At 67.9% G+C, this 111,406-nt stretch carries 107 protein-coding genes, 4 tRNA genes and 2 pseudogenes (2 of these 113 cut by a window edge); 61 read left to right on the top strand and 52 right to left on the bottom strand.

Features of this window, described 5'->3' with window-relative positions:
• Together SNOV_RS08085 and SNOV_RS08080 are read right to left on the bottom strand one after the other, a co-directional pair.
• Nucleotides 1-803 carry the 5' portion of a multicopper oxidase family protein gene (locus SNOV_RS08085; RefSeq protein ID WP_013166426.1) on the bottom strand. 631 nt of this gene lie to the left of the window's left edge, so 803 of the gene's 1,434 nt are visible here — the first part of the coding sequence; the start codon lies at nt 801-803; its stop codon lies beyond the left edge, outside the window.
• 165 nt (nt 804-968) lie between these two features.
• The gene (locus SNOV_RS08080; RefSeq protein ID WP_013166425.1) at nt 969-2,462 is read right to left on the bottom strand and encodes an acetyl-CoA hydrolase/transferase family protein; all 1,494 of its coding nucleotides are present in this window, start codon (nt 2,460-2,462) and stop codon (nt 969-971) included.
• Nucleotides 2,463-2,723: 261 nt separating this feature from the next.
• Here SNOV_RS08080 and SNOV_RS08075 point away from each other — a divergent pair, with 261 nt between their 5' ends.
• Nucleotides 2,724-3,692 carry an OmpA family protein gene (locus SNOV_RS08075; protein WP_210160646.1) on the top strand — a complete coding sequence of 323 codons (969 nt, stop codon included), beginning with the start codon at nt 2,724-2,726 and terminating at the stop codon, nt 3,690-3,692.
• 38 nt (nt 3,693-3,730) lie between these two features.
• Here the strand turns inward: SNOV_RS08075 and SNOV_RS08070 are convergent.
• Nucleotides 3,731-3,807 (bottom strand) — tRNA-Arg (locus SNOV_RS08070).
• Between the two features lie 27 nt (nt 3,808-3,834).
• Entirely contained in the window at nt 3,835-4,140 is a 306-nt protein-coding gene (locus SNOV_RS08065) for an ETC complex I subunit (RefSeq protein ID WP_013166423.1), read from the bottom strand.
• Nucleotides 4,141-4,417: 277 nt separating this feature from the next.
• Here SNOV_RS08065 and SNOV_RS08060 point away from each other — a divergent pair.
• Together SNOV_RS08060 and SNOV_RS08055 are read left to right on the top strand one after the other, a co-directional pair.
• Nucleotides 4,418-4,494, top strand: a tRNA-Pro gene (locus SNOV_RS08060).
• Nucleotides 4,495-4,648: 154 nt separating this feature from the next.
• Nucleotides 4,649-4,861, top strand: coding sequence for an OmpA family protein (locus SNOV_RS08055; protein WP_041782099.1), 213 nt, complete (start codon nt 4,649-4,651; stop codon nt 4,859-4,861).
• A 14-nt stretch (nt 4,862-4,875) separates the two neighbouring features.
• Here SNOV_RS08055 and SNOV_RS08050 read toward each other — a convergent pair whose 3' ends face one another.
• The 4 genes from SNOV_RS08050 to SNOV_RS08035 form a co-directional block, all read right to left on the bottom strand.
• Nucleotides 4,876-5,775 (bottom strand): ATP-grasp domain-containing protein, encoded by a 900-nt coding sequence (locus SNOV_RS08050; RefSeq protein ID WP_013166422.1) that lies wholly within the window; start codon nt 5,773-5,775, stop codon nt 4,876-4,878.
• A 20-nt stretch (nt 5,776-5,795) separates the two neighbouring features.
• Nucleotides 5,796-6,284 (bottom strand): DUF192 domain-containing protein, encoded by a 489-nt coding sequence (locus SNOV_RS08045; RefSeq protein ID WP_013166421.1) that lies wholly within the window; start codon nt 6,282-6,284, stop codon nt 5,796-5,798.
• A 29-nt stretch (nt 6,285-6,313) separates the two neighbouring features.
• A complete protein-coding gene (locus tag SNOV_RS08040; RefSeq protein ID WP_013166420.1) occupies nt 6,314-6,913 on the bottom strand; it encodes a cold-shock protein in 600 nt (199 codons plus the stop codon).
• Between the two features lie 132 nt (nt 6,914-7,045).
• Entirely contained in the window at nt 7,046-7,813 is a 768-nt protein-coding gene (locus SNOV_RS08035; protein ID WP_013166419.1) for an SIR2 family NAD-dependent protein deacylase, read from the bottom strand.
• 56 nt (nt 7,814-7,869) lie between these two features.
• Between SNOV_RS08035 and SNOV_RS08030 the strand changes: the two genes are divergently transcribed.
• Both SNOV_RS08030 and SNOV_RS08025 read left to right on the top strand, forming a co-directional pair.
• Nucleotides 7,870-8,292, top strand: coding sequence for a VOC family protein (locus SNOV_RS08030; RefSeq protein WP_013166418.1), 423 nt, complete (start codon nt 7,870-7,872; stop codon nt 8,290-8,292).
• Between the two features lie 110 nt (nt 8,293-8,402).
• Nucleotides 8,403-8,477, top strand: a tRNA-Glu gene (locus SNOV_RS08025).
• Between the two features lie 233 nt (nt 8,478-8,710).
• Here the strand turns inward: SNOV_RS08025 and SNOV_RS08020 are convergent.
• Nucleotides 8,711-10,138: an MmgE/PrpD family protein gene (locus SNOV_RS08020; protein WP_013166417.1), complete on the bottom strand. Its 1,428-nt coding sequence runs from the start codon at nt 10,136-10,138 to the stop codon at nt 8,711-8,713.
• A 29-nt stretch (nt 10,139-10,167) separates the two neighbouring features.
• Complete coding sequence (locus SNOV_RS08015) at nt 10,168-11,253, bottom strand: tartrate dehydrogenase (RefSeq protein ID WP_013166416.1); 1,086 nt, start codon at nt 11,251-11,253, stop codon at nt 10,168-10,170.
• Between the two features lie 292 nt (nt 11,254-11,545).
• Between SNOV_RS08015 and SNOV_RS08010 the strand changes: the two genes are divergently transcribed.
• A complete protein-coding gene (locus SNOV_RS08010; protein ID WP_013166415.1) occupies nt 11,546-12,286 on the top strand; it encodes an FCD domain-containing protein in 741 nt (246 codons plus the stop codon).
• A gap of 4 nt (nt 12,287-12,290) precedes the next feature.
• The gene (locus SNOV_RS08005) at nt 12,291-13,316 is read left to right on the top strand and encodes a PdxA family dehydrogenase (protein WP_013166414.1); all 1,026 of its coding nucleotides are present in this window, start codon (nt 12,291-12,293) and stop codon (nt 13,314-13,316) included.
• 93 nt (nt 13,317-13,409) lie between these two features.
• On the opposite strand, the gene SNOV_RS08000 is transcribed toward SNOV_RS08005, so the two are convergent.
• From SNOV_RS08000 to SNOV_RS07980, 5 genes are read right to left on the bottom strand one after another with little or no spacing between them, the layout of a single operon-like run.
• Nucleotides 13,410-14,111: an FCD domain-containing protein gene (locus SNOV_RS08000; protein WP_013166413.1), complete on the bottom strand. Its 702-nt coding sequence runs from the start codon at nt 14,109-14,111 to the stop codon at nt 13,410-13,412.
• Nucleotides 14,112-14,153: 42 nt separating this feature from the next.
• Nucleotides 14,154-15,260 carry a tartrate dehydrogenase gene (locus tag SNOV_RS07995; RefSeq protein ID WP_013166412.1) on the bottom strand — a complete coding sequence of 369 codons (1,107 nt, stop codon included), beginning with the start codon at nt 15,258-15,260 and terminating at the stop codon, nt 14,154-14,156.
• Nucleotides 15,247-16,350: an isocitrate/isopropylmalate dehydrogenase family protein gene (locus SNOV_RS07990; protein ID WP_013166411.1), complete on the bottom strand. Its 1,104-nt coding sequence runs from the start codon at nt 16,348-16,350 to the stop codon at nt 15,247-15,249. Before SNOV_RS07990 ends, SNOV_RS07995 begins: the two co-directional genes overlap by 14 nt.
• Nucleotides 16,351-16,361: 11 nt before the next feature.
• Nucleotides 16,362-17,156, bottom strand: coding sequence for an SDR family oxidoreductase (locus SNOV_RS07985; RefSeq protein WP_013166410.1), 795 nt, complete (start codon nt 17,154-17,156; stop codon nt 16,362-16,364).
• On the bottom strand, nt 17,140-18,246 hold the full coding sequence (locus SNOV_RS07980; RefSeq protein WP_013166409.1) for an AbrB family transcriptional regulator: 1,107 nt from the start codon (nt 18,244-18,246) through the stop codon (nt 17,140-17,142). The genes SNOV_RS07985 and SNOV_RS07980 overlap by 17 nt, the downstream gene beginning before the upstream one ends.
• A gap of 504 nt (nt 18,247-18,750) precedes the next feature.
• On the opposite strand from SNOV_RS07980, the gene SNOV_RS07975 reads away from it, so the two are divergent.
• The 3 genes from SNOV_RS07975 (at nt 18,751) to SNOV_RS07965 (ending at nt 21,820) form a co-directional block, all read left to right on the top strand.
• Complete coding sequence (locus SNOV_RS07975) at nt 18,751-19,671, top strand: tripartite tricarboxylate transporter substrate binding protein (RefSeq protein ID WP_244412905.1); 921 nt, start codon at nt 18,751-18,753, stop codon at nt 19,669-19,671.
• Between the two features lie 61 nt (nt 19,672-19,732).
• Nucleotides 19,733-20,236 carry a tripartite tricarboxylate transporter TctB family protein gene (locus SNOV_RS07970; protein WP_041782091.1) on the top strand — a complete coding sequence of 168 codons (504 nt, stop codon included), beginning with the start codon at nt 19,733-19,735 and terminating at the stop codon, nt 20,234-20,236.
• 9 nt (nt 20,237-20,245) lie between these two features.
• On the top strand, nt 20,246-21,820 hold the full coding sequence (locus tag SNOV_RS07965) for a tripartite tricarboxylate transporter permease (RefSeq protein WP_013166406.1): 1,575 nt from the start codon (nt 20,246-20,248) through the stop codon (nt 21,818-21,820).
• 119 nt (nt 21,821-21,939) lie between these two features.
• On the opposite strand, the gene SNOV_RS07960 is transcribed toward SNOV_RS07965, so the two are convergent.
• Together SNOV_RS07960 and SNOV_RS07955 are read right to left on the bottom strand one after the other, a co-directional pair.
• Complete coding sequence (locus SNOV_RS07960; RefSeq protein ID WP_013166405.1) at nt 21,940-23,550, bottom strand: rhodanese-like domain-containing protein; 1,611 nt, start codon at nt 23,548-23,550, stop codon at nt 21,940-21,942.
• Nucleotides 23,547-24,476: an alpha/beta fold hydrolase gene (locus tag SNOV_RS07955; RefSeq protein WP_013166404.1), complete on the bottom strand. Its 930-nt coding sequence runs from the start codon at nt 24,474-24,476 to the stop codon at nt 23,547-23,549. Before SNOV_RS07955 ends, SNOV_RS07960 begins: the two co-directional genes overlap by 4 nt.
• Nucleotides 24,477-24,784: 308 nt before the next feature.
• Here SNOV_RS07955 and SNOV_RS07950 point away from each other — a divergent pair, with 308 nt between their 5' ends.
• The 7 genes from SNOV_RS07950 (at nt 24,785) to arsH (ending at nt 30,665) form a co-directional block, all read left to right on the top strand.
• Nucleotides 24,785-25,453 (top strand): FCD domain-containing protein, encoded by a 669-nt coding sequence (locus tag SNOV_RS07950; RefSeq protein WP_013166403.1) that lies wholly within the window; start codon nt 24,785-24,787, stop codon nt 25,451-25,453.
• A 20-nt stretch (nt 25,454-25,473) separates the two neighbouring features.
• Entirely contained in the window at nt 25,474-26,910 is a 1,437-nt protein-coding gene (locus tag SNOV_RS07945) for an MmgE/PrpD family protein (RefSeq protein ID WP_013166402.1), read from the top strand.
• A 98-nt stretch (nt 26,911-27,008) separates the two neighbouring features.
• The gene (locus SNOV_RS07940; protein ID WP_013166401.1) at nt 27,009-27,377 is read left to right on the top strand and encodes an ArsR/SmtB family transcription factor; all 369 of its coding nucleotides are present in this window, start codon (nt 27,009-27,011) and stop codon (nt 27,375-27,377) included.
• Complete coding sequence (locus SNOV_RS07935; RefSeq protein WP_013166400.1) at nt 27,370-27,912, top strand: arsenate reductase ArsC; 543 nt, start codon at nt 27,370-27,372, stop codon at nt 27,910-27,912. Before SNOV_RS07940 ends, SNOV_RS07935 begins: the two co-directional genes overlap by 8 nt.
• A 5-nt stretch (nt 27,913-27,917) precedes the next feature.
• Nucleotides 27,918-28,745: an arsenate reductase (glutaredoxin) gene (arsC, locus tag SNOV_RS22895; protein WP_013166399.1), complete on the top strand. Its 828-nt coding sequence runs from the start codon at nt 27,918-27,920 to the stop codon at nt 28,743-28,745.
• Between the two features lie 6 nt (nt 28,746-28,751).
• Entirely contained in the window at nt 28,752-29,813 is a 1,062-nt protein-coding gene (arsB, locus tag SNOV_RS07925; RefSeq protein ID WP_013166398.1) for an ACR3 family arsenite efflux transporter, read from the top strand.
• Nucleotides 29,814-29,900: 87 nt separating this feature from the next.
• Nucleotides 29,901-30,665 carry an arsenical resistance protein ArsH gene (gene arsH / locus SNOV_RS07920; RefSeq protein ID WP_013166397.1) on the top strand — a complete coding sequence of 255 codons (765 nt, stop codon included), beginning with the start codon at nt 29,901-29,903 and terminating at the stop codon, nt 30,663-30,665.
• Nucleotides 30,666-30,735: 70 nt separating this feature from the next.
• Here arsH and SNOV_RS24215 read toward each other — a convergent pair.
• From SNOV_RS24215 to SNOV_RS07910, 3 genes and pseudogenes are all read right to left on the bottom strand, one after another.
• Nucleotides 30,736-30,816: pseudogene (locus SNOV_RS24215) on the bottom strand (SDR family NAD(P)-dependent oxidoreductase); the annotation flags it as partial.
• Nucleotides 30,780-31,067, bottom strand: a complete 288-nt coding sequence (locus tag SNOV_RS07915; protein WP_244412968.1) for an SDR family NAD(P)-dependent oxidoreductase — start codon at nt 31,065-31,067, stop codon at nt 30,780-30,782. The pseudogene SNOV_RS24215 and the gene SNOV_RS07915, both read right to left, overlap by 37 nt.
• Nucleotides 31,019-31,600, bottom strand: a complete 582-nt coding sequence (locus SNOV_RS07910; protein WP_244412902.1) for an ABC transporter ATP-binding protein — start codon at nt 31,598-31,600, stop codon at nt 31,019-31,021. The genes SNOV_RS07915 and SNOV_RS07910 overlap by 49 nt, the downstream gene beginning before the upstream one ends.
• Nucleotides 31,601-31,640: 40 nt before the next feature.
• Between SNOV_RS07910 and SNOV_RS22885 the strand changes: the two are divergent.
• A pseudogene (locus tag SNOV_RS22885) lies at nt 31,641-31,890 on the top strand (proline racemase family protein); the annotation flags it as partial.
• Nucleotides 31,891-31,899: 9 nt separating this feature from the next.
• The gene (locus SNOV_RS07905; protein ID WP_013166396.1) at nt 31,900-32,697 is read left to right on the top strand and encodes an alpha/beta fold hydrolase; all 798 of its coding nucleotides are present in this window, start codon (nt 31,900-31,902) and stop codon (nt 32,695-32,697) included.
• Between the two features lie 22 nt (nt 32,698-32,719).
• On the opposite strand, the gene SNOV_RS07900 is transcribed toward SNOV_RS07905, so the two are convergent.
• Nucleotides 32,720-33,385, bottom strand: a complete 666-nt coding sequence (locus tag SNOV_RS07900; protein ID WP_013166395.1) for a GntR family transcriptional regulator — start codon at nt 33,383-33,385, stop codon at nt 32,720-32,722.
• Between the two features lie 186 nt (nt 33,386-33,571).
• Here SNOV_RS07900 and SNOV_RS07895 point away from each other — a divergent pair, with 186 nt between their 5' ends.
• The 5 genes from SNOV_RS07895 (at nt 33,572) to SNOV_RS07875 (ending at nt 39,527) form a co-directional block, all read left to right on the top strand.
• Complete coding sequence (locus SNOV_RS07895) at nt 33,572-34,939, top strand: malonyl-CoA decarboxylase (RefSeq protein ID WP_013166394.1); 1,368 nt, start codon at nt 33,572-33,574, stop codon at nt 34,937-34,939.
• 8 nt (nt 34,940-34,947) lie between these two features.
• Entirely contained in the window at nt 34,948-36,471 is a 1,524-nt protein-coding gene (locus SNOV_RS07890) for a malonate--CoA ligase (protein ID WP_013166393.1), read from the top strand.
• Between the two features lie 109 nt (nt 36,472-36,580).
• Nucleotides 36,581-37,585: a TRAP transporter substrate-binding protein gene (locus SNOV_RS07885; protein WP_013166392.1), complete on the top strand. Its 1,005-nt coding sequence runs from the start codon at nt 36,581-36,583 to the stop codon at nt 37,583-37,585.
• 116 nt (nt 37,586-37,701) lie between these two features.
• On the top strand, nt 37,702-38,208 hold the full coding sequence (locus SNOV_RS07880; protein WP_013166391.1) for a TRAP transporter small permease subunit: 507 nt from the start codon (nt 37,702-37,704) through the stop codon (nt 38,206-38,208).
• A complete protein-coding gene (locus SNOV_RS07875; RefSeq protein WP_013166390.1) occupies nt 38,208-39,527 on the top strand; it encodes a TRAP transporter large permease in 1,320 nt (439 codons plus the stop codon). Before SNOV_RS07880 ends, SNOV_RS07875 begins: the two co-directional genes overlap by 1 nt.
• Before the next feature lie 47 nt (nt 39,528-39,574).
• Here the strand turns inward: SNOV_RS07875 and SNOV_RS07870 are convergent, their stop codons facing one another.
• From SNOV_RS07870 to SNOV_RS07855, 4 genes are read right to left on the bottom strand one after another with little or no spacing between them, the layout of a single operon-like run.
• On the bottom strand, nt 39,575-40,570 hold the full coding sequence (locus SNOV_RS07870) for a 5-oxoprolinase subunit C family protein (protein WP_013166389.1): 996 nt from the start codon (nt 40,568-40,570) through the stop codon (nt 39,575-39,577).
• Nucleotides 40,563-41,432, bottom strand: coding sequence for a 5-oxoprolinase subunit B family protein (locus SNOV_RS07865; RefSeq protein WP_013166388.1), 870 nt, complete (start codon nt 41,430-41,432; stop codon nt 40,563-40,565). The genes SNOV_RS07870 and SNOV_RS07865 overlap by 8 nt, the downstream gene beginning before the upstream one ends.
• 13 nt (nt 41,433-41,445) lie before the next feature.
• Entirely contained in the window at nt 41,446-42,846 is a 1,401-nt protein-coding gene (locus SNOV_RS07860; protein ID WP_013166387.1) for an acetyl-CoA carboxylase biotin carboxylase subunit, read from the bottom strand.
• Nucleotides 42,847-42,848: 2 nt separating this feature from the next.
• Nucleotides 42,849-43,085, bottom strand: a complete 237-nt coding sequence (locus SNOV_RS07855; protein ID WP_013166386.1) for an acetyl-CoA carboxylase — start codon at nt 43,083-43,085, stop codon at nt 42,849-42,851.
• Nucleotides 43,086-43,237: 152 nt separating this feature from the next.
• On the opposite strand from SNOV_RS07855, the gene SNOV_RS07850 reads away from it, so the two are divergent.
• The 13 genes from SNOV_RS07850 to SNOV_RS07790 all read left to right on the top strand — a co-directional run bounded on the left by SNOV_RS07850 (nt 43,238) and on the right by SNOV_RS07790 (nt 60,409).
• Nucleotides 43,238-44,194, top strand: a complete 957-nt coding sequence (locus SNOV_RS07850) for a LysR family transcriptional regulator (RefSeq protein ID WP_013166385.1) — start codon at nt 43,238-43,240, stop codon at nt 44,192-44,194.
• Nucleotides 44,195-44,283: 89 nt separating this feature from the next.
• Entirely contained in the window at nt 44,284-45,009 is a 726-nt protein-coding gene (locus SNOV_RS07845; RefSeq protein WP_013166384.1) for a LamB/YcsF family protein, read from the top strand.
• A 137-nt stretch (nt 45,010-45,146) separates the two neighbouring features.
• Complete coding sequence (locus SNOV_RS07840) at nt 45,147-46,106, top strand: AraC family transcriptional regulator (RefSeq protein ID WP_013166383.1); 960 nt, start codon at nt 45,147-45,149, stop codon at nt 46,104-46,106.
• Between the two features lie 38 nt (nt 46,107-46,144).
• Nucleotides 46,145-47,524 (top strand): aspartate aminotransferase family protein, encoded by a 1,380-nt coding sequence (locus tag SNOV_RS07835; RefSeq protein ID WP_013166382.1) that lies wholly within the window; start codon nt 46,145-46,147, stop codon nt 47,522-47,524.
• 283 nt (nt 47,525-47,807) lie between these two features.
• The gene (locus SNOV_RS07830; RefSeq protein WP_013166381.1) at nt 47,808-49,832 is read left to right on the top strand and encodes a hydantoinase/oxoprolinase family protein; all 2,025 of its coding nucleotides are present in this window, start codon (nt 47,808-47,810) and stop codon (nt 49,830-49,832) included.
• Nucleotides 49,833-49,837: 5 nt separating this feature from the next.
• The gene (locus SNOV_RS07825; RefSeq protein WP_013166380.1) at nt 49,838-51,787 is read left to right on the top strand and encodes a hydantoinase B/oxoprolinase family protein; all 1,950 of its coding nucleotides are present in this window, start codon (nt 49,838-49,840) and stop codon (nt 51,785-51,787) included.
• Between the two features lie 110 nt (nt 51,788-51,897).
• On the top strand, nt 51,898-53,007 hold the full coding sequence (gene torT / locus SNOV_RS07820; protein WP_013166379.1) for a TMAO reductase system periplasmic protein TorT: 1,110 nt from the start codon (nt 51,898-51,900) through the stop codon (nt 53,005-53,007).
• A gap of 126 nt (nt 53,008-53,133) precedes the next feature.
• Nucleotides 53,134-54,681, top strand: a complete 1,548-nt coding sequence (locus SNOV_RS07815; RefSeq protein WP_013166378.1) for a sugar ABC transporter ATP-binding protein — start codon at nt 53,134-53,136, stop codon at nt 54,679-54,681.
• Nucleotides 54,678-55,703, top strand: coding sequence for an ABC transporter permease (locus SNOV_RS07810; protein ID WP_013166377.1), 1,026 nt, complete (start codon nt 54,678-54,680; stop codon nt 55,701-55,703). Before SNOV_RS07815 ends, SNOV_RS07810 begins: the two co-directional genes overlap by 4 nt.
• Nucleotides 55,696-56,712, top strand: coding sequence for an ABC transporter permease (locus SNOV_RS07805; RefSeq protein WP_013166376.1), 1,017 nt, complete (start codon nt 55,696-55,698; stop codon nt 56,710-56,712). Before SNOV_RS07810 ends, SNOV_RS07805 begins: the two co-directional genes overlap by 8 nt.
• The gene (locus SNOV_RS07800) at nt 56,709-57,554 is read left to right on the top strand and encodes an FAD binding domain-containing protein (protein WP_013166375.1); all 846 of its coding nucleotides are present in this window, start codon (nt 56,709-56,711) and stop codon (nt 57,552-57,554) included. Before SNOV_RS07805 ends, SNOV_RS07800 begins: the two co-directional genes overlap by 4 nt.
• Nucleotides 57,555-57,572: 18 nt before the next feature.
• Complete coding sequence (locus SNOV_RS07795; protein WP_013166374.1) at nt 57,573-58,028, top strand: (2Fe-2S)-binding protein; 456 nt, start codon at nt 57,573-57,575, stop codon at nt 58,026-58,028.
• Nucleotides 58,029-58,039: 11 nt separating this feature from the next.
• Nucleotides 58,040-60,409, top strand: coding sequence for a xanthine dehydrogenase family protein molybdopterin-binding subunit (locus SNOV_RS07790; protein ID WP_013166373.1), 2,370 nt, complete (start codon nt 58,040-58,042; stop codon nt 60,407-60,409).
• Nucleotides 60,410-60,429: 20 nt separating this feature from the next.
• Here the strand turns inward: SNOV_RS07790 and SNOV_RS07785 are convergent, their stop codons facing one another.
• On the bottom strand, nt 60,430-61,398 hold the full coding sequence (locus SNOV_RS07785) for a TDT family transporter (protein WP_335328981.1): 969 nt from the start codon (nt 61,396-61,398) through the stop codon (nt 60,430-60,432).
• A gap of 86 nt (nt 61,399-61,484) precedes the next feature.
• The gene (gene ybaK / locus SNOV_RS07780) at nt 61,485-61,958 is read right to left on the bottom strand and encodes a Cys-tRNA(Pro) deacylase (RefSeq protein ID WP_013166371.1); all 474 of its coding nucleotides are present in this window, start codon (nt 61,956-61,958) and stop codon (nt 61,485-61,487) included.
• Nucleotides 61,959-62,137: 179 nt separating this feature from the next.
• Between ybaK and SNOV_RS07775 the strand changes: the two genes are divergently transcribed.
• The 3 genes from SNOV_RS07775 to SNOV_RS07765 all read left to right on the top strand — a co-directional run bounded on the left by SNOV_RS07775 (nt 62,138) and on the right by SNOV_RS07765 (nt 64,076).
• Nucleotides 62,138-63,157: a L,D-transpeptidase family protein gene (locus SNOV_RS07775; RefSeq protein WP_013166370.1), complete on the top strand. Its 1,020-nt coding sequence runs from the start codon at nt 62,138-62,140 to the stop codon at nt 63,155-63,157.
• Between the two features lie 81 nt (nt 63,158-63,238).
• Complete coding sequence (locus SNOV_RS07770) at nt 63,239-63,616, top strand: hypothetical protein (protein ID WP_013166369.1); 378 nt, start codon at nt 63,239-63,241, stop codon at nt 63,614-63,616.
• A 133-nt stretch (nt 63,617-63,749) separates the two neighbouring features.
• Nucleotides 63,750-64,076: a hypothetical protein gene (locus SNOV_RS07765; RefSeq protein ID WP_013166368.1), complete on the top strand. Its 327-nt coding sequence runs from the start codon at nt 63,750-63,752 to the stop codon at nt 64,074-64,076.
• A gap of 1 nt (nt 64,077) precedes the next feature.
• On the opposite strand, the gene eutC is transcribed toward SNOV_RS07765, so the two are convergent.
• On the bottom strand, nt 64,078-64,893 hold the full coding sequence (gene eutC / locus SNOV_RS07760) for an ethanolamine ammonia-lyase subunit EutC (protein WP_013166367.1): 816 nt from the start codon (nt 64,891-64,893) through the stop codon (nt 64,078-64,080).
• Complete coding sequence (locus SNOV_RS07755) at nt 64,890-66,278, bottom strand: ethanolamine ammonia-lyase subunit EutB (RefSeq protein ID WP_013166366.1); 1,389 nt, start codon at nt 66,276-66,278, stop codon at nt 64,890-64,892. The genes eutC and SNOV_RS07755 overlap by 4 nt, the downstream gene beginning before the upstream one ends.
• A gap of 179 nt (nt 66,279-66,457) precedes the next feature.
• Here SNOV_RS07755 and SNOV_RS07750 point away from each other — a divergent pair, with 179 nt between their 5' ends.
• The 3 genes from SNOV_RS07750 to SNOV_RS07740 all read left to right on the top strand — a co-directional run bounded on the left by SNOV_RS07750 (nt 66,458) and on the right by SNOV_RS07740 (nt 69,187).
• A complete protein-coding gene (locus SNOV_RS07750; protein WP_013166365.1) occupies nt 66,458-67,213 on the top strand; it encodes an alpha/beta fold hydrolase in 756 nt (251 codons plus the stop codon).
• A 121-nt stretch (nt 67,214-67,334) separates the two neighbouring features.
• Complete coding sequence (gene speB / locus SNOV_RS07745; RefSeq protein ID WP_013166364.1) at nt 67,335-68,390, top strand: agmatinase; 1,056 nt, start codon at nt 67,335-67,337, stop codon at nt 68,388-68,390.
• The gene (locus SNOV_RS07740) at nt 68,390-69,187 is read left to right on the top strand and encodes a carbon-nitrogen hydrolase family protein (protein ID WP_013166363.1); all 798 of its coding nucleotides are present in this window, start codon (nt 68,390-68,392) and stop codon (nt 69,185-69,187) included. Before speB ends, SNOV_RS07740 begins: the two co-directional genes overlap by 1 nt.
• A gap of 262 nt (nt 69,188-69,449) precedes the next feature.
• On the opposite strand, the gene oxlT is transcribed toward SNOV_RS07740, so the two are convergent.
• The gene (oxlT, locus tag SNOV_RS07735; protein WP_013166362.1) at nt 69,450-70,778 is read right to left on the bottom strand and encodes an oxalate/formate MFS antiporter; all 1,329 of its coding nucleotides are present in this window, start codon (nt 70,776-70,778) and stop codon (nt 69,450-69,452) included.
• A gap of 627 nt (nt 70,779-71,405) precedes the next feature.
• On the opposite strand from oxlT, the gene SNOV_RS23770 reads away from it, so the two are divergent.
• Nucleotides 71,406-71,549, top strand: a complete 144-nt coding sequence (locus SNOV_RS23770) for a hypothetical protein (protein WP_013166361.1) — start codon at nt 71,406-71,408, stop codon at nt 71,547-71,549.
• A 176-nt stretch (nt 71,550-71,725) separates the two neighbouring features.
• Complete coding sequence (locus SNOV_RS07730) at nt 71,726-73,090, top strand: MFS transporter (protein ID WP_013166360.1); 1,365 nt, start codon at nt 71,726-71,728, stop codon at nt 73,088-73,090.
• A gap of 10 nt (nt 73,091-73,100) precedes the next feature.
• Here the strand turns inward: SNOV_RS07730 and SNOV_RS07725 are convergent, their stop codons facing one another.
• From SNOV_RS07725 to kdpF, 6 genes are read right to left on the bottom strand one after another with little or no spacing between them, the layout of a single operon-like run.
• Nucleotides 73,101-73,784, bottom strand: a complete 684-nt coding sequence (locus SNOV_RS07725) for a response regulator (RefSeq protein ID WP_013166359.1) — start codon at nt 73,782-73,784, stop codon at nt 73,101-73,103.
• Nucleotides 73,781-76,492 (bottom strand): sensor histidine kinase, encoded by a 2,712-nt coding sequence (locus SNOV_RS07720; protein ID WP_013166358.1) that lies wholly within the window; start codon nt 76,490-76,492, stop codon nt 73,781-73,783. Before SNOV_RS07720 ends, SNOV_RS07725 begins: the two co-directional genes overlap by 4 nt.
• 12 nt (nt 76,493-76,504) lie before the next feature.
• Complete coding sequence (kdpC, locus tag SNOV_RS07715) at nt 76,505-77,128, bottom strand: potassium-transporting ATPase subunit KdpC (RefSeq protein WP_013166357.1); 624 nt, start codon at nt 77,126-77,128, stop codon at nt 76,505-76,507.
• A 10-nt stretch (nt 77,129-77,138) separates the two neighbouring features.
• Nucleotides 77,139-79,223 carry a potassium-transporting ATPase subunit KdpB gene (gene kdpB, locus SNOV_RS07710; RefSeq protein ID WP_013166356.1) on the bottom strand — a complete coding sequence of 695 codons (2,085 nt, stop codon included), beginning with the start codon at nt 79,221-79,223 and terminating at the stop codon, nt 77,139-77,141.
• Nucleotides 79,224-79,248: 25 nt separating this feature from the next.
• The gene (kdpA, locus tag SNOV_RS07705) at nt 79,249-80,958 is read right to left on the bottom strand and encodes a potassium-transporting ATPase subunit KdpA (protein ID WP_013166355.1); all 1,710 of its coding nucleotides are present in this window, start codon (nt 80,956-80,958) and stop codon (nt 79,249-79,251) included.
• 44 nt (nt 80,959-81,002) lie between these two features.
• A complete protein-coding gene (gene kdpF / locus SNOV_RS22880) occupies nt 81,003-81,119 on the bottom strand; it encodes a K(+)-transporting ATPase subunit F (protein WP_081440949.1) in 117 nt (38 codons plus the stop codon).
• A gap of 285 nt (nt 81,120-81,404) precedes the next feature.
• On the opposite strand from kdpF, the gene SNOV_RS07700 reads away from it, so the two are divergent.
• The 3 genes from SNOV_RS07700 (at nt 81,405) to SNOV_RS07690 (ending at nt 85,015) form a co-directional block, all read left to right on the top strand.
• Nucleotides 81,405-82,343, top strand: a complete 939-nt coding sequence (locus tag SNOV_RS07700) for a GGDEF domain-containing protein (RefSeq protein WP_049785714.1) — start codon at nt 81,405-81,407, stop codon at nt 82,341-82,343.
• Between the two features lie 177 nt (nt 82,344-82,520).
• Nucleotides 82,521-83,786 (top strand): protease, encoded by a 1,266-nt coding sequence (locus SNOV_RS07695; protein WP_210160645.1) that lies wholly within the window; start codon nt 82,521-82,523, stop codon nt 83,784-83,786.
• A gap of 29 nt (nt 83,787-83,815) precedes the next feature.
• Nucleotides 83,816-85,015, top strand: coding sequence for an MFS transporter (locus tag SNOV_RS07690; protein WP_013166353.1), 1,200 nt, complete (start codon nt 83,816-83,818; stop codon nt 85,013-85,015).
• Nucleotides 85,016-85,029: 14 nt separating this feature from the next.
• On the opposite strand, the gene SNOV_RS07685 is transcribed toward SNOV_RS07690, so the two are convergent.
• From SNOV_RS07685 to ppk2, 4 genes are read right to left on the bottom strand one after another with little or no spacing between them, the layout of a single operon-like run.
• Nucleotides 85,030-86,265: an HlyD family secretion protein gene (locus SNOV_RS07685; RefSeq protein ID WP_013166352.1), complete on the bottom strand. Its 1,236-nt coding sequence runs from the start codon at nt 86,263-86,265 to the stop codon at nt 85,030-85,032.
• Nucleotide 86,266: 1 nt separating this feature from the next.
• Nucleotides 86,267-86,683, bottom strand: coding sequence for a hypothetical protein (locus SNOV_RS07680; RefSeq protein ID WP_013166351.1), 417 nt, complete (start codon nt 86,681-86,683; stop codon nt 86,267-86,269).
• Nucleotides 86,684-86,728: 45 nt separating this feature from the next.
• The gene (locus SNOV_RS07675) at nt 86,729-87,229 is read right to left on the bottom strand and encodes a hypothetical protein (RefSeq protein ID WP_013166350.1); all 501 of its coding nucleotides are present in this window, start codon (nt 87,227-87,229) and stop codon (nt 86,729-86,731) included.
• Between the two features lie 54 nt (nt 87,230-87,283).
• Nucleotides 87,284-88,114 carry a polyphosphate kinase 2 gene (gene ppk2, locus SNOV_RS07670; protein WP_013166349.1) on the bottom strand — a complete coding sequence of 277 codons (831 nt, stop codon included), beginning with the start codon at nt 88,112-88,114 and terminating at the stop codon, nt 87,284-87,286.
• A 355-nt stretch (nt 88,115-88,469) separates the two neighbouring features.
• On the opposite strand from ppk2, the gene SNOV_RS07665 reads away from it, so the two are divergent.
• Complete coding sequence (locus tag SNOV_RS07665; protein WP_013166348.1) at nt 88,470-88,697, top strand: hypothetical protein; 228 nt, start codon at nt 88,470-88,472, stop codon at nt 88,695-88,697.
• A gap of 113 nt (nt 88,698-88,810) precedes the next feature.
• Here the strand turns inward: SNOV_RS07665 and SNOV_RS07660 are convergent.
• Nucleotides 88,811-88,902 (bottom strand) — tRNA-Ser (locus SNOV_RS07660).
• Between the two features lie 118 nt (nt 88,903-89,020).
• Nucleotides 89,021-89,734, bottom strand: coding sequence for a glutathione S-transferase N-terminal domain-containing protein (locus SNOV_RS07655; protein WP_013166347.1), 714 nt, complete (start codon nt 89,732-89,734; stop codon nt 89,021-89,023).
• A 340-nt stretch (nt 89,735-90,074) separates the two neighbouring features.
• On the opposite strand from SNOV_RS07655, the gene SNOV_RS07650 reads away from it, so the two are divergent.
• Nucleotides 90,075-90,764, top strand: a complete 690-nt coding sequence (locus SNOV_RS07650) for a hypothetical protein (RefSeq protein WP_013166346.1) — start codon at nt 90,075-90,077, stop codon at nt 90,762-90,764.
• Between the two features lie 33 nt (nt 90,765-90,797).
• On the opposite strand, the gene SNOV_RS07645 is transcribed toward SNOV_RS07650, so the two are convergent.
• Nucleotides 90,798-91,289, bottom strand: a complete 492-nt coding sequence (locus SNOV_RS07645) for a GNAT family N-acetyltransferase (protein ID WP_013166345.1) — start codon at nt 91,287-91,289, stop codon at nt 90,798-90,800.
• A complete protein-coding gene (gene gatB / locus SNOV_RS07640; RefSeq protein WP_013166344.1) occupies nt 91,289-92,767 on the bottom strand; it encodes an Asp-tRNA(Asn)/Glu-tRNA(Gln) amidotransferase subunit GatB in 1,479 nt (492 codons plus the stop codon). Before gatB ends, SNOV_RS07645 begins: the two co-directional genes overlap by 1 nt.
• A 155-nt stretch (nt 92,768-92,922) precedes the next feature.
• On the opposite strand from gatB, the gene SNOV_RS07635 reads away from it, so the two are divergent.
• Together SNOV_RS07635 and SNOV_RS07630 are read left to right on the top strand one after the other, a co-directional pair.
• Nucleotides 92,923-93,879: a threonine dehydratase gene (locus SNOV_RS07635; RefSeq protein WP_013166343.1), complete on the top strand. Its 957-nt coding sequence runs from the start codon at nt 92,923-92,925 to the stop codon at nt 93,877-93,879.
• A gap of 62 nt (nt 93,880-93,941) precedes the next feature.
• A complete protein-coding gene (locus tag SNOV_RS07630) occupies nt 93,942-94,235 on the top strand; it encodes a DUF6455 family protein (protein WP_013166342.1) in 294 nt (97 codons plus the stop codon).
• Between the two features lie 15 nt (nt 94,236-94,250).
• Here the strand turns inward: SNOV_RS07630 and SNOV_RS07625 are convergent, their stop codons facing one another.
• From SNOV_RS07625 to SNOV_RS07605, 5 genes are all read right to left on the bottom strand, one after another.
• A complete protein-coding gene (locus SNOV_RS07625) occupies nt 94,251-94,544 on the bottom strand; it encodes a chorismate mutase (RefSeq protein WP_013166341.1) in 294 nt (97 codons plus the stop codon).
• A 4-nt stretch (nt 94,545-94,548) separates the two neighbouring features.
• On the bottom strand, nt 94,549-96,030 hold the full coding sequence (gene gatA / locus SNOV_RS07620) for an Asp-tRNA(Asn)/Glu-tRNA(Gln) amidotransferase subunit GatA (protein ID WP_013166340.1): 1,482 nt from the start codon (nt 96,028-96,030) through the stop codon (nt 94,549-94,551).
• Between the two features lie 5 nt (nt 96,031-96,035).
• The gene (gene gatC / locus SNOV_RS07615; protein WP_013166339.1) at nt 96,036-96,323 is read right to left on the bottom strand and encodes an Asp-tRNA(Asn)/Glu-tRNA(Gln) amidotransferase subunit GatC; all 288 of its coding nucleotides are present in this window, start codon (nt 96,321-96,323) and stop codon (nt 96,036-96,038) included.
• Between the two features lie 267 nt (nt 96,324-96,590).
• A complete protein-coding gene (locus SNOV_RS07610) occupies nt 96,591-96,869 on the bottom strand; it encodes a hypothetical protein (RefSeq protein WP_013166338.1) in 279 nt (92 codons plus the stop codon).
• Nucleotides 96,870-96,894: 25 nt separating this feature from the next.
• Nucleotides 96,895-97,239: a hypothetical protein gene (locus tag SNOV_RS07605; RefSeq protein ID WP_013166337.1), complete on the bottom strand. Its 345-nt coding sequence runs from the start codon at nt 97,237-97,239 to the stop codon at nt 96,895-96,897.
• 111 nt (nt 97,240-97,350) lie between these two features.
• On the opposite strand from SNOV_RS07605, the gene SNOV_RS07600 reads away from it, so the two are divergent.
• Nucleotides 97,351-98,271, top strand: coding sequence for an Rrf2 family transcriptional regulator (locus SNOV_RS07600; protein WP_013166336.1), 921 nt, complete (start codon nt 97,351-97,353; stop codon nt 98,269-98,271).
• Nucleotides 98,272-98,419: 148 nt separating this feature from the next.
• Here SNOV_RS07600 and SNOV_RS07595 read toward each other — a convergent pair whose 3' ends face one another.
• On the bottom strand, nt 98,420-99,124 hold the full coding sequence (locus SNOV_RS07595) for a metal-dependent hydrolase (protein ID WP_013166335.1): 705 nt from the start codon (nt 99,122-99,124) through the stop codon (nt 98,420-98,422).
• 123 nt (nt 99,125-99,247) lie between these two features.
• Here SNOV_RS07595 and ruvX point away from each other — a divergent pair, with 123 nt between their 5' ends.
• The 6 genes from ruvX to dprA all read left to right on the top strand — a co-directional run bounded on the left by ruvX (nt 99,248) and on the right by dprA (nt 104,767).
• Complete coding sequence (ruvX, locus tag SNOV_RS07590) at nt 99,248-99,730, top strand: Holliday junction resolvase RuvX (RefSeq protein WP_013166334.1); 483 nt, start codon at nt 99,248-99,250, stop codon at nt 99,728-99,730.
• Nucleotides 99,731-99,739: 9 nt separating this feature from the next.
• Nucleotides 99,740-100,678 carry an AEC family transporter gene (locus tag SNOV_RS07585; protein WP_013166333.1) on the top strand — a complete coding sequence of 313 codons (939 nt, stop codon included), beginning with the start codon at nt 99,740-99,742 and terminating at the stop codon, nt 100,676-100,678.
• Between the two features lie 69 nt (nt 100,679-100,747).
• On the top strand, nt 100,748-101,701 hold the full coding sequence (locus tag SNOV_RS07580; protein ID WP_013166332.1) for an aspartate carbamoyltransferase catalytic subunit: 954 nt from the start codon (nt 100,748-100,750) through the stop codon (nt 101,699-101,701).
• On the top strand, nt 101,694-102,992 hold the full coding sequence (locus tag SNOV_RS07575) for a dihydroorotase (RefSeq protein WP_013166331.1): 1,299 nt from the start codon (nt 101,694-101,696) through the stop codon (nt 102,990-102,992). The genes SNOV_RS07580 and SNOV_RS07575 overlap by 8 nt, the downstream gene beginning before the upstream one ends.
• A 56-nt stretch (nt 102,993-103,048) precedes the next feature.
• On the top strand, nt 103,049-103,654 hold the full coding sequence (gene plsY, locus SNOV_RS07570) for a glycerol-3-phosphate 1-O-acyltransferase PlsY (RefSeq protein ID WP_013166330.1): 606 nt from the start codon (nt 103,049-103,051) through the stop codon (nt 103,652-103,654).
• Nucleotides 103,655-103,657: 3 nt separating this feature from the next.
• The gene (dprA, locus tag SNOV_RS07565; RefSeq protein ID WP_013166329.1) at nt 103,658-104,767 is read left to right on the top strand and encodes a DNA-processing protein DprA; all 1,110 of its coding nucleotides are present in this window, start codon (nt 103,658-103,660) and stop codon (nt 104,765-104,767) included.
• Here dprA and SNOV_RS07560 read toward each other — a convergent pair.
• Nucleotides 104,760-104,951 (bottom strand): hypothetical protein, encoded by a 192-nt coding sequence (locus SNOV_RS07560; RefSeq protein WP_013166328.1) that lies wholly within the window; start codon nt 104,949-104,951, stop codon nt 104,760-104,762. The two genes, dprA and SNOV_RS07560, sit on opposite strands and share 8 nt — an antisense overlap.
• Nucleotides 104,952-105,257: 306 nt before the next feature.
• Between SNOV_RS07560 and topA the strand changes: the two genes are divergently transcribed.
• Nucleotides 105,258-107,897, top strand: a complete 2,640-nt coding sequence (topA, locus tag SNOV_RS07555) for a type I DNA topoisomerase (protein WP_013166327.1) — start codon at nt 105,258-105,260, stop codon at nt 107,895-107,897.
• 148 nt (nt 107,898-108,045) lie between these two features.
• Here the strand turns inward: topA and SNOV_RS07550 are convergent, their stop codons facing one another.
• Nucleotides 108,046-109,524 (bottom strand): MDR family MFS transporter, encoded by a 1,479-nt coding sequence (locus SNOV_RS07550; protein WP_013166326.1) that lies wholly within the window; start codon nt 109,522-109,524, stop codon nt 108,046-108,048.
• Nucleotides 109,525-109,793: 269 nt separating this feature from the next.
• Between SNOV_RS07550 and rnr the strand changes: the two genes are divergently transcribed.
• Nucleotides 109,794-111,406 carry the 5' portion of a ribonuclease R gene (gene rnr, locus SNOV_RS07545; RefSeq protein ID WP_041782083.1) on the top strand. It continues 631 nt past the right edge of the window, so 1,613 of the gene's 2,244 nt are visible here — the first part of the coding sequence; the start codon lies at nt 109,794-109,796; the stop codon falls past the right edge of the window.

Below are 111,406 nucleotides of genomic sequence, written 5' to 3'. Positions count from 1 at the left end.
CCGTCAACGGTCAGAAGGCTCCCGCCACCGGGGCCGACATCGATGGTGAAATTGGTCGAGGCGGAGGCGTTGATGATGCGCAGCCGCACCTCGCTCCCCTTTTCCACCTCGACGACATCGGGATCGTCGAGCGTGCGCCGGTTGGCGAGGAAATGGTCATACTCGACGTCGTTCAGGTCGGGACCGGACATGGCCATCCCGGCCATGGGCGTGTTCGGCATCGCCATTCCCGGCATCGCGCTCATGCCGCCCGAGGATGGCGCCGGGTTGCGGAGCCCGGCCAGGATTTCCTCGGGCGACCGCCAGGAGAAGTCCTCCAGCAGGATGACCACCTCCTGTATGCCGGAACGGATCGCCGACGCCTCGCGGATGATCAGCGGTACGGCTAGCAGGTTCTGCTCCTGCAGTCCGAAATGCGAGTGCATCCAGCGCGTGCCGGTCGGCAGGGCGGGAAAGCGGTAATCCACGCTCGCGCCCGGCGCAATCGGCGGGGCCGAGAGATAGGGAACGCCATCCTGCCGCCACGGCTCGACCAACCCGTGCCAGTGCAGCCCGGACAGCTCGTTGAGACCGTTCTCCACCCGCACGTCGAATTCGTCGCCCTCGTCGAGGGTCAGGCCCTCCGTGCCGTCCGGCTGCACGACGCGGAAGCGGGTCGCCGCCCGGCCGGCGATCTCGATCTGGTAGCTCTCCAGCCGCAGCACGCGCGGCGCGGCGGCGCGCACCGATGTAGCAGGCCAAGTCACAGAGGCGAGGCCCGCCCCGGCACCGGCGAGGAAAAGCGAACGACGCGAAAGGTTCATGCCGGCGACTCCCGTGACGGGCGCGTGTGGCGCGCCGCGGCGAAGCTCGAGCTGCGCATCCGCAGCCACCGGCGGCGCCGCCGCACAGGCACGATGATACTAGCCGGCCGGCCAACCGCTCGTCATGCGGGAAATCGCTCGAACCGGACGGATCCTCCGACCCCCTCAGCCGCGCCGCATGGTGCCGCGCTCGCGCAGCGCCGCGTGCCAGCCGAGCGCCTCCTCGATCAGATGCGGCGTATGCCCGCCGCGCGCGAGCGCTCGTTCGTGATAGTCGGCGAGCGCGTCGCGATAATCGGGATGGGCGCAATTCGCGATGATCAGCTTCGCCCGTTCGCGCGGCGCCAGCCCACGCAGGTCCGCCAGCCCCTGCTCCGTCACCACGATGTCGACGTCGTGCTCGGTGTGGTCGACATGGCTCACCATCGGCACGACGCTGGAGATGGCGCCGTTCTTGGCGACCGACTTGGTAACGAAGACGGAGAGGAATGCGTTGCGGGCGAAGTCGCCGGAGCCGCCGATGCCGTTCATCATCTGCGTGCCGCCGACATGGGTGGAGTTGATGTTGCCGTAGATGTCGAACTCCAGCGCCGTGTTCACGGCGATGACGCCGAGGCGGCGGATGACCTCCGGGTGGTTGCTGATCTCCTGCGGGCGCAGCACCAGCTTCGGCTTGTAGCGGGCAAGCTCCGGCAGCACCGCCTGGTACTTTGCCTGCGACAGGGTGATCGAGGAGCCGGAGGCGAAGTCGAGCTTGCCGGCGTCGAACAGGTCGAAGGTCGAGTCCTGCAGCACCTCGGAATACATGGTGAGGTTGCGGAACGGGCTGTCGATCAGCCCGTGCATCACCGCATTGGCGATAGTGCCGATGCCCGCCTGCAGCGGCTGCAGCGTCTCGGTCAGCCGGCCGAGCTTCACCTCGTGCTTGAGCAGCTCGGTCAGATGGCCGGCGATCGCCCGCGTCTCCGCGTCCGGCGGCAGCACGGTGGAGGAGGAATCGAGCTTCGAGGTGACGACGATGGCGGCGATCTTCCCCGGGTCCACCGGGATGAAGGGCAGGCCGACGCGGTTCTCCGGCGCCACCACGGGGATGGGATGGCGCACCGGCCGGCGGGTCGGAATGTAGATGTCGTGAAGGCCCTCGAGCAGGGTCGGCTGCGAAAGGTTGATCTCGACGATCACCTTCTCGGCCAGGATGGCGAAGCTCGCAGAATTGCCCACCGACGTCGTCGGGATGATCCCGCCCTGCTCGGTGATCGCCACGGCCTCGATCACCGCGACGTCGACCGGACCCATCTGGCGGGTGCGCAGCATCTCCACCGTCTCGGAGAGGTGCTGGTCGACGAACATCACCTCGCCGGCATTGATCGCCTTGCGCAGCGCCGGATCGGACTGGAACGGGATGCGGCGGGCGAGGACATGCGCCTCGGCCAGCTGCTTGTCGAGGTCGTTGCCGAGCGAGGCGCCGGTGATGAGGGTGATCTTCAGCGGCTCGGTCTTCGCCCGCTGCGCCAGCGCCAGCGGCACCGCCTTGGCCTCCCCGGCGCGGGTGAAGCCGCTCATCCCCACCGTCATGCCGTCGCGGATATGGGCAGCGGCCTCCTCCGCGCTGACGACCTTGTCCAGAAGCGACGGCTGGCGGATGCGCTCGCGATGCATGGCGGAACCTGACGTGTCGGTACGGGTGATGGTCGATAGCGCGGCACCTTGCCTGCGGCGATTCGACTTTGGTGCCCCTCCAATATCGCTATGCACCTGACGCAGAGCTACGGCATCAGGGAAACCTCCCACTTCAAGGCACGGTTTCGGCCAAGTGGCCACTCCGGAAAGCTTGACGAAAGGTAATTCAGTTCCGCAACCTCCATCATCGAGCCGTCCATGGGGGGCTGTGGCATGCAGCGGATTTGCCTTGTTGCCTTGGTGTTCGTGCTTGCAATCGGCGGAGGCCTTGCGCCAAGCCTGGGGCAGTCGGCCGACGTTCGAGGCTCGTCCGACTACCCGTCGATCGGCCGTTATGACGGCTCGCGCATCACCTCCTACGAGACCAAACGCTATGAGGAGCTGAGACTGCCCTCCAAGGCGGTGGGGCGCGGAGAGAAGGACAAGCCGTCGGCATGGCAGACCGAGGTTGCGGGCGAGCTGACCTCCATCCGCTACGAGGGGCCGGAGGGCCGCTCGATCCTCGAGGTCATGCGCAACTACGAGGGGGCGCTGAAGGCGAACGGCTTCGAAATCCGCTTCTTCTGTCAACAGAAGGACTGCGCTCCCGCCGGCAATATCTCGGCCTTCTGGACGGCGGCGAAGGGCGCGGTCGGCATGCCCACCACATGGGACACGTCAGTCTATCTGCTGGCAGAGCGCGACAGCACCGAAGGCAAGCTGACGGTCGGTATGCTCGGCGTCGAGAGCAAGGCCACCGGCACGCGTCCTCTCGTCCCTCACGTCGCGGTCACCATCGTCAAGGGCAAGGCGATGGACACCGGCCAGATCAAGGTCATCGAGGCGAGCGAGATGGAACGCGCGCTGGCGAAGGATGGCCGCATCGCGATCTACGGCATCTACTTCGACTTCGACAAAGCCGACATCAAGCCGGAATCCGAAGCGCAGATCGCGCAGTTGGCCAGCCTCCTGAAGAGCAACCCGCAGCTTGGCGTGCTGATCGTCGGCCATACCGACGGGCATGGCGCCTTCGATTACAATCTTTCGCTGTCGCAGCGCCGCGCCCAGGCGGTGGCGAACCGCCTCACCTCGCAGCACGGCATCGCGGCGAACCGAACGACGCCGGCCGGTGCCGGCATGATCGCTCCGGTCGCCAGCAACCGCACAGAGGAAGGGCGGGCGAAGAACCGGCGCGTCGAGATCGTCGAGTTGGTTGGCCGCCCGCAATGACGGCGAAGTACGGTACGGACGAATCCACAGGCGGAGCTTGGCGACCGCGGCTGGGCTCGAACCAGCGACCTGCCGCTTAGAAGGCGGCTGCTCTATCCAGCTGAGCTACGCGGCCGGTCTCGTCATGCCGCCCGGCGCGGAATCAGTGAGTCCACTGGCCGATGCGGCGGAAGCTGAAATTATCCGCATAGGCCATTCTGCGCCGCGTCGCCTCCTGCGGCTCCTGCACCTGATAGGCGATGCCGTGGCGCTCGGCATAGGCGATCGCCTCTTCTTTGCTGTCGAAGCGGAGGCGAAGCTGGCTCTTCATGTCGCCGGAGCTGGTGTAGCCCATCAGCGGCTCAACCTGGCGCGGCTGCTCAGGCTCGTAGTCGAGCACCCAGAGCTTGGTCTTAGCCGTGCCGGACTGCATGGCGTTGCGCGTCGGCTTGTAGATGCGTGCCACCATTTCAACTCGCTCCCTTCCCCTCGCGCCGCTCGGGATCGCAGGCTATTCCCCGGTCACGATCTGCTTATGACGAGGGGGAGTTTCTGGCAAGCGGCGGCGGCCAGCCAGAACGCCCGGAACGGTCGGCGTGGCGGAGCCGAATGGGGTCTCACGACGGTCGTGCCGGAAGTTTCAACGCCGCCCCTTGCCATGCTCAGTTGCTCTGTGCCATTCCAAGATGCCGATTATCCGAGCTCGGATTTCGGCAAACCGTTTGTTCTCAACGGTTTCGATGGATCGGGGTATAGCGCAGCCCGGTAGCGCGGAAGTTTTGGGTACTTCAGGTCGCAGGTTCGAATCCTGCTGCCCCGACCATTCGGACGATCGACCTCACCGGAGTTGGAATCCGTTCGCGCCGGAGCGACGTCTGATCGCTTCCAGCACCCGGACTTCGCCGCCACGAATCCAGTAACCGCAACGCTTCGATCGGCTAGAAGATGCGTTCATCGCAACTTGTGGGGGCAATGCGATGCGTCGGCTCGGCTTTCTGGCATTCATCCTGGGCGCGCTGTTGGCCGCGCCCGCCTTCTCTCAGAACTCCTTCGAGGCGGTCCTTGCCAAACAGGGCATCGACGCCAAGCGCCTCGCTTCGCGCGGCCTCGGCCCGCTGGCGCCGGTGGCGAGCAACCGCACCGAGAACGGGCAGGCGAAGAACCGCCGCGTCGAGCTGGTGGAGCAGTAGGCGCGAACGGACCCCTAGCCCGTTGCCAATGGCCGCGCGAAGCGCAGGAGCGTCCGCAACAACGCGCCGAGATCGCCGACATTCTCCGGCATCATCAGCGAGCCGCCGAGGCGCGGGTTGATCTCGAACACGCAGAGCGAGCCGTCCGCCCGCGCAATATAGTCGACGCAGCACGGGCCGCTGTAACTCAGGGGCCGCAGGAAGCGCTCGATGCCGTCCAGCCAGGCCGCCGCCGGGCTCACGCGCTCCTGGACCAACGCCGTGTTCCAGCGTCGTATGCGCGCGCCGTCGGCCAGCGTCTGGCGATAGGTGACCTGCGACAGGATTCGCCCGGAACGGCACACCGCATGGGTGACGTACTGCGCGGGAGACGGCTCATAGCCCTGCAGCAGAACCGGGTGCCCCTTCCACGGCTCTATGCCGCTCAATTCGGCGAGGCCCTCGATGCTCTCGGCGATCTCGACGCCGCAGCCGCCATTCAGATCATGGCGCTTCACCACGCAGGGCAGCGCCGCCTCAGAGGTCGAGGCGAAACGCGGAGGGCAGAGCCGGCCCAGCCCGTGGCTCTCGGCATAGTACGCGAACAGCGCCTTGTCGGCCAGCGTCCGGACCGCGTGATGGCTCGGCATCAGCCCCTCATGCCTGTCGCGCGCGCAGGCGAGGATATGCGGCTCCATCAGCGGCAAGATGAGCGTTCGCCAGCCGCTACGGGACGGCGGCAGCGGCGCCTCGTGCGGCAGCACCATGACCTCGCCGACCTGTCCGATCACGTTCCAGACCGGAGCATCGGGTGCCAGCGCGGTGTTCCAATCGGCGCTATGCCGGCCATAGACGATGAGCCGCACCGGGCGCGGAGATGACGTCAGGTAATTTAATACAGTTCGCGTGGCGCGCGGGAGGACGTCGGGGAGCATGGGACTGTGTTCTGGCCGTGCTACCCGCCCGCGAACAGCCGGTGCCTCACGCGGTCGCCGACCGCGATGCCGCGGGCGCGCACCGTACCGGCCGGCAGCTCCAGCACCGCGCGCACCGGGCCGCCCGATGAAATGGTTTCGGTCGACAGCGGAGTGGTGTCGGTGGCGATGCTCGCCACCCGGCCATCGGCGCGGATGAACAGCATGTCGAGCGGGATGTAGGTGTTCTTCATCCACATATAGACAGGCTGGTCGACCTCGAAGTCGAACAGCATGCCGGCATCCGGCGCCAGCTGGGCGCGGTACATCAGCCCTTTGGCGCGCTCGGCCGGCGTCACCGCCAGTTCGATGTTGACCGCGACCGGCCCAGCCTTGGTGTCGATGGTCAGCTTCTCGAAATTGGCCGCCTGCGCCGAAAGTGCGGTGAACAGGAAGGCCAGCGCGAAGGCCGCGGCCAACATCCGGGCCACGCCGGCGCGCGAGCGGGCCTGGAGGTGAGCGATACGCATGGATGACGCGGCGCCGTGTGGCGCCTTCCCTAGTGAGAGGACGGTGTCGAGGCGCCGTCCGGGCGCACCTCGGCGGCCATCAGCCCCTTGGGACCGGGGCCGAAGCGCACCAGCACCATCTGGCCGGGCCGCAGCTCCGTCAAGCCGTGCCGGCGCAGCGTCTCCATATGGACGAAGATGTCCTCCGTCCCCTCCCCGCGCGACAGGAAGCCGAAGCCGCGAAGCCGGTTGAACCACTTGACCCAAGCACGCTCGAAGCCGCCGACCGGCTGCACGCTCACATGGGTGCGCGCCTGCGGCAGCTGCGAGTGGTGCAGTGCCGTCGAGGCGTCCATGGACAGCACCCGTAGCGCCTGGAAGCCGCGCTCGCGCGCCACCGCCTCGCAGACGATGCGCGCGCCTTCCTGCGCGGTGTTGAAACCGCCGCGGCGCAGGCAGGTCACATGCAGCAGCACGTCGCTGCCGCCGCCATCCGGCACCACGAAGCCATAGCCCTTGGAGACATCGAACCATTTGATGGTGCCGGCGATCTGGACGACGCCCTCCGCTCCCTCGGGAACGTCGACGTCCTGATCCAGCGAACTGCGCGAGGCCAATCCGGGCCGTGGCAGAGAACCGTCCGACACCATCGGCTGCGTACCTCCGCGAACGCTTCGCCCCGCTCAGCCAGCGGAGCCGCTTGATTCTGATTTCAAAGCATAGCACCCGTCGCCGCCACGAAAACACCCAAATTGATTCGGGTGCGGATTTGGGCAGGAAGTTCAGGCTTGCCCTACAGCTTCGAACACGTCGCCGATATCGGCATGGATGACGAGATCGGCGATGTCGTCGAGCTCGGTCGGCTCGCGGTTGATGATGATCAGCCGGGCGCCGCCGCGCTTGGCCTGCACCGGGAATCCGGCCGCCGGCCACACCACCAGCGAGGAGCCAATGGCGAGGAAGACATCGCAGGCGGCGGTAAGCGTACCGGCCCGCGTCATGGCCTGCGCCGGCATGGGCTGACCGAAGGAGATGGTGGCGGTCTTGATCGGCCCCTCGCAGTCCGGGCAATCGGGCGCCGTACCGCCCGAAGCTTCGAAGCGCTGCCGCACCCAGCCGAGCTCGTAGCGCGTGCCGCAGTCGAGACAGGTCGCATAGGTGCTGTTGCCGTGCAGCTCAACGAGATGCTCCTCCGGTACCCCGGAAGCCTGGTGCAGCCCGTCAATGTTCTGCGTCACGATGCCGGCGAGCCGCCCTTCCCCGAGCAGCCGCGCCAGCGCCTTGTGCCCGCGCCCCGGCTGCGCGCCGCCGAAGGCCGCCTCCATCTCGAAGCGCCGCCGCCACGCCTCGTCGCGCATCTGTCGGTTTGAGCGGAAGCTCTCGAAGTCGATCGGCCTGTTGCGCGTCCACAGGCCGCCTGGCGAGCGGAAATCGGGGATGCCGCATTCGGTGGAGATGCCGGCGCCGGTGAAGGCCACGCCCCGGCGCATACCGGCGAGGATGTCGGCAAGATCCGCGCATGCCGCCTTGATGTCATCGCCCGTCGTCATAATGTGCGCCCACTCGTCCCACCGGCGGCACGCCGCCTGAGCCTTCAAGGGTAGCCATGAAATATCTTCACACCATGGTCCGCGTCACCGACATCGACGCCTCGCTGGATTTCTACTGCAACAAGCTGGGGCTGGTGGAGCTCCGTCGCCGGGAAGATTCGAAGGGCCGCTATACGCTGGTTTTCCTGGCGGCGCCCGGCCAGGAACGCGTCGCCGAGCTCGAGCTAACTTTCAACTGGGACCCGGAAGCCTATGGCGAAGGCCGCAATTTCGGCCATCTCGCCTATGAGGTCGACGACATCTACGCCACCTGTCAGAAGCTGATGGATGGCGGCGTCACCATCAACCGCCCGCCGCGCGACGGGCGCATGGCCTTCGTGCGCTCGCCGGACAACATCTCCATCGAGCTTCTGCAGAAGGGCGGCGCGCTGGAGCCGCAGGAGCCCTGGGCCTCGATGCCGAACACCGGCAAGTGGTGAGATGACGCCTTGGAAGGTGCGGCCAGGATGGCTGCACCTTGGCCTGTGGACGACACCTCTCGCGACCGCTTGTGCGCCGGGGCTGTCACCCCTATAAGGGCCGCGCCTGCGCGCCCTTCGTCTATCGGTTAGGACGCCACCCTTTCACGGTGGAGAGAGGGGTTCGACTCCCCTAGGGCGCGCCACTTCCGTACAAGACTGCGAACACCCGGACGGGTGGCCGGGTCGGCGAGTGCGGCTCTTTCCGGTATCGTTATTGAACCGCGCATGCGGGCGGCGTGCCGGTCGTCTCGGACGGCATCTATCAGCAGCACGAATTGATCCTGCCGGCGCCTCGCTCTCTCCGATGACGGTCGAGCGAGGCGCGCAGGTTTGTCCGGTTCAGGCTGTTCGGCTGTTCTGTGTGTGACCCTTATGGTCACGCACAAAGGCTGGTGAGTTCGCGTATGTCGCCGACCGCCTCCAGCCGCCGCACCGTCGCGACGATGGCTTCCGTCTTGGCTTTGTCCCACCTGGCGAATTCGGCGCAGCCGCGGAACTTGTCGGCGCATTCGTCATAGCTCATCGGATTGGCCGGGCTGCCCTTGCCGAAATCCGCCCGGCCCGAGATGGTGCGGCCATCCTTGAGGTGGATGTCGATGATCGTGGTCATCTTGTCGTAGCCGGCGGCTTCCGCCTCCGGGTGGACGTGGAAATTCACTCGCTCGATCATCGCCTTCACGTCGGGGCGCTCCACCACCTCGTCGGTGAATTCGGGCAGGCTGCCCCGCCCGTCGAGCAGCAGGATCGCCATGCAGAATTCCATGGAGAACTTGGCCTGGAGCTCGTTCTTCGGGCGGTGATGGATCAGCGCGTTCGGCATGTTCTGGTTGGTGCCGACATCCACCCGCTCTACGTCGCCAGCCTTGATGTCATGCTCGCGAATGAGCCTCAGCATCTCGGTCATGCCCGGATGGGTCAGCGACCCCGAGGGATGCGGCTTGATCGACACGCCCGGGAAGACGAACGTCCAGGGGTGGCCGAGCTTGCCGGAGATCGCTCCCGCATCGAAGCCACCGCCGGCCGCCTGGAAGAAGCCGCGCGGGGCTTCCAGGATCTTGTCCGTCGTCGTCCAGCCGAGCTCGGCGAAATCAGCGGCGACGACACCGCTCTCGGACGAACGCCCGGCGTGAAAGGGCTTCATCATGGTGCCGAAATTCTCGCGAAGGCCGGCCGACTGGCTGCCGGCGCAGCCGAAGGCGCGCACCACCTGCTCGACGCTCAACCCCTTGAGCTTCGACGCCGCCGCGGCCGCGGCATAGGTGCCGCAGGTCGCCGTCGCGTGAAAACCGTGCTGGTAGTGGCGCGGGTTGATCGCCTCGGCGATCTTGCACTCGACCTCGACGCCGAGGTGATAGGCCAGCATCATGTCCGCGCCCGAACGCCCACCGGCTTCGGCCACGGCGAGAGCCGCGGGCAAGGCAGGGGCGGTGGGGTGCGTGAGCAGCCCGTAGACGCGGTCCTTGGCGACGGCCAGCTGGGTGTCGTCGTAATCATCGGCGTGAATACCGACGCCGTTGGCGAAGGCGGCGAAGCGCGGCGGCACCTTGAGCGGGGTGCCGATCACGGTCGCCGGCCCCTCCTTGATGCCAAGCCCAGTGAGATAGTCGCGGATGTGCTCGCCGCTCTTGGCGACCGAACCCGACAGCGCCAGACCGATGCCGTCGAGAATGGATTTCTTGCCGAGCTCGACCACCTCGGCGGGCAGATCAGACAGCTTCGTGTCGACGACGAATTCCGCCACCTGCCGCGTGAGCCCCTCGACGATCGGCTGGGCGTGGGCAGGGTTGGTCTGATGCAACGTCATGGTGCGTTTCCTTCTTTGTCGTTGTCGTATCAGGCGGCCGGCTGGCGGATGGCCGTGGCGTCCAGCGCCCCGATGATGGCGTCGGTCAATTCGCGCGTGCCGGCCTTGCCGCCGAGGTCGCGCGTGAGGCTGTCGCGGCGTGCGAGCACCTGTTCGATTGCGTCTTCGACCGCCCGCGCCGCGGCTTCCTCGCCGAGATGACGCAGCATCATTGCCCCGGACCAGATCTGGCCGATCGGGTTGGCGATGCCCTTGCCGGCGATGTCCGGCGCCGAGCCGTGAACCGGCTCGAACATGGACGGATATTCCTTCTCCGGATTGATGTTGCCGCCGGGCGCGATGCCGATGGAGCCGACGACCGCCGGGCCGAGATCCGAGAGGATGTCGCCGAAGAGGTTCGAGGCGACCACCACGTCGAACCAGTCCGGGTTGCGGACGAAATGGGCGGTCAGGATGTCGATGTGGAACTGGTCGGTCGTGAAGCCGGGATATTCCTTCGAGATCGCCGCGAAGCGCTCGTCCCAGTAGGGCATGGTATGGCTGATGCCGTTCGACTTGGTCGCCGAGGTGACGTGCTTCTTGCGCCCCTTGGCCAGCTCGAAGGCATAGCGCATTACCCGGTCGCAGCCCCGGCGGGTGAAGATCGACTGCTGCATGACCAGCTCGTCGGCGCCGCCCTCATACAGGCGCCCGCCGATCGAAGAATATTCGCCCTCGTTGTTCTCGCGCACGACATAGAAGTCGATGTCGCCCGGCCCGCGCCCCTTGAGCGGGCTTTCCACGCCGGCCAGCAGCTTCACAGGGCGCAGATTCACATATTGATGGAAGCCGCGGCGGATGGGGATCAACAGGCCCCAGAGAGAGACATGGTCCGGGACGCCGGGAAAGCCGACGGCGCCCAGGAAGATGGCGTCCTTGGTGCGGATCTGCTCCAGGCCGTCCGCCGGCATCATGGCGCCGGTCTTGGCGAAGCGTTCGCAGCTCCAGTCGTAATGCGTCCAGTCGAAGGAGAAGCCCCCCTTGCGAGCCGCCGCCTCCAATACGCGCTGCGCTTCCGGCACCACTTCATTGCCGATCCCGTCGCCGGGAATAACCGCTATGGAATAGGCTGTCATGGGAACTCCTGGGTGTCGGACGATAATGAGGGCCTGATAGCAAACGACGGCGCGAGAGTGCGCATGAGGTCGTCAACTGTCAACAATTTTGGCGCAAGTTTCACAGATGGATGATCGGCAGCGGGATTTGGAGGGCTTTGTCTCGCGCGCCAGATAGCCAAATCAAATAAAGCCTTAGCGCTATTTTCCGAACTTCGGAAGCGGTTGATGGTGTCGTTGGCTCAAACTGCCCTGAGAGCGGTACGCGACGATAACTGTTGACAATCGACACGAGCGCTGGCGAGATGCCGTCATGGATCGCGTCTCGTCACCCAGCCCTCGCCGAACACCGCGCACGATCTCGCATGTGCCGCTGATCCAGCGGGAGATCGAACGCCTGATCGGCACCGGCGAACTGACCGGGGGTGTGCGCATCAACGAGAGCGCACTCGCGCTGAAGCTCGGGATCAGTCGTGGTCCAGTTCGTGAAGCGTGCCGGGCGCTGGAGCAGATCGGGCTCCTGCGCAGCGAACTGAACCGAGGGTTCTTCGTTCGCGAGATAAACACCAAGGAAGCGCTCGACCTCTACGACATCCGCGCCGGCCTGTTCGGCACCGCCGGGCGTCTGGCGGCCTCGATCATCACGACCTCCCATCTCCGGCTGATGGACGAGTTGATCGGCCGGATGGACGCCGCCATAGAGGCGGCGGATATCGCCACCTTCTATACGCTGAACAACGAGTTCCACCGCCAGGTGGTGATGGCCTCGGACAACGCCAAGCTCATCGAGCTGTATCCGCTGCTCGAGGCCGAGCTGCACCTGTTCCGCCGGCGGGGCTTGGTCCTGCCCGGCTCGATGCGAACCTCCAACGACGAGCACAAGGCCATCCTCGAGGCGCTGCGCCAGAGCGACGGCACGACGGCCGCGCGTCTGCTCGAGCGGCACATTCTCGCCGGCAAGGCCCGCTTCCTGCGGACGCTCGAAGACGACGCGGCCATGCACGCGCGCCTCAGTCCGCTTGATCCCAAAACACCGAAATTCCCAGACAGGTAGCCCCATGACCCGCGTCGAACTTCCCGTTCTCGCCCTCGTCCCCGGCGACTGCACCGGTATCGGACCGGAGCAGACCGCGCGCATCCTTCATGAAGGGCGCGGGCGCGACGTGGCGCGGATCGTCGTCGTCGGTGACTCCCGTGTGCTGGAGCTCGGCGCCAAGCAGGCAGGCGTTTCGCTGAACTTTCGCCGATATCCCTCCCCCTCCGCCGTGGACTGGGACGCGCCGGAGATCCCGCTGGTCGATCTGGGCAATATCGATCCCTCGACCCTTCCGCAGGGCGTTATCAATCCCGAGTCCGGGCGGCTAACGGGCGAGACGCTGGCACGGGCGATCGACTTCGCCAAGGCGGGCGAGATCGACGGCGTGTGCTTCGCGCCACTCAACAAGCAGGCGATGTTCAAAGGCGGTTGGCGCTTCCCTGACGAACACAAGATGTTCGCCCATCTGCTGGAGCACACCGGCCCGTTCAGCGAAATGAACGTCCTTGAAGGCCAGTGGATGACGCGCGTCACTTCGCATGTGTCGCTGCGCACCGCCCTCGATCAGGTGTCGTTCGATTCCATCTGCCGTGCCTTGCGCCTTGCGGACGAGACCATGCGCAAGGCCGGCATCGAGCGGCCGCGCATCGCCGTCGCCGCCCTCAACCCCCACGCCGGCGAAGGCGGCCTGTTCGGCACCGAGGAGATCGACATCATCCGGCCGGCGGTCGAGGCGATGGCGCGGGAGGGCATCGCCTGCGACGGCCCGTGGCCGGCCGACACCGTCTACCTGAAGGCCTTCAACGGCACCTATGACAGCGTTCTGGCCATGTATCACGACCAGGGCCAGATCGCGACCAAGCTCAAGGGCTTCAACAAGGGCGTGACGATCACGGCCGGGCTGGAGATCGTGTTCACCACGCCGGCGCATGGGACGGCATTCGATATTGTGGGCAAGGGCATTGCCGATATCGGCGCCTTCGAGGCGGCCCTCCGCCTCGCCGCGCGCGTGGCTTCCCGGCAGATCGAGGCACGCGCGGCGGCATAAGCCATCGCGCAGCCGGGCTGCCTCTACGCGGCGCGCATGCTCCGCAAAAGGCCGGAAGAAATTTGCCGGCTATCGATCGAGAAGATCACTGCGTCAGTCGATACGCGACGCGCTGTCGACGGTGGCGATGACGCGGCGCTTGGCCAGCGCGACGTGGCGCCAATGCGTCATCTGCGCCCGGTCGCCGTCGCCTGAGGCAAGCGCCTCGAGCATGGCGCGGTGCTCGCGGTTCGACACGGCAAGCCCCCCGCCCTGGACCAGCGCGCGGGCGCGGAAGAGGTGTAGCTTGTTGACGAAACGGTGGTATTCCGCCGTCAGCGTCCGATTGCCCGCCGAGGTGACGATGAAATTGTGAAAGGCGAGGTTGAGCGGGTAATAGTCATCGAAGCTGCCGCGCTCGGCGACGATGTCCATCTCGTCGACGAGCCTGGTCAATTCGGCGAGCAGTTCGTCATTCATGCGCTCCGCCAGCAGGCGGCCCGCCTGGCCGAACAGCGCCGCACGCACGTCGTAGATCTCGATCGCGTCCTGCACCGACAGCCGGCGCACGAAGACGCCGCGGTTTCGCACCACCTCCACCAGCCCCTTGGCTTCCAGGCTCCGCGTCGCCTCGCGGATGGGGCCGCGGCTCGTGCCGAAACGGTTCGAGAGCTGGATCTCGTTGATCCGCTCGCCCGGTTCCAGTTCGCCGGTGAGGATGAGGCGCTCGATTTCCTTTTCGAGCGCACTCGTGAGCGAAACGCTCTTCACCACGGACAGGTCGTTGAGATGGCTCAGTTCGTTTTTCACATCCATTCGTCAATTGTAGACAATTCAAGCTCAAAGGGCTCGCATTTTCTACGCGTTGCTACGCTGCAGAGAGAGTTCTGCGTCATTTTGTCGTTTGATGATGCCGATGACCGCAGCCGTGACATCATCCGTGCGGGCCGTCCCGCCGAGATCGGGGGTCAGAACCCCTCCCTCTTCCGTCACCTGCTCGATGGCCGCCATCAGCCGCGCGGCGGCGGCCGACTCGCCGAGATGATCGAGCATCAGCACAGCCGTCCAGAACGCGCCGATGGGATTGGCTATCCCCTTGCCGATCAGATCGAAGCCCGATCCGTGGATCGGCTCGAACATCGAGGGCACGCCGCGGTCGGGGGCGAGATTGCCGGTGGCGCCGATCCCAAGGCTGCCGCTCAGTGCGGAAGCGAGGTCCGACAACACATCGGCATGCAGGTTGGTGGCAAGCACGGTATCGATGGTGCCGGGGCGCAATACCATGCGCATCGTCATGGCATCGACCAGCATCCAGTCGACGTCGAGCTCGGGAAAGTCCTTCACGACCGAGCGGCACACCTCGTCCCACAGCACCATGCCATGGCGCTGCGCGTTGGATTTGGTGACGACGGTCAGCTTGCGCCGCGGCCGCGACATGGCGAGTTCGCACGCAAAGCGCGCGATCCTCGCCACGCCCGCGCGCGTGAACACCGAGACGTCGAGGCCTACCTCGATCGGCAGCCCGCGATGGGCGCGACCGCCGGCGCCGGCATATTCGCCCTCGCTGTTCTCCCGCACGATCACCCAATCGATCTCGCGGCCGAGCTCGGGCCTGAGGGGACCGGCAATGTTCGGCAGCAGCCGCGAGGGCCGGACATTGGCGTACTGGTCCAGCCCCTGGCAGATGGCGAGGCGCAACTCCCAGAGCGTGATGTGGTCGGGAATCTGCGGGTCGCCGACGGCGCCAAAGTAGATGGCGTCGAAGCTTCGAAGCGTATCGACGCCGTCCTCCGGCATCATTCTGCCGACGCGACGATACCGATCCGAGCCCCAGTCGAAGCTTTCGAACTCGAAGGCGAAGCCTCCGCCGGCATCCGCGAGTGCATCGAGCACGCGGCGTCCGGCTTGGATGACATCCGAGCCGATGCCGTCTCCGGGTATCAGGGCGATCTTATGCTGCCGCATGACCGAACGTCTCCATGGCTGAAATCATTCCGCCGACCATGTCGGCCTGTGTGCCGGTGCCGCGAATGTCCGGCGTGCGGGTCGCGGGGTCGGCCAGAGCCGCCTCGATGGCGGCCTTCATGAGGGCTGCGGCGCGCTCGGCCGCCGCGATGCCGCGCTTGCGACCCAGCCACTCGACCAGCATGCGGGTGGACTCGATCATCGCGTAGGGATTGGCGATGCCCTTGCCGGCGATATCGGGCGCTGAACCGTGCGTCGCCTGCGCCATGGCGATATCGCCGCGCCCGATGCACAGCCCGGGCGCCATGCCGAGGCCGCCTACCAGACCCGCCGCCTCGTCGGTCAGGATGTCGCCGAACATGTTGGTGGTGACGACCGTGTCGAAACGCTGCGGTTCGCGAACCAGCTTCATGGCGAAGGTATCGACGATCACCTCGTCGATGGTGACGTCGGGAAATTCCTCGCCGGCGGCGTAGCACTCCTCGACGAACATCCCGCAGCCGAGCTTGAACACGGTGTCCTTGTGGACGACCGTCAGGCGCTTCTTGCGGGAGCGCGCGATCTCCAGCGCCGCACGCGCGACCTTGCGACTGCCGTCGCGGGTGATGACGCGCACCGAGATGGTCGTGTCGTGCGTGGGGCGGAACTCGCCGGAACCGGCGACGACGTTTCGGTCCGGCTGAAAGCCTTCATTGTTCTCCCGGATGATGACGAGGTCGATGTCGTCATAAAGGCACCCGAGCCCGGGATAGGAGCGGGTCGGGCGCACATTGGCGAAGAGGTCGAAGTGCTTGCGCAGGATCGGGTGCGGATTGATCGCCGCCGGCACCTTCGGATAGGCCTGATGGCCGATGGGGCCGAGGATGAAGCCGTCGAGGGTGCCGAGAGTCTCCAGTGTTCCCGGCGGCATCGTATGACCGAGTTCATCGAGCGCGCGCCGGCCGATGGGAATGGGACGCCAGTCGACGGACAGCCCCGCCGCCGAGGCCGCGGCGGCAGCTACACGCTGAGCGGCGGGCACGATCTCATGACCGATGTCGTCCCCTTCGAGGACGCCAATCCGCAGGGTGCCGTTATTCCGGTCGGGCACGTCGTTCTCCTTCACAACAATCCGCGGGCGATCCCGCCATCGACATTGACGACCTGGCCGGTGACGTAGCTCGCGAGCGGACTGGCCAGCCAGGCGACCATCACGGCGATTTCGGATGCTTTGGCGAAGCGCCGCAGCGGAATCTCCTCGGAGAACTCCTCGAAGATCTCCTCGATGGACACGGACCGCTCGTCGGCCATGCGGCTCGCCCGCGAGATCCAGAGCGGGGTCCTGGTCCGGCCCGGGCCGACGCTGTTGATGCGGATGCCCTTGGGCGCGAACTCCAGCGCCAGCGTCTTGACGAGGCCGATAAGGCCGGCCTTGTGCACGTTGGTCATCACCTGATGCGCGTAGGGCATCTTGGCGGCCGCCGCGCCCAGCGTGACGATCGCGGGCGCCCTGCCCTGCTCCAGCAAGGGCAGGCCGGCCCGCACGGCGCGGATCGTGGAGAGCACGTTGAACTGGTAGCTGCCGAGCCAGTCCTCATCCGACAGGGTGTCGAAATCGGCGCGGACGCTTCCGCCGACCGCGCTGACGAGGATGTCGAGCGCTCCCCAGCGTTCGCCTGCCTGGGCAAGGAGCGCCGTGGCGCCATCCGGCTCGGTCACGAGATCGGCCACGGCAATGGCCGGCGTCCGGCCGGTTACCGCCGCGAGCCGGCCGCATGCCGCCTCGAGATTGGCGCGGCTGCGGGAGGCGATGATGACCTCGGCCCCCTCGCGCAGGAATATCTCGGCCGTCGCCTCGCCGATGCCGTAGCTGCCACCGATGACGAGGGCGCGGCGGCCCTCAAACCCGAGATCCATAGTACCCCCTCAGCACATAGCGGTAGACCCGGAAGACCAGGAGTATCGTCGACGCGATCACCGCGATGCGGACGATGTGAAAGGCGGTCACCAGCTCGGCGTCGGCATGCATGGCCTTGGCGGTCAGCACCATTTCCGTGATGGCCGCCGGCGCGAGCGCAAGAAAGCTCGTGGTCATCGGAAGCCCGGTCGCCAGGGAGAGCATTTCCGCCCCGAGCCCCGCCGCCGCGACCAGCAGGAGCGCCACCACCAGACCGCCGAAGGCCACGCGCGGCAGTCGGACGAACAGGTCCCGCCGGAAACGCATGGCGAGCCAGACGCCGATCATGACCTGTGCGGCGATGATCATCACGCCCGGCACGACGACGCTCAGCAGGCCAGAGGCCCCGAGTGCCGCGCTCGGCAGAAGGGAGCCGAGCAGCCACGGGTTGGGGATGACGGTGGGGCGCAGCAGACGCGCACCGAGATAGGCGACGGCGAGCCCAAGCAGCAGCGTCGGCAGATCGCTGGCGGCGCCCGCGTCGACGGAATTGATCGTCCCCTGCTCCCCGAAGGCAAAGACGAGGAACGGAACCACGCTGACAACCGTCGTGACCCGCAGCGCATGCACGATGGAAACGGCCGTCGTGTCGCCCCCGCGTGCCGCGGCCACCACCGCCATGTCGGCCATGCCGCCCGCAGCCGTGGCGAAGAAGGCCGTTGTGGGATCGATCCTGGCGATGGGCCGCATGATCAGCGCGCCCACGAAGGTGGCGGTGATGATGTAGCACGTCGCCGCGAGCATGGCCGGGAGCAGTTCCAGCGAAACCAGCAGGAGAGCCGGCGTGAAACGCATGCCGATGGCGAGGCCAACGATCACTTGGCCGATCTCGCGCATGTGCGGTGCCGCCTGGAGCGGCACGCCAAGGACCATGAGCGTGCCGCAGACAAAGAGCGGCCCCAACATCCAGGGCAGCGGTACGTGCAGCCGCGACGCCACGTATCCCGCCGCAACGGCGGACGCATAGGTGAGGCCGACACGCAGCCACCACTTGCCCGGCGGATGCCGTTCCGCACGCGCGGCGACCCGCTTCTGCGAAACATCGTCCATCAGGCGCGCAGCTCCCGGTGCGGAAGCGCGGTCGTCAGGGACCAGTATGAAGATAGGGGGCCACTGCCCGAGCCGCAGGTGAACATGCAACCTCCCTGGCATCCATCTCGCAGCGGCGAACGCCGGCGGATACCTTGAGGCGATACAGCCATTCAGATTGACAACTGTCAACACCGCGATCGCTCGTCGTTGACATGCAGAATGCCGGGCGCGGCCTAGAAAATATAGATTTGTCTAGGAATAATTCGATCTCGCGCTGCGAAATCGGGCACGCCGATCACGGATGCAGTGCACCGAAATAAGCATGCGCGCCCCAAATCTGTTGACAGTTGACGACATCAAGAACAGTCTTGCGCTGCTCAATCCATTAGGCCGATCCGCGCATCGTCGCCGGCCACGCAAACTCAGATGGAACGGCGGGAGGAAACCATGACCAATTTCACACGCAGAGACACATTCAGGATCGCTGCCGGGGGCCTTGCAGTCACCGGCGGGCTCGTCGCGATGCCGTCGATTCTACGGGCGGCGAACTATCCGTCGCGCCCGATCAACGTCATCGTGCCGTTCGCCACCGGCGGCTACAATGACCGGCTGTCCCGCGCCTTCGCGCCCTATCTCGAAAAGGAGCTGGGCCAGCCGCTGGTGATCGTGAACAAGCCCGGCGCCGGCACCCAGCTCGGCAATTCCTACGCGCTCAACCAGCCGGCGGACGGCTACAGCATCATGTGCACCTCCGCCGCCCCCTACATTCCGCTCACTGTGCTCCTGCAGGGCGCGCCCTACAAGGTCGAAGACTTCTCGATGCTGAATCTGCCCTCGCGTGACTACACGCTTGCGGCGACCTCGGCGGACAGCCCTATCAAGACCTTCGCTGAAGTCATCGAGAAGCTGAAGAAGGATCCCTCCAGTCTCAGCATCGGCGTGCAGCCCGCCTCGGCGGACTATGCCAACATGGTGCTCGCCATGCAGGCGTCGGAGATCGACCCCACCAAGCTGCGCGTCGTCACCTATGACGGAGGCGGACCGGCCCGCAATGCGACCGCGGGTGCGCAGGTCGACGTCGGCTTCGTCGGCGGCGAGGGCTTCCTGCCTCTCAAGACCAAGATCCGCCCGCTCGCCATCTTCGCGGCCGAGAAGGTCGACTGGTATCCGAGCGCGCCTCTGCTCGCGGAAAGCGGCGTCAAGAGCGACTTCGTCGAGGGCTCGCAGCGTGGCTGGGCGGTCACCACCAAGCTGAAGAACGAGCAGCCCGATATCTACAAGTTCCTCGCCGGCGCCGTCGAACGCGCGAGCAAGAACCCGCAGGCGATCGAGGCGCTGGAGAAGCAGGAACTGGCCACGACGTGGTACGGCCCGGAGGCTTCCGACAAGGCCTATCGCGACAACGCCTCCAAGATGGCGAAGTACGTTGCCCTGTTGAAGTAGTTCGCATCGCCAGGAGGGCGGACGCCGGTCGCGCGTTCGCCCTCCACCTTCAAGAATGGAGATGACGATGCGTATCGGTCAGCACAGATACATCATCGACTATGGGCATCTCGCCCTCATCACGCTCATCGCCGCAGCTATATTCTGGTATCTGCTGGATGCCCGCAGCGTGTCCCTGAGCGTCAACAACCTGCTTCTGGTGGAGCCGGTCGCGCTTTTCGCCTTGGCCATGTACCTCTTCATAATTCCGCAGTGTTTTCACCGGGTTGACGAGCAGCTTGCCAAATCGCCGAAGGAACAGGACCCGCTCTCGCCGACGCTCCCCTCCGAGCGCTCCGACATCATCCGGATGGCGATCCTCGGTGCCGCGCTCGGTCTGCTGGTCTTCCTGCTCGACGTGGTCGGCTTCGACGTGGGCATCTTCCTGTTCACCGCCGCGGCAATGGCCGTTTGCGGCGAGCGCCGCCCGCTGCACCTCCTCGGCTTCTCGCTCGCAGTGACGCTTGTGGCCGTCTACGGCTTCCGGGCGCTGATCCCCTTCCCTATGTTCACTACCTTCCTGTGAGGCCACGACATGATCGATATTTCGGCCTTCCAGGATGCCCTCGGCATCATGTTCTCCTCGGTCGGGTCCTGGGGATGGATCGTTCCCGGCCTGATCGTCGGCCTCGTCTTCAGCGCGATACCGGGCATCTCGATCACCATGGCCATGGCGATCGTGCTGCCGATGTCGCTGTACATGGACTTCTTCTCGGCGATCGTCTTCCTGACCTCCGTGTATACCGGGGCGGGCTTCGGCGGCTCGGTGCCGGCGATCCTGATGAACATTCCCGGATCGCCGTCGTCCTTCGCGACGACCTTCGACGGCTACGCCATGTCGAAGAAGGGCGAGCACAATGAGGCGCTCGGCTACGCGCTCTTCGCCTCCACCATTTGCGGCATCGGCGGCTATCTGCTGCTGCTGCTGGTGGTCGAGCCGCTCGCCGACATCGTCCTGCGGATCGGACCGCTGGAGATGTTCGCCGTGGCGATATGGGGCATGCTGCTGCTCGGTTCGCTGGGATCGACCTATATCAGTCGCGGCCTGCTCGCCGCCGCCCTCGGCATATTGCTCGGTACGATCGGCATGAACACTGCCGGCTTCACCCGGGGCACCATGGGCATACCCGTCCTGCTCGACGGAATCTCGCCCATCCCGGCGATGATCGGCCTGCTTGCCGCCGGCCAATTGCTCAGCCTTGCCGGCCGCGACTACATCATCGAGGCCGAGGGCTCGCGCGAAGTGAGCGTGCGCCGCATATTGAAGGGCTGCTGGGGCACGATGAAATTCCCCGGCGTTCTGCTGCGCGGTTCGATCATCGGCATCGTCATCGGTGCTGTGCCGGGCGTCGGCTCGTCCATCGGCAACCTCATCGCCTATGCCGAGACCAAGCGGACCGCCAAGGACAGCGCGACCTTCGGCAAGGGCAACCCGAAAGGCGTGGTTGCGGCGGAATCCGCCGTGGCGAGCGCCGAGGGCGGCTCCATGGCGACCATGCTGGCGCTCGGCATCCCCGGCGGCGGCGCCACGGCGATCCTGATCGCGGCCTTCATGATGCACAACATCGTGCCCGGCCCGAGCTTCATCGAAACGCAGAAGCCGATGGTCTACGCCATCATCCTCAACAACATCGTCCAGGCCATCGTGCTGCTGGCGGTCGGCATCGGGTTCATCTACGTCGCCAGCAACATCGTGAAGGTGCGCACGCGCTATGTGCTGCCGGCGATCCTGGTCATCGCCACGCTCGGCACCTATGCCGTCACCGGCGAGACGGCAGGACCGATCACGCTGTTCGTCTTCGCCTTGCTCGGCTTTGCCCTGCAGCGCTACCAATATCCGGTGTCGGCGGTCGTCGTCGGCATCCTGCTGGGACGGATGCTGGAAACCGAGTTCCTGCGTTCCTACCAGCTCAGCGGCGGCAACCCGCTCTACCTGTTCGAACGCCCGGGTGCGCTCGCCATCATCGGGGTGATGCTGCTCTCGCTGGGGATGACCGCGTGGGGCAAGCGCCGGCAGAACAAGGCCGAAGCGGAAGAGGAAGCTGCCATGCTGCGCCTGCAGCAGGAGGACGCTGCCAACCGTGCCGGCAGCCATGCGACGAAGAGCTGATCCGTCGCCATCTGATTTCGGCGATCTTCAGGGGCGGACACAGGTCCGCCCCTCTTTTTTGTCCGACGAGATGTCCGGCTTCCAGGAGGAAAACCCCGCCGCTGGCCGCGGCAGGATCTTCAAGAGGCCGACAGGGGCGCTTCCACGAGTTCGTCGATGGGCACGGTGCCGAAAGCCGAACGCTCCTCGGCATCGAGCTGCGCGATGAGGCCCATCTCCCAAGCCAGATAGCGGCGGGACGCCTCGGCATTGCCGTCGTGCCGGTCGTGCACGAACCACACCCGGTCGCGGGCGAGATGGCGGTCCAACGGACGACGCGCCGTCTCGACCGGCCAGCCAGCCGCTGCGCAGGCGTCGAAATCGGCCGACAGCCATTGCGCGGCAATGCCCGTCTCCGCAAGGTCGACGCTGGCCGCCGCCACGACGCCGGCCTCGCCTTGCAGGAGCACACGGCTCACGCTGGTAGGCACGACGTCCGGCAGATCCGTTCGCATGGCCCGTCGCGCACAGCTCAGGCGCCGCTCCTCCCACTCCGAAGAGGAGCGCAGATCGAAGAGAGGGACACCTTGAAGCGTCGCCGCCCAGGCAGCGCGGGGGCCGATTTCCGGCGGCGACGCCGGAGGGGTCAGCGACAGGGGCGGTACCACCGGAACGCCGGCACCGCTGTCATCGCCCAGCGCGAGCACATGCACCTCGAAACCCAGCGCACGCAGGAAGAGGCCGGCGAGCCCGGCCCGCAGCCCGGTGTCGTCCATCAGGATCAGCCGCGCATGGCGGACGCCGACGTACTGATCGGTCGCCTGCACGAGCTGCCCGGTGAGCGCGGGAACGGCGCCCGGCACCGGCAGGGCCGACCGCTCGGCAGCGCTGCGCAGGTCGAACAGGAAGGTCGTGCGGTTTCCCTCGGCGAGCCAGGACTGCGCCTGTGCGACGGTCGCGCGGGACAGTCGAGCGGCGGCGATGAGGCGGTCCGCGCGCTGGCGGCTGATGGCCGTGGCCTCTTCATCCAATGTCGGCATCGGATCGGCCTGTGCGCCGCGATCGAGCGGCAGTCCCGAGAGCGCCCAGCCCTGCGTTCCGTTTTCGAGCGCATAGAGCGGATTGCGCACGCCGAGCGCACGCAGGCCGAGCGTGCCGACGATGCCGCGCGTGCGGCCGGCGCAGGTGACGACGATGGGCGTCTCCTCGTCCGGGACCGCGGCGGCGAGGCGATGTGCCAGTTCGCCATTCGGCACGCAGCGGGCGCCGGCGATGCGCATCTTGGCGAACTCGCCCGGCGGACGCGCATCGAAGAAGGCGTGCGGCCTGCCCTCGCGCTGCCAGAGAGCCAGCGTCGCGGCGTCGATCATCTCCGGGTGATGCTCATGCTCGAGCAGCTCGCCGAGCGTCTTGCTGGGCACGTTGACGCCCGCGAAGACGCCGAAGCCGGCCGCTGTCCAGGCCGGCATGCCGCCCTCGACGACCGCGACATCGGTGTAGCCGCAGGCGGCGAGGCGCCGTGCCGCTTTCTCCGCCACGCCGTCGCCGTCGTCGATAAGGAGAACCGGACAGTCCGGACGCGGAACCAGCGAAATTGCCGACAGTTCCAGCCGACTATAAGGACAAGGGATCGCGAAGAGCGGATGCCCGTCGCCGAAGGCGGCCGCCTCGCGAACGTCGAGGAAGGCCACCTCGTCTCCGGCATGAAGACGGCTCTTAGCCGTCTCCGCCGTCACGCGCGCGAAGGTCATGCCACCGGCTCACCGCGGAAGAAGCGGTAGAAGGCGGCGTAGATGAGATCCGGCCGGTGTTCGGCGGGATAATGGCCTGTCGGAACGGAGAAGCCGACCAGGTCGTCGGCCCATTCCGCCCACGCCTCGACCGGCTTGAAGTGGCGGCCGCAATGGCTGTTGTCGCCCCAGATCACCATAGTCGGGCAGGTGATGCGCCGCTTGCCGTAATCCGCCGTGTCCATGTCGAGATCGACGGTGACGGTGGCGCGATAATCTTCGCAGACCGCGTGGATCTGCTCATGGGTGGCGCAGCGTATGTATTCCTCCATCGCCTCCGGCGTGAAGATGTCGAGACCGACGCCCTTCTTGTTGAGCTTGTAGCGCATGTAGTAGTCGAGATCGGCGCCCAGCAGCTTCTCCGGGAACGGCGCCTTCTGCGCCATGAAGAACCAGTGATAGCTCTCGCGGGCCCATCCCAGCGTGATGTTGTTCAGGACGTGGTGGGTCGGCACGATGTCGAGCGCGGCGTAGCGGGTGATGCGCTCGGGCTGGTCGAGGCACATGCGGAACCCGACGCGCGCGCCCCGGTCATGGCCGGCGACCCCGAAGGTCTTGTGGCCCAGCGCGTCCATGACGTCGAAGGCATCCTCGCCGATGGAGCGGAACGAATAGCCCGAATGATCCTCGCCGCCATAGGGCTTCGAGCTGTCGCCATAGCCGCGCATGTCGATCGCCACGACGGAGAAGTCCCGAGCGAGCGAGGGGGCAACCTTGTGCCAGCTCACGAGCGTGAGCGGGTTGCCGTGGATGAGAAGCAGCGGCGGCCCCTCCCCCGCCGTGGCGACATTGATCTCTGCGCCCCGCGTCTTGATGCGCTGGAACGAGAAACCCTCCATCAATCTTGTCGACGGCACGAGCTCCGGTACGGCTTCTAGGACGGCCATGGCGCTTCCTCCATTTTAAGCAACTCCGGTCTATCGCATAACTGATAACTGTCAACAATTCAGACGTCGCCGACCATGGTGAAATGGACTGGATTCAGAGCCCGATGAGCATGGAGGAACCACCGCCGTCTTGCTCCAGATACCGACAGGCGAAGGAGTCTTCGCCAAGGACCGACGACCAGGGGGAATCGACGGAACCGCGCGAAGCAGCGACGGATGAATTCTGCTGCTTTCCTAAGTTGTCCTACAATCGACAATTGACACGCGAACGAAACCAGCATTGGATCGCCGCCACGACGGAGGAGCGAATGCCCACGCCCGCGATCGAACTGCTGAAGTCCTGCTCCCTGCCCATGCTCATCGAAGAGGAAATCCAGCGGGTCATCCTTGGAGGCGAGTACGCGCCAGGCGACCGGATCAACGAGAAGGAACTCACCCTTCGTTTCGGCACCAGCCGGGGGCCGATCCGGGAGGCGCTGCGTTCGCTCGAGGCGAGCGGGCTGATCGACCAGGTTCCGAACCGCGGCGTGTTCGTCCGCCGGCTGACGCCGGCTCAGGCCGCGCAGATCTACGAGGTCCGGGCGTTTCTCTTCGCCCTCGCCGGCCGTCTGCTGGCGATCCGCGCCACCGACGACGAGATTGTCACCCTGCGCGGCTTCGTCGCCGCAATGGATGAGGCGATCGCGGCCGGAGAAACGGAGCGCTACCTGCAGGAGAACTTCGCCCTGCACGAATACATCGTCGGCCACGCGGCCAATCCGGTGCTGGCCAGCCAATACCTCTCGCTCATCAAGCAACTTCAGCTCTACCGCGCCCGCAACCTCACGATGGGGCGCTCGATGCAGGAGTCCAACCGTGAACACCGCGAGATGGTGGAAGCCATCGCGGCTCACGACCCCGACCGCGCGCAGGCGGCGCATATGGCCCATGTCATGTCGGCCAGGAAGCGCCTGCTCGCCGGTTCCAATCTCGCCTAGCTTCTTAAGGAGTGGACTTCATGAACGCTGCCGAGACCGGCATCACCAGCGCCACGCTTCGGTTCGTCGAGACGACGACCTATGACGACCTTCCGGCCGAGGCGTTGGACATTGGCCGTCGCTGCATCGTCGATGCCCTGGGTCTTTATCTCGCCGGCAGCCGGGAGCCTTCCGTACGCATCCTGATCGAGGACGCGCTCGATCAGGGCGGACGCGCCGACGCGCCGCTGCCGGCCGCCGGCAAGCGGCGAGTCCCGGCTCCCCTCGCCGCGCGCGTCTGGGGCACGGCCGGTCACGCGCATGACTGGGACGACACGCAGGTCTCGCACGATCCCGCGCATGTCTACGGCCTGCTGACGCATCCGACCGTTCCGCCGCTGACCGCAGCGCTCATGGTCGCGAACATGTTCGGGCAGCGTGACGGGCGCGAGATCATGCTGGCCTTCCAACTCGGCTTCGAGGTGGAGTGCAAGATCTCCGAATGGATGCTGCCGATCCACTATCGGCGTGGACACCATTCGAGCGGCACGGTCGGCACCTTCGGCGCCTGCGTCGCCGCGGCGAAGCTTCTCGGGCTGACCGGCCCGCGCCTCGCTCATGCGCTGGGCATCGCCGCGAGCCTTGCGGCCGGCATTCGGGTCAATTTCGGCACCATGACCAAGCCGCTGCATGTCGGCCGGGCCAGCGAGAACGGCGTCACCGCCGCGCTGCTGGCCGCGCGCGGCTTCGATGCCGATCCGACCGCGCTCGACGGCCCGTGGGGGTTCTTCTCGGTGATGGGCGAGGGCTTCGATCCGGCCAAGGCGGCGCAGGGCTTCGGCGCGCCGCTGACCATCGTCAGCCCCGGCGTGTCGATCAAGCCTTACCCGTCCGGCATCCTCACGCACCAGTCGATGGACGCCATGCTCAAGCTGGTGCTCGACCATGACCTGAAGCCGGACGAGGTTGCCCGCATCCGCTTCTTCGCCGGCAAGAACATTATCGAGCCGATCCGTTACCCGATCGCCCGCAACCACCTCCAGGCGAAGTTCTCCATGCCGGCGCTGCTGGCGATGATCGTGCTGCGCCGCCGCGCCAGTCATCACGAATTCGAGGACGCTTTCGTCGCCGGCCCGGCGATGCAGGACCTCCAGGCGCGCACCGACGTGGTCGGTGATCCGGAAATCGACGCGCTTGGCTACGACCTCATACGGTCGCGCATCGAGGTGGAGACCAAGGACGGGCGCACCCTCGTGCAGTGGGCCGACGAGCGCTATCGCGGCGGACCTCTGAACCCCATCAGCGATGCCGATCTGGACGGCAAGTTCCACATGTGCGCGGAAGGCGTGCTGGACGAGCGGGCGCAGAAGGAGGTCCTCGCCCTCGCCCGCAGCCTCGACACCGGCGCGGACATCGCGCGGCTCATGAACCTGCTGTCGGCGGCGGAGGTCGACCAACTCGAAGCCGTGGCCGGCTAGACGGCAAGCAAATTGGCGGCACCCGGAAGGGTGCTGCCATTCTTCGGATTCACGACGTCGCGCTTGAATCATCTCCATGTGTCGACTATTCTCGACACATGGACCAAGAGAGAGCCATTCTCGCCTTCGCCGCGCTCGCGCAGTCGACCCGCCTCGACGTCTTCCGACTGCTGATCGAGCAGGAACCCCACGGCTTGCCCGCGGGCGAAGTCGCGCGCCGGCTGGCGGTGCCGCATAACACGATGTCGACGCACCTCGCCGTGCTCACGCGCGCGGGCCTCATCGGCGCCGAACGTCAAAGCCGAACGATCATCTATCGCGCCCATCTTGCGGCCGTGAGCGAGCTCGCGAGCTTCCTCGTGCAGAACTGCTGCGCGGGGCGGCCGGAGGTATGCGCGCCGCTGCTCGCGGAACTTTCGCCCTGCTGCCCTCCCGCAACGACTGACAGTGAGCCTGTCCATGACTGACGCCACAACCAGCGACCGCGTCTACAATGTGCTGTTTCTCTGCACCGGGAATTCGGCGCGCTCCATCCTCGCCGAAAGCATCCTGACCAAGCTGGGCAGCGGAAAATTCCGCGCCTTCTCGGCCGGAAGCCAGCCGAAGGGCGCGGTGCATCCGATCGCCCTCAAGACGCTGGAGCGCCTCGGCTATCCGGCGGAGGGCTTTCGTTCCAAGTCATGGAGCGAGTTTGCCTCGCCCGATGCCCCGGTGATGGATTTCGTCTTCACCGTCTGCGACAACGCGGCCGGCGAGGCGTGCCCCGTATGGCCGGGGCAACCCATGACGGCGCATTGGGGCATCGAGGATCCTGCCGCCGTCGAGGGATCGGACATCCAGAAGGAAGCGGCCTTCGCCGATACGTTCCACTATCTGAGGAACCGCATCGCGGTCTTCGTCGCGCTGCCGCTCAAGAGCCTCGACGGTGTCGCACTGGGCACAAGACTGCGTGAGATCGGCCAGCTCGAAGGCGGGACCGCGCGGCGCCCCGACGTGGCCTGACGGCTATGGACATCATTGTCTATCACAATCCCGACTGCGGCACGTCGCGCAATACGCTGGCGCTGATCCGCCATGCCGGCATCGAGCCGCATGTCATTGAATATCTGAAGACACCGCCGACGCCGGCCATGCTGCTGCAGCTCGCCAGCCGCATCGGCTGGCCACTGCGGAACCTCCTGCGCGAGCGCGGGACGCCGTTCAAGGAACTCGGCCTCGACGACTCGACGCTGGACGACGCGGCGCTGCTGGCCGCTGTGGCGGAGCATCCCATCCTCCTCAACCGACCGATTGTCGTGACGCCCCTCGGGGTCAAATTGTGCCGGCCCTCGGAGACGGTTCTGGACCTTCTGCCGGTCCTGCCGAACGTCGACCTCGACAAGGACGACGGCAGCCCGTTCCTGCGCGACGAGCAGGTGGCCGCGAGCGACCCGCGCCTAGCCAAGGCCCTGCGCGAGGTAGGGCTGCCCACGGACGATCTTCGGTCGTCCGCCGGCCGGTTCTACAGCTACCGGACGCTCAGCGGCACGCTGGTCGGCTATGCCGGCATCGAGATGAGCGGCGAAGACGCACTTCTGCGCTCGCTCCTCGTCGTGCCGGCGGCCCGGGGCGCGGGGATCGGGCGCAACATCGTCCTGCTGCTCATGAGCCGGGCATTCGATGCCGGCGGGCGCAAGGCGTGGGCGCTGACGACCTCCGCCGCCGCGTTCTTCGAACGGCTGGGCTTCGCAGTCGGCCCCAGCGACGCCGCTCCCGAGGGCCTGGCGCAGACGCCGCAATTTGCGTCGCTCTGCCCGAGCACGGCTCCCCTTCTCACCCGCCGCATCCTGCTCTGAGGCACCATGACGACATTCGAGCGCTATCTGACCGTGTGGGTCGGCCTCTGCATCATCGCCGGCGTCGCGCTGGGGCATCTCTTTCCCGGCCTGTTCCAGATCATCGGAACGGCCGAGATCGCCAAGGTCAACTTGCCCGTTGCCGCGCTCATCTGGCTGATGATCGTGCCCATGCTGCTGCGTATCGACTTCTCGGCCCTGGGTCAGGTGGCGCAGCATTGGCGTGGCATCGGCGTCACGCTGTTCGTCAACTGGGCGGTGAAGCCGTTCTCCATGGCCGCTCTCGGCTGGCTGTTCATCGGCTACCTGTTCCGCCCCTATCTGCCGGCGGACCAGATCGACAGCTACATTGCCGGACTGATCATCCTTGCCGCCGCACCCTGCACCGCGATGGTGTTCGTCTGGTCGAACCTCACGAGGGGCGAGCCGCATTTCACCCTGTCGCAGGTGGCGCTGAACGACGCCATCATGGTGTTCGCCTTCGCGCCCATCGTGGGGCTGCTGCTGGGGCTGTCCGCCATCACCGTGCCGTGGGACACGCTGCTGCTGTCGGTGGTGCTCTACATCCTCGTGCCGGTGATACTCGCGCAGGCGGTGCGCCGCAGCCTGTTGGCGCGTGGCGGCGAGGCCGCCCTGCTCCGTCTGCTCGACCGCCTGCAGCCGCTGTCGCTGGTCGCCCTCCTCGCAACGCTGGTGCTGCTGTTCGGGTTTCAGGGCGAGCAGATCCTCCGCCAGCCGCTGGTCATCGGGCTGTTGGCGGTGCCGATCCTTGTTCAGGTCTACTTCAATGCCGGCCTTGCCTATCTGCTCAATCGCCTGTCCGGGGAACAGCACTGCGTCGCGGGGCCATCGGCGCTGATCGGCGCTTCCAACTTCTTCGAACTCGCGGTGGCCGCGGCCATCAGCCTGTTCGGCTTCCAGTCCGGCGCCGCGCTCGCCACGGTGGTCGGCGTGCTGATCGAGGTGCCGGTGATGCTAACGGTGGTCTGGCTCGTGAATCGGTCCAAGGGTTGGTACGAGGGACGTCCCGCCGCCCGCCCGGCGCATCAGGACCCTCGCCCGTCGTGACCATGACGCGCCAGCCCCGCTCGTTCCCGGCTTCTCGTCTGCGGCTGCGTCTTCCCGCCCTTCCCTTCAAGCTGCATAGATCTCGCCATGCCGTCCGATACACCGCCCGATGACGCCTTCCCCGCCCTGGATTCGGCCCATCTCGATCTGCCGGACCACGGGAAGCTGGCTGGGCGCGAGCCCTCGACCCACCCGCCCCGCATCCTGCTGCTGTATGGCTCCCTGCGGGAGCGCTCCTACAGCCGACTGCTGGTGGAAGAGGCGGCGCGGCTGCTGCGAAGAATGGGCGCCGAGCCGCGCATCTTCGATCCACGCGGCTTGCCGATGCCCGACAGCGTGTCGCCGGATCATCCCAAGGTGCAGGAGCTTCGCGCTCTTTCAGCATGGTCCGAGGGCCAGGTGTGGTGCAGCCCGGAGCGGCACGGAACCATCACGGGCGTCTTCAAGAGCCAGATCGATTGGATACCGCTGGAGGTGGCCGGCATCCGCCCCACGCAAGGCCGCACGCTCGCGGTGATGCAGGTCAGCGGCGGCTCCCAGTCGTTCAATGCGGTCAATGCGTTGCGCGTCCTCGGACGCTGGATGCGCATGCTGACCATCCCGAACCAGTCCTCCGTCGCGAAGGCGTTTCAGGAGTTCGACGAGGCGGGCCGCATGAAGTCCTCTCCCTATTACGACCGGGTCGTGGATGTGATGGAGGAACTGGTGAAGTTCACGCTGCTGACCCGCGACCGGACGGAATACTTCACCAGCCGCTACAGCGAGCGGCGCGAGACGGCGCAAAAGGCCGAAAACGAGGCTCGCAGGCTGGCGGAAGCGGCGATGCTCCCTAGCGCCGGACAATCCAATTGAATCTCAAGAAGCTTCGCCTCAGCGGATCGTTTTTTCAGCCCGGCCAGCCCCGCCAACGCAGCGGGCTAGGTCAGTTCATCCATAGTCCGCCGGTGACGTTGATCGCCTGGCCGGTCATGTAGGCGGACTCGTCGGAGGCGAGGAAAGCAACGACGCGGGCAATGTCATCCGGCAGGCCGACGCGGCCGACCGGATGAGATGCTCGCGCTCCTTGGCCGTCGGCAGCCCCTGCTCGCGCGACATGCGGTCGGCATCGTCGCGCATCCGCGTGCCGACGATGGAGCCCGGGCACACTGCGTTGACGTTGACGCCGAGGGGCGCGACTTCGGCGGCCAGCGCCTGGGTGAAGCCGATCACCGCCGCCTTGGAGGCGGAGTACGCCGCATAGCTCGGCTTGCCGATCTTGCCGAACCACGAGGCGAAGGCTCGTCGAGAAGCAGCAGCTCCGGGCTGCCCATCAGCGCGCGGCCGATGGCGACCATCTGCTGCTGGCCACCCGAAAGCCGGCCGGCCGACTGGTGGCGGCGCTCGCCGAGGATCGGGAACAGCCCGTAGACCTGGTCGCGCAGCTCGGCGAAGCTCTTGCCGCGCCCGGCGACATAGCCCGTGATGAGATTCTCCTCGACGGAGAGCTGGAACACCCGCCGCCCCTCCGGGCAGTGCCCTAGCCCGCGCCGCACCACCTGGTGCGGCTTGAGGCCGGTGACCTCCTTGCCCTTGAAGCGGATGGAACCGCGCGTCGCCTTGTTCAGCCTGCTGATGGTGCGCAGCAGCGTCGTCTTGCCGGCGCCGTTCGGGCCGATGATGCAGATGACCTCGCCGGGGAGCACCTCAAGGCTGATGCCATGTAAGACCTTCACCCTCCCGTAGCCGGACTCGATTGCGTCGACCGCGAGCAGCGGCTTCGATGTCCCTGATGGCTCCTGGCTGGCCAAGATATGCCTCCTGCACTTCGATGTTGGTGCGAGTTCGAAGAACACGGTCATCGTCTCGCCCGGGCGGCACGACCGCTCACCCTGCGGCACAGGCACCTGTGCCCGCATGGCGGTGCTGCATGCGCGCGGCGAGCTCGGGATCGGCGAGCGATTCATCCATCGTTCGCTGATCGACACGGAGTTCATCGGCCGCCTGCGCGGCACATGTGCTCGACCCGACCGATCCCTTCCCGGACGGCTATCGGCTCGGCGATACCTGGCCGAGCTATACCGGCGAGCAGCCGATCTGAGGATCCGTCATGCCGCTGATGACCGCATCCGACGGCTGCCGCGTGCATTACGAGGTGCGCGGCCAGGGCGAGCCGGTGGTGCTGATCCCCGGCCTCGGCGGCGACGGACGCTTCTGGGAGCCGGTTGCCGACCGGCTCGAAGGACAATTTCGCCTGCTCCTTGTCGATCACCGGGGCGCCGGCCGGAGCGACCGGCCGGATAGTCCCTACACGATCGAGGCCATCGCCGGGGATGTGCTGGCGATCGTGGACGCGGAAGGCTGTTCGCGCGCGCATCTCGTCGGCCATTCGACGGGCGGCACGGTAGTCCAGACCCTGGCGCCGGACGCGCCGGCGCGGATCGGGAGCGTCGTTGTCTCGGGCAGTTGGCCCTCCCCCGATGCGCGCTTCCGCACGCTGTTCCGAGCGCGTCTGGCACTGCTCGAAGCCGGCCGCGCGGACATCTACCAGGCCTTCACTCATGTGCTCGGCTATGACGCGGACTGGATAGCCGCCCATGAGGAAGAGCTCGAAGCCGCCACCGGCCGGGCGAACGAGACCCTTGCTCCGCTTGCCGTGACGGCGGCCCGCATCCGCATGTTGCTGGCTTACGACCGCGCGGCCGATCTCGGTCGCATCGAAGCGCCGGCCCTGGTCGTGGGCGGTCGTGACGACGCGATGATCCCCTTCGAGCAGTCCGAGCGCATCGCCCGCTCCATACCCGGCGCGAAGCTCGTCGAGCTCGACGGCGGGCATTTCTACCCGCGCACGAGTGCCGACCTGTTCGCGCGGCATGTCGGGGAATTCCTGTGCGGAAAACCTCTCTAGCTTGCCCGATCGTGGCGCAAGCTCAGTCGGCCGTCTCGGTTTCCTCCTGCAAGGCGGCGAGCAGCGACATGAATCGTTCGCCCTGCACCAGCACATGGGCACGAATCCGCTCGGCGGCGCTGACACCATCTCCTGCCAGCAGGGCCTGCAGGATGGCCTCATGCTCGGCGAGCGATGCCGCTATGCGCCGCGGCACCTTCAATTGGAGGCGCCGATAGGGCTGCAACGCCGTCTGTAGCCGTATCGCCTCGGCCCGCAGAACACGGTTTCCTGTCGCCGTGTAAATCGCCGCATGGAAGCGGGCATTGGCCGGGTAATAGGCATCGTCGTCGCCTGCCGCCACGGCCTCGCAACAGGCCGCGTGCGCCTCGTTGATCGCGGCGCGGTCGGCCGCTCCGAGCCGCTGGGCCGCGAGCCGCGCGCAGGAAGCCTCGATCTCCGCCATCAGCTCGAAGGATTCGACGAGTTCGCGCGGGCCGAGCAGCGCGACATAGGCGCCCCGCCGGGGTCGCATGTCGATGAGACCGGAGGCGGACAGCTGGATCAGCGCCTCCCGGATCGGCGTGCGCGACACGCCGAAGCGCTCGGCAAGGCTCGCCTCGTCAAGCCTCTGCCCGGGGCGCAAGCGACCCGAGACGATGTCTTCTTCAAGGGCTTCGCGAAGCCTCGGCGTCTGCTCACCACGCACGGCGTACCTCCGCACGCAGGAAGCCACCTTCCATGCCGCAATGCAAGAGGGCAGTTCTTGTATACTTGATGATTGACTTTAGATGCAGATTCGCCTTCACTCGATACCAAAGCTGCCGTCCTCGTGTACTCCAGGCCACCGCTGCTGCCGGCGGGCCATTGGCGAAGATCGAACGCTGGAACAGCCATGGGATCGAACACCTCCTTCGTAGCGGACCTGCTGACCTCCATCGCGGAGCGCGGTCGCACGCTGCTCGACCGCTCGCATCGGGTAAGCGGGGCGACGCGGGTGGAAACGCTGGCGGAGCGTTGCGAGGCCCTCCTTTCCGGGCGTGGCGAAGCCTCCGGCGTCGCCCTCGCCGCGGACATCCTCGACCGCTACGCGCATATGAAGATCGGCGAGAGCACCGCCTTCTTCGAGGTGCTCGCCGAGAAGTTCGGCCCCGATCCGCGCCGGCTCACGGCTGCGCTCGAAGCCTACGGGCGCAATGGGCTGGCCGCCGCGCCCGACCTGCACCGCGCGAGCGAACCGCGCCGGCAGGAACTCTTCCGCCGCTTCAACCTCGCGCCGGGCGGCACGCTATCCCTGGTGCGCATGCGCGAGCAGCTCATGGACGCGATGGTTCGCCGGCGCGACTTCGCCGAGGTCGACCGCGATTTCGCGCACCTGTTCTCGTCGTGGTTCAACCGGGGGTTCCTGGTGCTGAAGCGCATCGACTGGTCGACGCCGGCCAATGTCCTGGAAAAGATCATCCGCTATGAGGCCGTCCACGCCATCCGCGACTGGGACGACCTGCGCTCGCGCGTCGATTCGCCGGATCGGCGCTGCTACGCCTTCTTCCACCCGGCGCTGGTCGACGAGCCGCTGATCTTCGTCGAGGTCGCGCTGATGAAGGAGACGCCGGGCGCGATCTTCCCGATCCTCGATCCGGCCCGCAAGCTGTTGCAGCCCCGGGAAGCGACCACCGCCGTCTTCTATTCCATCTCCAACTGCCAGAAGGGCCTTGCCGGCGTCTCGTTCGGCAATTTCCTGATCAAGCAGGTGCTTGAGGAGATCTCGCGCGAGCTTCCCTCCCTCTCGACCTTCGTCACGCTTTCGCCCGTGCCCGGCTTCCGCAAATGGCTGGAGGCCGAGCGTCGGGCGGAAAGCAGCGCCGTCCTTTCCGCCGCCGACCGCAAGGTACTGGAGAAGCTCGATGTCCCGGACTGGGCGGAGAAGCCGGAACTGCGCGAGGAGATGGTGGACGTCCTCGCTTCCCTCGGCGCCTATTACCTGCTCGCCGCCCGCACGTCGAAGGGCGGGCCGGTCGATCCGGTGGCCCGCTTCCATCTCGGCAATGGTGCGCGGCTGGAACGCATCAACCCGATGGGCGACCTGTCGGCGAAGGGCATCGCCCAGGCCGCCGGGCTGATGGTGAACTACCGATACGTTCCGGCCGACATCGAGAAGAACCACGAAGCCTTTGCCGGCAAGGGCGAAATCGTCGCCAGCGCGAATGTGCGCAAGCTGGTCAAGGTCGACACCGCGTCGAGCGCCCTCGTTCCCGTCACCTGAAAGCCGCCATGTCCGAGAACCACCTGTTTGCCGCCATCCGCTCCGCCGTCCCCTCGCCCGACAAGCCTCTGGCCATGCTCACGGACGGGGCGAGCGCCACCTATGGCGAGCTTCTGGCCCTCTCCGCCCGGCTCGCCGGTCTCCTTGTCGCGCGGGGCGTGAAGCCGGGCGACCGCGTGGCGGTGCAGGTCGAGAAATCCTGGCCGTGCCTCGCCCTCTATATCGCCTGCGTGCGCGCGGGCGCGGTCTACCTCCCGCTCAACACAGCCTACACGCTGAAGGAGGTGCGCTACTTCCTCGGCGATGCGGAACCCGCGCTGTTCATCTGCCGTCCGGAGATCGAGGCCGAGGCCCGCGCCCTGGCCGGCGAGCTGGGGGTGCCGAGCGTGGAGACGCTGGGCGCCGACGGCACCGGCTCCCTCACCGACGCGGCGGCCGCGTTCCCGCCCGGCTTCGACGATGTGCCGCGCGGATCGGACGATCTCGCCGCCATCCTCTACACTTCCGGCACCACCGGCCGCGCCAAGGGCGCCATGCTGAGCCACGGCAATCTGCTCTCCAATGCCCGGGCGCTGAAGGAGTGCTGGCACTTCAGCGGTGAGGACGTGCTCATTCACGCGCTACCGCTGTTCCACACCCACGGCCTGTTCGTCGCCGTGAACATCGTGCTGCTGAGCGGAGCGTCGATGTTCTTCCGCGCCAAGTTCGACCCGCGCGAGGCGATCGCGCTGATGGACCGTGCGACCTGCCTGATGGGCGTGCCCACCTTCTACACCCGGCTGCTCGACCAGCCCGGCCTGACGCGGGAGGCAACGGCGCATATGCGCCTGTTCATCTCCGGCTCCGCGCCGCTGCTGCCGGAGACCCACCGCGCGTTCCGCGAGCGGACGGGCCATGCCATCCTCGAGCGCTACGGCATGACCGAGACCTGCATGAACACCTCGAATCCCTATGAGGGCGAGCGCGTCGCCGGCACGGTCGGTTTTCCCCTGCCCGGTGTCACCATACGGATCACCGACCCCGCCTCGGGCGCGGAGCTCGCCGCCGGCGAGATCGGCATGGTCGAGGTGAAGGGCCCGAACGTGACCAAGGGCTACTGGCGAATGCCGGAAAAGACGGCCAGCGAGTTCCATGACGGCTTCTTCATCACCGGCGACCTCGGCAAGATCGACGCGCGCGGCTATCTGCACATCGTCGGCCGCGGCAAGGACCTGGTGATCACCGGCGGATTCAACGTCTATCCCAAGGAGATCGAAGGCGAGATCGACACCATCGAGGGCGTGGTGGAAAGCGCCGTCATCGGCGTGCCGCATCCCGATTTCGGCGAGGGCGTCACCGCCGTCGTGGTGCACGAGAAAGACGCGGGGCTGACCGAGGAAACCATCCTTCAGGCGCTGGAAGGCCGGCTGGCGAAGTTCAAGCAGCCCAAGCGGGTGTTCTTCGTCGAGGAGTTGCCGCGCAATACGATGGGCAAGGTGCAGAAGAATGTCCTGCGCGACAGCTACAAGGATATCTACCGCCGGAGCGCCTAGCGTAAGGTCAGCGCCGGACAATTCATAAGGCGGGCGGGACAACCACCCGACAAGAAGACACTGAGGAAACGCCAACAGCCGCCGGAAGGCGGGCGAAAAGGAGGAAAACATGAACGGTACGCAACGGATCGCGCGCGCCCTGACCCTGGGCTGCGCTTTGGCCTTCGCCGGCTCGGCCCTCGGGCAGGACATCACGCTGCGCGCTTCGCATCAGTTCCCGGGCGGCAAGGGCGACCCCCGCGACGAGATGGTGCAGATGATCGCCCGCGACGTCGAAGCGGCGAATGTCGGCCTCAAGATCCAGGTGTTCCCGGGCTCGTCGCTGTTCAAGGCGAACGAGCAGTGGGGCGCGATCACCAAGGGCCAGCTCGACCTCTCTTCGTTCCCGCTCGACTACGCCTCGGGCCGCGTGCCGCAATTCTCCGTCACGCTGATGCCCGGCCTCGTGCGCAATTTCGAGCGCGCCGAGCGCCTGAACGACTCTCCCTTCATGAAGGACATCAAGGCCATCATCGAGAAGAACGGCGCCATCGTCATCGCCGATGCGTGGCTCTCGGGCGCCTTCGCCTCCAAGAAGGGCTGCATCACCGGCCCCGACAGCATCAAGGGACAGGTCACGCGCGCGGCGGGTCCGGCCTTCGAGCAGATGCTGGCAGCCGCCGGCGCCTCCATCGCTTCCATGCCGTCGTCGGAAATCTATTCGGGCATGCAGACGGGCGTGCTCGACGCCACCAACACGTCCTCGGAGAGCTTCGTCTCCTACCGCCTCTATGAGCAGGTGAAGTGCCTCACGGCGCCGGGCGCGAACGCGCTGTGGTTCATGTACGAGCCGGTGCTGATGTCGAAGCAGTCCTTCGACAAGCTCAACGAGGCGCAGCAGAAGGCCATCCTCGCGGCGGGCAAGAAGGCGCAGGACTGGTTCTCCAAGGAAGTCCGCAAGGGCGACCAGAAGCTGATCGACACCTACAAGAAGGCCAACGTCGAGGTGGTGGAGATGTCCGCCGCCGATTACGACGCCTGGCTCAAGGTGGCGCAGGAAAGCTCCTACAAGAACTTCGCCGAGAAGGTGAAGGGCGGCGACGAGCTGATCAAGAAGGCCTTGTCCGTCCAGTGACGCCCCTCGCTCCGCGACTCCCGTCCCGGGAGTCGCGGAGCGTCGCGCCTACGATCTGGGGCGGCGCCACGGCGTCGCCGTCGCGCAGCCTTCCCTCCGACAAGTGAAAGCTCTTCATGATCAACCAGTTCCTGCGAGCGGTCGATCTCGTCTCTAAAGTCGCCGCCCTGATTGCCGGGCTGCTGCTCATCGCGGCGATGCTGGTGATCTGCGAGATGATCTTCCTGCGCTACGTCTTCCGCGCGCCGACGATCTGGCAGACGGATTTCGTCGTCTTCTCGGCCACGGCCGCCATGTTCCTGGGCGCGCCCTACGTGCTGAAGACGCGCGGCCATGTCGGGGTGGACGTGATCGAACTCGCGTTGCCGCCCGGCCCCAGGCGCCTCATCGGGCTCGTCGGCGCCGTCCTCGGCCTGCTCTTCGCGGTCCTGATGACGATCGCAAGCGCGATCTTCTTCCATGAGGCCTATGTGAACGAATGGCGCACCTCGACGGTGGCCGCCATCACCTTGTGGATTCCGCTGCTGCCGCTGCCGGTCAGCTTCGCGTTCCTGTCGCTCCAGTACGTCGCCGAACTGATCCGCCGCCTCCGCGGTCCGTATGAAGCCGAAGGTCACGCGTGATGAGCCTCTCCCCCACGTCCTCCGGCCTGCTGGTCATCGGCCTGCTCTTCGTCCTGCTGGCCACCGGCATGCCCATTGCCTTCGCCCTCGGCCTCACGGCGATCGGCGGACTTCTCATGGCCAACGGCATCGGCGTGTTCGAGGTGCTGGCCGAGACCATGTTCGCGGGCATCGCCAACCTCGCCTATGTGTCGATCCCCATGTTCGTGCTCATGGGCGCGGCGGTCGCCGCCACGCCGGCCGGGCGCGACCTCTATGAGGCGCTCGACCGCTGGCTGAACCGCGTCCCCGGCGGGCTGGTGATCTCCAATCTCGGTGCCTGCGCCATCTTCGCCGGCATGACCGGATCGAGCCCGGCGACCTGCGCCGCCATCGGCAAGATGGGCATTCCCGAGATGCTCAAGCGCGGATATCCGGCCACGGTCGCCACCGGCTCGATCTGCGCCGGCGGGACACTCGGCATCCTCATCCCGCCATCGGTGACGATGATCGTCTACGGCATCGCCACCGAGACCTCGATCGGCCGCCTGTTCCTGGCGGGCGTCATGCCCGGCCTCATGCTCACGGCGATGTTCATGGCCTGGGCGCTCTACGACTGCCGCCGGAAGAACTTCGATTTCGGCACGCGCAGCAACCGCTTCACCTTCGGCCAGAAGCTCGCGGCGCTACCGAAGGTCACGCCGTTCCTCATTATCATCCTCGGCACGCTCTACGTGCTCTATGGCGGCGTCGCGACGCCCTCGGAGGCGGCCGGCGCGGGTGCCTTCCTCACGCTCGGCGTGGTCATCGTGATGTACCGGCTGTTCCAGCCGAAGCCGATCTTCGAGATCTTCTCGTCCACGCTGCGCGAAAGCGTCATGATCATGATGATCATGGCGTCGGCCGAGCTCTTTGCCTTCGCCCTCTCCTCGCTCTTCATCACCCAGACCGTCGCGGGAGTCATCGCCGGCCTTGACGTGAACCGCTGGGTGCTGATGGCGCTGATCAACCTGTTCCTGCTGGTCGCCGGCATGTTCCTGCCGCCGGTCGCCATCATCGTGATGTCGGCGCCGCTGCTCTATCCGATCATCGTCTCCTCGGGCTTCGACCCCTACTGGTTCGCGGTGATCCTGACGATCAACATGGAGATCGGCCTCATCACCCCGCCGGTGGGGCTCAACCTGTTTGTGGTGAAGGCCATCGCACCGCAGGTGCCGGCCCAGCAGGTGTTAAGCGGATCGCTGCCCTATGTGCTGCTTATGCTGCTCGGCATCGTCATACTGAGCATCTTTCCGGGCATCGCCACCTGGCTGCCCACCTACGTCATGGGCCCGCTGTAAAGCGGGCCCGGACGTCTCGGTCATCGCAGATCGATAAAGCGAAATTATTAGCCGCCTAAGCGCAGGGAGTGCTCCAACCCCTGCACCCGCGCCTTCTCCACCACCCGGGCCTGGAGCGCCTCGTCCAACGTCACGGCGGTGAAGCGCACGGGCTGGTGCGGCTGCAACTGCCCGATCAGGTCCATATCGGCCGCGATCACCGTGCCGATCATGAAATATCCGCCGCCCGACACCGCGTCGCGGTGCAGCACGATCGGCTCGGTACCGCCCGGCACCTGGATCGAGCCGTAGGGATAGCAGCTGTCGACGATGTTGGAGGGGTCGGAGCCTGCGCCGAAGGGTTGCTCCCGCGGCACGAAATCGAGCTTCTTGCCGCCGCGGAAGCGGTAGCCGATGCGGTCGGCTTCCGGCGCCACCTTCCACGTGTCTTCGAAGAAGCCGGCCTGCGCATCCTCGGTGACGCGGTGCCAGTAAAGGCCCGGCACGACGCGGATCTCGACGCCGCTCGCCTGCACGGGGCGGCGGCCTTCCGGCGGCAGCGTGGCGCCTTCGCGCCAGGCTCCCGACGGCGTGCCGAGCGGCACCACGTCGCCCGCCTTCAAGGCCCGGCCCTCGAAGCCGCCCAGCGCGCCGAGCGCATAGGTCGAGCGCGAGCCGAGCACTTCGGGCACGTCGATGCCGCCGGCGATGGCGATATAGGCGCGCGCGCCGCTCTTGAGGAAGGCGAAGGACAGCACCTGCCCGGCCTTGACCGCGAAGGCGGTCCACAGCGGCTGCTCGACCCCGTCGAGCTTCGGCGGCAATTCGGCGCCGGTAACCGCGACCAGCGCGTCCGATGTAAAGCGCAGCTCCGGCCCGAGGAACACCGCCTCCAGCCCCGCCGCGCCATCCTCATTGCCGACAAGCCTGTTGGCGGCGATCAGCGCGAAACGGTCCATGGCGCCCGAGAGCGGCAGGCCGAGATGGTAATAGCCCGGCCGGCCGAGGTCCTGCACGGTGGTGGCGAGGCCGGGCTTGACGACCTCGATGGAGCGGTCAGCCATTGAGGGCCTCCAGCAGCTTGGCGTTGGTGCCGGCGGGATCGGCGGTGAAGGCGTCGAGCGAGAACGGCACGGACACGATCTTCGGCTCGAAGCGCCCTTCATCGATCGCCGCGACGTCGGCGTCGTACTCGGCGCGCTCGACCGAGCGGAACTTGATGATGTCGCCGGGGCGAAAGATCATCAGCTCCTTGAGATAGCTGATCTTTCCGCTGGGATCGTAGATCGGCATGGGGGTGACGCCGAACATCTGGTAGCCGCCGGCGCCGCGTACCGAATAGATGCAGCCGAAGCAGCCGCCATGGCCGACCGTGAGGCGCGGCGTGTCGGTGCGCGGGCGCAGATATTTCGGCACCTCGATCTGCTTGGCGCGCTCCACCAACTGGTAGGTGAAGGGCAGCCCGGCGACGAAGCCGACCATGGAGACGAACCAGGGCGAGGCCGCATGGGCGGCGATGAAGCTCTGAACGTCCGGATAGTCGTTCACCCGCGCCGCATATTCGAGATCGGTGGAGGTCGGGTCCTGATGCCGCTCGCGAAAGCGCATCAGCGTCTCGCGTGTCCACGGGTCGTCATAGAGCACCGGAATCTCGATGATGCGGGTCTCGATAGTCTTGTCCGCCTTCTCGGCCGCTGCCTCGAACCCCTTCAGCTCCGTCATGAGGTCCTGCGGCGCGATCACGTCCGGGTCGAACTTGATCTGGAACGAGGCGTTGGCCGGGCAGATCTCGGTGATGCCGGCGATGCCGCTCTCGCGTACCGCATTGGTCATGGAGAGGCTCTTGAAGAAGGCCTCCAGCGACATCTCCTCGTCGACCTCGACGAAGATGTGCTCGTCGCCGCCGAATGAATAGCGCGTTTGCATCGCCGGGCGATCCTCAGGCTGGGGTGGGAGCGGGTGAAGCGGGGGCAGCGAGAGGCACGGCCAGCGGCGCGGCGGCCAGCCACTCCTCCAGCCAGCGCGTGTGCACCCTGCCTGCCCGGACCGCCGGGTCGGCGGCGAGAGCGCGGTGCAGCGGCGCGGTGGTCGGCAGACCCTCGACGACGAGCTCGCCGAGGGCGCGGTCGAGGCGTGTGATGGCCGCGGCGCGGCTCTCGTCATGGGCGATCAGCTTGCCGAGCAGCGAATCGTAGAAGGGCGGCACCGTATAGCCGGCATAGAGCAGCGTATCGAAGCGCACGCCGAAGCCGCCGGGCAAAGCGAGCCCCGTCACCGTGCCGGGAGCGGGGCGGAAATCGGCGGCCGGGTCCTCGGCGCAGATGCGCGCCTCGATGGCATGGCCCTTCAGTGCGATGTCCCCTTGGGCGAGCGGCAGCGGCTCGCCCATGGCGATGCTGATCATCGTCCGCACAAGGTCGATGCCCGTCACCATCTCGGTAACCGGATGCTCCACCTGGATGCGCGTGTTCATCTCGATGAAGAAGAACTCGCCGGTCTCGTCATCGAACAGATATTCCAGCGTGCCGGCGCCGCGATAGCCGACCCGTTCGGCGAGCCGCACCGCCGAGTCGCACAGCGCCACCCGCTGTTCCGAGGTGAGGCAGGCGGCGGGCGCCTCCTCCCACACCTTCTGGCGGCGGCGCTGCAGCGAGCATTCGCGCTCGAAGAGATGGACGGCGCGCTTCCCGTCGCCGAGCACCTGCACCTCGATGTGCCGGGCGCGGCCGATGAAGCGTTCCAGATAGAGCCCGCCATCGCCAAAGGCGGCGCGCGCCTCGCCGCTCGCCTGGGGGAATAGCGTTGCAAGCTCGGCCTCGTGGCGGGCGACGCGGATGCCGCGCCCTCCCCCGCCCGCCGCGGCCTTGATCATCACCGGATAGCCGATGCGCGCCGCCTCGGCCTTTGCCGTGTCGAGATCGGCGACGACGCCCTCGGTGCCGGGGACGGTCGGCACGCCGGCGGCCTGCGCCTCCTGCCGGGCGCGCGCCTTGTCGCCCATCTGGCGGATGGTCTCGGGCCTCGGCCCGATGAAGACGAGGCCGGCCTCCTCCACCATCTGGGCGAAATCGGCATTCTCGGAGAGGAAGCCGTAGCCGGGATGCACCGCGTCGCAGCCGCTCTCCAGCGCCGCGCGCACCACCGCCTCCTTGTTGAGATAGGACTTGGTGGCATGGGCCGGGCCCACGGGCGCCACCGCGTCGGCGAGCCTAGCCGCCAGCATGTCGCCATCGGCGGCGCTCACCGCCTGCACGGTGTGCAGGCCCAGCTCGCGGGCGGCGCGGATCACCCGCACGGCGATCTCGCCCCGATTGGCGATGAAAATCGTCGAGACGGCCATGGTCAGCCGAGGTCGTAGAGCGGCTGGCCAGCCATCACCGCGTCCTCGTTCTCCACATGGAAGGCTATGAGCGTGCCGGCCTCCTCGGCGACGACCGGCGTGAAGGACTTCATCACCTCGATCAGGCCGACCGTGTCGCCCACCGCCACCGCGTCTCCCTCCAGCTTGAAGGGCGGCTCACCCGGAGCCGAAGCCCGGTAGAAGGTGCCCGGCAGCGGTGCCTGTATCGTCTTCGCCATCGCGTCTTGTCCATCAAAGCTGCGGTTTGTCGCTGCGGGGAGAGTTGCAAAAGAGATACCCGGCGAGAAATAGCATTAAAGAATTCGAGACATCAGAAAATCAGATAGCATCGGGACAGGCGACCGCAGAGCCGCCATTTCCGAGGGTCCGAATGTCCGTTTCGCTGAAGCAGATCCGCTATTTCGTCGCCGCCGCCGAGACGGGGCGCATCAGCCAGGCCGCGGTGGAGCTCAACGTCTCGCAATCGGCGGTGACTGCCGCCATCCAGCAGCTCGAGGCGCTCGTCGGCTCGCGCCTGCTCGACCGCACGCCGACCGGCGTAGCGGTGACGCTGGAGGGCAGTCGCTTTCTCTCGCAAGGCCGGCAGATCCTTGCTGCGGTAGCGGAAGCGGTGCGCGACGCCCACCATTCCAACGCGCCGATCGCCGGCACGGTGCGGATCGGCGTCACCTACACGGTGGCGGGCTATTTCCTGCCGCGCCACCAGATGCGTTTCCAGGCGAGCTTTCCCGGCGTAACGGTCGAGCTGTTCGAAGCACCGCGCTCGGTGGTGGAACAGGCGCTGGTGGATGGCGCGCTGGACGTCGCGGTGCTCCTCGTCTCCAATCTGCAAGACAGCGGCAATCTCGCCAGCGAGTTGCTGCTCCGCTCGGCTCGTCGGCTGTGGCTCGCCCCCGACCACCCGCTGACCCGGCCCGAGCGCGTGACGCTCGCCGACGTGGCGCGCCACCCCTATGTGATGCTCACCGTCGATGAGGCGCGGCACACCTCCATGCGCTACTGGTCGACCTATGCGCTGAAGCCCCGCGTCATCTTCCGTACCTCCTCGGTGGAGGCGGTCCGCTCCATGGTCGCGGGCGGCATGGGCGTCACCATCCTGTCGGACCTCGTCTACCGGCCATGGTCGCTGGAGGGCCAGCGCATCGAGCAGCGGGAGCTGGAGGACGAGGTGCCGAGCATGGATGTCGGCCTCGCCTGGCGCCGCGACGCGCGCTTCACGCCGGCCATGTCGGCCTTCCGCGACTTCCTGCGCTTCGCCGTCGCCGGCTATGGCGCGGCCCGCCCGGCAGGTGCGCGGCGGCGGTCGGGAGAGGACATCGAAATTTAAGATATCGGCATCCGCTTAATACGATTTGACGATGGCCGTCGGGCTTCGCCACGCTTCCGCCAAGTCAGGCGAAGGGTACGGAGAAGGGCATGGGCGTCGTCATCAATTGCGACATGGGCGAGGGATACGGCCTCTATAGCTGCGGCGACGATGCCGGCATCATGCCGCATATCCAGATCGGCAATGTCGCCTGCGGCTTCCATGCCGCCGACCCGGTGGTGATGAGCAAGACCGTGCGGCTTGCGGCCGAGCATGGGGTGGCGGTCGGCGCCCACCCTTCCTTCCCGGACCTGCAGGGCTTCGGCCGGCGCGACATGGCGATGGGACGCGAGGAGCTCTCGGCCTGCGTGCTATACCAGATCGGGGCCCTCAAGGGCTTCCTCGACGCCGCCGGCATGAAGCTCAACCATGTGAAGCCGCACGGCGCCCTCTACGGCGCTGCGATGCGGCGCGAGGAGGTGGCGCACGCCGTCGCCGACGCCGCGCAGGTATATGGCGTGCCGGTGGTCGGCATGGCCGGCACCCTGCATGAGAAGGTCTACCGTGCCCGCGGCCTCACCTTCATCTCGGAATACTATGTCGATCTCGATTACGACGCCTCGGGCGCGCTGATCATCACCCGCGAGCACGAGGCGCGCGATCCCGCCGAGGCGGCGCGCCGCGCCGTGCGCATGCTCACCGAAGGCAAGGCCGTCACCATCGACGGCCGCGACTTCGACATGAAGGCCGAGACGATCTGCATCCATTCCGACACGCCGAATGCGGCGGAGTTGGCTCGTGTCCTGAAGGAAGCGGTGCGCCCCTGGCTCGCCTGAGCGACCGGCGCCTTGACGGCGCGGACCGCGAGGCCTGCCATAGGGGGCGTTCCGTCTGCGAACGTAGCATGATCCCGCGGTGACGCCGGCGTCCCGGCCGCCCGCGGGCTGCCGTCCTTGGATCGGAGGAACGCGACATGCGTGCCGGATATTCGACCAATCAGGTGGCGCCGGCGCTGCGGCGCCAGCTCTGGCAGGACGCCGTCTCGAAGACCTACTTTCCGCTCGACCTGCGCTTCGGCTCGGGCAGCGAGTTCTCCGGCAGCCTCGGCGCCTGGTCGCTCGGCCCGGTCGCGGTGTCGCGCAACGTATCGGACGGCCTCGTCTATCGCCGCCACGAGCGCCACCTCGTCACGGAGCGCGAGGAGAGCTACCTCATCACCGTGCCCGAGCTCGCCGAGGTCCGCTTCGAGCAGGACGGGCGCGAGGTGTGCTGCCGACCCGGCGCCTTCCTCATCGAGCGCAGCCACCTGCCCTACGAGTTCAGCCATCGCGACCCGGCCGCGCTCTGGGTGCTGAAGGTTCCGGCGGCGGTGCTGCGCACCCGCATCGTCCGGCCGGAGCGCCTCGCCACGCTGCAATTCGACGCCAGCCGCTCGGTCGGCGCCATCTTCGTCGACATGCTGCGGCTCACCGGCGCGCGCATCGACGAGATGGACGAGCCGGCCCGCGCGCTGATGGGCAAGCAGCTTGTCGACCTGCTCGCCATGGCGATCGAGGCGGACGAGCGCGTGCTGGCCGGCCATTCCTCCAGCGTGCGCAACGCCCATCTGCACCGCTGCGAGCACTTCATCCGCTCGCGGCTCGGCGACGTCCGGCTCTCGCCGCAGATGGTGGCGGAGGGCTGCGGCATTTCGGTGCGCTACCTGCACCAGATCTTCGAGGGCGAGAACATCACGGTGGGCGCGTATATACGCAATCAGAGGCTTCTCGCGTGCGAAGCGATGCTGCGCGATCCGAATTGCCGCAAATCGATCTCCGAAATCGCTTATGAATGGGGCTTCGGCGACCAGGCGCAGTTCAGCCGCAACTACCGTACGCGTTTCGGCTGCACGCCGAGCGAGACGCGCGCCGATTCCCGCTCTCCCGCGAGCTGATCGCGGGAGCCCTTCCGCCCTGCCCCAAGGTTCCGAGCATGCCCACCAATTCGCTGCACAGTCTTGACGTCGCCCACCACATCCATCCCGTGACCAATCTGCGTCGCCACGAGCGGCTGGGGCCGATCGTCATCGACCGCGGCGAAGGCATCTATGTCTATGACGACGAGGGCCGCGAATATATCGAGGCGATGGCCGGGCTGTGGAGCGTCGGCGTCGGCTTCGGCGAGCCGCGCCTCGTCGAGGCGGCGGCCAAGCAGCTCGCCAAGCTGCCCTACTACCATGTGTTCTCGCACAAGGCGCACGCGCCTTCGACGCTGCTCGCCGCCAAGCTGACCGAGCTCGCCCCGGCCGGCCTCAGCCATGTGTTCTTCACCAATTCCGGCGCCGAGGCGAACGACTCCGTCATCAAGTTCGTCTGGTACTACAACAACGCGCTGGGCCGGACGGAGAAGAAGAAGTTCATCTCCCGCGAGGGCGCCTATCACGGCATCACCATCGCCGCGGCCAGCCTCACGGGCCTTGCCGGCAACCAGAAGGGCTTCGACCTTCCCCTGCCCTTCGCCCGCCACGCCACGCGCCCGCACCATTACCGCAACGCGCTGCCGGGCGAGAGCGAGGAGGCCTTCGCCGACCGCCTCGCCAAGGAGATCGAGGACCTGATCCTCGCCGAGGGACCCGAGACCGTCGCCGCCTTCATCGGCGAGCCGGTGATGGGCGCCGGCGGCGTGATCGTGCCGCCCAAGGGCTACTGGCCGAAGGTGCAGGCGGTCTGCCGCAAGTACGACGTGCTGGTCATCGCCGACGAGGTGATCAACGGCTTCGGCCGGCTCGGCACCATGTTCGGCTGCGAGGCGCTCGGCATCGAGCCGGACATCCTCGTCTGCTCCAAGCAGATCACCTCGTCCTATCAGCCGCTCGCCGCGATCCTGATGAAGGATTCCATCTACCAGCCGATCGCCGACCAGTCGGAAAAGCTCGGCATGCTCGGCCATGGCTACACCACCGGCGCCCATCCGGTGGCGACCGCCGTGGCGCTGGAGAACCTTGCCATCATCGAGGAGCGCGGCCTCGTCGCCCGCGCCGCCGCGATGGGCGAATACATGCGCGCCGGGCTCGCCCGCTTCGCCGACCATCCGCTGGTGGGCGAGGTGCGTGGCATGGGCCTCATCGCCGCCCTCGAGCTGGTGGCGGACAAGGAGACCAAGGCGCGCTTCGAACCTGTCGGCAAGGTCGGCCTGAAGCTGTTCGACCGCGCCCATGATCATGGCCTGATCGTCCGCGCCATCGGCGATTCCATCGCCTTCTGCCCGCCGATGATCATCACCGAGGCGGAGATCGACGAGATGCTGCGCCGCTTCGCGCTGACGCTCGACGACGTGACCGACTGGGTGAATGCCGGCATGCCGGACGCCTAAGGCCTGCCCTCGCGGCTTCGCCGGCTTCCCTTGGGCCGGCGGAGCTGCTGACCATTTTCCGAGCATTTGCCGAGCGAGCCCAGAAATCAGGCGAGAGTGCTCTCAGATGCAAATCTTCCTGCACGGAGCGTCAAGAGCCGCGGGACAAAAGGACGTTTAATCCTCCCTCGACACTTCCGAAATCGCGTCCACCGCCAGGCAGCCGGCGGCCGGGGTCCTTCCGGCCGACCCTTGCCCATGCGCGTGGGCCGGCCGGAACGGGCTAGGACAGGGAAGCGCTGCCGTGCAGAATCTCCGCGTAGCCGTCGATGTGGGCGGCACCTTCACCGACATCTGCATCATGGACGAGGCGAGCGGCCTCATCCGTATCGAGAAGACGTCGTCCACCCGTGATCCGATCGACGGGATCCTGAGCGGCGTCGAGAAGGCCGGCGTCGACCTCTCCAAGGTAGCGCTGTTCTCCCACGGCACCACCGTCGCCACCAATGCGCTGATCACCCGCCGCCTGCCGCGTGCCGCGGTGGTCTCCACCAAGGGCTTCCGCGACGTGATCGAGATCCGCCGCGCCAACAAGGAAGACCTGTGGGACGTCTACAAGGACGTGGTGCCGCCCTATGTGCCGCGCCGCGACCGGCTCACCGTCCCCGAGCGCGTCGACGCGGCCGGGCGCATCGTCGAGCCGCTCGACGAGGCCGCCGCCCGCGACGTCGCCCGCATCCTCAGAAAGCGCGGCGTCGCCGCCATCGCCGTGTGCTTCATGAACGCCTATCTCAACGGCGCCAATGAGCGGCGCATGCGCGAGATACTGAAGGAGGAGATGCCGGACATCCCGGTGTCGATCTCCTCGCAGGTATTGCCGGAAATCTTCGAGCACGAGCGCTTCTCCACCACGGTGGCGAACGCCGTGGTCAGCCCGGTCGTGGTCGACTACACGACGCGGCTCGGCGACCGGCTGGCCGAGGGCGGCTACGAGCGCGACCTGCTCCTCCTGCACACCGGCGGCGGGGTGATGACGCCGGCGAGCGTCAAGGACTTCGCCGCCCGCCTCGCCGGCTCGGGCATCGCCGCGGGCGCCATCGCCAGCCGCTACATCGCCGGCCTGTGCGGCTTCCCGAATTCCATCGGCCTCGACATGGGCGGCACCTCCACCGACGTGTCGCTCGCCTATGAGGGCCAGTCGCGCGTCACCAAGGACTGGTACATCGAGTTCGGCTACCCGATCCGCTTCGCCTCCATCGAGGTGCTGACCATCGGCGCCGGCGGCGGCTCGCTCGCCTGGACGGACGCGGCTGGATCCCTGCGCAATGGCCCGCAATCGGCCGGGGCCTATCCGGGACCGGCCTGCTACGGCAACGGCAACACCCAGCCGACCAACACCGACGCCAACATCACGCTCGGCCGGCTCGGCACCTCGCTAGCCGGCGGCAAGGTGACGCTCGATCCCGAGCTCGCCTACAGCGCGGTGGAGGAAGGCGTTGCCAAGCCGTTCGGGCTCGGCCTGCACGAGGCGGCCGATGCCATCGTCAGGGTGGCCAACGCCAACATGTCCGACGCGGTGCGGCTGATCTCCATCTCGCGCGGCTACGATCCGCGCGACTTCGCCCTCGTCGCCTTCGGCGGCGCTGGGGCGCTGCACGGCGTCGACGTCGCCCGCGAACTGTCCATCCCGGTAGTGATCGTGCCGCCGAACCCCGGTGTCACCTCGGCGCTCGGCTGCCTCTTGGTCGACATGCAGCACGACTTCTCCCAGAGCTGCATGGTCGGCGCCGACGAGGCCGATCCCGCCGAGATCGAAGCGCTTTTCGCCGAGCTCGAGAGGGAGGCGCTTGCCCGCCTCACCCATGAGGGCGTCGCCGAGGGCGACATCGTGCTCCAGCGCTCCATCGACATGATGTATCGCGGCCAGTGGCGCTCGCTCGCGGTCAACGCGCCGCGCCCGATCGAAGTGATCGCCGATCTCGTCGACAGCTTCCACGCCGAGCATCAGCGCGAATACAATTTCCGCCGCGACGACGCGCCGGTGAGTTTCTTCCGCCTCAATCTCAAGGCGATCGGCGTGGTGCCCAAGGCCGAGTTCGCGGTGCACGCGCCGACCGGTACCATCCCCGAACCCGCCTCGCGCCGGCGCGTCTGGTTCGATGGCGAGGGGCTCGACACCCCGGTCTACAGCCGCGACGACCTGCCCTGCGGTTTCGTCTTCGAGGGACCGGCCATCGTCGAGCAGCTCGATTCCACCACCGTCGTGCCGCCCGGCGCCAGCGCCGAGGTCGACCGCTTCCTCAACATCATCATCCGCGTGAAGGGCTGAGAGCGATGGCCGAGCTCGACCCCGTGACCTTCGAGGTCCTGAAGAACTCCTTCATCACCAGCGTCGACCAGATGGGCGAGCAGATCCTGCGGACCTGCTACTCCTTCGTCATCTACAACCACGACTTCTCCAGCGCCCTGCACGATGCCGAAGGCGAATGCGCGGCGCAGGGCAATGCGGATATCGCGGTCCACGTCGGCACGCTGCACTTCACCTGCAAGGAGGTGATGCGCCACTTCGCCGGCGACATGCACGAGGGCGACGTCTACGCCATCAACGACCCCTATGCCGGCGGCACGCATTTCTCTGACGTGCGGCTGATCCGGCCGATCTTCTCCGAGGGCAAGATCATCGCCTTCGCCCAGTCAAATGGGCACTGGTCGGATGTCGGCGGCTCGGTGCCGGGCTCCTTCGACGTCTCGGCGAAGGAGATGTTCAAGGAGGGTCTGCGCATCACGCCGGTCCGGCTGTTCGACAAGGGCCGCTTCTGCAAGGACGTCGCCCATCTCATCGCGTCGAACACCCGCGATCCCGCCTCGATCATCGGCGACATCCAGGCCCAGGCACAGGCGACCGCGGTATGCGAGCGCGAGATACTGCGCCTCGTCGGCAAATATGGCCACGAGACCGTGGAGACCGGCCTTTCCGCCGTGCAGGACTATGTCGAGCGCTCAGCCCGCGCGCGTATCGCCGCGCTGCCCGACGGCGAGTGGGAAACGGTCGACTTCATCGACCGCGACCCGGCCGGCGGGGAAGGCATGATCCCGATCCGCATCAAGCTCACCATCAAGGGCGACAAGGCGATCTACGACTTCTCCGGCTCTCATCCGGTAATCGGCTCGATCTACAATTCCGCCTTCGGCACCACCTTCTCGGCGGTGGCCGCGGGGATGAAGACCTTCTTCCCCGATCTGCCGCTCAATTCCGGCTTCTACCGCTGCTTCGAGATCATCAAGCCGGAAGGCTCCATCGTCGACGCCCAATGGCCGGTCGCGGTGACCGGCTTCCTGATGCCGTTCGAGAAGATCATGAACGCCATCTACGAGATGTGGTCGAAGCTGATGCCCGAGCGGGCGCTCGCCTGCGCCTTCAACCTCGAATATCTGCTCACCGGCGGCCGCGACGCCCGCACCCCCGACAAGCCGATCTTCATGTTCTACGACTGGCTGCCCGGCGGCTGGGGAGGGCGCAACGGCCGCGACGGCGCCAATGTCACCACCGCCTGCTTCGGCACCGGCATGATGGCGCAGCCGGTCGAGGGGCAAGAGCGCGCCAATCCCATCCTCACCACCGAATGCGAGATCCTGCAGGACAGCCCCGGCCCCGGCCGGTGGCGCGGCGGCGCCGGCGTGGTGAAGACCTCGGTGATGCTCCAGGCCGAGAAGACGGTCATCTCCTACATCTGCGACCGCGAACGCGCGGTGGTGTGGGGTATCGAGGGCGGCCTGCCCTCCATGCCGCACGGCCTCACCCTTATGCGCGCCGGGGCGAACGAGGAGGAGCGGCTCGGCTCGATCTTCTCCGACGTGCCGATAAACGAGGGCGACATCTTCTCCCGCCCGACCGCCGGCGGCGGCGGCTTCGGCGACCCGCTGGAGCGCGATCCCGCTCTGGTGCTGGAGGACGTGAAGGACGACTACGTCTCGGTTGCCCGCGCCGCCAAGGACTACGGCGTCGTCATCGAGACCATCGACGCCGAGCTCTGCGACTACGCGATCGACGAAGCCGCCACCGCGGCGCTGCGGGACGTCATCCGCGCCCGGCGCGTCGGTGACGCCCGCATCGATCCGGTGCTCGTCGCCGCGCGCTACCGGGCGGGCGAGATCGACGCCCTCGACGCCATCCGCCAGCACGCGGTGATCCTCGACTGGGGCACCGGCGAACTCCTGCCGGAGTCCACCCGCCAGTTCCGGGAGGTGTTCGAACGCCGCTCGATCGCCAATTGGGCCGGCTGACCGCCGGCCATCTCTTCGCCGCCCGCGCGGCATCAGGCAGTGCCTTCGGAAGAGGACGCCGGGTCCGCCCCCGCCCTCCCGCCAAAAAGCCAACCAGAGGAATAAGAACCATGTCTACCCGCACCGCATCGATGGGTACGAGTCCCCTCTCCCGCTGTAAGCGCCGCGCGCTCACCGGCGCCGCCCTCATCGCCTTCGCCGCCGCCTCGCTCTCCCCCGCGGCGGCGCAGGAGAAGTGGTTCCCGATGAAGATCTATGACTCTTCCTCGGGCACGCCGAAGCCGGCCGAATACACGCCGCTCGCCAAGGCCCAGAAGCCCTACAATATCTGCGTGCTGTTCCCGCACATGAAGGACAGCTTTTGGGTCGCGGTCGCCTATGGCGTCGTCAAGCAGGCCGAAGCCTCGAACGTGAACATGAACCTCTACGAGGCCGGCGGTTACGAGAACCTGCCCAAGCAGCTCTCGCAGTTCGACGATTGCATGGCAGCCAAGGCCGACGCCATCATCGTCGGCACCATCTCCGGCGCCGGCCTGATGAAGAAGTTCGAGGAGGCCAAGGCCAAGGGCATCCCGGTGGTCGGCGTCACCAATCCGCTGCCGCCCAACGCACTGCCAGCCGCCAACTATGTCGACTTCACCGCCATGGGCGAGGTCACCGGCGAGGGCCTGCTGGCGCAGTCGAAGCCCGACGAGGAGCTCAACATCGTCACTTTCCCCGGCCCGGCGGGCTCGGGCTGGGCGGAAGCCTTCAACGAGGGCTTCAAGAAGGCGGTCGCCAAGAATCCGAAGGCCAAGATCCTCGGTGAGAAGTTCGGCGATTCCGGCGTCGCCGTGCAGCTCCAGCTGATCCAGGACGCGCTGCAGGCCTATCCGTCGATGAACGTGATCTGGGGCAGCGCGCCGACCGCCGAAGCCGCCATCGGCGCCGTCGCCGAGGCCGGCCGCTCAGACATCAAGGTAATCTCCTCCTACGAAAACCAGGCGATGCTCGACGCGCTCAACCGCGGCGACATCCTCGCCTTCGCCACCCAGTACCCGGTCGGCGAGGGTGCCATCGCCATCGACCAGGCGGTACGGTTGATCGAGAAGAAGCCGGTGACCGCCCTCGTGCAGCCCATCGCCGCCGTGATCGACAAGACCACCGTGCCGAAGGTGCAGATGGACCTCGTGCTCGCCCCGGCGAGCTGGAGCCCAGTCTACTCCGTCAAGGCGAAGTAGCACCCCCACGGGCCCGGCCCGACGTCGAGGACCTGTGCTCCCCCCGCACAGGTCCTCGCGTGGCCCGGGAACTGCATCGGCTCCGCCTGGCGGGGCCGAGGATGAACGGGATTTGCAGGACACCGCATGGACATCAGCGCAAGGCCCCCGCAGGCGGCCGCCGCCCCGCCGCTGCTGGAGCTGAAGGGCATCTCGAAGCGCTTCACCGGCGTGCGCGCGCTCGACCATGTCGACCTCGACGTGCGGGCGGGCGAGCTGCATGTGCTGTTCGGCGAGAACGGTGCCGGCAAGTCGACGCTGATCAACGTCATCGCCGGCACCTTCCCGCCGGACGAGGGCAGCTTCCATTTCGACGGCGAGGAGATCCGCCACCTCAGCCCGCAGCGGGCGCGCGCCATCGGCATCAGCCCGGTGTTCCAGGAATTCTCGCTGGTGCCGAGCCTCACCGTGGAGGAGAACCTGTTCCTCGGCCGCGAGGTCTCGACCGGCGGCGTGCTGCGCGCCGGGGCGATGCGCAAGAAGGCGCGCGCTCTCATCGACGAGCTCGGCTTCGACCTCGATCCGGGCAGGCGCGTCGACGACCTCTCCCGCGCCCACCAACAGATGGCGGAGATTGCGAAGGCCCTGCTCGGCAAGGTGCGGCTGCTGATCCTCGACGAACCGACGGCTTCGCTCACCGAACGCGAGACCGGCCGCCTGTTCGAGCTGATCGCCAAGCTGAAGGCGCAGGGCGTCGGCCTCATCTACGTGTCGCATCGCATGCGCGAGATCCGCGCGCTGGCCGACCGGGTGACGGTGCTGCGCGACGGGCGCCATATCCGCACGCTCGACGCGGCGCGCGTCACCGATGGCGAATTGGTCGAGCTGATGACCGGCCGGCGCATCGACGTGCTGTTTCCCACCATCCCGCACGCACCTACCGAGGTCGCGGTTGATGTCGAGGACCTGACGCTGGCCGACGGCTCGGTACAGGAGGTGAATTTCTACGCCCGGTCCGGCGAGATCACCGGCATTGCCGGCCTCGTCGGCTGCGGCAAGTCGGAGTTGGTGCGGGCGATCTACGGCCTTGAGCCGATCGTCGGCGGCACGATGCGGATCGAGGGCACGCCATATGACGCGCCCTCCCCGCGCGAGAGCCTGACGCACGGCGTCGCCTATTTCCCGGCCAACCGGGTGGCGGAAGGCCTCGCCCTCTCGCGGCCCATCCGCGAGAACGCCTCGATGACGGCACTCGACCTGCCGGCCTTCGCCCGCTTCGGCCTGCTGCGGCAGGGCGCCGAGCGGGGCCTGGTCGGCAGGGCGATGGAGCGGCTGAAGCTGCGCCCGCCGAATATCGAGCGGCCGGCCGGCGCGCTCTCCGGCGGCAACCGCCAGAAGGTGATGCTGGGGCGGGCGCTGACCCGCGAACTCAAGGTCTTCCTGTTCGACGAGCCGAGCGTCGGCATCGATGTCGGCGCCAAGCTCGAGGTCTATGAATTCATGAAGCAGCTGGTGGAGGCGGGAGCGGCGGTGATCGTCGTCTCCTCGGAACTGCCGGAAGTACTGGCGCTCTCCAACCGGCTCTACGTGATGCATCACGGCCGTATCGCCACCGAGCTCACCGGCGACGACAAGACCGAGCAGAACGTGCTCGCCTCCTTCTTCAAGGAGCATCTGGCGACGGAGGCGGCATGAACGCGCAAGCCTCCTCGCTCACCGCCCAGCCCGGCGTCACCGCCTCTTATGGCCGCAGCCTGCTCGGGCGCATCGGCTTCCTGCCGGCGCTGCTCATCCTGGTCATCGTCGGTATGTCGGCGGTCGACCCGCAATTCTACGGGCCGATCAACATCCTCAACATCCTGCGTAACGCGGCCTTCCTGACCATCATCGCCTGCGGGCAGGCGCTGGTGATCATCGGCGGCGGCTTCGACCTGTCGGTCGGCGCGGTGGTGGCGCTGGCGAGCGTGGTGACGGCCAAGACCATGGGCGTCATCGCCGCGTCCTTTCCCGGCAACGACGCCCTCATCATCGCCGGAGGACTGGCCGCCGGGCTCGGCAGCGGCGCGGCGGTCGGGCTCGTCAACGGGCTGTGCGTTGCGCGGCTGAAGGTTTCCGGCTTCGTCGTCACCCTCGGCACCATGTCGGCGACCGCCGGCGTCGCGCTGATGATCACCTCGGGGATTCCGGTCTACGGCATGCCGCAGAGCTTCGTGCGCGACTTCGGCCGGGCGCAGTTCTTCGGCCTGCCGACCGCGATCTATGTGGCGCTCATCGTGCTGCTGGTGATGGTGTTCGTGCAGCGCCGCACCCTGTTCGGCCGCTATGTCTATGCCATCGGTGGCAACACCGACGCCGCCATCGTCTCCGGCGTCGGCACGCGGCGGCATCTCGTCGGCACCTATGTGCTCTCCGGCGTGCTGGCGGCGCTCACTGGCATATTGCTGACCGCCCAGGTCGGCTCCGGCCAGGCGAGCTTCGGCGGCGACCGCATGATGCTGCAATCCATCGCTGCCGCTGTCATCGGCGGGGTGAGCCTGCGCGGCGGCGTCGGGCGGGTGGAGATCGTCGCCGTCAGCGCGCTGTTCCTCACCATCCTCGGCAACGCGCTGAACCTGCTGCACATCGATTCACGCCTGCAGCCGGTGTTCCTCGGCATCATCATGGTCGTGGCGGTGGCGCTCGACGAGCTCGGACGGCGGAGGAAGCTGCGTGTCTGACCTCGACCTCGCGTCCCCCGCTGCCGCCGCGCCGGCCGAGCGCCGCGCCACCCTGCTCGCGCTCGCCTGGCAGGCGGCGCTGCCCATCGCCCTCGTCGTGCTGCTGCTCGGCTTCGCCGCGGTCGATTCCGCCGTGCTCACGCCCGGCAACCTCGTGAACATCGTGCAGCAGGCGAGCTATCTCGCCCTGTTCGCCATGGCACAAACGGTGGTGATCCTCACCCGCGGCTTCGACCTCGCGCTCGGCCCTACCGTGTCGATGGTCAGCGTCGGCGCGGCGCTCGCCATGGCGGCCGGCGTCGCCGGCGGGCAGGAGCCCGGCACGGTGCTGCTGATGGGGCTGGCGGCGGGCTTCGCCCTCGGCGCCGCCTGCGGCGTCTTCAACGGCGTCGTCATCGCCTATCTCGGGGTGAGCCCCTTCGTGGCGACGCTCGGCAGTTACAACATCGCCATCGGTGTCGCCACCACCATCTCGTCCGGCAGGCCGGTGCAGGGCGTGCCAGACCTGTTCTCCTGGCTGCTCTACGGCGGCAGCCCGTTCGGCGTGCCGGCGGCGATCGTCATCACCGTCATCGTCGGTATCGCGCTCCACCTCGTGCTGACCCGCACCGTCTATGGCCGGGCGCTCTACATCATCGGCACCAACCCGCGCGCCGCCGCGGTGGCCGGCCTGCCGGTGAAGCGCCTGCTCGTCGCCACCTATGTGCTCTGCTCGTCGCTCGCCGCGCTCGGCGCGCTGATGATGACGGCGCGCACCGGCTCGGGCGAGCCGAACCTCGGCGGTTCGCTGTCGCTGCAGGCCATCGCCGCGGCGGTGGTCGGCGGCACCAGCCTCGCCGGCGGGCGCGGCGGGGTCGGCACGGCGGTGGTCGGGGCGCTGTTCGTCACCATCCTGTCGAACGGCATGAACCTCACCCGCATCGACGGCTATGTGCAGATGGTGGTGCTCGGCGCCATCGTCATCGCCGGCGTTGTGCTCGACCGACTGCGGCTGGAGCGACGCGGATGACGGCCTCCCCCTCCTTCTATGCCGCCTCCTCGCTCCCGGCCGCGCTCGACGCGCTCGCCGAATGCGGTGCGGAAGGCGCGCCACTCGCCGGCGGCACCTGGATCATGCGGGCGCCGATCCGCCACGAGCCGCTGAAGCCCATCTATGTCGGGCTCGGCGGCGTGCCGGAATTGACCCGCATCGAGGAAACCGACGGCGCGCTCGCCATCGGTGCCGGCGTCACCCATTCAGCGCTCGGCGAAGCCATCGCCGGGAGGCCCGAACTGCGCGTGCTCGCGGAGGCCGCCGGCCGCTCGGCCAATCCCGCCATACGCCGGGCAGCGACGCTCGGCGGCAATCTATGCACGGCCGATTTCGCTGCCGCCGACCTCGTGCCGGCGCTGCTCTGCCTGGACGCGGAGGTCGAGATTGCCGCGCGCGGCGGTACCGAACGCCTGCCGCTGGCGGCATTCCTCGACCTACGCCAATCGCTCGAACCCGGCCGCCTGCTGACGCGCGTGCTCGTGCCGCGCTCTGCCGCATTCAGCGCCCATGCCCGGCTGCCACTGCGCAAGGCGGGCGACTACCCGACCGCCATCGTCAGCCTGTCGATCACGCGGGACGCCGCCGGCCGCATCGCGCAGGCACGCATCGCCGTCGGCTCGGTCGAGACGGTGGCCCGCCGCTGGACCCGGCTGGAAGCCGCGCTCGCCGGCGCGCCGCTCGATGCCGAGGCCGCGCACCACATGGCGACCGAACTCGCCGACGAGTTCGTCGGGCGCGACGGCGTCGAGGCGCCGGGCTGGTATCGCGTCAGCGTGCTGCCGGTTCTGGTTCGGCGGGCGGTGATCGCCCTTCACTGATTCCGGCGGGAGGTCATCATGCCCATCGACATGATCGTCAATGGCGAGGCGAAGCAGTCCGCCGCCGATCCGATGACCCCGCTCGTCGATGTACTGCGCGACGAGTTCCACCTCACCGGCGCCAAGCCGGTCTGCCGCGAGGGCTTCTGCGGCGCCTGCACGGTGCTGGTCGACGGCGAGCCGCGGGCCGCCTGCCTCACCCCGGCGGGGCTGGCGCAGGGCCGCGAGATCGGCACCGTCGAGGGCCTCTCGGCCGGCGGACGGCTGAACCCGGTCCAGGCCAGTCTCGTCGAGCACGACGCGGTGCAATGCGGCATGTGCTTTCCCGGCATGGTGGTCACGCTGACGCATTTCCTCGCACAGACGCCGCGCCCGAGCCGTGACCAGGTGCGCGCCGCGCTCACCGGCAATGCCTGCCGCTGCACCGGCTATGAGCGCATCGTTGCGGCGGCGCTCGACGTCGCCGGCGCGTGAAGGGGAGCGCCATGTCCATCACCACGCCCGTCGACGCCGTGATGGAATTCCGCCGCCGCGATGCCGGCGACAAGCTGACCGGCCGTACCCGCTACACCATCGACCGCGGCGCGCCGGGCATGCTGCACGCCGCCGTGCTGCGCGCTGAGGTCGCCTCGGGGCGGCTGGTGAAGCTCGACACCTCGAAGGCGGCCGCCCTGCCCGGCGTGCGCGCCATCGCCACCGCCGCCGATGCGCCCGGGCGCGTCGGCATCGGCATCGCTGACCATGCGCTCTTCGCCCAGGACCGCGTGCGCTATGTCGGGGAGCCGCTCGCCGCGGTCGCCGCCGACACGCTAGAACAGGCGCAAGCGGCGCTGGAGGCGATCGAGGTCGAGATTGCGCCGCTTCCAGCTGTCCTCACCATGCAGGACGCGCTCGCCCCCAACGCCCCGCTCATCCACCCCGAATGGCAGGACTACGAGGTGCTGCTGGAGGGCGGCGCCCGCGCCGGCAATGTCGCCTGGGAAGCGACGGCGGTGCGCGGTGACGTCGACGCCGCCTTCGCCCGGCCGGATGTGAGGATCGTCGAGAGCACCTTCCGCGTCGGCCGGCAGAACCACATGGCCTTCGAGCCGCGCGCGGCGGTGGCGCGCTACGAGGAAGGCCGCTTCCACATCGAGACCTCGACGCAAGTGCCCTGGACGGTGCGCAACGCCACGGCTGGCTTCCTCGGCGTGCCGGCCTCGCAGGTGCGGGTGACGGTGCCGCCGGTGGGCGGCGCCTTCGGGCTGAAGTTCGACATCGCCATCGAGCCCTTCGCCGCGCTGCTGGCGAAGCTCAGCGGCCGGTCGGTGCGGCTGGTCAACTCCCGCGAGGAGGAGATGCTCACCTGCCTGTTCCGCGAGAATGCCGAGATCCGCATCCGCTCGGCGGTGACGCCGGAGGGCGAGATCGCCGGCCGCGAGGCGGTGGTGCTGATGGATTGCGGCGCCTATGGCGGCGAGCAGATCTTCCTCACCACCATGACCGCCCACACGCTGGGCGGCAATTACCGGGTCGGCGCGAGCCGCCTCGTCTCCCGCGCCATCTACACCAACACCGCGCCGAACGGCGCCTTCCGGGCCTGCAACGGCGTCTACAACACCTTCGCGCTGGAGCGACACACCGACGAGATCGCCGCCGCGCTCGGTATGGATCCGCTCGAGTTCCGCCGGCGCAACGTGCTCGGCGACGGCGACCTCGGCGCGACGGGACAGAAATTCGAAGCCGAGGTGCTGCGCCCGATGCTGGAGCGCATGGAGGCCTTGCGCGCCGCTGCTCCGCCTCGCCGGCCGGACGACGGGCGGCTCTACGGGCGCGCGACCACGGTCGGCACCTGGTTCGTCTTCACCGGCCCCTCGGCGGCGACGGTGAACATGAATGCCGACGCCAGCGCCACACTGGTGACCTCCGGCGTCGAGATCGGCTCCGGCTCGATGATGCAGGGCCTGCCGCAGATCGTCGCCGCCACCCTCGGCATTCGGCCGGAGGACGTGGTGGTGCGCCAGGCGGACACCGACGCGGCCGGCTACGACGTCGGCGTCGGCGGCGGCCGGCAGACGGTCTCGCTCGGCGCGGCAAGCCTCCAGGCGGCGCAGGAGGTGCGCGGCAAGCTGCTCGCGGTCGCCGCGCGGATGCTGGACGCATCGCCCGGCGACCTCGTCATGCAGGACGGGCGCATCGAGATCGCGGGGCCCAACGGCGCCGGCTTCTCCATCGCCGAGGTGGCGGCGCGGGCACAGGCGCTGAACGGGCCGGTCGCCGGTACCGGCGCCTCGGCGCGCAAGGGCGTGCCCTCGCTGCCGGGCTGCGCGGTCGGGCATTTCATCGACGCGCTCGACATCCCGGTCTTCGCCGTCCACGACTGCGAGGTCGCCGTCGACCCGGAGACCGGCCATGTCGAGGTGCTCGCCTATCGCGTGGTGCAGGATGTCGGCCGCGCGCTCAACCGCAGCGCCATTGGCGGGCAGATCCAGGGCGGCGTGGTGCAGGGGCTCGGCTATGCGCTGCACGAGGAGGTCTCGATCGATGCGGACGGCCGGATCCGCCAGAACGGCTTCGAGACCTACCGCGTGCCGCTCGCCTCCGACGTGGTGCCGGTGGAGGTCGAGCTCTATGAGGGCGCGCCCTCGCTCGGGCCGTTCGGCATCAAGGGGGCGGGCGAGGTGCCCATCCTCAATGTCGGGGCAAGCGTCGCCTGCGCGGTGGCGAACGCGACGGGCGCGCGCGTGCAGGAACTGCCACTGACCCCACCACGCGTCCTCGCTTTGCTGCTCGGCCGCCAGCCGGAGCTCGCCTTCCCCCACATCCTGCCGGCATGGGACGACAATCTGCTGCGTCCGCACGGCGCGCAGCCATAGTCCCCGAAGCGGAAGGAGCCTCAGCCGGAAGCCGCCACCGGCGCGGAGGCGCCGCGCAGGAACCGCCCCACCCGCACCAGGCTCCTCACCGCGATCCAGCCGATGATGGCGTTCGCCGCGGCGAAGGACGGCAGCGCCAACAGTTCGATGGGCGTACCCGCCCCTTGCTCGACGAGCTTCAGCGCCGCGAGCGGTAGCGCCGAGACACCGAAGGTGTAGGCCCAGGCGCCCGGTCCGAAGGGTTGCCGACGCAGCCACGGCACCAGCCGCAGCAGCACGAGGGCGAGGAAGCAGCCATAGCCGAACAGGCCGAGCGCGAAATGGTCGGCGGTGCCCGGAGTGAGCGAGAGATAGGCGACGCACGCCACCACCGGGGGCGCGAACTCGATGCCGAGCGTCGCGCGCATCTCGGCCGGCAGGCCGTGCTGGAACAGCCGCGTCAGGAACACCGATTCCATCGACAGCCAGGAAAACATGCCGAAGCCGAAGAACATCCAGCCGAGCGTCGGCTGGCCGAAGGTGGCGCAGGCCAGCGCGGAGACGAAGCCGCCGCCGACGGTCGGCAGGTAGAGCACCGGCGTGATCGCAGGCGCCTCGCGCCCGCCCTGCCACAGCCCGCCGACGCTCCACGCCGCGTAGAAGAGCACGCCCCCAGCGCCGCCGATGAACAGCGCCCAGCCGAGCACGGTGACATGCGGGCCGATGCACAGGCTGGCGATCAACGTCGCCACGGGAGCGAGCGCCGCGGCGAGGCCTTGGACGGGATGATCGAGTTCACGCCTGGCTTCAGCCGGATGCAGCAGCCATTTGCCGGCATAGAGCACGGCCCAGAGCAGCCAGAGGCCGAAGGCCGCCACGGCGAACGCCTCGCCGATCACCGGCGTGATGCCCCACAGGCGGTTGACGGCGCGCCAGCCATTGGCGAGCCCGCCAATGCCGAGCACCGAGCCGAAGAATACCGGCCGCATGTGGAGGAAGAGTGATCTCAAGGATGCATCCGCTGCCATGGCGGCATTCAGCTACAGCGAATGCGCACGAATGAATAGCGTTCCTTCGTCGTACCGCATCATCGCGCTCAGGCGACGACAGCGACCGCGACGGCGCCGAGCACGGCCTGCGCGTCACCCGGCTTGAGCCGGATCTGCAATCCGCGCTGGCCGCCATTGACGTAGACCAGCTCATGGGCGAGCGCCGCCGCCTCGATCACCGCCGGCACCCTGCGCATCTGGCCGAACGGGCTGATGCCGCCGACCTTGTAGCCGGAGAGCCGCTCGGCATCGGCGGGCTTCATCATCTGCGCCGACTTTCCCCCGAGCGCGGCGGCCAGCCTCTTCATCGACACCTCGCGGTCGGAGGGCACGATCACGCAGGCCGGCTTGCCGTCGACGAGCGTCATCAGCGTCTTCAGCACGCGCCGCGGCGGCTCGCCCAGCGCCTGCGCCGCCTGCAGGCCGATATGGTCGGCGTCGGGATCGTAGTCATAGGCGTGGACGGTGAAGGCGATTCCCGCCTGCTCCAGCATCTTCGTGGCGCGCGTCACCCTGGACACGGTGATCTCCCCGGAACGCACCGCGGGTGCGGCGAATCCACCTACTGCCATTCCACCTACTGCCATGTGTAACGCTTTGGATACCATGATCGCACTAAACAGGAGGTCCGGCGGGATTTTGCCGCGGGCATGTCGTTCCCGCCGCCGATCTGCCGTTTTGCCTCACTAAGCGAACTGCCATGAACCTGTTGCGCATCGTCCTCATGGCCCTTCTGTCCGCGCTCCTCGCCGGTTGCATCGGCTCGGACTATGACGACCGTGCCGATGTGCCGATCCCGCCCAAGCTGATGCAGCAGATGGCGGCCAAGGGCATGAGCCCCGCCGACCCGATCATGGTGCGCATCTACAAGCGGGAAAGCGAGCTGGAGATCTGGAAGCGCGACCGCTCCGGCCGCTACGCCCTGCTCAAGACCTACCCGATGTGCCGCTGGTCCGGCAGACTCGGCCCGAAGACCCGCGAGGGCGACCGCCAGGCGCCGGAAGGCTTCTACGCGGTGACGCCGGGGCTGATGAATCCGCGCTCGCAATTCTACCTCGCCTTCAACCTGGGCTATCCCAACCAGCTCGAGGAAGCGCTCGGCTATTCCGGCTCGGCGCTGATGGTGCACGGCGCCTGCACCTCCGCCGGCTGCTACGCCATGACCAATGACGGCATCGCCGAGGTCTATGCGGTGGCCCGCGAGGCGCTCGCCGCCGGCCAACCGAGCTTCCAGGTGCAGGCCCTGCCCTTCCGCATGACGCCGGCCAATTTCGCCGAGCACCGCGACGACCCGAACATGGCGTTCTGGCGCAACCTCAAGGAAGGCACCGACCTGTTCGCGGTAACGCGCCAGCCGCCGAACGTGGCAGCCTGCGGCGGGCGCTACCGCTTCACTCCCGGCTCGCAGCCGGGCGAGGCGGCGGCCGACCCGCTGGCGCCCTGCCCGCTGATGATGCCCGATCCGGCGGAAGACGCCGTCGCCGGCAAGCGGGCGCGGGACGATGAGACCATCGCGCTGCTTTCCGCCTCCAGCCCGCCGGTATCCACCGCTTACGTCGATGGCGGCATGCATCCGAGCTTCCGCGAGATCCTGCGCAAGGCCGGCCCCGAGCGGCTCTCGGCCCTGACCTCGGGCAGCAAGATCGAAGTCAGCCGCCCCGAGGCCGCCCTCGCCGACCCCTTCAAGGGTGGCGAAGTCGCCAGCTACGACGGCGACTAGCTGCGCACTACGCCGGCGGGGCTTTCCCCCGGCGCTCGCTTGCGGCAGATAGGGCACCGGGGAAACACCGAGCGGGACGACATGGCCGTACGAACATCGCTGAACGAGATGCTGGCGAGCATCCGCCGCCTGCAACGCCTGCCCTACACCGAAGCGGAACTGACGATAATCCAGAAGGCGACGCCCGCCGTGGCGCCGAAGCTTTCCGCGAAGTTCGAGCCGGCCGACGGCTGCTGCTATCTCGCGGCGCCCGCGCTGCACATGGAGTTCGTGGTGGTGAAGTCGGCGCGGTGGCGCTTTCTCCGCCTGCCGCGCTACACCATCATGATGGGCTTCGAGCACGGCGAGATCTGGGAGCAGGGGCCGGCGGTCAACCGCGTCAAGGCGGTGGCCTATGTCTTCCAGCGCATGGCGCTGACCGACCGCTGGCTGGACGGCGAATACGGCCGGAAGCACTGACGGGTAGCCGCGGCACCACAGTACCGAATAAAGCGCTGCGCGACTTTACCGTGCAATTGCTTTCGCCCGAACGGAAAGCGATAGAGTCGCGTGCGGCGGCGATCATGCGGCCGCACCATCCGGGGGCACTTCCATGTTTGCCGTGCGACTGACGCTCGCCGTCCTCGCCTGCTCGCTTCTTGCCGCGCCGTCCTTCGCCAAGGACCGCCGCGTCGATGTGGTCAACAAGACCGGCTACACCATGACCAGCTTCTATGCCTCCTCCGTCGACGAGGAGAGCTGGGAAGAGGACATGCTGGCCAACGACACGCTGGAAGACGGCGAGACGCTCGAAGCCAACATCGACGACGGCACCGACGCCTGCATCTACGATTTTCGCGCCGACTTCTCGGACGGCAGCAAGGTCGTGAAACGCAAGGTGAATGTGTGCGAGGTCGCCACCTTCACCTTCCTGCCGTGAACTAGCCGATCCGCGCCGACGGCGGGCGGCCTTCGACCAGCAGCAGGTCGCTCTCGTCCTTGAGGCTCACGCCCGTGAGACGCCGTGCGAGCGCCTCCTTGAGCAGCCAGGCGAGCTTGAAGGCGGCATGGGCGTGCGAGAGTCCCTCGCCACGCACGTTCGAGATGCAGTTGCGCTCGGCGTCGGAGCGGCCGACGCGCGGGGCGAAGGTGAGATAGAGGCCGAGGCTGTCCGGCGAGGACAGGCCCGGCCGCTCGCCGATCAGCACCACCACGGCGGAGGCCTGCATCAGCTCGCCCACCTCGTCGCCGAGCGCCACGCGCGCCTGACTGGCCACCGCCACCGGCCCGACGCTCCAGCCGGTCTCCCCGATGCGCGCCTTGAACTCGGCGAGGAACGGCACCGCCTGTGCGTGGATAGCGGTGGAGGATAGTCCGTCCGCCACCACGATGGCGAGGTCGAAAGGCCCGCCCGCCCTCTCCCGCAGCAGCACGCGGCTCTCATCCGCCAGGCGCCGGCCAAGGTCCGGGCGCCGCAGATAGGCGTCGCGCGCCGAGGCAGCGGAAGCGATCTCGACCGTCTCGAAGCCGAGCGCTGCGATCTCGCCGGCCATGCGGGCAGAATCGAAGGGCGTATGCACCGCGTCGCGCGCCTGCGCATGGGCGAGCGCAAAGCGCAGCACCTCGCGCGTCGGCAGGCCGGTTCCCGCCCGGCCGAGCGCGATGCGCGCCGGGGTGATGCCGGCGAGCTTCTGCCAGGCGTCCTCGATCACATAGTCGACCGCTTGGGCATTCGTGTCGTTCGCCGGCTCGCTCATGCCGCGAGCCCCGCGGCAGCGGCGAGCAGCGGGTGATTGCCGCGCTGGGTCTTCAGCCTTCCGTCCGGCCCGGTGATGCCCATGTTCTCAAGCCACGCCTCGAACTCGGGCGCCCGCTTCAGGCCGAGCACCTCGCGCAGGTAGAGCTGGTCGTGGAAGGACGTCGACTGGTAGTTCAGCATCACGTCGTCCGAGCCGGGAATGCCCATGATGTAGGTCACGCCCGCCGCCCCGAGCAGCGTCATCAGCGTGTCCATGTCGTCCTGGTCGGCCTCGGCGTGGTTGGTGTAGCAGACGTCGCAGCCGAGCGGCACGCCCATCAGCTTGCCGCAGAAATGGTCCTCCAGCCCGGCGCGGATGATCTGCTTGCCGTCATAGAGATATTCCGGCCCGATGAAGCCGACGACGGTGTTGACCAGCAGCGGCTGATAAGGCCGCGCCACTGCATAGGCCCGCGCCTCCAGCGTCTGCTGGTCGACGCCGTGATGGGCGTTGGCCGAGAGCGCCGAGCCCTGCCCGGTCTCGAAATACATCACGTTGTCGCCCAGCGTGCCGCGCTTGAGCGACAGCGCCGCCTCGCGCCCCTCCTTCAGCGTCGCCAGCGAGATGCCGAAGGAAGCGTTGGCGGCTTCCGTCCCCGCGATGGACTGGAAGACGAGGTCGACCGGCACGCCGCGATTGATCACCTCGGTCGAGGTGGTGACATGCGTGAGCACGCAGGCCTGCGTCGGAATGTCGAAGCGCTGGATGATGCCGTCGGTGAGCTTCAAGAGTTCGCTCAGCACCGGGATGCTGTCGGAAGCCGGGTTAATGCCGATCACCGCGTCGCCGCAGCCATAGAGCAGGCCGTCGAGGATGGAAGCGGTGATGCCCGCCGGATCGTCGGTCGGGTGGTTCGGCTGCAGCCGCACCGCCATGGTGCCGGGCAGGCCAATGGTGTTGCGGAACTTGGTCACCACGCGGCACTTCTTCGCCACCGCGATCAGGTCCTGATTGCGCATCAGCTTGGAGACGGCGGCGGCCATCTCCGGCGAGATGCCCGGCGCCAGCGCCGCCAGCGCCTCGCTGGTGGCGGCCGCCGAGAGCAGGAAGTCGCGGAAGTCGCCCACGTTCATATGCGACACCGGCCGGAAGGCGGTGGCGTCATGGGTGTCGATGATCAGCCGCGTGACCTCGTCGCGCTCATAGGGAACCAGCGCCTCTGTAAGGAAGGCCGACAGCGGCACCTCGGCGAGGCACATGCGGGCGGCGACGTTCTCCTCGGCCGAGGCGGCGGCGATGCCGGCCAGCATGTCGCCGGAGCGTAGCGGCGTCGCCTTGGCCATCAGCTCGCGCAGATCGGCGAACACATAGCTCTGCGGCCCGACGACATGACGATACGGCATGGCTTTCCACCTTGCGGCGGCGCCACTGCTCATTTCGGCGCCATGGCGAAAATGTACCCCGCCCGCCCGGCGCAGGAAAGCGCGACTTCCGCCTGAAGTGTGCTGGCGTATGGCATGCCAGTCTGGACGAAGCGCCGCGCGCCGGCTAAAGGCGCGGCAAGCGCAGCGGGAGAGACGCCATGGCCACCTTCATCCTCATCCACGGCTCCTGGCATTGGGGCGGCTGCTTCCAGAAGGTGGCGAACATCCTCGGCGCCGCCGGCCATGCGGTGATCGCGCCGGACCTCGCCAGCCATGGCTTCGACCCGACCCCGACCGCCGCCGTCACCGACATTTCCATCTATGCCGCGCCGGTGCGCGCGGCGCTGGAGGAGATCGACGGCAAGGCGATCCTCGTCGGCCATTCGGTCGGCGGGGCGACCTGCACCTGGCTCGGCGAGGAGATGGCCGAGCGCGTCGCGGCGCTGGTCTATCTCACCGGCTTCATGGCGCCGAACGGCAAGACCGCCCGCGATTTCGTCATGACCCCGGCCTATCTGAAGGACCCGGCCATTATCGAGAGCCAGGGCATGCTGCGGCTCGGCAAGGAGGGGCTGGGCCTCGACCTGACGAAGCGCGACCTCATCGCCGGCTCGCTCTATTCCGGCTGCTCCGCGCACGACATCGACCGCGCCTTTCCCAATCTCGTGCGTGTCACTCCGCACGCGCCCTTCACGGCGGTCTCGGCCATCACCCCGCACCGCTTCGGCCGGCTGCCGCGCCACTACATCGAGTGCCTGGAGGATCGCGGCCTGCCGCTCGCCGTTCAGCGCCTGATGCAGGAGGCGGTGCCCGGCGCGCGGGTGCATCAGCTGGCCACCGGCCATTCACCCTTCCTGAGCGCACCGGAGGACGTCGCCGACATCCTGCTCAAGGTCGCCGGTTGGCACGGCTGAGCCCGCCGCGCCACAGTTCGAACTTCCTCGCCCCATGCGACGAAGGAAAGGCATCAGGCCCCTCCCCGGCGCTGTCCGGGGCGGCTAGGCTGGCTCACTTCCGGAAAGCATGAGGCCAAGAATGTCCAGCAACGAAAAGCTCGAGAAACTGCGGGCGAAATATGCCGGCATCGGCGGCGGCGTGGTCTACGACCCGACCTTCAAGCGCGTCGCCGAGCTGCAGTTCAAGGATGGCGAGAAGCGCGTCTGGCCGTGGGCGAATGCCGCGACCCTGCTCGACGCTCCCTACCGCCCCGACGCGCCGGAGCTGGCGGACTTCGGCGGGCTCGAGGTCGCGCTGATCGGCGTGCCGATGGACCTCGGCGTCACCAACCGCGCCGGCGCCCGCCTCGGCCCGCGCGCGGTGCGCGCCATCGAGCGCATCGGCCCCTATGAGCATGTGCTCGGCATGGTGCCGGCGGCGGAGGTGCGCGTCGCGGATATCGGCGACATGCCGTTCCGCTCGCGCTTCAGCCTCGATAGCTGCCACGAGGACATCGAGACCTTCTACAAGAAGGTGGTAGCAGCAGGCGTCATCCCGCTCTCGGTCGGCGGCGACCACTCCATCACCGGCTCTATCCTCAAGGCGGTGGGCGAGAAGCGGCCGGTCGGCATGCTGCACATCGACGCCCATTGCGACACGTCGGGCACCTATGAGGGCGCGAAGTTCCACCATGGCGGGCCGTTCCGCAACGCGGTGCTGGACGGCGTGCTCGATCCCGAGCGCACCATCCAGATCGGCATCCGCGGCGGCGCCGAATTCCTGTGGGAGTTCTCCTATGAGAGCGGCATGACGGTGATCCACGCCGAGGAGGTCACCGGCACGGGCGTGCCGGCGATCATCGAGAAGGCCAAGCAGGTGCTGGGCGACGGGCCGGTCTATGTCTCCTTCGACGTCGACAGCCTCGATCCCGCCTTCGCGCCGGGCACCGGCACGCCGGAGATCGGCGGGCTGACCTCGCGCGAGGTGCTGGAGATGCTGCGCGGCCTCAACGGGCTCGATGTGATCGGTGGCGACGTGGTCGAGGTCGCCCCGCAATATGACGCCACCTCCAACACCGCTCACGCCGCCGCGCAGGTGCTGTTCGAGATCTTCTGCATGTCTGTGACGGCGCTGAAGGCGCGGCGGGGCGGCTGATGCGCATCGCGCTCCTGCAGACGGCGGGCGATCCTCAGAATCGCCCCGCCGCCAATCTCGACCGGCTGGAGGAGGCGGCCGCCCGCGCGGCCGCCGGCGGCGCGCGCCTGCTGGTGGCGCCGGAAATGTTCCTGTCCGGCTACAACATCGGCGCGCAAGCGGCTGCTCTGGTTGCGGAAAATGCGAACGGCCCCAGCGCCGCCCGCGTGGCGGACATCGCCCAGCGGCACGGCATCGCGATCTGCTACGGCTATCCCGAGCGTGGGGCGGACGGAGCTATCTACAACTCCGCCCTGCTCATCGACCGCACCGGTGCGACGCTCTTGAACTTCCGCAAGACGCACCTCTTCGGCGACCTCGACCGGGCGATGTTCGCGCCCGGCCCCGGCACGGCGGAGTTGGCCGAGCTCGACGGCTACAAGGTGGGAATCCTCATCTGCTACGATGTCGAATTCCCGGAAGCGGTGCGGGCTCTGGCGCTCGGCGACGCCGATCTCGTGATCGTGCCGACCGCCAACATGAAGCCCTATGACGCGGTATCGCTCTTCGTGGTGCCGGCCCGCGCCTTCGAGAGCGAGCTCTATGTCGCCTACGCCAATCGCTGCGGCAGCGAGGGTGATCTCGACTATATGGGCCTCAGCTGCGTCGGCGACCCGAACGGCGGCAACCTCGTGCTCGCCGGCGATGGCGAGGAGCTGGTCTTCGCCGATCTCGATTCCGAGAGGCTGAAGCAGGCCCGCGTGCTCAACACCCATATGCGCGACCGCCGGCCGGAGGTGTATGGGCGGAGCCGTTAGGCGTCATCCCGGTCGAAGGCGAAGCGAAGAGCCGGGATCGCTCCCCATTCTGCACGCATCCCGGATCGGCCTTTCGGCCGTCCGGGATGACGATGTTTTGGAGAAACGCCGACCCCATTCATTCCCTCATGCCCGGGCTTGACCCGGGCACCCAGTGACCGGGAGCACCAAGTCCCTTGGGTCCGCGGGTCGAGGTCGCGGATGAGGGAAACGAAAAAGCGCCGGGCATTGCCCGGCGCTTTCATTCCTCTCTTCAAAGACTTCAATGCGCGTGCGATTCGCGGCCCGCGGGCGCCGCCGCCACGCTCTCCGCCTCGACCGCCGAGCGGGCGATGAAGCGCGAGCGCACCGGCTTCAGCACGAACAGCGCGAGGAAGGCCGCCGCCGCGTTCAGGCCGACCGCGATGGCGAACACCGCGTACCAGCCATAGGCCGCCGCCACGATGGAGGCGAGCGGCACTAGGAGGGCTGCCGTGCCCTTGGCGGTGTAGAGCATGCCGGCATTGGTCGCCGCGAACTTCGAACCGAAAGTGTCGCCGCAGGTCGCCGGGAACAGCGAATAGATCTCGCCGAACACGCCGAAGAAGAAGGCGGTCGCGACCACGAACACTACCGGGTTCGAGCCGTGATAGACCATCAGCAGCAGCATCGCCGCGGCCGTGCCGAAGGCGATGAACATGGTGTTCTCGCGCCCGATCCGGTCGGAGACGTAGCCGAAGATCGGCCGGCCGAAGCCGTCGAAGATGCGGTCGAGCGAGATCGCCAGCGTCAGCGCCGCGCCGGAGATGCCGAGAATGCTCACCGGCGTGTTGGCGACGCCGAGGTCGTGGGCGATCGGTCCGATCTGCGCCGCCGCCATCAGGCCACCCGAAGCGACCATGACGAACATGAGGTAGAGCAGCCAGAACACCGGCTTGGTCACCGTCTGCGAGGGCTGGTAGTCGACCTTGCTCTGCGGCAGGCCGGTCACCTTCTTCGGCGGGGCGATCTTGACCTTCGGCGGGTAGAGGAACTGCGCGGCGATGAGCACCACGATGCCCTGGCCGATGCCGAACCAGAAGAATGCCGACTGATAGCCCGACGTGGCGATCATGTTGGCGATCGGCACCACGGTGAGCGCCGCGCCGGCGCCGAAGCCCGCGGCGGTGGCGCCCGCGGCAAGACCGCGGCGATAGAGGAACCATTTCAGCGCGTTGCCGACGCAGGTGCCATAGACCGAGCCGGCGCCGATGCCGCCGAACACCGCGCCGGCATAGAGCATGGCGAGCGAGGAAGCGTAGGAGTTGATCACCCAGGCCAGCGCGATCATCACCGCGCCGAAGGTGAGCACGATGCGCGGGCCGTAGCGGTCGACGAACCACGCCTCGACCGGCACCAGCCAGGTCTCGGTCAGCACGAAGATGGTGAAGGCGGTCTGGATCGCCGCGCGGCCCCAGCCATGGGCCTGATCGATGGGATCGACGAACAGGGTCCAGCCATATTGGAGATTGGCGATCATCGCCATGCAGAGAATGCCGCAGCCGAGCTGGAACCAGGGTTCCCAGGGGCGCGTGGCCGTTGCTGCGGGGCGGGCAGTATTGGTCGCTTCCATTGACGTTTCCTCGACCTGATTTCCACCGCACAGCTCTTCTTGGCTGCTTCGAGTGTCACGCGCCGCGCCTTTCGGCACGGCGGCGGGGCATGGCGAAATGCGGAGGTCCGGCCGACGGTGAGGTCTCTCACCGATCCGTTACTTACCGAAGGTCACGAAATGACGCTCGGTAAAGCATCCGATTAGTCGACATGCGTCATTTACTGACGAATGACAGATAACATCTACCGATATGGATGCAACATGAATTATACCAACGTATGTTTACCTAAAGCCAATAGATATTGGCTGACGTATATGGTGAATATTGCTTGATACAAATGAATATAGTTTCCGACCATTGACCGCGCTCGACTCGACTTCACGCAAAGGACGAAGGCGTCGAAGGGGAGTCTTTGCCGCCGCATGCCCCAGCGGCGCACGACCGGAGAATTTCGCGGACCAGCGTCCAGGCCGAATTTCCGGCCTCCGCCGCGCGGGAACGGACGCAGATGCGCTGCGTCATCCGCAGCGTCACACGCTCCGCTCGACTTGGGCGGCATTCGCCACAGGGCGGAACCCCGCCCCGCTTTCGGCGTTCCCTTACCACTGGCCGGCGCGTCCCGGCCCGCAAGAAGGGGAGAATCCATGAACCGATCCATCCTCACCGTGGTCGTGGTGGTGCTTGCCGTGGTCGCCGCCGTCCTCGCCTATCAGGCCTATGAGCGCGAGCAGAACTCGCTCCAGATCGAGGTCGGGCCGAACGGGCTGAAGGTCGATCCGCCGGGCTGACGAAGGCCCCATTCCCGGGTCTGATTTGCACGCGGGTCCGAAAGTCTCAGGCAAAGCCGCTGCAATTCCTGGCTCGAGGCTCTAAAAGGACCTCCAAAATCCGCCGGTCCGTCCCGCCGCCGCCTGCGCATCGCGTCACCCGGCGCCACGGACGGACCGCCGTTCTGGAGTCCCCGATGTCGTCCACCCTCGCCGCCGCCCCTGCCGGCGCCCCAGCCAACGCCACCGTCGCCAATCCGCGCTCGCGCGTCATCCTCGCCAGCCTGATCGGCACCACCATCGAGTTCTACGATTTTTACGTCTACGCCACCGCCGCGGTGCTGGTGTTCCCGCATCTGTTCTTCCCGCCGGGCAACGACACGGCGGCGCTGCTCGCCTCCTTCGCCGTGTTCGGCGCGGCGATGGTGGCGCGCCCGCTCGGCGCGATCTTCTTCGGCCATCTCGGGGACCGGCGCGGGCGCAAGGTGACGCTGGTCGGCGCGCTGCTCACCATGGGTATCGCGACTTTCCTCGTCGGCGTGCTGCCGACTTATCCGCAGGTCGGCTGGCTGGCGCCGGGGCTCCTGGTGATCATGCGCATCGCGCAGGGATTCGCGCTCGGCGGCGAATGGAGCGGTGCGGCGCTGGTGGCGACCGAGAACGCGCCCGCCGGCAAGCGCGCCGTCTACGGCACCTTCCCGCAGCTCGGCGCGCCGCTCGGCTTCATCCTCGCCAACGGCCTGTTCCTCGCCATCGCCGCGCTCATGCCGTCGGAGGACCCTTCGCGCCCGTCCGACGCCTTCCTGAGCTGGGGCTGGCGCATCCCCTTCCTGTTTTCCATCGTCATGGTCGCCGTCGGCCTGTGGGTGCGGCTCAACCTCGTCGAGAGCGCCGCCTTCGAGAAGACGGTGAAGGCCGGCAAGGTGCAGAAGCTGCCGCTGGCTTCGGTGTTCCGCGGCCATTGGCGCGAGCTGGTGCTCGGCACCTTCTACATGCTCGCGACCTATGTGCTGTTCTACCTGATGACCACCTTCTCGCTGAGCTATGGCCGCGCCGGCGTGAACGCCGCGCTGCCGGGGCTCGGCTACGACTACACGACCTTTGTGCTGATGATGATCATCGGCGTAGTGTTCTTCGGTATCTTCACCATGGTCTCCGGCCCGTGGGCGGACCGCTGGGGCCGCCGGCGCACGCTGATCGCGGTGACGCTTGCCATCATCGCCTTCGGGCTTCTGTGGGTGCCGATGCTCTCGGCCGGCCCGGTGGGCGTCATGGCCTGGCTGATCCTCGGCTTCAGCCTGATGGGCATGACATTCGGCCCGATGGGCGCGCTGCTGCCGGAGCTGTTCCCGGCCAATCTGCGCTACACGGGCTCCGGCATCTCCTACAACGTCTCCTCCATCCTCGGGGCGGCAGTGGCGCCGTTCATCGCGGTGGCGCTGTGGGCGTGGGGCGGCGGCTCGCCGTTCTGGGTTGGCGTGTATCTGTCCGCCATGGCGGTGCTGACGCTGATCGCGCTCATCCTCGGCAGCGAGACCCGCGACGTCGACATCGAGGCGTGAGGGGGACGGGCTACTCCCCCGCCCGGTAGCCGATACCGGGCTCGGTGACGATCAGCGCCGGATTGGTCGGGTCCGCCTCCAGCTTGGTGCGCAACTGGCCGACATAGACGCGCAGATATTGCGTGTCGTGTTCATGCGCCGGGCCCCACACGTCGCGCAATATCTGGCGGTGGGTCAGCACCTTGCCGGGATGGCGGGCGAGGAAGGCCACGAGGTCGAACTCCTTCGGCGTCAGCTTCACCTCCGCCCCGTCGCGGGTGACACGGTGGCGAGGGATGTCGACCTCGATGCCGCCGAGCCGCAGCACCGGCGTCTCGCCCTTCTCCTGCATGCGATGGCGCAGCGCCGCGCGCAGCCGCGCCATCAATTCGCCGATGCCGAAGGGCTTGTTGACGAAGTCGTCGGCGCCGAGGTCGAGCGCCTCGATCTTCTCGATCTCGCGGTCGCGGGCCGAGAGCACCACGATCGGCACGTCCGACCATTCGCGCAGGCGCCGGATCACCTCCTTGCCGTCCATGTCCGGCAGGCCGAGGTCGAGCACCACGATGTCGGGGCGCCGGTTCACCACCAGTGCGAGCGCCTGCGTGCCGGTGTCGGCCCGCAGCGCGTCATAGCCGTTGGCCGCCAGCGCCGGCGCCATGAAGCGGTGGATCGCCGGCTCGTCGTCGACCACCAGCACGCTGGTTCCGCTCACGATTTGCCCTCCCCCTCCGGCGCGTGGGCCGGCAGCGGCAGCTTCATGGTGATGCGGGTCCCGTTGCGTTGCCCCGGCGCCGGGCTGCGGCCGGCGACCCTGCCGCCATGCGCCTCGACGATTCCCTTGGTGATGGCAAGGCCGAGGCCCGAGCCGTCGCCGCCATCGGCGGCACCGCGCGAGGCACGCACGAATTTCTCGAACACATGCGGCAGCGTCTGCGTGGGAATGCCCGGCCCGTCATCGGTCACGGCGATCACCAGTTCATTGTCGATGACGGTGGCGGCGAGGCCGATGCGCGCCTCCTTGCCGGCATAGCGTACCGCGTTTGCGACGACGTTGCCGAGCGCCTGGTCCATTAGGCTCTGGTCGGCCTGGATCAGCGGCAGGTCGGGAGCGGAGGTGACGACGAAGCGCTGCGTCGCCCCGCGCCGGCGCACGGCGGAGACGGCGCGGTTCATAAGCTCCACCGCGTCGACCCAGTCCTTGTGGATCTCCAGCGCTCCCGCCTCCAGCCGGGTCATGGAGAGCAGGTTGCGCACCATGTGGTCGAGATTCTCCGCCTCGTCGCGCATCTGTGCCAGCAGGTCGCGGCGCACCTCCGGGGGAATGTCCGGCCCGTAATCGATCAGGCTGGTGGCCGCGCCGAGGATGGAGGCGAGCGGGGTGCGGAAATCATGGCTGATCGAGGCGAGCAGGATGTTGCGCACCCGCTCGGTCTCGGCCGCGGTGCGGGCCCGCGTCACCTCGGCCGAGAGCATGGTGCGCACCAGCGCCGCCGCCGTCTGCTCGCTCAGCGTGCCGAGGATGCTCTCGCTCTCGGCGTCGAGCACCGGCATGGTCGGATCGCGCTCGATGCCGACGACGCCGATGGGCGCGCCGCCCGCCGTCCCGCCCGCCATGCCGCCGAGCGGGCGGAACAGCCAGGGCACGCTCGGCAGCGTGCCGGTCCCGGCGCCGGCCGCCTCGCCATGCTCGAACGCCCAGCTGGCCGCCGTCATCGAGCCGGTATCGAGCCGGTCCTCCGGCGGCCAGGCGGCGGCGATGGACAGGTCGCCATGCTCGGAGAGCAGGATGACGCTCGGGCGGCCGAGCACGGTGTGCAGCTCGACCGCCGCCGCCTCCGCCACCGACGAGCGGTCCGGCAGCGCCGAGAGCTTGCGGGTGAACTCGTAGAGCCGCCGCGTCGCCCGCATGCGCTGGGCGGCGATGCGCGCCTGCTCGCGCGCGCGGCCGGCGATGGTGGAGATCAGCACCGCGACGATGAGGAAGATCAGCAGCGCCAGCAGCTCGTGCGGGCGGGCGACGGTGAAGGTCTCCACCGGATCGATGAAGAAGAAGTTGTAGGCGAGGAAGGACAGCGTCGAAGCGAGGATCGCCGGCCATACGCCATAGAGCAGCGCCGGCAGCAGCACGGCGAGCAGATAGAGCATGGAGACGTTGGGCAGCGCCACGAAGCGAGTGAGGAACAACCCGGTCACCGTCGCCGCGCCGACGCTGAGCACCGCCGCCGAATAGCCGGCGAGCTGCCCGGCCGGCGGCGGCTGGAAGCGCCGGCGTGCCGGCACCTCGCTGGCCTCGGCGGTGACGACGTGGATGGCGACGCCGTCTGCCTGCTTCACCAGCGCATCGGCCAGCGGGCCGCGTAGCAGCCTCGCTAGCCACCAGCGGCGCGCCTTGCCGATGATGATCTGGGTGACGTTCTCGAAGCGGGCAAAGCGCAGGAGTTCGGAGGCGACATCGGCGGCGACCAGCGAGCGCGTCTCCGCCCCCAGCGTCTCGGCAAGCCGCATGCCGGCCTCCAGCCGGCGCCGGTCGCCGCCCGCCATGACATGGCCGGGCCGCTCGACGGTGACGGCGAACCAGCTCGCATCCATCAGGTCGGCAAGGCGCTTGGCCTCGCGCACCACCCTTTCGGCGGCGATGTCCGGCCCGACGCAGACGAGGATCCGCTCGCCCGCCGCCCACGGCCCCTCGATCGCCGCGCCCTGCATGCGCTCCAGGAGGTCGCTGTCGACCCGCGCCGCCACCCGGCGCAGCGCCAGTTCGCGCAGCGCGGTGAGGTTGGACGGCTTGAAGAAGCTCTGCACCGCCCGCGTGGCGGTGTCCTCGACATAGACCTTGCCGTCGGCAAGACGCTTGATCAGCTCGTCCGAGGGCAGGTCGACGAGGATGATCTCATCCGCCTTCTGCAGCGCCGTGTCCGGCACCGTCTCGCGCACCCGCACGCCGGTGATGCGCTGCACGACGTCGTTCAGGCTCTCGACATGCTGAATGTTGAGCGTGGTCCAGACGTCGATGCCGGCGGCGAGCAGGTCCTGCACGTCCTGCCAGCGCTTGGGGTGGCGGCTGCCGTCGACATTGGAATGGGCGTACTCGTCGACGAGCAGCAGGCCGGGCTGGCGGGCGAGCGCGGCGTCGAGGTCGAATTCCGGCACCAGCCGGCCTCTGTACGGAACGCCCTTGCGCGGCAGGCTCTCGATGCCCTCGATCAGCGCCTCGGTCTCGGCCCGGCCATGGGTCTCGACGATGCCGATAACGACGTCGCCGCCCGCGGCCTTAGCGGCGCGGGCGGCGGAGAGCATCGCGTAGGTCTTGCCGACTCCGGGGGCGGCGCCGAGATAGATGCGCAGCTTGCCGCGCGCCTCCCGCTCCGCCGCGGCGAGCAGGGCTTCCGGGTCGGCGCGCGGCGGATCCTGTACGCTCATGAAGCCTTTCCGTCAGGAACCCGATACGGTTGCCGGCGCGGCATTCGACGGCGCCGGAGACGCCGGAGCCACCGGCGCCGCGGTGTCCAGCGCCAGGTTGAGCGCCAACACGTTGACCCGCGGATCGCCGAACATACCGAGCTGCGGCTGCTCTATGTGCGCCGTCACCAGATCGCGCACAAGAGCCTCGTCGACGTTGCGCGCCTTGGCGACGCGCGCCACCTGAGTCATGGCGTTCGCCGGCGAGATGTCCGGGTCGAGGCCGCTGCCCGAGGTGGTGATGGCATCGGCCGGGATCGGCCCCTCGACGCCCGCCGCGCGCAGCGCCGCCGCGTCGGTCTTCAGCCGCTCGGCCAGCTTGGCGCTGGTGGGTCCGAGATTGGTGCCGGAAGACGCCGCCGCGTCATAGCCGTTGCCGGCCGCCGAGGGACGCGGGTGGAAGTAGCGGTCCTCGGCGAAGGTCTGGCCGATCAGCGACGAGCCGACGACCGCGCCGTTCTTCACGACGAGGCTTCCGCGCGCCTGCGAAGGGAACAGAGCCTCCGACACCTCGACCATCGCCAGCGGATAGGCGAGGCCGGTGAGGAGGGTGAAGGCGATGAGCAGCGTCACCGCCGGACGGAGTTGAGCGAGCATGTCTTTCTCCTCAGGCGAGGCCCATCGCCGTGATGACGAGGTCGATCAGCTTGATGCCGATGAAGGGCAGCACGATGCCGCCGACACCGTAGACGAACAGGTTGCGGGCAAGCACCGCGCCGGCCTCCTGCGCGCGGTACTTCACGCCGCGCAGCGCCAGCGGGATCAGCGCGATGATGATCAGCGCGTTGAAGATGACCGCCGACAGGATGGCGCTCTGCGGCGTCGACAGCCCCATGATGTTGAGCAGGCCGAGCTCGGGGATGGCGGCGATGAACAGCGCCGGGATGATGGCGAAGTACTTCGCCACGTCGTTGGCGATCGAGAAGGTCGTCAGCGCGCCGCGCGTCATCAGCAGCTGCTTGCCGATGCCGACGATCTCGATGAGCTTGGTCGGGTCGCTGTCGAGGTCGACCATGTTGCCGGCCTCGCGGGCCGCCTGGGTGCCGCTCTGCATGGCGACGCCGACATCGGCCTGGGCGAGCGCGGGCGCGTCGTTGGTGCCATCGCCGCACATGGCCACCAGCCGGCCGTGGCGCTGCTCGGTGCGGATATAGGCGAGCTTGTCCTGCGGCGTGGCCTCGGCGATGAAGTCGTCGACGCCCGCCTCGGAAGCGATGGCCGCGGCGGTGATCGGGTTGTCGCCCGTCACCATCACCGTGCGGATGCCCATGCGGCGCAGCTCGGCGAAACGGTCCTTGATGTCCGGCTTCACCACGTCCTTCAGATGGATGACGCCGAGCAGGCGGCCGTTCTCGGCGAGGCCGAGCGGCGTGCCGCCGGAACGGGCGATGCGCTCCACCGCCGCCTCGAAGGCGAGGATGGTGGTGGAGGCGTTCGGGTCGACCGAATGGACGAAGCGCTTGATCGCGTCGACCGCGCCCTTGCGGATGCGGCGGCCGGCGGCGTCGACGCCCGACAGGCGGGTCGAGGCCGAGAACGGCACGGGGGTCGCCCCTTCCAGCGCCGCCTTCTCCGGCGTGATGCCGAACTTGTCGCGCGCCAGCTCGAGGATGGAGCGGCCTTCCGCCGTCTCGTCGGCGAGGCTCGCCTGCACCGCGATCAGCGCCGCCTCGTGCTCGGCGACGCCGGGCACGGGGATGATCTCGGACGCCATCCGGTTGCCGAAGGTGATGGTGCCGGTCTTGTCGAGCAGCAGCGTGTCTACGTCGCCTGCCGCCTCCACCGCGCGGCCGGACATGGCGAGCACGTTGTGGCGGATGAGGCGGTCCATGCCGGCGATGCCGATGGCCGAGAGCAGGCCGCCGATGGTGGTCGGGATCAGCGTGACCAGCAGCGCCACCAGGATCGGCACCGGCACATCGGCGGCCGAGTAGCGGCCGAGGCCGGCGAGAGAGACCACGGCGATGAGGAAGATCAGCGTCATGCCGACCAGCAGCACCGAGAGCGCGAGCTCGTTCGGGGTCTTCTGCCGCTCGGCGCCTTCCACCAGCGCGATCATGCGGTCGAGGAAGGAGGAGCCGGGGGCGGCCGTGACGCGCACCACGATCCAGTCGGAGATGACGGTGGTGCCGCCGGTCACCGCCGAGCGGTCGCCGCCGCTCTCGCGGATGACAGGCGCGCTCTCGCCGGTGATTGCCGCCTCGTTGACCGAGGCGATGCCCTCGACGATGTCGCCGTCGCCGGGGACCAGGTCGCCGGCCTCGACCAGCACATGGTCGCCGACCTTGAGGTCGAGCGCCGAGACGCGGTCATAGGCATTGCGGCCGGAAGGATCGCGCAGGCCATTGTCCTTGAGTCGCTTGGCCACCGTGTCGGTGCGCGCCTTGCGGAGCGAGTCCGCCTGCGCCCGCCCCCTGCCCTCGGCTACCGCCTCGGCGAAGTTGGCGAACAGCACGGTGAACCACAGCCAGGCCATGATCTGGCCGGTGAAGGCGAACGGATCGCCGGCGATGAGGTCACGCACGAACAGAACGGTGACCAGCGCCGCGACGACCTCGGTGACGAAGATCACCGGGTTGCGCATCAGCGCCACCGGGTTGAGCTTCACGAAGCTGTCCCGGATCGCCCGCCCGATCAGCTCGGGCGAGGCGAAGGCGGAGCCGGATTTACCCGCCACAGACTTGGTGGACATTTCTCTTTCTCCGTAACGGCGGGGTTCAGAAGGTCTTGCCGGCCAGCATCTGCACCTGCTCGGCGATCGGGCCGAGGGCGAGAGCGGGGAAGAACTGCAGACCGCCGAGGATGAGGATCACGCCGACCAGCAGGCCGACGAAGAGCAGGCCGTGGGTCGGGAAGGTGCCGGACGAGGCGGAAAGCCGCGTCTTGGCCGCGAGGGAGCCGGCGATCGCCATCATCGGCACGATGTAGGCGAAGCGGCCGAGCAGCATGGCGAGGCCGAGCGTGGTGTTCCACCACGGCGTGTTCGCCGAGAGGCCGGCAAAGGCCGAGCCGTTGTTCCCCGCCGCCGAGGAGTAGGCGTAGATGATCTCGGACAGGCCGTGCGGGCCGGCATTGGCGAGGCCAGCGAGGCCCGCCGGCAGCACCGCCGAGATCGCCGAGAAGCCGAGGATCGTGCACGGCAGGATCAGCACGGCGAGGATCGCCATCTTCACCTCGGCGACCTCGATCTTCTTGCCGAGATATTCCGGCGTGCGCCCGACCATGAGCCCCGCCACGAAGACGGCGATGATCGCCATCACCATGAGGCCGTAGAGACCGGAGCCGACGCCGCCCGGCAGGATCTCGCCGAGCTGGATGAGGAACATCGGCACCAGCCCGCCGATCGGCGTGAAGGAATCGTGCATCGCGTTCACCGCGCCGTCCGACAGGCCGGTGGTGACGGCGGCGAACATGGACGAGGCGGCGAGGCCGAAGCGGACCTCCTTGCCCTCCATGTTGCCGCCCGTCGGGTCGAGCCCGGCGGCGAGAAGCGAGGGCGTGCCGGCCGATTCCGCCCAGTAGACGATGCCGATGCCGGCAACGAGGATGATGGCGATGGCGCCGATCAGCGCCCAGGCCTGGCGGCGGTCGCCGATCAGCCGGCCGAAGGCGAAGACCAGCGCCGCGGAGACCACCAGCATCTGCCAGATCTCCAGCGCGTTGGAGATCGGCGACGGGTTCTCGAAGGGATGGGCGGCGTTGACGTTGAAGAAGCCGCCGCCATTGGTGCCGAGCTGCTTGATCGCGATCTGGCTGGCGACCGGGCCCATGGCGAGGGTCTGCTTCGCGCCCTCGATCGTGGTCGCCGCAGTCGTGGCGTCCAGGGTCTGCGGCACGCCCATCCACACCTGCACGAGCGCGGTGACGATCGCCAGCGGCAGCAGCACGTAGAGCGTCGACCGCGTCATGTCGACGAAGAAGTTGCCGACCGTCGAGGCGTTCGAACGGGCGAAGGCGCGCACCAGCGCCACCGCCAGCGCGAGGCCGGTGGCGGCGGAAAGGAAATTCTGCACCGTGAGCCCGGCCATCTGGCTGAACAGGCTCATGGTGGTCTCGCCGCCATAGGACTGCCAGTTGGTGTTGGAGACGAAGCTCGTCGCGGTGTTGAAGGCGAGGTCGGGGCTGACGCCGGCGAACCCGAGCGGGTTGAAGGGCAGGAAGCCCTGCAGCCGCAGGATCGCATAGAGCAGCACCACGCCCGCCGCGTTGAAGGCGAGCATGCCGAGCGTATAGGCGAGAGCGCCCTGCTCACGCGTCTCGTCGACGCCGGCAAGACGGTAGAAGCCCCGCTCCACGGGGCCGAGCACGGTCGAGAGCAGCGTGCGCTCGCCGGCATAGACGCGCGCCATGTAGTTGCCGAGCGGCACGGCCGCGGCGACGACGAGCGCGAGGATGGTGGCTATCTGCAGCCAGCCGAGTACGGTCATGATGATGCCTTTCGGCGGATGTCGGTCGAAAAGGGATGAGCGCGTCAGAACTTCTCGGGCCGCAGCAGCGCGGTCACGAGGTAGACGGCAAGCGCCAGCGCGACGGCCGCGCCGAGGACAAGGTCGAACATGGCCTCACCCCTTCGACACGACGCGCGCATAGGCCGCCATCATAAGAAAGAAGCCGATAGCGACGGCGAGATAGACAAAATCGAGCATGATCCAGCTCCTGGTTTCGAGCTGGCGTCGATCTAAGCGCGCTCCGATAAGGGGTCGATCCGGAATGCCGCGCGGGCGCATAAAGAAGCCATAAAGGCACGGCATCGGCGCCCGGTGCGCCAGCGCGGGCCACCTCCTGTCGGACAACGCCGAGGCGATGTACTCTGGTAACACAACCCGCACAGCGGCGTGGAGCGGGCCGCGGACCGCACGAGGGGAGGCATGGAATGGAGACACTCGCGCCCATCGCAGGCATGTCCCTGTCGGCCTCGTCCGAGACGCTGCACGGCATACTCGACGCCCTACCGGTCGCCGCCAGCTGGGCGCTGATGCCGGGCGCCGTCATCCAGTTCACCAACAAGGCTTTCGACCGGCTGTTCGGCTATCCGCCCGACACGTTCAAGACCGCCGACCAGTTCGTCGACATGGTCTATATCCACGCCCGCCAGCGCGCGCAGGCCCGACGGCGCTGGAAGCATTTCGCGTTGCAGAAGTCGACCGGCATCACCGAAGTGCCCGACATGGATCTGGAGGTGCGGCGCTGCGACGGCAGCCTGCGCACGGTGCGCCACCGCGGCGTCATTCTCTACGACCTCCGGGTAGGCCTCGCCTTGTTCGAGGACGTCACCGAGCAGAAACAGCTGCAGACCATGCTCTCCACCATGGCTTGGCACGACCCGCTCACCGGCCTCGCCAACCGCCGCCGCCTTGACGAGCACTGGCGCCGGGCGACCGGACGGCCGGGTCGGCGGGGCAGCACCGGCTTCCTGATGATCGACCTCGACGGCTTCAAATCAATCAACGACACCTACGGCCACGGCGCCGGCGACGAGGTGCTGCGCACGGTGGCAAGTCGACTGCGGAACCTCGCACGGGAGGGCGACACGGTCTGCCGCCTCGGCGGCGACGAATTCGGCATGTTGATTCCCGGCCTGAAGAGACCCCAGCAGATCGAGGCCCTGTGCCAGCGGGTGCTCGCCACGTTGACCGAGCCGATGACGGTCAACGACGTGGAGGTACGCGTCGGCGCCAGCATCGGCGCCTGCCTCTACCCCGAACAGGCCGCAGACCTGCGGCAGATGCTGATGCGCGCCGACCAGGCGCTCTACTATGCCAAGCTCGCCGGCAAGGGCTGCTGGCGCTGGTTCGCAGCCGAGGCGGCGTAACTACCTCGAAATACGCAGATATTCCGACGGCGAAGGTTTACAGCCAGCGAGTACGCCCGCTAGATAGGCGTCGCTTGCCTTGGGTAAATCTTCTGCTGCGTTGTGGGGCGCAGCAGACAATATCTTCGCATCGAGTTCGATTTTTCTGCCAAAGCCTCATCCGCGATGATCGAATTATTGCTGCTGCTCGTCGGAGGGCGCGTCGTCCGCAAGAGATGGCGCACCCTCGCTGGCCTCGGCGTGGTGTGGATGGCCCTCGGCATCTTCTTCCTCGTCGACGCCATGATCGACGATTTCCGCATTCCGCCGGTCTATTTCACCGTGCCGCTGCTGATCGACGCCGTGGTGTCGGCGGTCGCCGGGCTGGGCGGTAGCGGCACCTACCGGGCCCTGCGTTTCGCCAAGGCGGGCGTGCTGGTGGCGGTCTCCGCGCTGGTGGTCATCCATCCCTGGGGCTCGGACATCGTCATCGGGCTCCTCGTCGGCACCCTGCTCGTCGTCGATGCCTGCTGGCGGGCGGCGAGCGCCTATGTCGTGCGCTTCGCCAAATGGCGCCGCTCGCTCGCCGCGGCCGGGGTCGAGTTCCTGATCGGCGTGTGGTCGCTGCTGCCCTGGCCGACCTACTGGCAGGGCGAGGTGGGAATCGATGTCGGCACGCTGATGATCGTCACCGGGGTAAGCCTCATGGGCCTGGCGCTGCGGCTGCGCCGGCTGCCGCCGGACATGCCGATCGCCCGCATCCTCAGCGACGGCTGGCCGAGCGAGGCGCATGACCACGACCTGCCGCACGCCGCGGAGGGGCCGGCGATCGGCGACATCACCATCCATGTCTGGACCCCGACCGGCGAGCTGGCGCCGCTGCGGCGCGGCGTGGCGCGCTATGTCGCCGCCCTCGACGAGAACGGCGTCATCTCCACCGGCCATGCCGCCATGGAAGCGCCCGGCGTCTATATCAGCCACTACCCGGCAGTGGAGATCGACCGCGACCAGTCGCAATTCGCCCAGACGCTGCGCGCCACCGCCGACAACAACGTGCCCGGCAAGTTCCAGCCGAGTTACGAATTCGAGAGCGGGGAATGGTGTCCCTCGACGCGCCAGATCGTTCTCGCCGGGCTCGACCTCGCGGCGCTGCGCGAATTCTGGTGCGCCTATAGCCTGGATGCCACCTACAACCTCACCAGCCGCAACTGCTCGAGCTCGGTGGCGAAGGGCCTCGACGCCGCCATCGAAGGCGTGTTCGCCGGCTATGCAACCTCGCCCTGGTTCGTGTTCCGGCTGCTCCTGCTGCCCGAACTATGGACCGCGGGGCTGATGCGCCGCCGCGCCGCGGCAATGGCCTGGACGCCCGGCTTCGTGCTCGACTATGCCCGCTCGCTCTCCACCATCCTCGCCTTCCCCGCCAAGGCCGGCTTCACGCCGCGCGTGGCCCGGCAGGAAGCCTGACCGCCCTTCCCCACCTTCAGGACGATCCCATGTCGCAGCAAGCCCGCGCCCAGGACAGCGACGATCAGGAGGGCAATCCGCTGGTCGCGCGGGCGGCCATCATCGCGGTGGCGATGGTGTTCGGGCTGACCTACAGCCTCGCTGCGGCGCTGATCGCGCTCGATCTCGCCGAGAAGGGCCTGAGCGAAGCGGTGATCGGCGCCAACGCCGCCATGCACGCCGTCGGCGTGCTCGCCATGGCTTTCCTGCTGCCGCGCATCGCCGCCTTCTTCGGCCTGCGGCGCAGCGTCATCGGCGCGCTGCTGATCTCTGGAGCGCTGCTCTGCCTGTTCCCGCTGCTGCCCTTCCTCTGGCTCTGGTTCGTGCTGCGCGTGCTGCTCGGCGCGGCCTCGGAGGCGCTGTTCGTACTCTCCGAGACCTGGCTAAATGCGGTCAGCTCGGAGGCGACGCGGGCGCGCACCATGGCCGCTTACACCGCGGCGCTCTCGGTCGGCTTCGCGCTCGGCCCGCTCATCCTGTCCTTCGTCGGCTCGGACGGCTTCGCGCCCTACGGTGTCGGCGCGGCGCTGGCGGCCGGCGCCGCCGTGTTCATCATCTCGCCCTCGATCCGCGCCGTCGCCTTCGAGAAGCCGGCCCATGCCAACCCGGTGCGCTATATGCGCCTCGCGCCCATCGCCATGGTGGCGACGGCGCTCAACGCCGCGGTGGAGACCGCCGGCCTCACCTTTCTCACCCTCTACGCCATGTCGCTCGGCTGGCCGGAGACGGAGGCGACGCAGCTCATGGCCTGCATGATGTTCGGCGCCATCGTGCTGCAACTGCCGATCGGCTGGCTGGGTGATCGTCTGCCGCGCGAGAAGTTCATCGTCGCGCTGGCGGCGCTCTCGGCGCTGGGCGCCCTCGCCTGGCCATGGGCGCTGGCCTCGCAATGGGCGACCTATGCCCTGCTCTTTGTCTGGGGCGGGCTGTTCGTCGGCATCTACACCATGATGCTCGCGATCGTCGGCAGCCGCTTCTCCGGCAGCGACATCGTCGGCATCTATGCCGGCATGGGCCTGTTCTGGGGCGCGGGGGCGCTGCTCGGCCCGTCGCTGGCCGGCGCCGCCATGCAGGTCTCGACGCACGGGCTGGTGTTCTTCGTGGCCTTGGCCTGCGCCGCCTTCGCCCTGTGCGCCGCGCTGGTCGGCGGACGCCCGACGCCTGCCGCGCAGATCCGCCCGGCGCCGTGACGCGCCGGCGGGCGTCAGTGCCCGCCGGAGAACACCAGCGTCTGGATCGGCAGGATTAGCGCCTGCAGCCGCAGCAGCAGAGCGTGCACCAACGCCACCGTGTCGACGATGTGCAGATATGTCGCCGTGCCTACGCCGAGCCCGCCCGCCGCCAGCCGGTCGTGATTGCTGGAATAGGCATTGGCGATGCAGCTCGAACCCGGCGGCACGTCGTCGAGCCCGCCCTCGTAGAGCGGTTCGAGGAACACGGTGAGGGTGCCGGGACGCTGCATCTGCTGGGCGTCCAGCAGCTGCTCGCCGGCGCGGACCTGGCCGGCGGCAATGAACTCCTGCACGTTGGTCACCACCAGCGGTATGATGGCGAAGGGCTTGGAGATGCAGGTCGCCTCGGCCACCATGCCGGGCTTCATGATCTGCGCCTCGATCTGGCCGAAGCCGGCGACTAGGGTTTCGCGGCCGGCCCCGTCGGGGATCAGCACCCCGGCCGGTCGCATCAGCGGGTTGACGAGATCGCCGACCCGCAGCGTGAATTGCTCGACCCGTCCGCTCACGCCGGCATGCACCACCGTCTTGTCGAACTCGGTCTGCGCCTGCACCAGCGCTGCCTCGGCGCTCGCCTTCTGCGCCGGAAGCAGCGTCGACAGGCGCGACTGCGCACCCTCGCGCGCCGCCTCGGCCGCCGCCAGACCGCCCACCCGGCCGTCAACGACGTTCTGCAGCCGCTCGATCTCGCGCCGCGTCACCACGTCGGCGTTGCGGGCGACGAGTTCCTGCCGCATCGCCAACTCGTCGCGCGCCTGTTGCAGCGCCTCGTTGGCCTGGACGATCTGCGCCTCGGCGGCGGCGACGTCCGAGCGGGCGACCACCATCGCCGCGTCGGTCTCGGTGATACGTGTGCGCGCCGCCTCCACCGCCGCGCGCTGGCTGGCATCGTCCAGCCGGAAGATCGGCTGGCCCTCGTCGACATGGTCGCTGATGCCGACATAGATCTGCGCCACCCGGCCGATGGTTTCCGGCACGATGGGGACGGTGCGGAAATAGGCGGTGACGCTTCTGGTCGAGGGGTGGTTGTAGAAGATGATGGTGATGAGCGCGACGGTCAGCATCAGGCAGGCGGTGATGCCCCACCGAAGCTCGTACCAGACCGAATAGAGCGTGATCTCGTGGCCGATCCGCTTTCCCTGCCCGTAACGTCGGTAGAGATAGTCCGGCAGCACGGTGAGCAGCGAGCAGAGCATCAGCTCGAGCATGTCAGGCCTCCGTCTTGCTGGCAGGAGCGGAGGCCGGCGCGGGCGCGACGGGTGCCGTTTCGGCCGGCGCCGGCGGCGGCGGCAGCCCGGCAACCGTCTCGGAAGCACGGGCGATCCGGTTCAGCGGCGACAGGAAGTCCGGTAGGTCGACGAAGGCCAGCAGCAGCGCGGCCACCCAGAAAATGTGGGTGTGGGTGAACAGCGCCAGCAGGCAAAGCACGGCGACGATCTCGAACTGCAGCTTCTGCCCCTTGTGCGCCATGCGCTCGGGCAGCGAATGCAGCGTGAGGAACAGCACGCCCGTCAGCAGCACCGCGCCGACGAGCGTCACCGCGGCGATGCTCATGAGCACGTCGGTGCCGTCCGGAGGCGTTATGAAGAAGGGCAGATGGCCGGAAGCGGCCGCATGCGGTGTCATGGACGTGACTTCTCAGCTTCTCATTGATCCCGCTCGGGGCCGTCCCTACTTCCTGCCCCAGGTCAGGAACAGGCCGACATCGCCCGGCATGCCCTTGGGCCAGTCGACGATCATCGCGGTCAGGCCGAAGCCCGCCGGCTTCAGCCGGTCGCGCCACAGCTCGTAAGCCTGCCGCGGCCGGCCGGTCAGCGTGTCCGGCCAGCCCTCGACCGTGTTGTTGATGGCCCGCCCATGGTCGGTGCACAGGCTGTTGGGGAAGCGCATCACCATCAGCTCGGTCTCCCCCCGCTCGGCCGCCGAACGCAGCTTCACCAGAAGGTTCTGGGTGATCTCCTCCAGCCGCTGCGGCGTCAGCTCGATCGGCGCCGCCAGCGTCTTGGCCAATTCGTCGCGCGCCCGGTCGGCCTTCTCCACCGCCTCCACCATCTCCTTGGCGTGCGCCGTGGCGACCTTGTCCATGTAGCTGCGCAGGTCCTCCGCCGACATGAAGCTCTCGTCGCCCAGCGGGCGCTGATGCGGCGCGGATATCTGGTCGGTGTCGCTCATCGTCGGGCTCCATGCCAAGGAGAGGTAGACCCAGGTTGCGGGGGCGTCCGTGCCTCAGAACACGTCCGGCACATGGTGGCGGATATCCTCCGGCTCCTCGTAACCGTGCGGCTTCTGGCGCTGGGGAAGCTTCACCTTCTCCCGTTTGATCGCCCCATACGGAATTTTCGAGAGCAGGTGCGAGATGATGTTGAGCCGCGCCCGCCGCTTGTCGTTGGAATCGGCAACGTACCAGGGCGCCCACGGCGTGTCGGAAGCGGCGAACATCGCGTCGCGCGCCCGTGAATAGTCGTACCAGCGGCTGTAGGACTTCAGGTCCATCGGCGACAGCTTCCAGATCTTGCGCGGATCGCGGATGCGCTGCTCGATGCGGCGCGTCTGCTCCTCCTCGCTCACCTCCAGCCAATACTTGAGCAATATGACGCCCGATTCGACGATGGCCTTCTCCACCGCCGCAATGGTGTCGAGGAACTTCACCGCCTGCTCCTCGGTGCAGAATCCCATCACCCGCTCGACCCCGGCGCGATTGTACCAGCTGCGGTCGAAGATCACGATCTCGCCCCCCGCCGGCAGATGCGGCAGGTAGCGCTGGGCGTACATTTGCGTCTTCTCGCGCTCGGTTGGCGCAGGCAGCGCGACGACGCGGAACACGCGCGGGCTCACCCGCTCCATGATCGCCTTGATGGTGCCGCCCTTGCCGGCGGTGTCGCGACCTTCGAAGATGATGCAGATCTTGGCGCCGGTGGTCTTGGCCCATTCCTGCAACGCCACCAGTTCCCCGTGCAGCCGCTTCAGCTCGGCCTCGTAATCCTTGCGGGTGAGCTTGGTACCTTCGGCAGGCGCATCAGCGGCAAGCTCCCGCTTCCTTCCGTCTTTCCCGCCCATATCGCTTCACTTCCACCACGCGGCGCACCGGCCGCAAACGCCACGCCTGTCTCGACCGATCTTCTGGGCGGCCCGAGACTTCGACAGCGTATCATAGGGTTGAACGATTCAAAGAGGCGGCAGCGCGACCCGTGCATATGACGCCGGAACACAACTCGGCGACCTCGGCCGCTATGTCCACTATTGGACATGAACCGACCGCACTTCGTGCTAGGCTGACACGTCGCAATGGCAGCGGCACGTGCCGGGGGCAATCGGCCCCACCGGTCGAGATGCCGACGCGCCGAGGAGCGCTTCCTCATCCCCTCCGCCCGAACTCTAGGACACCGGCCATGGTCGGTGGCGGATGGCATTTATGAACAACGCAGTGGAGGAACGCGCACGCGCGCAGTGTGCGCTCGATGCACAGATTTATGGTGTACCCGAAGCTCAGATTCCCGCGCTCGTCGAGCGCCTGTGGCCCGTCGTGGCACGCGAGATGATGGGCGTTCTCGACCCTGAGACCCTGCCGGAACCCACAGACGTGGCGCAGCGCGAAGCCGAATACCGGCAGCTGAAGCGCCATATGAGTGTAGGCGGCTGACGCGGCACAGCCGCTCCCCAAGGCAGGAATACGTCTCGCAGCGTCCCCGGAACAGCTTTGGGGACCGCTTGCGCATTCCCTGGCAAGTATTTGATTTCGATGGGAAAGGCTGGTGGCGGAGACGGAGGGATTCGAACCCTCGAGACCCTTTTGGGGGTCTGCTCATTTAGCAAACGAGTGCCTTCAGCCTCTCGGCCACGTCTCCTGACGGCCCCACGCCGCCTTGCGGCGAACGCGGCTCCGAGCCGGCGCCCTGTCTAGGTTTCCGCCGCCCCCGGGTCAAGGCCGAATAAACGGGGGCTCCACCGCCGGCGCGGTGCGTGTCACGGACGGGCGCGCTGGCCGAACAGGATGCCCTGCGCTTCCTTGTCGGTGGCGATGTCGATCTTGTGCCGGTCCTCGGCGTTTACCGAGAGGCCGCGCTTCACCGCCGGGCGCGCCAGCACCCGCTCCAGCCAGGCGCCGAAATGCGGGAACTCGGCGATATCCTGGCCTTGGCGCTGCCACAGCTTGGCCCAGCCGACGCAGGCGATGTCGGCGATGGAATAGTCGCCGGCGATGAAGGGCCGGTCGGCGAGGCGCTTGTTGAGGACACCGTAGAGCCGGTGCATCTCGTTGGTGTAGCGCTCGATCGCGTAGGGGAGCTTCTCCGGCGCATAGATGCGGAAATGATGCGCCTGTCCGGCCATCGGGCCGAGCCCGCCGACCTGCCAGAACAGCCACTGGTCGACCTCGACCCGGCCGCGCTCGTCGGCGGGGTAGAACAGGCCGGTCTTGCGGCCAAGATATTGCAGGATCGCCCCCGATTCGAAGATCGAGATCGGCTGCCCGTCCGGCCCTTCCGGGTCGACGATGGCCGGCATCTTGTTGTTGGGCGCGATGGCGAGGAACTCGGGCTTGAACTGGTCGCCGCGGCCGATGTTCACCGGGATGACCTCGTAGGGCAGCCCGCATTCCTCGAGCATGATGGTGATCTTCCAGCCGTTCGGGGTCGGCCAGTAATGGAGCTCGATCGGGCGGGTCTGGAGCTGCGCCATGGGACGGTTCCTCGCGTCTTCCGCCTCGCGCGGATCGTCACCAGAACTAGAGCCGGTGCCCGGCGCTGGCAAGCGCCCGCCGGACCGGCGGCAATCCGGTGCCGGCCGGCATCGTTCGAAGCAGCAAGCACCGCCGCTTCGCGAAAGACGCCTGCCCACCGAATCGATGAGTTGCCGGCATCGGCGGATCGCCCTGCTGCGGCGGCGCGTCTTCACCCCGGCCTCTCAATTGCGCCTGCGCCCGGCCGCTCACGATGCTGCGCATTAGCCGTGGCAAAGCGCCCGCGCCGCTCGCCTCGCCGGGCGGGACGCGGTAGATTCGTCGCCGGGGGGAGTGCTGATGAAGAGAGCGACCGTGAATCGGCCCGAGGCCTTGCTCCCTGCCCTCCTCGCCGCTGCCCTGATAGTGGCGGCCGCGCCCGTTTTCGCCCAGTCCGGCACCGACGCGCCTTCCCCCGCGAAGGCCTGCGCCGACCGCTGGAACGAGATGAAGGCGAAGAATCAGACCGGCGACCTCACCTATCGCGACTTCGCGCAGAAATGCCTCGCCGACAGCGCGAAGGCCGCCGCCAAGGATGCCGATCCCGCGAAGACACAGGCGGCCAAGCCCGCCGAGACGCCGCCGCCAAAGCGCGGCACCGCTCCGACCGGTCCCTCCGCCGCCGCCGCGCAGCCCTCCATGAAGCAATGTGCCGATCTGTGGAACGAGCTGAAGGCGAAGAACGAGACCGGCAACCAGACCTATCGCGACTTCGCCAAGCAGTGCCTCGCCGGCACGACCGCGGTGCCCAAGGACGACGACGACCAGCCGGACGAAAAGGCGGCCGCCCCGGCCAAGCCGCGCACCTCGGTGCCCTCGGTCGCCGCCCGGCCGACGCCCGATCCCGCGCCGGCTCTGAGCAAGGCGCCGGACGAAAACGACCGCGAGGCGGTCAACCGCTGCAACGCCGAATGGGGGGACTACAAGGCGCGCCACAACCTCACCGGCGCCAAGGCCTGGCACGTCTTCATGGCCCGCTGCCTGCCGTGAGAGGCTATGGGGCCGTCATCGCGGCCCTACCCCTCACGCCTGCTCGTCGAGCTCCATCTTGAAGCCCTCGTGGCTGCGCGTGAAGCCAATCTGCTCATAGAAGCGGTGGGCCTGCGTGCGGCGCTTGTTCGAAGTGAGCTGCACCACGCCGGCGCCGGCCTTGCGCGCCTCCTCGACCGCAAAGGCGATCATCGCCGCGCCGATGCCGCGGCTGCGCCGGTCGCCGGCGACATGTACCGATTCCACCGTCGCCCGCAGCCGCCCGCGATGGACGAGGGTCTGGATGAAGGTCAGCTGGAAGGTGCCGACCACCCGGCCCTCCTCCTCGGCGACATAGAGACGGTCATTGGGGCTCGCCAGGATGCGGGCGAGCGCGGCCTCGTAACGCGGCATCACCGCGTCATCCAGCGTGTCGCCATGGCCGCCGGCCTCGTCGCCGACGAACAGGCCGACGATCGCGACCAGATCCTCCGGCCGCGCCGGCCGGAAGACCAGCGCGCCGGAAGCCGCCTCCGCCGGCGCCATCACTCGATCCCCAGCTTGCCCTTGAGCAGCTCGTTCACCGCCTGCGGGTTGGCCTTGCCGCCGGTCTGCTTCATCACCTGACCGACGAACCAGCCGAGCATGGTGGGCTTGGCCTTCACCTGCTCCACCTTGTCGGGATTGGCGGCGATGATCGCGTCGACCGCCGCCTCGATGGCGCCGGTGTCGGTGACCTGCTTCATGCCGCGGGCTTCCACGATCTCGCGCGGCTCGCCGCCTTCGGTGAAGCAGATGTCGAACAGGTCCTTGGCGATCTTGCCGGAGATGGTGCCGTCGGCGATCAGGTCGACGATGGCGCCGATCTGCGCGGCCGAGACGGGCGAGGAGGCGATGTCCTTGCCTTCCTTGTTCAGCCGGCCGAACAGCTCGTTGATGACGAAGTTCGCCGCCGCCTTGGCGTCGCGGCCCTTCGCCACCGCCTCGTAATAGTCCGCCGTGTCCTTCTCGGCGACCAGCACGTCGGCGTCATAGGCCGAGAGCCCGTAGGCCGAGACGAAGCGCGCCTTCTTCTCGTCCGGCAGCTCGGGCAGATGCGCGGCGAGCTCGGTGACGAAGGCGTCGTCGAATTCGAGCGGCAGCAGGTCCGGATCGGGGAAGTAGCGGTAGTCGTGCGCCTCTTCCTTCGAGCGCATGGAACGCGTCTCGCCCTTGTTGGGGTCGAACAGACGCGTCTCCTGGTCGATCGTGCCGCCATCCTCGATGATGCCGATCTGACGACGCGCCTCGGTCTCGATGGCCTGGCCGATGAAGCGGATGGAATTGACGTTCTTGATCTCGCAACGCGTGCCGAAATCGTCGCCCGGCTTGCGCACGGAGACGTTCACGTCGGCGCGCAGGTTGCCCTTCTCCATGTCGCCGTCGCAGGTGCCGAGATAGCGCAGGATGGTGCGCAGCTTGGTCACGAAGGCCTTGGCTTCCTCGGAGGAGCGCAGGTCCGGCTTGGAGACGATCTCCATCAGCGCCACGCCGGAACGGTTGAGGTCGACCAGCGACTGCGTCGGGTGCAAATCGTGGATCGACTTGCCGGCGTCCTGCTCCAGGTGCAGGCGCTCGATGCCGACCTCGATGCGGCCTTCCGACATGTCGACCAGCACCACGCCCTCGCCGACGATGGGGCTCTTGTACTGGCTGATCTGGTAGCCCTGCGGCAGGTCCGGGTAGAAGTAGTTCTTGCGGTCGAACACCGAGCGGTTGTTGATCTGCGCCTTCAGGCCCAGCCCGGTGCGCACCGCCTGCTTCACGCATTCCTCGTTGATCACCGGCAGCATGCCCGGCATGGCCGCGTCGACGAGCGAGACATGGCTGTTCGGCTCGCCGCCGAACGCGGTCGAGGCGCCGGAGAACAGCTTGGAGTTGGAGGTGACCTGGGCATGGATTTCCATGCCGATCACGACTTCCCAGTCGCCGGTCGCGCCCTTGATCAGCTTCTTCGGGTCGGCGGGGCGGGCGTGCATGTTCATGGGCGGCGCATCTCGTCACAACGGATTTCGTCGCCGTTTCCCTACTCCCTGGGCCCCAGCGCCGCAACCGGCACGGGCCGCCGTAGGGCTAGGTTTACCGTCCGGCGGCGATCGCCTATTGCTCGCCTGTCCCCCGCCGTCAGTTGAGTTTGCCCATGTTCACCCTCGACGAGCTGGAACACGCCCTGCGGCAGGTGCATGCGGTCTTTCCCGGCACGCACCAATATGCCTGGCCGCTGCTGGCCGAGCGGGTTGGCGCGGAAGTCTGGGTGAAGCATGAGAACCAGACGCCGACCGGCGCCTTCAAGGTACGCGGCGGGCTCATCCATCTCGACCGGCTGGCGGAAAGCGGGCACGCGAAGGCGGGCATCATCTCGGCCACGCGCGGCAATCACGGCCAGTCGCTGGCCTTCGCCGGCCGGCGCGTGGGCATTCCCGTCACCATCGTCGTGCCGCACGGCAACAGCGTCGAGAAGAACGCCGCGATGCGCGCGCTCGACGCCCGGCTGATCGAGCACGGGGCCGATTTCGACGCCGCCCGCCAGCACGCCATGCGACTCGCCGACGAGGAGGGCCTGATCTTCGCGCCGTCCTTCCACCCCGATCTGGTGGTCGGCGTCGCGACCTGGGCTCTCGAACTGTTCCGCGCCGCCCCGCCGCTCGACGTGCTCTATGTGCCGATCGGGTTGGGATCGGGCATATGCGGCGCCATCCGCACCCGCGACCTGCTCGGCCTGAACACCGAGATCGTCGGCGTGCAGAGCGCCCATGCACCTGCCTACGCCCGCTCGCTGGAAGTGGGCCATCCGGTCACGTTGAACAGCGCCGACACGATGGCCGACGGCCTCGCCGTGCGCATTCCCGATCCCACCGCTCTCGATGTCATCCGCGACGGCGTCGCGCGCGTCGTCACCGTCACCGACGACGAGGTGGCGGAAGCCATCCGCACCTACTGGACCGACACGCACATGCTGGCCGAAGGCGCCGGCGCGGCGGCGCTGGCAGCGCTGATGCAGGAGAAGAACCGCATGGCCGGACGGCGCGTCGGCGTGGTGCTGTCGGGCGGCAATATCGACCTTGCGGTCTTCCGGCGCTGGGTACTGCCCGATTGATCGGAATCAACGTCGGGAGCTGACAGATCCGCCACCCTGCCGGCAGGCAAAGGGAGGCGAGCATGCGCGTGGACACCATCGACGAGCGGCTGGCGCTGTTCCGCCAGATGATGATTCGGGCCGGTTTCGACCCGCAATTCCCGCTGATTCCGGACGAGGCGCTGCGCGCCGGCGCCCAGCGCTGCCTCGGCTGCCAGTCCGGCGAGGAATGCCGCGACTGGCTGCGGCAGGCGGAGCCGGGTGCGCCGGTCCCCGATTTCTGCCGCAACGCGGCGCATTTCGCCGAGTGGGCGGCGGGACAAGTGACAGTCGAGCAGGACGCGCTCGACGAGGCCGTGCATTCCCTCGACCGCTAGCGCGGTCGGCTCGCCTCAACCCAGGCGCTCGTTCTCGTACTCGACCACCCACTCGATCAGCACGCGCCAGAGCTTCTCCACCAGTTCGGGCGGCACGCCCTGGGTCTCGGCGCGGGCGCTGACCTTGTCGATCACGTCCTCCACCCGCTCGGGCAGCAGGGCTGCCAGCCCTTCCGCCTGCTTCACCGCGATGACGTGCTTGACCACCTCGAAGCGGCGGGCGAGCAGCTCCACCATCTGAGCGTCGATGATGTCGATCTCCGCCCGGAAGGGCGCGAGGGAGCGCTCGTTCTCGGGCAGGTCGCGCATCCGATCACTCCCACCAGCGGTCGGTGACGTCGAAGCGCCCGGCGGCCTCCTCGATCACCTGGGCAAGCGAGAACAGCCCCTCCTCGCCGAAGGGCCGGCCGATGAGCTGCAGGCCGAGCGGCAGCCCTTCCGAGGACAGCCCCGCCGGCACCGAGATGCCCGGCAGGCCGGCCATGTTCAGCGTCACCGTGAACACGTCCTGCAGATACATCTCGACGGGATCGGCGCCCGACTTCTCGCCGATGCCGAAGGCCGGCGACGGCGTCGCGGGCGCCAGCACCGCGTCGATGCCGTCGGCGAAGGCGTTCTCGAAGTCGCGCTTGATCAGCGTGCGGACCTTCTGCGCCTTCAAATAATAGGCGTCGTAATAGCCGGCCGAGAGCACATAGGTGCCGATCATGATGCGCCGGCGCACCTCGTCGCCGAAGCCGGCGGCGCGGGTCTTCTCGTACATCTCGACGATGTCGCGGCCCGGCACCCGCTCGCCATAGCGCACGCCGTCATAGCGGGCGAGGTTCGAGGAGGCCTCGGCCAGCGCCACGATGTAATAGGCCGGCAGGGCGTACTTTGTATGCGGCAGGCTTATATCGACGATCTCGGCGCCGGCGTCGCGCAGCATGTCGGCGCCCTTGTCCCACAGCGCCGCGATCTCCGGCGACATGCCGTCGACGCGGTACTCCCTGGGGATGCCGATGCGCTTGCCGCGCACGGAGCTGCCGCAATGCACTTCGTAGTCCGGAACGGCGAGGTCGGCGCTGGTCGAATCCTTCGGATCGTGCCCGGCCATGGAACGCAGCAGCAGCGCGGCGTCGTTCACCGAGCGGGCGATCGGCCCGGCCTGATCGAGCGAGGAGGCATAGGCGATGATGCCCCAGCGCGAGCAGCGGCCATAGGTCGGCTTGATGCCCACCGTGCCGGTGAAGGCCGCCGGCTGGCGGATCGAACCGCCGGTGTCGGTGCCCGCCGCGCCGGCCGCGATATGCGCCGCCACCGCCGCCGCCGACCCGCCCGAGGAACCGCCCGGCACCAGCGGCTGCTCGGAGCCGTTGCGCCGCCACGGGTTCACCGTCGGGCCGAAGGCGCTCGATTCGGTGGACGAGCCCATGGCGAACTCGTCCTGGTTCAGCTTGCCGAGAAAGACCGCGCCGTCGCGCCAGAGCTGCGAGGTCACCGTCGATTCGTAAGCCGGGACGAAGTTCTTCAGGATGTTCGAGCCGGCCGTGGTGCGCACGCCGTCGACCGCGTAATTGTCCTTGATGCCGAGCGGGATGCCTTCCAGCGGCCCCGCCTCGCCCTTGGCGATGCGCGCGTCGCTGGCCTTGGCCGTCTCCAGCGCCTTCTCCGGCGTCGTCAGCACATAGGCGTTGAGGTCGCCCGCCGGCTCGATGGCGGCGAGATACGCCTCGGTAAGCTCGGTGGCGGTGAAATGGCCCTGCGCCAACCCCTCGCGGGCGGCGGTGATGGTGAGGCGGGTGAGTTCGCTCATGAGACTCACTCCACCACTTTCGGGACGGCGAAGAAGCCGTCCTCGGCCAGAGGCGCGTTGGCGAGCACGCGCGCCGCATCGCCGCCGTCGTTTACCACGTCGGCGCGCAGGGGCAGCTTCATGGGGATGACGCTGGTCATCGGCTCGACGCCGGCGGTGTCCACCTCGGCTAGCTCATCCACGAAGGCGAGGATGGCATTGAGCTCGCCCTGGAGATGGGCCACCTCGTCCTCCGTCACGGCGATGCGCGAGAGATGCGCCACCCGCCGGACCGTCGCCTGATCGACCGACATCCGAAATCCCAATCAACGATTAAACCGACGCGCGCCCTATAGCAGGCGGGCACCGCGCCCCGCAACGCGCGGCGCCCATGGTCGGTCGGTTCGTCGTGGGTTTCGGATGCCGGCCGAAGCTGTTCCAGGGATCGACACGATCCCATTTCCCTCATCCCCGGGCTTGACCCGGCAACCCAGCCTTTGCGCTCGACGCACGGAAAAAGCCTGGGTTGCCGGGTCAAGCCCGGCCATGAAGGCGGAAAGGCTGGTTCTCGGACTAACGACTCACGACCGCGCCTGCTCCAGGCAGGCGCCGGCGGCCTGGGCGTTGGCGCGGGCATTGCCGCGCTCGATCTTGCCGGACATCACCAGCGACTTGGTCGTGTCAGTGACGATGCTGCGCAGGTCGCCGCTGGCCGAGCCCACCGCGGCGTAGATCGCCTTGCCGTCCGGCGAGAGCCCGGCGGCGCAGGCGTCGCCCGCCGCCTTGTCGGCAAGGGCCGGCGCGGCCGCGAACGCCGTGAAGCAGGTGGCGGCAAGCAGGGCGACGTGGCGATGGATCATGCTATCCTCCGTATCGATGATGTCTTCAGCGCAGTCCGGGCCGGTTCACCGGCCCGCCGCCATTCACGCCCGGACCGGGCCGCGCCACGGCGCGGGTGGCCGGCGTACCGACGGGGCCCACGCCAGGGGCACCCACCCCGCCGACGCAGCCGACGGGATAGCCCGGGCGCGTGCAGTAGACCGTCGCACGGGCCGCCGGCGCGACATAGGGCGTCGGGCGGACCACGCAGCCGACCGGATAGCCGGGGCCGGTGCAGTAGACGACCGCCGCCTCGGCCGGCGCGGCGCCGAGCGGCAGCAGGGCCGCGAGCAGAAGCGCGCCGGCAGCCGTCGGCGCCAGGATACGCATGCAGGAGGGGAACGCGATCACGTCGATTCCTCGAATGGACATCCCCTAGGGGAAACAGCGCGCATAATGATCCTTCGCCGTTGCGCGACAATGTCGATTATTGGTCGCAACGACGACGTGTGAGGTCACGATATGTTCGCGAGGCAGGCCGCCGGCACGCCCCTCCCCGCCGCAGCAGGCGCCCACGGGGCGCTCTTGGAATCGCTGCTGCCTGGCGAGGTGGAGGAGCGCGCGCGGCTGCGGGCGCGGCCGGACTTCCCGTGGGTCGCCCGGCAGGCGGCGGTCAATCTCGCCAGCGCCTATCGCGGCAATTTCCTGCTGACGCGCCTGCTGAACGACCGCGGTCGGGTCGTGCTCGCCCTGCTGATGCTCGACATGCATTTCGAGCCCCCGCCCGGACCGGGCCTCACCGCCGGCCGGCTGAAGGCGGAGGCGGCGGCGCTCGGCGTGTGCAGCCCCGGCCGGGTCGGCGCGGTGCTGGCCGCCTCCCGCCTGCTCGGCCTCGTCGCTCCGGTGCCGGACGCGGATCGCCGCCGGCGGCGGCTCACCGTGACCGATCGCATGCTGGCGATCCATCGCGACCGCTGGCGGGTGATGCTGAACGCGCTGCGCATGGTGCTGCCGGAGGGCGAGGCCGGCCTGAACCGCCTCGACGACGACGCCTTCGTCGCCGCCTATGTCGCCGAGCTGCTGCGGCCGTTCCGCGCCGGCTGGCGCATGATGCACGACATACCCTCGATGGCGATCTTCGCCGACCGCGACGGCGGGCTGCTGGTCGCCCTCGCCCTGTTCGCGACCGGCGGGACCGGCCGGCCGACGCCCGTGGCCGAGCTCGCCCGCGCCTACCGGGTGTCGCGCTCGCATGTCGTCGACATCCTGCAGAACGCCGTGCAGGAGGGATTAGTGCGCCGGGTCGAAGGGCGCGAGCGCGGCGGGTTCCTCGCCGAACCGGGGCTCACCGACGCGATGGAAGCGTTCGTGGCGACCGTGCTGGTGCGCCAGGCCAACGCCGTGCGCCACGCGTTGGCGGTGACGGGCGCGGCGGCAGACTAGTTCGCGACAGGCTCCCACAAAAAGCACGTCATGGCCGGGCTTGACCCGGCCATCCACGACTTCAGCGACACCCCGCGCATCGGTCCAAGTCGTGGATCCCCGGGCCAAGCTCGGGGATGACCGTGTGTGAGGGAGTTAGAGCCCGAACTCAAAGCTTCGACAGGTCGACCGGCACGCCCTTCTCCGGCACCACCACCGTGGCCTCCCCGCCGACCAGCGCGACGAAGCGGTCGGCGGTCGGCTCCAGCAGGCCGAAGCTGCCATAGTGGCCGGGGATGATGGTGAGGCCGCCGAGATAGCGCGACACGGCGAGCGCCGCCGTCTCCGGCCCCATGGTGAAGCGGTCGCCGATCGGCATGATCACCACGTCCGGCTTATGGATCTCAGCGATCAGCGCCATGTCGGAGAAGATGTCGGTATCGCCCATGTGCCAGACGGTCGGCTCGCCCGGCGCCTTCACGATCAGGCCGCTCGGATTGCCCAGATAGACCGCGGTGCCGTTCACCATCATGCCGGAGGAGTGGTCGGCGCGGACCATGCTGACGGTGAAGCCGTCGAGATGGATGGTGCCGCCGGTGTTCATCATCTCCAGCTTCTCGAGCCCCTGCGTGCCGAGCCAGCTCACCAGATCCGCATTGGCGACGACGGTCGCCCCGGTGTTCTTGGCCACCGGAACGGTGTCGCCGACATGGTCGCCATGGCCGTGGGTCAGCAGAATGTACTGCGCGCCGGCCGTCGCCTGCGCCACGTCGCCGCCGAAGGCCGGATTGCCGGTCAGGAACGGGTCGATGAGCACGACCTTGCCCGCGAATTCCAGCCGAAACGCCGCATGGCCGAACCAGGTGATCTTCATGAGCTTCCTCCGCAGCTGACCGCTATTTCCGGCGGCAACATAGTGCGAGAGCGGCATGACTCAAGCACGACATGATACGGCGCGATGGCATCTCGCAAGCGGTCGTGCTAGGCGCTCTCCGCCATGCCCGCGCTCATCCTCCCCGTCGCCGAGGCGGCCGGCATCCTGCCCGCGCGGGGCAGCCTGATCGGCCTCGACCTCGGCACCAAGACCATCGGCGTCGCCAGCTCCGATCCGGACCGCCGGATCGCCGCCGGGGTGGAGACCATTGCCCGCAAGCAGTTCACCCCCGATGCCGGGCGCGTCCTGTCGCTCGCCGCCGCACGCGGCGCGGTGGGCCTCGTGCTCGGCCTGCCGGTGAACATGGACGGCAGCGAGGGGCCGCGCGCGCAGGCGTCCCGCGCCTTCGCCCGCAACCTTTCCCGCCTCACCGAGCTGCCGATCATGCTCTGGGACGAGCGGCTGTCCACCGCCGCGGTGGAGCGCGACATGATCGCCACCGACATGAGCCGCGCGCGCCGCGCCGAGGTCGTCGATCAGCAGGCCGCCGCCTTCATCCTGCAGGGCGCGCTCGATCGGCTGCGCTTCATCGCGGAAGGCCGGTGAGGGTCTGACATGCATGCAGTGCTCGGCGCGCTGGTGCCGGTCTTCCTCGTCATCGCGCTGGGCGCCGCGCTCAAGCGCGGATTGCTGCCGGAAGCCTCGCACTGGATCGCGCTGGAGCGGCTGACCTATTTCGTGCTGTTTCCGGCGCTGCTGGTGGTGTCGATTTCGCGCGCCGACCTCGGCGAGGTGGCGGTGGTCGATGTCTCCACCGCCCTGCTCGGCGCGATCTTCACCGTCTCCGCGCTGCTCACCGTGCTGCGCCGGCCGATCTGCCGCGTCTTCGGCCTGGCGGGACCGAGCTACACCTCGCTGTTCCAGGGGTCGGTGCGCTGGAACACCTATATCGCGCTCGCCGTCTCCGGCGCGCTTGCCGGGTCCAAGGGGCTGGCGGTGGCAGCGGTCGGGCTCGCGGTGATGATCCCGGTGCTCAACGCCATCAGCGTGGTGGTGCTGGCCCGCCATGGCGAGAATGGCGGCGCGACCAACCGGCTGCTGCTGCAACTGGCGCGCAACCCGTTCATCTGGTCCTGCATCGCCGGGACGCTGATCAACGCCTTCGACGTGCCGATCCCGTCGGTCCTCGTCGACTTCGGCGACATACTCGGCCGGGCCTCGCTGGCGCTGGGGCTGCTGGTGGTCGGCGCCGGGCTGCGGCTCGGCGACTTGCGCCGGCCACGCATGGCGACCTGGTTCACCTGCCTCGCCAAGCTCCTGATCATGCCGACATTGGCGGTCGGCATCGGCGTGGCGCTGGGCCTGCAGGAGATCGACCTGCTGATCGTCGCCGTCGGCGCGTCCGTCCCCTCGGCACCGAACGGCTATGTGCTGGCCCGCCAGATGGGCGGCGATGCGCCGCTATTGGCGGAGATGCTGACGGTGCAGACCATCCTTGCGGCCGCGACCATGCCGGCGGTGATCGCGCTGGTGACCCTCATCGCCCATCTCTGACGAATATCTGGACGGTGCGCTTAAGTGCTTGCGGTACTCGCCGGCTGCGTCTATCCAGCCGACTTCGATATGACATCGAACCCGCTGCCCAGCTTCACCCTCTCCCGCCGGCACCTGCTCGGCATCGAGGGCCTGTCGCCCGAGGAAATCGTCGGCCTCCTCGACCTTGCCGAGGAGTTCGTCGTCCTCAACCGACAGGTCGAGAAGAAGCGCGCCACGCTGCGCGGCCGCACCCAGATAAACCTGTTCTTCGAGGCCTCGACGCGGACCCAGTCCTCCTTCGAACTCGCCGGCAAGCGCCTCGGCGCCGACGTGATGAACATGTCGGTCAGCACCTCCTCGGTGAAGAAGGGCGAGACCCTCATCGACACCGCGGCGACGCTGAACGCCATGCACCCGGACGTGCTGATCGTGCGCCACAGCGCCTCCGGCGCCGTCGAGCTGCTGGCGCGCAAGGTCGACTGCTCGGTGGTCAATGCCGGCGACGGTGCGCATGAGCACCCAACGCAAGCGTTGCTCGACGCGCTGACCATCCGCCGCAACAAGGGAACCATCCAGGGCCTGACGGTCGCGATCTGCGGCGACATCGCCCATTCGCGCGTCGCCCGTTCCAACATCCTGCTGCTGCAGGCGCTCGGCGCGCAGGTTCGCGTGGTCGCCCCGCCGACGCTGCTGCCCAAGGACATCGAGCGCTTCGGCGTCCAGGTGCATCACGACATGCGGCGCGGCCTCGCCGACGTCGACATCGTCATGATGCTGCGCCTGCAGCGCGAGCGCATGAACGGCTCCTTCGTCCCGTCGGTGAAGGAATATTTCCACTTCTGGGGCCTCGACGAGGCCAAGCTGCGCTACGCCAAGCCGGACGCGCTGGTGATGCATCCCGGCCCGATGAACCGGGGCGTGGAGATCGATTCGGCTGTCGCCGACGGCGCCCAGTCGCTCATCCGCGAGCAGGTGGAGATGGGCGTCGCCGTGCGCATGGCCGTGCTGGACGCGCTGTCGCGGAATCTTCCCAATGGCTGACCTTCGTCCCACCCTTCTCGCCAAGGCGCGCATCCTCGATCCGTCACGCGACCTCGACACCACCGGTGACATCTTCATCGCCGACGGAGTCATAAAAGATGTCACCAGTGACCTGACCTCGGCCGGCCTGTCGCCGGATACCGAAATCGTCGATTGCCGCGGCCTCATCGCCGTGCCCGGCCTCGTCGACATGCGCGCCTTCATCGGCGAGCCCGGCGCCGAGCACCGCGAAACTCTCGCCTCGGCCAGCCAGGCGGCAGCCGCCGGCGGGGTGACGACCATCATCTGCCAGCCCGACACCGACCCGGTGATCGACGACCCCGCCATCGTCGACTTCATCCTGCGCCGGGCGCGCGACACCGCCATCGTCCACGTCCATCCCATGGCCGCCCTGACCAAAGGGCTGGAAGGCCGGGAGATGACGGAGATCGGCCTGCTAGGGGCCGCCGGCGCGGTCGCCTTCACCGATGGCACGCGCTCCATTCGCTCCGCGCAGGTGCTGCGCCGGGCGCTGACCTATGCCCGCGATTTCGACGCGCTGATCGTCCATCACACCGAGGACGCCAGTCTCGTGGGCGAGGGCGTGATGAACGAGGGCGAGCTCGCCTCGCGGCTCGGCCTCGCCGGCGTGCCGAAGGCGGCCGAGACCATCGTGCTGGAGCGTGACCTGCGCCTCGTCGCCATCACCGGCGGGCGTTACCACGCCGCCTCGCTCACCTGCGCCGAATCGCTTGAGGTGCTGCGCCGGGCCAAGCGCGACGGGCTCGACGTCACGGCCTCGGCCTCGATCAACCATCTGACGCTGAACGAGCGCGACGTCGTCGGCTACCGCACCTTCTTCAAGCTCGCCCCGCCGCTGCGCGGCGAGGACGACCGGGTGGCGCTGGTCGAGGCGGTAGCGGAAGGGCTGATCGACGTCGTGGTCTCCGACCACAATCCGCAGGACGTCGAGGTGAAGCGCCTGCCCTTCTCCGAGGCCGCCTTCGGCGCCATCGGGCTGGAGACCATGCTGGCCGCCGGCCTGCGGCTGGTGAAGGACGGCGCGCTCGATCTCATCACCCTGATCGGCGCCATGTCGACCCGCCCCGCCGAGATCCTCGGCTTGCCGGCCGGCACGCTGCGGCCGGGACAGCCGGCCGACATCGCGCTCATCGCGCCGGACGAAGCCTGGCTGCTCGATCCCGCCACGCTGAAGTCGCGCTGCCGCAACACGCCTTTCGACGAGGCCCGCTTCGAGGGCCGCGTCGTACGCACGCTGGTTGCCGGCCGCACGGTATATGAATACGTGTAGGGCGTCGGCCCACCTGCCCTCTGTGCAACCGGCGAAAAGCCATTAAGGTCGCGGACATGAGCTGGTCCCTGCCACCGCTGTCGAGCTATGCCGCGCTGCTTCTCGGCTATGCGCTCGGCTCGATTCCCTTCGGCCTGATCCTGACCCGCGTCGCGGGCACGCAGGACATCCGCACCATAGGCTCGGGCAATATCGGCGCCACCAACGTGCTGCGCACCGGGCGCAAGGGGCTGGCCGCCGCCACGCTCGTCGGCGACATGCTCAAGGGCACGGTCGCCGTGCTGCTGGCGGGCTGGCTGATCGGCGAGAACGGCTTGCTGCCGGCGGCGCTCGGCGCCTTCCTCGGCCACATCTTCCCGGTCTGGCTCGGCTTCAAGGGCGGCAAGGGCGTCGCCACCTTCCTCGGCGTGACGCTGGCGCTCGCCTGGCAGGCGGCTCTGGTCTTCGCCGCCGCCTGGCTGACCGTCGCCTTCGTCACCCGCTATTCCTCGCTCGCCGCACTCGTCGCCAGTGTGCTGACCACGCTCGCCGCCTTCGCCCTCGTCCCGCCGCCGACCGGGCTATTGCTGGCGATCCTCACCGCGCTGCTCTGGTTCATGCACCGCGCCAATATCGGCCGGCTGCTCGCCGGCACCGAAGGCAAGATCGGCAAGAAGGGCTAACCATTGGCTCCGCGCGGCGTCCAACTCGATCTGGGACAACGCCGCGACTGGCTCCGCCTGATCCGCACGGAGAATGTCGGCCCGCGCGCGTTCCGCAGCCTCGTCAACCGCTTCGGTGGCGCGGCGGCGGCGCTGGACGCGCTGCCCGCCCTCGCCCGCCGCGGTGGCGGACTGATCCCGCCGCGCATCCCCTCTGCCGCCGAGGCGGAGGCGGAGATGGCGGCGCTCGATCGCATGGGCGGGCGCTTCATCGCGCTGGGCGAACCCGATTATCCCGAACTGCTGCGGCAGATCGACGATGCGCCGCCGCTCATCGCCCTGCGCGGCAAGCCGCAGATACTGGTCCGGCCGACCGTCGCCATCGTCGGCTCGCGCAACGCCTCTGGCGCCGGGCGCACCATGACCGTGCGCATCGCCCGCGGCCTCGGCGCCGCCGGCTGGGTCATCGCCTCGGGCCTCGCCCGTGGCATCGACGCCATGGCGCATGAGGCGAGCCTTGCCACCGGCACGGTCGCCGTCATCGCCGGTGGCCACGACCGGCCCTATCCGCGCGAGAACGAGAAGCTGATGGAGGCCATCGCGGCCGAAGGCGCCATCCTGTCGGAGATGCCGATGGGCTGGGAGCCGCGCGCCCGCGACTTCCCCCGCCGCAATCGGCTGGTCTCTGGCCTTTCGCTCGGCGTGGTCGTGGTCGAGGCGGCCGAGCGCTCGGGCTCGCTGATCACCGCGCGGCTCGCCGCCGAGCAGGGGCGCGAGGTCTTCGCCGTCCCCGGCTCGCCGCTCGACCCGCGCGCCAGCGGCACCAATGCGCTGATCCAGCACGGCGCGGCGCTCGTCACCGGCGCCGAGGACATATTGCAGGGGCTGGCGGCACTGCGCGACCGCCCGCCTCCGCTCATCGTCGAGGAGGAGGCCGACGCGATGGACGCGCCGGAGCCGAGCGAGGATGCCCGCACTCATGTGCTCGCCCTGCTCGGTCCGGTGCCGCTGCCGGTCGACGATCTGGTCGTGCTGTCGGGCGCGAGCGTCGGCGAGATTCAGATCCTGCTGCTCGAACTGGAACTCGCCGGACGGCTGGAGCGCCATCCGGGCGGCGCGGTCTCGCTCATTTGAGGTCGGCGTCGGAGTCTGGCGTATGGTCGAGGGCGATGCCGCGCGCCTCGTCACGCGCCATCTCCAGCAGATAGCGCAGCACTTCCATCCTGGGCCCGGCGGCAAGACCGGCCAGTTCGCCGACGATGGCGGCGATATAGCTTGCCGTGTCGCGCGGCGGCGGGTCGCGGTCGCTGTTGGTCAAGGCACGCCTGCAGGTTGGTCTCGCTTCGGCAAAAGGTAACACCGGAGCCTGACGCAACGCTACCTCTGCGTGCATATATTCGACCATATTCTATCGAGGGGTGTATTTCGAGATTGAACGGCCGTTTAATGACGTACTGTCGCGGCCATACCCGCCCTTGATACCGTTGCGCTTTCGCGAATACTCCCTTCGGGAGCCTCCGGCAAAGGCGGCATGGCTCCTGCTTCCCATTTGACAGGCCGGTACGGCTACCCCATTTTCCCGGGCTCTTCGGGCTGGACAACTCTCAACGGACACGGCGGGCGCATGCAGGTCGTCATCGTCGAATCGCCTGCGAAGGCGAAGACGATCAACAAATATCTCGGGCCGGGCTACGAGGTCATCGCCTCGTATGGCCATGTGCGCGATCTCCCCGCCAAGGACGGCTCCGTCGATCCCGAGCACGACTTCCATATGCTCTGGGACATCGACCCCAAGGCGCAGAAGCGCCTGTCCGACATCGCCCGGGCGGTGAAGGGTGCCGACGGCCTCATCCTCGCCACCGACCCCGACCGCGAGGGCGAGGCGATCTCCTGGCATGTGCTGGAGATCCTGAAGGAGAAGCGCGCGCTCAAGGACCAGCCGATCTCGCGCGTCGTCTTCAACGCCATCACCAAGCAGGCGGTGCTGGATGCGATGGCGCACCCGCGCACCATCGACGCGGCACTGGTCGACGCCTATCTCGCCCGCCGCGCGCTGGACTATCTCGTCGGCTTCACCCTCTCCCCGGTGCTGTGGCGCAAGCTGCCGGGCGCCCGATCGGCGGGGCGCGTGCAGTCGGTGGCGCTGCGCCTCGTCTGCGACCGCGAGCGTGAGATCGAGACCTTCGTCAAGCGCGAGTACTGGTCGATCGCCGCGACGTTGGCGACGCCGCGCAACGAGACCTTCGAGGCCCGCCTCGTCGGCGCCGACGGCAAGAAGATCACCCGGCTGGACGTCGGCACCGAGGCCGAGGCGACGGATTTCCGCAAGGCGTTGGAATCGGCCGACTTCAAGGTGCGCTCGGTCGAGGCCAAGCCCGCCCGGCGCCACCCCTACCCGCCCTTCACCACCTCGACGCTGCAGCAGGAAGCCAGCCGCAAGCTCGGCCTCGCCCCGGCCGTGACCATGCGTATCGCGCAGCGCCTCTATGAAGGCGTCGACGTCGGCGGCGAGACTGTCGGCCTCATCACCTATATGCGTACCGACGGCGTCGACATGGCGCCGGAGGCGGTGGCGCAGGCGCGCTCGGTGATCGGCCGCGACTATGGCGACCGCTACGTGCCGAATGCGCCGCGCAAGTATACGGCCAAGGCGAAGAACGCGCAGGAAGCCCATGAGGCGGTCCGCCCGACCGATCTTTCCCGCCGGCCGAAGGACGTCTCCCGGCATCTCGAGCCCGAGCAGGCGAAGCTCTACGAGTTGATCTGGCTGCGCACCGTCGCCAGCCAGATGGAATCGGCCGAGTTGGAGCGCACCACCGTCGATATCGACGCCAAGGCTGCCGGCCGCGCGCTGGAGCTGCGCGCCACCGGCCAGGTGGTGAAGTTCGACGGCTTCCTCACCCTCTACCGCGAGGGCATCGACGACGGCGACGAGGACGAGGAGAACCGTCGCCTGCCCGCCATGTCGACCGGCGAGGCGTTGGCCAACAAGGGCATCAAGGCCGACCAGCACTTCACCGAGCCGCCGCCGCGCTATTCGGAAGCCTCGCTGGTCAAGCGCATGGAGGAGCTCGGCATCGGCCGTCCCTCCACTTATGCCTCCGTGCTCGCCGTGCTGCGCGACCGCGAATATGTGAAGCTCGATAAGCGCCGCCTCGTGCCCGAGGACAAGGGCCGCCTTGTCACGGCGTTCCTCGAGAGCTTCTTCGACCGCTATGTCGAATACGACTTCACCGCGGACCTCGAGGAGAAGCTCGACCTCATCTCCAATGGCGAGCTCGCCTGGAAGGACGTGCTGCGCGACTTCTGGCGCGACTTCACCGCCGCCGTCGGCGAGACCAAGGAACTGCGCGTCTCCGACGTCATCTCCGCGCTCGACGAGATGCTCACCGCCCATATCTTCCCGCCCAAGGAAGACGGCTCGGATCCGCGCATCTGCCCGACCTGCGGCACCGGGCGGCTGTCGCTGAAGGTGGGCAAGTTCGGCGCCTTCATCGGCTGCTCAAACTATCCCGAATGCAAGTACACCCGCCCGCTGGCGGTGCAGAACGGCGATTCCGACAACCCGGCAGAGGCGAACGGCACCCGCGTGCTCGGCACCGACCCCGTGAGCGGGCTCGAAGTCACCGTGCGCGACGGGCGCTTCGGCGCCTATCTCCAGCTCGGCGAGGCCAAGGACGGCGAGAAGCCCAAGCGCTCCAGCCTGCCCAAGGGCCTGGCGCCGGCGGACGTGGATCTGGAGACGGGCCTCGCTTTGCTCTCGCTGCCGCGCGAGATCGGCGTCCATCCCGACAATGGCGAGCCGATCCTCGCCGGCATCGGCCGCTTCGGTCCCTATGTGCAGCACGGCCGGACCTACGCGAATCTCGAAGCCGGCGACGACGTGCTCTCCATCGGCCTCAACCGGGCCGTCGCGCTGATCGCCGACAAGCAGAACAAGGGTCCGGGCCGCGGCCGCGGCGCCGTCGGCGGGCGCGAGCTGGGCGAGCATCCCACTCTCGGCGGGCAGGTGACGGTGCGGCCCGGCCGCTTCGGCGCCTATGTGAACCACGGCAAGGTCAACGCCACGCTGCCCAAGAGCATGCCGGCGGAGAGCGTGACGTTGGAACAGGCGGTCGAGCTGATCACCGCCAAGGCCGGCTCCGCGCCCGCCAAGCCGGCGCGCCGCGCGGCGGCGAAGACGGCAAGCGGCGACAAGCCCGCCAAGAAGGCGGCGCCGAAGAAGGCCGCGGCGAAGAAGTCACCTGCAAAGAAGAGCGGCTAAGCTGCTGATTATAGACGTCATCCCGGACGGCCCGCGGGGCCGATCCGGGATCGTTTTCCAATGTAGCGCCTAAAGCGGCATGCGATCCCGGCTCTCGCTGCGCTTGGCCGGGATGACGAGAAATGGCGGGGCGCGGGCGCCCGTCCCCCTACTCCGGCATCGGCGCCGGGGCGTGGCCGGAGCGCAGCGGGCGCTCTTCCATCGCCAGTGTCATCACCAGCGAGAGCACCAGCGCCGCCGCCGCCGCGCCGAACACCCAGCGGAAGGCTTCGGCCAGCGGCTCCACCTGCGCGTGACCGGACAGCAGCCGCTCCAGCAGCGCGCTGCCCTCGATGCCCGACAGGCCGATAACGATGGCGCCAAAGCCGGCGGTCAGCATGGCGCCGGACAGCGAGCGGAAGAAGTTCAGCACCGCCGTCGCGATGCCGATCTGCGGCAGCGGCACGGCGTTCTGCACCGCCACGGTGGTCACCGGCAGCACGGTGCCGAGCCCCATGCCGGTAATGCCGGTAGCCAGCGCCACCACCGCGACCGGCAGGCCGTAGGGCCACACGGTAAGCAGCACCATGGAGGCGATGCCGCAGACGAGGCCGATCAGCGGCAGCCGCTTGTAATGCGTCACCCGCGCCATGACGTTTGCCGCGCCGGTGGCACCCACCACCACGCCGCCCATCAGCGGGATCAGCGCGAGCCCGGATTCGGAAGCGGTGAGGCCGAGCACGCCTTCCAGATAGAGCGGCATCTGGATCGACAGCCCGATCAGCGTGCCCATGGCGAAGGCGGCGGCCGGCACGCCGGTACGCACCACCTGATCCGCCAGCACGACGGTCGGCAGCAGCGGCTCGGTGGCGGTCGCCATGCGCAGCGCAAAGCCGCCCCAGATCACCACCGAGAGGCCGAGCAGCCCCAGGATCGGCGCCGAAATCCAGGCGAAATGCGTGCCGCCCCAGCTAAGCGCCAGCAGCAGCGCGACCGTGGCCGCGCACATCAGCAGCGCGCCGAGCACGTCGAGCCTGTGGGGATGGTGATGCGCCGGCAGGCGCCGCAGCGCGCGGTCGCTCATCACGCAGGCGCCGATGCCGAGCGGCACGTTGATCCAGAAGATCAGCGACCAATGCAGGTGCTCGGCGAAGAAGCCGCCGAGGATCGGGCCGGCGATCGAGGAGGAGATGAACACCACCGCGAAATAGCCCTGGTAGCGACCGCGCTCGCGCGGGGCGACCAGAAGGCCGATGATGGTCTGGGCGAGCGCGATCAGGCCGCCGCCGCCGATGCCCTGCACCGCGCGGGCGATGATCAGCCCGATCATGCTCGGCGCCAGCGCGCAGGCAATGGAGCCGATCAGGAACAGGCCGATGGCGATCAGCAGCACCGGGCGCGGACCGTGGATGTCGGCGAGCTTGCCGACCAGCGGCGTCACCGCGGTGCCGGTCAGGAGATAGGCGGTGACGATCCAGGAAAGGCTTTCGAGGTCGCCGAACTGCGAGCCGATGGTGGGCAGCGCCGTCGCGATGATGGTTTGGTCAAGCGCGCTCAGGAACATCGCGAGCATGACGCCGATGATGATCGTACGAATTTCGGCGTGATCGAGCGGTGCTGCCACGTCGTGCGGCGAACGGGCGTCCATCGTGTAACGTTTTCCAGAACAGATGTGAGTCCCGCCCCCGGGAGGCGGCAAAATCTGCGCCTAAGGGCATAAAAGCAATACGCCAGACGCATTGCCGATATGCAGGAGACGCGGACGGTCGACGCGGCGCCCGCATGCCGCTAGCGTCATGGCTGCCGTCCCCCGGATCGTGAATCGTGCGCAAACCAACAAAACCCAGATCCCGAAAGCCCGTCACACCGCCGCTGCCCCAAGGAGTGCCGAAGGGCCTGCCGACTCGCGAGGATTTGATGGCGTTCATCGCCGCCCATGGCGGCGATGTCGGCAAGCGCGATATCTCAAAGGCTTTTCGCCTCGACGGCACGGAACGCATCGCGCTGAAATCGATGCTGCGCGAACTCGCCGATGAGGGGCTGATCGGCCGCAAGCGCAAGAAACTGCATCTGCCGGGCGCCCTGCCCGCCGTGGTCATGGCGGAAATCGTTGACCGCGACGAGGATGGCGAGCTCATCGCCACCCCCATCGACTGGGACACCGAGGAGCATGGCGAGGCGCCGCGCATCCTTGTGCGCCTCGCCCGCCGCGGCCGCGTCGCCGGCCCGGCCCCGGCCATGGGCGACCGGGTGCTGCTGAAGACCGAAGAAATTCCCGAGGCCGACGGCCATATCCGCCACACCGGCCGCGTGCTGAAGCTCATCGAGAAGGCGCGTGCGCTGACGCTGGGCATCTTCCGCCGCGACGCGCAGGGTGGTGGGCGGCTCATCCCGGTCGACAAACGCAATATGGGCCGCGAACTCGCCATCCCGCCGGACTTTTCCGGCGGTGCCGAGGAAGGCGATCTCGTCTCGGTCGAGATCGTCCGCCACCACGCCTATGGCCTGCCGACCGCCAAGGTGAAGGAGCGGCTCGGCTCCATCGCCACCGAGAAGGCGATCAGCCTCATCGCCATCCATGCCCATGGCATTCCGAGCGTGTTCCGCCGCGAGGCGCTGGCGGAGGCGGAAGAGGCGAAGCCCGCCACCCTCGCCCATCGCGAGGACTGGCGCGACCTGCCGCTCGTCACCATCGATCCGCCCGACGCCAAGGACCATGACGACGCGGTTCATGCCGCGCCCGACACCGACCCGGAGAATGCCGGCGGCTTCATTCTCACCGTCGCCATTGCCGACGTCGCCGCCTATGTGCGGCCGGGCAGCGGGCTCGACCGCGAGGCGCTGGTGCGCGGCAACTCGGTCTATTTCCCAGACCGCGTGGTGCCCATGCTGCCCGAGCGCATCTCCAACGACCTATGCTCGCTGCGCCCGCTGGAGGACCGGCCCGCGCTTGCCGTGCGCATGATCGTCGGCGCCAACGGACGCAAGAAACGGCATTCCTTCCACCGCATCATGATGCGCTCGGCCGCCAAGCTCGGCTATGCGCAGGCGCAGAGCGCCATCGACGGTCGGCCGGACGAGACTACGGACCCGCTGATGGAAGGCGTGCTGCGCCCGCTCTGGGACGCCTATCGCGTGGTGAAGAAGGCGCGCGACGCCCGCGCCCCACTGGAGCTCGACCTGCCGGAGCGCAAGATCCTGCTCAAGCCCAATGGCACGGTCGACAAGGTGATCGTTCCCGAGCGGCTCGACGCGCATAAACTGATCGAGGAGTTCATGATCCTCGCCAATGTCGCCGCCGCCGAGACGCTGGAGGAGAAGCGCGTCCCCTTGGTCTACCGCGTCCACGACCAGCCCTCGCTGGAGAAGATGTCGGGCCTGCGCGAATTCCTGCAGACGCTCGACATCAAGCTGCCGAAGACCGAGACGGTGCGGCCGGCGCAGTTCAACGACATCCTCGCCCGCGTCGACCGCACCGAGCTGGCGCCGCTGGTCAACCAGGTGATCCTGCGCAGCCAGGCGCAGGCGGA

Source organism: Ancylobacter novellus DSM 506, from assembly GCF_000092925.1.
GTDB lineage: Bacteria > Pseudomonadota > Alphaproteobacteria > Rhizobiales > Xanthobacteraceae > Ancylobacter > Ancylobacter novellus.
The sequence above is the reverse complement of the archived record's forward strand: the minus strand, read 5'-3'. Positions and strand labels throughout refer to the sequence as shown.

Bases quoted from the DNA above. Each gene is read 5' to 3' on its own strand.
- SNOV_RS08080 (WP_013166425.1), bottom strand. From the start codon at position 2,462: ATGCATCGCGAGCGCATCCGCCAGCCGTCGCTTCTGGACAAGGTCGTC.
- SNOV_RS08065 (WP_013166423.1), bottom strand. From the start codon at position 4,140: ATGGTGGCACGCATCTACAAGCCGACGCGCAACGCCATGCAGTCCGGC.
- SNOV_RS08055 (WP_041782099.1), top strand. From the start codon at position 4,649: ATGCGTCGGCTCGGCTTTCTGGCATTCATCCTGGGCGCGCTGTTGGCC.
- SNOV_RS08050 (WP_013166422.1), bottom strand. From the start codon at position 5,775: ATGCTCCCCGACGTCCTCCCGCGCGCCACGCGAACTGTATTAAATTAC.
- SNOV_RS08045 (WP_013166421.1), bottom strand. From the start codon at position 6,284: ATGCGTATCGCTCACCTCCAGGCCCGCTCGCGCGCCGGCGTGGCCCGG.
- SNOV_RS08040 (WP_013166420.1), bottom strand. From the start codon at position 6,913: ATGGTGTCGGACGGTTCTCTGCCACGGCCCGGATTGGCCTCGCGCAGT.
- SNOV_RS08035 (WP_013166419.1), bottom strand. From the start codon at position 7,813: ATGACGACGGGCGATGACATCAAGGCGGCATGCGCGGATCTTGCCGAC.
- SNOV_RS08030 (WP_013166418.1), top strand. From the start codon at position 7,870: ATGAAATATCTTCACACCATGGTCCGCGTCACCGACATCGACGCCTCG.
- SNOV_RS08020 (WP_013166417.1), bottom strand. From the start codon at position 10,138: ATGACGTTGCATCAGACCAACCCTGCCCACGCCCAGCCGATCGTCGAG.
- SNOV_RS08015 (WP_013166416.1), bottom strand. From the start codon at position 11,253: ATGACAGCCTATTCCATAGCGGTTATTCCCGGCGACGGGATCGGCAAT.
- SNOV_RS08010 (WP_013166415.1), top strand. From the start codon at position 11,546: ATGGATCGCGTCTCGTCACCCAGCCCTCGCCGAACACCGCGCACGATC.
- SNOV_RS08005 (WP_013166414.1), top strand. From the start codon at position 12,291: ATGACCCGCGTCGAACTTCCCGTTCTCGCCCTCGTCCCCGGCGACTGC.
- SNOV_RS08000 (WP_013166413.1), bottom strand. From the start codon at position 14,111: ATGGATGTGAAAAACGAACTGAGCCATCTCAACGACCTGTCCGTGGTG.
- SNOV_RS07995 (WP_013166412.1), bottom strand. From the start codon at position 15,260: ATGCGGCAGCATAAGATCGCCCTGATACCCGGAGACGGCATCGGCTCG.
- SNOV_RS07985 (WP_013166410.1), bottom strand. From the start codon at position 17,156: ATGGATCTCGGGTTTGAGGGCCGCCGCGCCCTCGTCATCGGTGGCAGC.
- SNOV_RS07980 (WP_013166409.1), bottom strand. From the start codon at position 18,246: ATGGACGATGTTTCGCAGAAGCGGGTCGCCGCGCGTGCGGAACGGCAT.
- SNOV_RS07975 (WP_244412905.1), top strand. From the start codon at position 18,751: ATGCCGTCGATTCTACGGGCGGCGAACTATCCGTCGCGCCCGATCAAC.
- SNOV_RS07970 (WP_041782091.1), top strand. From the start codon at position 19,733: ATGACGATGCGTATCGGTCAGCACAGATACATCATCGACTATGGGCAT.
- SNOV_RS07965 (WP_013166406.1), top strand. From the start codon at position 20,246: ATGATCGATATTTCGGCCTTCCAGGATGCCCTCGGCATCATGTTCTCC.
- SNOV_RS07960 (WP_013166405.1), bottom strand. From the start codon at position 23,550: ATGACCTTCGCGCGCGTGACGGCGGAGACGGCTAAGAGCCGTCTTCAT.
- SNOV_RS07955 (WP_013166404.1), bottom strand. From the start codon at position 24,476: ATGGCCGTCCTAGAAGCCGTACCGGAGCTCGTGCCGTCGACAAGATTG.
- SNOV_RS07950 (WP_013166403.1), top strand. From the start codon at position 24,785: ATGCCCACGCCCGCGATCGAACTGCTGAAGTCCTGCTCCCTGCCCATG.
- SNOV_RS07945 (WP_013166402.1), top strand. From the start codon at position 25,474: ATGAACGCTGCCGAGACCGGCATCACCAGCGCCACGCTTCGGTTCGTC.
- SNOV_RS07940 (WP_013166401.1), top strand. From the start codon at position 27,009: ATGGACCAAGAGAGAGCCATTCTCGCCTTCGCCGCGCTCGCGCAGTCG.
- SNOV_RS07935 (WP_013166400.1), top strand. From the start codon at position 27,370: ATGACTGACGCCACAACCAGCGACCGCGTCTACAATGTGCTGTTTCTC.
- arsC (WP_013166399.1), top strand. From the start codon at position 27,918: ATGGACATCATTGTCTATCACAATCCCGACTGCGGCACGTCGCGCAAT.
- arsB (WP_013166398.1), top strand. From the start codon at position 28,752: ATGACGACATTCGAGCGCTATCTGACCGTGTGGGTCGGCCTCTGCATC.
- arsH (WP_013166397.1), top strand. From the start codon at position 29,901: ATGCCGTCCGATACACCGCCCGATGACGCCTTCCCCGCCCTGGATTCG.
- SNOV_RS07905 (WP_013166396.1), top strand. From the start codon at position 31,900: ATGCCGCTGATGACCGCATCCGACGGCTGCCGCGTGCATTACGAGGTG.
- SNOV_RS07895 (WP_013166394.1), top strand. From the start codon at position 33,572: ATGGGATCGAACACCTCCTTCGTAGCGGACCTGCTGACCTCCATCGCG.
- SNOV_RS07890 (WP_013166393.1), top strand. From the start codon at position 34,948: ATGTCCGAGAACCACCTGTTTGCCGCCATCCGCTCCGCCGTCCCCTCG.
- SNOV_RS07885 (WP_013166392.1), top strand. From the start codon at position 36,581: ATGAACGGTACGCAACGGATCGCGCGCGCCCTGACCCTGGGCTGCGCT.
- SNOV_RS07880 (WP_013166391.1), top strand. From the start codon at position 37,702: ATGATCAACCAGTTCCTGCGAGCGGTCGATCTCGTCTCTAAAGTCGCC.
- SNOV_RS07875 (WP_013166390.1), top strand. From the start codon at position 38,208: ATGAGCCTCTCCCCCACGTCCTCCGGCCTGCTGGTCATCGGCCTGCTC.
- SNOV_RS07870 (WP_013166389.1), bottom strand. From the start codon at position 40,570: ATGGCTGACCGCTCCATCGAGGTCGTCAAGCCCGGCCTCGCCACCACC.
- SNOV_RS07865 (WP_013166388.1), bottom strand. From the start codon at position 41,432: ATGCAAACGCGCTATTCATTCGGCGGCGACGAGCACATCTTCGTCGAG.
- SNOV_RS07860 (WP_013166387.1), bottom strand. From the start codon at position 42,846: ATGGCCGTCTCGACGATTTTCATCGCCAATCGGGGCGAGATCGCCGTG.
- SNOV_RS07855 (WP_013166386.1), bottom strand. From the start codon at position 43,085: ATGGCGAAGACGATACAGGCACCGCTGCCGGGCACCTTCTACCGGGCT.
- SNOV_RS07850 (WP_013166385.1), top strand. From the start codon at position 43,238: ATGTCCGTTTCGCTGAAGCAGATCCGCTATTTCGTCGCCGCCGCCGAG.
- SNOV_RS07845 (WP_013166384.1), top strand. From the start codon at position 44,284: ATGGGCGTCGTCATCAATTGCGACATGGGCGAGGGATACGGCCTCTAT.
- SNOV_RS07840 (WP_013166383.1), top strand. From the start codon at position 45,147: ATGCGTGCCGGATATTCGACCAATCAGGTGGCGCCGGCGCTGCGGCGC.
- SNOV_RS07835 (WP_013166382.1), top strand. From the start codon at position 46,145: ATGCCCACCAATTCGCTGCACAGTCTTGACGTCGCCCACCACATCCAT.
- SNOV_RS07825 (WP_013166380.1), top strand. From the start codon at position 49,838: ATGGCCGAGCTCGACCCCGTGACCTTCGAGGTCCTGAAGAACTCCTTC.
- torT (WP_013166379.1), top strand. From the start codon at position 51,898: ATGTCTACCCGCACCGCATCGATGGGTACGAGTCCCCTCTCCCGCTGT.
- SNOV_RS07815 (WP_013166378.1), top strand. From the start codon at position 53,134: ATGGACATCAGCGCAAGGCCCCCGCAGGCGGCCGCCGCCCCGCCGCTG.
- SNOV_RS07810 (WP_013166377.1), top strand. From the start codon at position 54,678: ATGAACGCGCAAGCCTCCTCGCTCACCGCCCAGCCCGGCGTCACCGCC.
- SNOV_RS07800 (WP_013166375.1), top strand. From the start codon at position 56,709: ATGACGGCCTCCCCCTCCTTCTATGCCGCCTCCTCGCTCCCGGCCGCG.
- SNOV_RS07795 (WP_013166374.1), top strand. From the start codon at position 57,573: ATGCCCATCGACATGATCGTCAATGGCGAGGCGAAGCAGTCCGCCGCC.
- SNOV_RS07790 (WP_013166373.1), top strand. From the start codon at position 58,040: ATGTCCATCACCACGCCCGTCGACGCCGTGATGGAATTCCGCCGCCGC.
- SNOV_RS07775 (WP_013166370.1), top strand. From the start codon at position 62,138: ATGAACCTGTTGCGCATCGTCCTCATGGCCCTTCTGTCCGCGCTCCTC.
- SNOV_RS07770 (WP_013166369.1), top strand. From the start codon at position 63,239: ATGGCCGTACGAACATCGCTGAACGAGATGCTGGCGAGCATCCGCCGC.
- SNOV_RS07765 (WP_013166368.1), top strand. From the start codon at position 63,750: ATGTTTGCCGTGCGACTGACGCTCGCCGTCCTCGCCTGCTCGCTTCTT.
- eutC (WP_013166367.1), bottom strand. From the start codon at position 64,893: ATGAGCGAGCCGGCGAACGACACGAATGCCCAAGCGGTCGACTATGTG.
- SNOV_RS07755 (WP_013166366.1), bottom strand. From the start codon at position 66,278: ATGCCGTATCGTCATGTCGTCGGGCCGCAGAGCTATGTGTTCGCCGAT.
- SNOV_RS07750 (WP_013166365.1), top strand. From the start codon at position 66,458: ATGGCCACCTTCATCCTCATCCACGGCTCCTGGCATTGGGGCGGCTGC.
- speB (WP_013166364.1), top strand. From the start codon at position 67,335: ATGTCCAGCAACGAAAAGCTCGAGAAACTGCGGGCGAAATATGCCGGC.
- SNOV_RS07740 (WP_013166363.1), top strand. From the start codon at position 68,390: ATGCGCATCGCGCTCCTGCAGACGGCGGGCGATCCTCAGAATCGCCCC.
- oxlT (WP_013166362.1), bottom strand. From the start codon at position 70,778: ATGGAAGCGACCAATACTGCCCGCCCCGCAGCAACGGCCACGCGCCCC.
- SNOV_RS23770 (WP_013166361.1), top strand. From the start codon at position 71,406: ATGAACCGATCCATCCTCACCGTGGTCGTGGTGGTGCTTGCCGTGGTC.
- SNOV_RS07730 (WP_013166360.1), top strand. From the start codon at position 71,726: ATGTCGTCCACCCTCGCCGCCGCCCCTGCCGGCGCCCCAGCCAACGCC.
- SNOV_RS07720 (WP_013166358.1), bottom strand. From the start codon at position 76,492: ATGAGCGTACAGGATCCGCCGCGCGCCGACCCGGAAGCCCTGCTCGCC.
- kdpC (WP_013166357.1), bottom strand. From the start codon at position 77,128: ATGCTCGCTCAACTCCGTCCGGCGGTGACGCTGCTCATCGCCTTCACC.
- kdpB (WP_013166356.1), bottom strand. From the start codon at position 79,223: ATGTCCACCAAGTCTGTGGCGGGTAAATCCGGCTCCGCCTTCGCCTCG.
- kdpA (WP_013166355.1), bottom strand. From the start codon at position 80,958: ATGACCGTACTCGGCTGGCTGCAGATAGCCACCATCCTCGCGCTCGTC.
- kdpF (WP_081440949.1), bottom strand. From the start codon at position 81,119: ATGCGCGCGTCGTGTCGAAGGGGTGAGGCCATGTTCGACCTTGTCCTC.
- SNOV_RS07700 (WP_049785714.1), top strand. From the start codon at position 81,405: ATGGAGACACTCGCGCCCATCGCAGGCATGTCCCTGTCGGCCTCGTCC.
- SNOV_RS07690 (WP_013166353.1), top strand. From the start codon at position 83,816: ATGTCGCAGCAAGCCCGCGCCCAGGACAGCGACGATCAGGAGGGCAAT.
- SNOV_RS07685 (WP_013166352.1), bottom strand. From the start codon at position 86,265: ATGCTCGAGCTGATGCTCTGCTCGCTGCTCACCGTGCTGCCGGACTAT.
- SNOV_RS07680 (WP_013166351.1), bottom strand. From the start codon at position 86,683: ATGACACCGCATGCGGCCGCTTCCGGCCATCTGCCCTTCTTCATAACG.
- SNOV_RS07675 (WP_013166350.1), bottom strand. From the start codon at position 87,229: ATGAGCGACACCGACCAGATATCCGCGCCGCATCAGCGCCCGCTGGGC.
- ppk2 (WP_013166349.1), bottom strand. From the start codon at position 88,114: ATGGGCGGGAAAGACGGAAGGAAGCGGGAGCTTGCCGCTGATGCGCCT.
- SNOV_RS07665 (WP_013166348.1), top strand. From the start codon at position 88,470: ATGAACAACGCAGTGGAGGAACGCGCACGCGCGCAGTGTGCGCTCGAT.
- SNOV_RS07655 (WP_013166347.1), bottom strand. From the start codon at position 89,734: ATGGCGCAGCTCCAGACCCGCCCGATCGAGCTCCATTACTGGCCGACC.
- SNOV_RS07650 (WP_013166346.1), top strand. From the start codon at position 90,075: ATGAAGAGAGCGACCGTGAATCGGCCCGAGGCCTTGCTCCCTGCCCTC.
- SNOV_RS07645 (WP_013166345.1), bottom strand. From the start codon at position 91,289: ATGGCGCCGGCGGAGGCGGCTTCCGGCGCGCTGGTCTTCCGGCCGGCG.
- gatB (WP_013166344.1), bottom strand. From the start codon at position 92,767: ATGAACATGCACGCCCGCCCCGCCGACCCGAAGAAGCTGATCAAGGGC.
- SNOV_RS07635 (WP_013166343.1), top strand. From the start codon at position 92,923: ATGTTCACCCTCGACGAGCTGGAACACGCCCTGCGGCAGGTGCATGCG.
- SNOV_RS07630 (WP_013166342.1), top strand. From the start codon at position 93,942: ATGCGCGTGGACACCATCGACGAGCGGCTGGCGCTGTTCCGCCAGATG.
- SNOV_RS07625 (WP_013166341.1), bottom strand. From the start codon at position 94,544: ATGCGCGACCTGCCCGAGAACGAGCGCTCCCTCGCGCCCTTCCGGGCG.
- gatA (WP_013166340.1), bottom strand. From the start codon at position 96,030: ATGAGCGAACTCACCCGCCTCACCATCACCGCCGCCCGCGAGGGGTTG.
- gatC (WP_013166339.1), bottom strand. From the start codon at position 96,323: ATGTCGGTCGATCAGGCGACGGTCCGGCGGGTGGCGCATCTCTCGCGC.
- SNOV_RS07610 (WP_013166338.1), bottom strand. From the start codon at position 96,869: ATGATCCATCGCCACGTCGCCCTGCTTGCCGCCACCTGCTTCACGGCG.
- SNOV_RS07600 (WP_013166336.1), top strand. From the start codon at position 97,351: ATGTTCGCGAGGCAGGCCGCCGGCACGCCCCTCCCCGCCGCAGCAGGC.
- SNOV_RS07595 (WP_013166335.1), bottom strand. From the start codon at position 99,124: ATGAAGATCACCTGGTTCGGCCATGCGGCGTTTCGGCTGGAATTCGCG.
- ruvX (WP_013166334.1), top strand. From the start codon at position 99,248: ATGCCCGCGCTCATCCTCCCCGTCGCCGAGGCGGCCGGCATCCTGCCC.
- SNOV_RS07585 (WP_013166333.1), top strand. From the start codon at position 99,740: ATGCATGCAGTGCTCGGCGCGCTGGTGCCGGTCTTCCTCGTCATCGCG.
- SNOV_RS07580 (WP_013166332.1), top strand. From the start codon at position 100,748: ATGACATCGAACCCGCTGCCCAGCTTCACCCTCTCCCGCCGGCACCTG.
- SNOV_RS07575 (WP_013166331.1), top strand. From the start codon at position 101,694: ATGGCTGACCTTCGTCCCACCCTTCTCGCCAAGGCGCGCATCCTCGAT.
- plsY (WP_013166330.1), top strand. From the start codon at position 103,049: ATGAGCTGGTCCCTGCCACCGCTGTCGAGCTATGCCGCGCTGCTTCTC.
- topA (WP_013166327.1), top strand. From the start codon at position 105,258: ATGCAGGTCGTCATCGTCGAATCGCCTGCGAAGGCGAAGACGATCAAC.
- SNOV_RS07550 (WP_013166326.1), bottom strand. From the start codon at position 109,524: ATGGACGCCCGTTCGCCGCACGACGTGGCAGCACCGCTCGATCACGCC.